The following is a 115,343-nucleotide window of genomic DNA, read 5'->3' on the forward strand; positions in this document are numbered from 1 at the left end:
TTGGTTAAAGCTCTTCCAAGAGCATCAACAATTGTTGGCCAAAAAGGCTCCTCACCTGCGGCAATTAAAGTTCGTGTATGAATTAATGAAGCAATTGCTGCATCAATCATTTCAATGGCTCTGGTTTCGGTTTCTGTTATAAAAGAAACAGGATCAGTAATAACAGCTCCGCTGCTTGAAGTAAATGGTCCATGTGCGCATTCCACTTGCCGGGCCCTTGCTCGAAGAATTTTTTTTGCGCTAATGCCTGCGTTCTGTTGTATTACATGCGTTAGTTCATGCGCCAGTAGTTTCTTACCTTCAACAGTTTGGGGTTGATAGCGGCCGTTTCCAAAAACGATATGGTTTTTGTGGGTATAAGCCAATGCATTTATAGTTGATGATGACTGATGAGCCAGTGAGTTGTTATGGATTTGAACACTACTGAAATCATAGCCGAACCATGGTTCCATAAAGTTCCGCACTGATTCATCTATTGGCTGTCCACTTGATGCTAATACCTGAGTTACCAATGGAGATACTACCGGAGTTCCACCTTGATTATTCTCTTTCAGGTTGATCTTTCCTTCTTCTGCGTATGCTGAATCTGTTCGTTGAATTGATGTTTCGACAATAGGTTTTAACTGCAAGGAAGCCCCCGGCTCCTGGTTAGTTTCGTCAGATTCACAAGAGCTGCACTTCATTTGAATAATTGAATATCCGGCTGTTTTGGGCTTTAATTGAAGTTGTTGTTGATCTTCCTCTTCACATGCTGCACATTTCCGTTGGATCGGAATATCAGCAATAGGATCTGATTGACCAGCTTCTTCCCCAGCTTCCATTAGCTGCAGTTTTTCTTCCTCTTCGCAAGCGGCACATTTTTTTTGTATAACAGGAAGTGTTTGATTTGAAGATGCTGCTTCAGGATTCGGCATCCGCGTTACTTTTTCAGCCGTTGCATCGGCTTCATGTTCATAAGCATCATCAACCGGACTTATCGAAAGTTTAGGCTGTACCATAACAGGAGCAAAAAATGACTTGTTTTTTTGCTTGTTAGAAACATTACTTGTTGATTTTTCTGCTACGCCTGTTAGATGAGTTTGCATAACATTTAGTTTTGGTTACAAATTCACCCTGCCATAACCCAATACCTTATCCATCCTTGTTTTTACATATGAGAATCCGGCCACATTGGCCGCTTTATTACCTTCGAGTGTATAAATAAATCCATCTTCAAAATGATGAACAATACCAATATGGCCTAAACCAGAAGGCATACTTACCCGCCACCAAGCCACAATATCACCGGGTTCAAGCTGATGTCCATTGCCGTCAAATGACCAGCCTTTTTGCTTAAACTGATTGAAAATATTACGGGCACCGGCAGTGTATTTAAATGGCATTGCTGCTTTATTTCCATTGGCCGCCTGTAAAAAACACCAGCTCAAAAATGCTGCACACCAGCTGTTTCCTTCGCCTAAACCCGCAGGTTGAAGATACTTCTTGCACCATGGACCCTTATTGTTACCTCCTTCTTCCCCTGCCCCCAATTTGAGTTCATTTATTGCAATTTCTAAAGCTTTCCTACCTATCGCTGTGCCTCCAAATGAAGCATCGGGCATGGTTTTATAATCAATGGCACCACCTTTAACAACGCTTCTTGGGTTTTGCAATGCCCAAAGAGTGATATCTCCTACCTTTCCGTCAACCTCTAGTGGTTCATTATGTTTATTCAAATGGCTTGCCTGGAAGTTTTTCACCGCTTTCTCGGTAGCGGCATCAAATACTCCAGTAATGGGTATATTATAATCGAGCTCACGGAGAATATTTTGTAACTCCGTTACAGCGGCACCTTGACTTCCTTTTTTTAGAATAGGCATATGAGAGCGTTTAATGTTTTAAAATTATTTAATCTTAACACCACTCGGTGTGGAGTATTCCTTTCATCCAGGGTAGTTTAATAGTTCCAAATCCCCATGGCAGGCTGTCAATCAGTACATCAATGGTTTGTTGTTCAATAATTAAAAGCCAATTTCCATTCGATTCAATCAGTTTTCCGTTCCGTTGTATAAAAGTCTCCCGCAGGGCACCAAAACTTGTATTTTTCAAAACCCTCCAGTGTTGTATCACTATTTTCAATAATTCATCGCATTCTTTTTTTTCTTCATCACTTAAAATAATACGAGTGTCTACCGTTTCTTCTATTGAAATTCCACATAAAACTTTGTTGAGCATCAAGTTGAACTCTTCAAAATGTTCATTTCCGGTAGCCAGGTATTCTAAAACCATTACGGCTTTATGTTGCTCGGTAATACTTATCCAGCCTTTGTCCTCAGTTAGCTTTAATTCTTTAAATAATTCCTGAATAAAGGGATTTAGTAAGACCAAACCGGCATTTTTGATGTAAATATCTTCTGACAGAACTTCCTTATCTTTTTCTTTATGGGGATTGGGTTTTATGTCGATCTGCTCCTTCGTGTTTTCAATTTTAGTGATAGAGGAATGGAACACTTTTTTTAAGATCGTACTGAAATTATCATTCGGGAAAAGTCGTTTTAATAAAATACCTGAAGATTTCAATCGTTCATGTTCATCTAGCACCTTCATGAAATTTACTTCCGATTGCCCAGTTATTGATCTCAATGGTTCAATTCCTTTATCCATCTTTATAAATTCAGTAATAACATCAATAATAAAAGATTCGGAAAATTGTCTGCCCAATCGATCAATCTGATAGGTTTGATTTGAAACCTTATTGCTTAATCGTTTAATAAAGTTTTGGTCAATTTTTAGCAAAGGCTCCAAAGCTGAAACATCCACATGGCGACTGCTCCATGGCAGGTATCCATTCTTTAAGTAGAAAAAGAAAACTTCCTCAGCATTCAATTGGTCATCATTATCTACGTCTATTTCTTTAATTGTGAGTTCGTTAAGCTTTTCTTTTAACTTTCGGATGGTTTGCTCCGTAAGCTCCCATTCCCAGTTTTTCTCATCTATTATTCCGCAGTCAATTTCCAGGACATCCACTTTTGCAAAACGATTGCTTCCTACCCATTCATCAAATAATACGGATATGGCGGGCTCCAGTTTTTCATAGAAAACTTCGGTAAGACGATTTTGCATACCAAGTGCATTTTCAATAGGACTGAATTGAATCTCAATGAATTGCTTTTGGATGATATGATCGCTCTTGGTCATTTATTTTTGCCTTTAGGTTTTATCGGCTTTCTTTTATTGTCTCTATTGTCTCCAACGATAATATTGAGCTTCACTTTCTCTTCCCTCACTGCAAAACAGCCTTCCTTGGTAATTCCGATTACTCTCACTACAGGATCCCCTCCTTGTATTTGGGTTTGGGGTTTGGCATTTGTTGAATACAATGGTAAACCACTTTGGAAGTACCAGAAATAAGAATTAAAATCTGGTTGAATGCTGAATTCAAATACAGGTTTATTAAACTCAACCTGATTTCCTACTAGTTCTTTTATTACTGGTTTATTGGCGCATTTATCGATCTTTTCACCTGTACATTTATTCAATTGAATACAACCAAAAGGAGGAACAAAGGATAGCAGTTTTCCTGTTTGATCTAAAATGGCAACACCGGTTTTATCGTATAAAATGGTTAAAATAAGTTGCTGGTCGTTTATAACCAAAAGAACTTCAAAGCTCAATTTAAAATCATGGCAATCAAATTTGTCGATGATCAATAAGCGGTTTTCTTCATCATACCTAAGCATTGGGTTAGCAAACGGAGCTGGAATCAATTTGTTTATCCGTTCAACAAGCTCTTTGAAAATAGCATCGAAATTATTGGGTGTAATTAAATTATTCCTAGGTATAAGCGTGCTAGCAAGTTCATTAGTTAAATCTATATTGGTTTGTTTTAGATTTTCGTCAACCAAGTTTAAACTAGCTTTTCTTGGCTCCATAGGTAGCCTATTGACCGGTTTGGATATCCATAAAATATAATGACACGCTGTTGAATTACCGTTACATGGCAAATCACAAGGTACCTTGCAGGTATGGCTTTTGATAACAGCATCGGCCGTTTTACCTTCAGCATCTTTTACACCTACTTTAGCATCAGGGCTTCCACTTTTCAAAACTATGATTTGCCCGGTTATAGGATTACCATTTACTGTAATTGTATATGGAGGTGTGCCTCCGTCCACTTCAACCGTTACAGTGTATTCGGTGCCTTTTTCATTACATAATGGGTCACTAACAGCAACTCGTAAAGGTGCCGGTTCTGCTGACTGTAAAACATAAGAAACCGGAGAACAGTCACTACAGCAGATATATGGAACATAAAAATCGGCGATTACCGTACCTGAAGGGAATGGAAATGCAGCTCTTTCGGGTGCTTTGCGTAATGCTGCCAGCAATGCTTCTCTCGATGCTGCAGGGATGTTTTTATCGGCATCCAAAAAGTCTTTTACTGTATTGGTGATAAACGTGAATTGTTCAGGGCATTTAAATTCTACGGCCGAATGAAGTTCATCCGTTGCTTTTTTTATCTCTTCATCCGAAACATCCCTGTCTATCAGGTCGGGATGTTTGGCTAGCATTAAGCGCCCAAGGTTTTTGTTCACAAACAATGCGCTTACATCAAATCGGCGGTTTCGGGTATCTTCAAAATAAACCAAAATAAACGTTCCACCCTTTGTAACACCTGCCTTATGCTCAACGCCTCCATGTGTTTTAAAGTAATTATTGAACTTTTGCGCAAGCTTATATTGGTTCATCCGTCGGCGGTATTCATCTTTCAGCGCTTCTAAAATTTCAACAATGCAGGTGCTTAAAAATACCTGAACCTTATCGGTAATAGTTTTTAGCTGCCGGTTAAGGTTTTTTACAGCTTTTTCATACCTGTTATAGGCTGTTTTAAATTCCGTCATGTTTAGCTCCGACAGCTCATTGGTAAGCAATATTTTAAACATGCTTTCAATGCTATCGATGAGTTCGAAAAAGCGGAAATAGAGGCTTGCCGCTTTGATCTTGGTTCCTAATGAAATAGGATTAGTGAAGATATTGTCTGCAATATTCGAAAGATAAATGTCGCCAATGCTGCCTTTCCGTACTCCGCAGATCTTTAACAATGAACTTCCTTTTTGGTAGATTTTGGTAAGGTGTGATTCACTTACCAGGCGCGATAAAATTGGATGATTGACATTTAACCCCACAAAATCAATCTTTCCAATCAATTCATTTACTTCATTATCATCCTCTTCATCATCAGCAGCAGCAAGAAAACCTGCATCTGCTTTTGCTTTTATCACTGCCAAATCGCGGGATTTGGGTTTAAAGTCGAAACGGTAAATATTGCAAAAGGCATCATGCAGTTTGCACATAAACTCGGCTATAACCAGACGGTAGTCCGATTCTAAATCCTGGATTACACATTTGGGTTCTTTGCCCTGCAGTATGGCCCCAATATAATCGGCGCTTAATGCAATTACTTCCATCGGCAGGTTAAACTCCTGCTTAATTGCTAAAACACCGGTTAGTGCCGGGTTTATTTGTTTTCCTAAATGCCCTTCAACTCTAAAGAAGTTATACCTCTCAATATCATATAGTAATGGTTCTCTTACTAATGTATTAGTTGAATCAGCGTATTCATTGCTTTTGTACCCTAAATTGAAATCAGCTTCACCTTCAACCGTTTTTTTGTAGTTCCAAAACTGAAGTAATGATGCTTGTGTTGAGGTAGGTTTCAGCTCATAATAATAGGGTACTGACCTTTGGCTTAAATAGGTTTTTCCAAACGAACTAGGTGTTATTTTAATGGTTCTCTTTTCAAATGCTGACGGCAGATCAGGTGCAAAATTGAGTATAAGTAATTTCAGCTTGGTAAAAAGAAAACGTATTTCTCCAAGGCGATAATTTTGAGAATCGAATAGTGGCGAGTAAATGAAAAACTCACGATAAGCAGATTGTTTTCCAGGTAAAGTACTCACAGTTGCTTCGCCAAGCATTAGATGAAGGGGAAACCGCATTTCATCGGTACAGCACTCACTGTTTACATAATAGGCCTTTTCCCTAAACTCGTAATAAGTTTTTACCAGGTCATCTAAAAAATCATAGAAATACTGAATAAATAGTGGATTATTGGTAATTATTTTCTGTCTTATTGATTTTAATGTGTTCCCTATACCTCCAAAAGGGTTTCCTGTAGGTTCTTTCAGCAGAAAACTATAATTGGTATAACTGCTATTTAAGGCCTCGTCAATTTTATCAATGGTTACATCATCGGTGATGGTGGCAAAAGCGGCCAAGACAGCTGAGGTAGTCAGTACATTTTTTACAGGAACATTATATCGCTTTAGCTCGAGGTGTGGCAACGGGTTTTTGGCAATGTTTCCATTGAAATTGGCATTTATTTTATCTAAAACTGATTTTTTAACAAGTAATACTTTTGGTTCGAAATCCATGCGACTACCCTTGTCGTTGCAATCGTTCGTATCGCAATTCTTCAGTTTTAATTGCTCAGCTTCTAAAAATAGAACAACGGCCAATTCACTCAGTGTTGCATTGGTCATTGATGACAGTGTTACGGCTGTAGCTTTAACATCTGAACTTAGCGCTTCTAATTGGGCTGCGGTAAGTAGCTGCTGCATTGGTTCAGTAAAATCGGGTTTATAGAATGGCACCGAGCCTGTTGCAGAACTGTCACATTGGGAGATCAGGTCAAAGTCTTCAGGAAATTCCGGAGCTGTATAAGGAATAACATGTGTGTATTCGCTGTCGCAAAGAGGGATCAAAAAACCTTGCGATGTTAAGCCACAACCCTTCGATATTTTTATAGATGATGAACTGACAACTAGCTCCAACCCACATACAATACCACACCCTATCAATTTTGCACGGGTTAACCTGTTTTGCTCATCGAGATATTTGCGCAAATCATTCAGATGCGTGTTGGTAAGCACCTGATCGGCGTCAAATACAGGAAAACTGGTTTGCATACCCATAATATTAAGATTTAAATGTTCCTAAAACTGTTTTATTAAGTACAACTGTATTGCTTCCCTCCTTGCTCTCATCACAATTGTGGAGTGTTGCCAGCGGATATTCACTGTGCAGACTATTCAAAATTTCGATCATGCGGTTATTGGCAATGATAAAATCAGCTTCGTTAGCCACTTTGTCAAATGAATAAACCGCAAGTGTTTCAATCCATTTTTTATATCGAAGCTCAAATTCACGCATTAAGTCGTTATTGAGCCAGCAGATCTTCAGCATTATATGAGCTGGAGCTTCTTCCCTTATTTTATTCTCGAAATATTTACGGAAAGCCATGTTATCAAAATGACCTGGCCAGTATGGTAGCACTACCGAAGCCCTGAACGTATAAGGATCGATTTCACAAAGGCAGTCGCAATCGTGCAAACAAACCTGCATCAGGTTAAAGGCATTGGTGCGTGGTCGGAGTAAAATATGCTCGATCAGGTGAAGCCCTTCCGGATCGTTACAGATGCCTTCAAACTCCAGTGCAATTTCATTGATCGCTGCATTGGCTTCATCTTCTGTATCGTATTCATTGGTTCCTGTGAGTACATCTTTAAATTTTATCTTGAACTTTCCATCATTTATCACTGAGTAATTGGCTGCATCTTTTCCCGTTTCTATCAGGTCTTTTACAGCGGCCTCTGCCTCCGTTTTGTCTTCATAGTCTTTAGAAATTAGGTTGATTCCATTCAGCGAGGTTACCCTAAAACTATGGAAGCATTTAAGCAGTTTATTGCCGTTTTCTGTTACCTCCCTTTCGGTACAGATCACTTCAATGTTCTTAATGCAGTACAAAAACCGGCGGGTAAAGTCTTTGATTCCTGTTAATGCACAAATGCGTTTTTCCAAGCCCGAAACATTATCCGTGTCCCAAAGCTTTGTAGTATCCAGTAGGTATTCTGTTATGTTGTCTACAACTTGGGTGGTTTGCGGGTAATAATTGAACGCCTTGCCCCGGTTACTGCTTATATCATCATATTGCTTAAGGGTTTGCATTTTGGCTGCTGAAACCTCATCAAAGCTTATTTTTTCTTCGGATTGATCTTCATAGTTGATGGTGTACATCAACAAGGCATAGTCATTAAAAGATTCAGCAAATCGAGCTAACAAATGATCCAGGAACCTACCCCTGCGTTCTTCGAAAACCGATTTTGGCTCATATAACTTTTGCCATTCATTTTGAACCGCGGTTGTTGAATCGGGACTTGAAATGGCATTGTTGAGTATTGCCGTGGCTAAATCAGGTGCATACAATGTTTCGGTATCTTTTATGTTGGACAGAAATTGAGCAAAGTATGTATGAGTTAGCTTGTTGGTTGAAAATAGTTCATGTGCATGGGTTAGTTGCGAAAAAAAATCGGCCAATAGTTGTTCATAGAATAATAGATACGATTTGAGTTGTCGTTGTTGGATCCTTCGTTGGTCGGTAACATCCGCAGGCAATCCCGCTTCTCCTATACCGTATACCAGCGGAAAATCATATTGAACCGGCCAAAAGCTTTCAGTGTCTCTTTTTGCACCCTTTGGAACAGGCAAATCATCTTGTAAACCATTAAGTTTATTCCTCGAGCGAATAGCATGCATTAATTGTACGGTATCTTTCACCTCGTCATACCTTGCTATAAATGGGAATCCATCCTTAAACAAAAGGATCTTCGACTTATCAGTGCGAAATGCAGGTTTATGCAGCGGTTTAATAGGCATGCACCATTTAAGGTTTTTGTATGCCGGATCAACCTCTCCATTTTCTTTGTATTTGGTCATCTGGAAATTACGGATCGCCACTATACCCTCTATGTTCATCAACAGGTTAATAATATCCGAGGCATGTAATTCAGTTTTTAAATTGGTTGATTCGAGTTGAACGGTATCAATAAAACCATGCTGAAGAATAGGTCCGTTAAATATTTCATCCACCGGGACCTTTTTCTCCAAAAGCTCTTTTAATGAATAAAATAATATTGGTGGATTCAGGTAGTTTTCTATTTCGAAGAATATTTCGGCCTGTACTTTCTCTATATCGGCATTCGGTTTAACGTCAACATCAAAACAAAAAGCTATTTGATCGGTATCGGCAGTGGTAAGTTCTAAAAAGTCTTCACATAGGTTACGGTGCTCATTAAGAGTTTTAATAGCACTTTTTACTAAGCTTTGGGAAAGTTTGATTTTTCCCAGATACTGTTTAAAAATTTCGGCGATCCAGGTTTTATTGCCAAAAATAGCTTGAGCATTAGTATCATTTACTTTTCCTGATGCAGGTTGTTTGGAGATCGAAACATTAAAAGATTTAGGGTTTGCTATTCCTGAAACAGTTAAATCGCAACGCCAGCCATTATTGCTTGCTGTTAGTATTGCTGTTTGAATTTTAGTTTCATCGCTGGCTACAGTAGCAAAATTAAAATCAGCATTTTTCCAAGCCTCCAATTCAATAGAAAAGAAAAATTCACTGTCAACATATATTCCTGCCAGTTCAGGGTTTCCAATTACAATGTCTCCATCATTTAAATCGCCAAAGCGATCATCTGATTCGAGTGAAATCAATACTCTATATAAACCCGAAAGAAACAATGGTTGGAGATTTGGAACTAAGGTCAAGAAGTCATTTTCACAATCGGCATAAATAGGAACCTCATTAACTGCGGTATTTTTGCCATCCACCACATTTACCTCATTGGCAATGAGCCAGGCGTTTTCCACCCCTTGCAAATCAACCAACAGCTTGCGGTAATCATTAATGGTAAGCGGATTGATCGTAAGAATTTGATTTGCTGTAAAAAATGTTTGTCCGCCAACCAAATTACCATCATCGCCCGTTAGTAAATCCTTCATGTCAAACCCTGCCCTGTAACCCAACTCAGTGATCGCATAACAAAGGGCCTCTAAAATGGTTATTCCCGGGTCATGAACATTAAAATCTGTCCATAAATCACTGGCTAGATTTTCAATATGCCGTAACCCTTCTTTCCGCAAAAACTCATAATCCATGGCTTGCGGAAGTTGCCTGTTTTTTGGTATGGTAGTTTTTTCTTCCATCAGCATGTGCAGGTGGCAGGTGAATTGATCAAATGTTTTTCTTTGGTAATCTCATTTGCATAAGAAACAAGCAATGACCTTGCTGTGGAAGGAGTCGCTTCTTCCACATCTCTTTTTTCGGTTATATGTGTGGCACCATTCCGTTTAATAATATGATGCATTTTAAAACAGGTTACAAAATCAACATAGGGTCGTTCTTCAATAAAATTTAATACTGCTGATTTAATGATCTTTCCTCCAAATGAAAGCTGGCCATTAGTATCAAATGCCCAGGGACTGAGGTGTTTTTCAATTTCCACATTCAGTAATTGGCCGTAAAAAGCTTCATCAAGATGTTCATGAAAAGTTACCGAAAACTCAAACTGCACCTCTTCAAACTGCGGGTTTTTAACATGCAGTTTTACAAACGGAGAGATAATCGTACGCAGGAAAGCATCAATATTTACCAATGTTCCAATTGGAGTATAAGGTTTTAAAGGATCGATGCCTGTTTTATTTCTAAAATCGGGAATAGTAATAATGGTAACATGTCCGGGGTAATTTTCGCAGAAGATCTCGCTTCCATCACCGGCAGGATAAAACCCTGCATGGTTAATACATCTTGCCTTGCTTATTTGCGGGAACTGTTCCAGAATGATGTGTTCATAGTCCCAAACCGTTATACCACGCTGTTTATGGCGTAGCCGTTCACTCACCCTCAAATAAAAGTGCTCATCAGTTTCGTTGGCCCTGCCATTAAATGACTCAAAAGGCTGACTAATACTTTTAACCTCGACAATCGTTGCTGCCGGCTTTGAAATGGTAGTTGCGGGAAGCGTTTGTGTAAATTCAATTCCTGTTGCTTCGTCTTGCACCAGCGTCACTCGCGCGGCTTGAGCTTGTACCGTTATCAGTTTGCAAACCGCATCAGGGTTTTGTTTTACCGCAGCCTTTATCCAGTAAAGCCCTTTCTGTAAAGCTGTATTCAAATTACTTATATCGGGTTGAAGCGTAACTGTTAAAATACCCGATTGAGTAAGGTTATGCGTTAGATCAACCAGGTCTTTAGTTTCAAACTCCAGCCAAGTATTTCCCTTTGCCAAATAGTACCAGGTTACTTCTTCTTCATTTTTTAGGGGATTTGAAGATCCATCCGAAACCTGCAATAAAATAGTTACCACCTGTTCAGGTTCAGTATTATTTAAACCGATATACAATTCGCCATCATTAGTGATCTCCTGAACAATTGTGATCTTTGCAGAAGGAACTTCACTATTAAAATAAACCTCGTAATAACCAAAAGGCGTTAAATGAAGGAATTTGTTATTGGCTGAAGTATTCACCGATGTAAGGGGAATAGAGGCTGCAGCTTTATAATTTATTGAAAAATCAGATAGTGATAGTTCCGATGGAGAAGCTATTTCTCCAGTAGTGATCTTATAGGTGGGTGTACTGCTGCTGGTTTTACTGATAGTTGTATTATTGATCTGATTTTTAACATTGGTTAAGTAGCTTGTCCGGGAATAAGTCTCAACTCCCAATTTCAGTCGGATAAATCCTTCTACAGTAGTTGGTTTTATGGCTTCATTAGGTCCAAAATCTTTAGCAGCAACCACAAAACTTCCATTAATTGAAAAAGCATTGGTTCCTATGGTACTGCCATTAATAGCCACCCATTTGGCTTGACTTAAATACTGGATCTCTTCGGTATAATCTATTTTATTGCCAAACACAAAAGCCAGTTCAGTAATATTCTTTTGAAAGATCTCCTTGCTTCCAATATAAAAAGACGAATTAGCATCAGGAAACTCCCCAAAAGGCTTAAAAGGTTTTGAGGCATCAATGGTTCCTGTATCGTTTGAAAGCTCAAGATTTTTAATGCCATTGGCTTCTACAGTAATGGATACCGAATGTACCCTGTCGGCACTAAGAGTGGTATATGAATATGAAAATGGGGATGATTGGTTCAGAAAGATCTTTAATAAAGGCAAGTCAGTCTCAATATTCTCTTTATGGATACTTTCGGAATATGGAACAATTGCCGGATCATTGGGGTTCAGCGTGATCGTAAAAGTTAGTTGATCACCAATGGTATTTCCAATAGATTGAACTTGTACATCAACCCATCCTTTAATACCTGTTAATCTTGCAGTGAAAAAATCAGTGTGAGGTAAAGTTGAAGCCTCGGCAAAGGTCGTGGTGCCTGTGGCAAAACTTACAGTTATAGTGATAATACGGATACCTTCGTTAAGGAAAAGGAGGTTGGAAGCAATGGCAAAGCCAGTTTGAGCATTTACCAACAAATCAGGGTTTCCGAAAGTAAACCAACTTTTATCTGCTGAGCTAAGTTTAGCACCTTGTCCATCTTCCGAAACCGCTATTGGTGCAGAAGCCAGTGTCTCTTTAGTTTTTTGCAGAAACTGTATCGATTGGATCTTTTCTACTGTTGCCTTGTTCAACACCACATCCTGATCCAATGAGTAATTCAAATCTTTTCCGCTTAGCTTATCCTTTCCACCCTTGAATAAAGTGCCTTGTTTTATTAACCGGTCAGGTATTGGCTTTTGAAGTTCAAACAGTAAATGCACCGAATCGGCGATGGCTTTTTTATTGGTAAGCTGAAGAACTTCTTTATAATAAAAATCGAGGTGACGTTGGGTGTATTTGTTAAGTTCATTTTGCGCAGTAGTAAACAGCTTTACAAAAGCAATTATAAGTGCATAATGCGGAGTATGGCTTGAATAATCCTCAAGTGTAATGGAAAAAAGGTTAGCCGCTTTTTCAGCAAGTGTTGAAATAGCCTTCAACAAGGCTTCAACCTGGGCAGTGAAAAAGTTATGGTTAATAATGTAAACGATCTTACTTTTGATGTCGGGCAAACTTACCGGAAGGCTTAATCCCAAAACAGGAGCCGGCAAAATCCAGTTTGCACCAAGATCCGTTAACTTAAACAAACTACTTAATTTAGTTTGTATAGGTGATTCACTATCAGTAGTTAATGAGTTTGGTATTAAACCTTCGATTTCAAAATCGTCATATAATTTTTTGAGATTGACAGCAGGTAAAAGAATCTTGGTTTTAATGGTCGCTTCTAATTGCTGCTTTAACTCAAAGGAATCAGGTAGTAAATGATACTGCTCCGAAACGAGGCGTAAAAGTGAAAAGGTAAGATCGAAAACATAGGTAAATTGTTGTTGTGCCTTTATATCGGTATCGCTTAATTCAATTCTTTTATAGAGAAGTTTTTTATAATCGGAACATTTTGCTGCGTCTAAACGCATGAGCACCGCCAGCGTTACGCTAATGTCCATTTTCATAAAAGGTTCCCAGTTGTCATCCGCAACGGTAAGGGATGAATCGTAGTAATTTAAATAAGTGGAATAGCGACGAAGGAAAAGCAGAAGATCAGCCTCCTGTCTTTCATCGGGCTTGACAAAAGAGGTTGCCAACGCATCCAGCATTCGGTTTAAAAGGCTGGTGCCTTCTCTCAATAATGGATTTTTATCGTTACAGGCCATTATTTCTATACTTTACTTTTTAACCTCTGTTCCTTCTTTTATATAATACGGATACACAAAATTCAATCTCGAATTAGTTGAGCGGATCGTGTATTCAACAATGATCAACACCTTTCCTTCCAACTCTTGAGAATCGTCGAGCTCAATGCGGTTTACATCAATGCGTGGTTCGAAATATAAGATGGCCGTAGCCACCAGGTCTTTTATATAGGTTTTAAAAGTGGTTGTTAATGGTTCGAATAATAGCTCATCGAGGTTACAACCATAGGTAGGTTGCATTACCCGTTCTCCAGGACGTGTTGAAAGCAATATCTCCAGGCTGCTATTAATATCCTCTTCATTGCTTATCATCACTACAGAGGCAGTTTTTTTATCGAACTTAGGTGGAAATCCCCAGCCGGTTCCAAGGAAAGATGTTTTAATGCTCATTATTTATCCTCCAATTAAAACTGTCGGGCAGCCGCCCACTATTGTTCCTCCGTGTGCAGTTGTGTCTCCCATTCGCACTGCAGGTTTTCCACCGATAAGCACTGTTGTAGAGCCCATCGCAATACTATCAGGAGGGCCAACACAAATGCAAATATTGCCAACCGTGGCAGCCGGCAAACCGGCAATAAGTACCGTGGGTTCCCCTGCGTCCATTATTGGCCCTCCAACATGGGGTACAGTGCCACTTACCAAGGGACAAACATGCATATCAGTTATTCGTGCTGCCATCGACATATGCTCATCAGTTTATTTTAACAATTGAACCCTTAATCTCGGTAGTTCCCCCGCCCTCCACTTTTACAGCTGAACCACCTTGTGCCTGAAGGTTACTATCTGCTTTTATTGAAATATTATTTGCCTGCACAGAAAGGTTTCCTCCTGCTTTAATGTTTATATCATTTGTCGATTCAAGGGTGATCTTCCCATCTTCAATTACTATTTTATCACCATTGTCATTTTTTACCGTAATAGTGCCTGTATCATCATTCATTTCAAACACTCTTCCGCCGGGTGTTTTAATGGTTACGCTTTTCTTGTCATCATCAAACAACAGCTTTATTTCCGACCTTGAAACATAACCCTTTTCATTATTGTCGCGGCTTGGTTCAAGGGGCGCAGGTAGGGCGCTACTGTGCAGCATGCCTAGTATCACGGGGTTAGACGGGTCGTCATTTATAAAACCTACAATTACCTCATCATCTATTTCTGGCCTGAAAAAAGTACCCCGGTTATTACCGGCATCTAGTGTGGCTACTCGCGCATGTATGCCGTCCTGATTTTCATCAACCATAGGTAGCCTCAATTGAACCCGATACTCTCCTTCGCTGTCTTCGATATTGGTAACCTTACCAATTTGCAATCCCTGGATGGATGACGATTGGCCAGTGGATGAAGCCGGATGCTGAGGATTAGTTTGTTCGGTAAAAAACTGCTCATCCCAACCCAAAGTGGCCTCTGTTATCCAGCAACCATCGCTATATTCTTGTTCCACAGCCGAAACAAAATGATAACCTTCAAAGCTTTTTCCAACGCCTCTTATCTCCACAAAGTCTCCCGGTACAAGGGTAATATCTGTTCTCGCAATGAATTTCACTTTGCCTTTAATTCCCGATAGGTCTTGTTTTATCTTCCGGGTTCGGGTAATTGCATCCTGTTCTTCCTGTGTGAAAAATGCCGACGACCTCATTTCAAATCCAGAGGAAACATGTTGACTATCATCATCCGCTTCCTCTACAATTGTTTCGTCAGTGCTCGATTCACTTACCCTTTGCTCTCTAAAGTCCCAGCTCAAGGTTCTCACTTCATTATTTCTGATGCGCGAATCCTTATCGGCAGTAAAATCAAGTATATTTTTACCATGCACCAACTTTAGCATTTGGCCAGAGTCATTGGCAGGAGGATTATTTATTTGGAGCGCCTTTATATTGATACCCAGACTTGTGATCACGCAAATCATTCCTACCACATCAATACGACCGATCATAAAGTCCCAATCTGAAATATTTGACTGCACAAGCTGTTCGTGACGAATTGTGGCTGAAGCAATGTTTTCAATCTTTAAACTGTGTTTGTTTATCAATTGCTCTGCAATTTCAGAAGCTGTTATTTGTTTTTTGAAATGCGCATTACCGCGGTTTACAGTCATTTTTATTGCTTCAGATTTGCATTCCACATTCAGCTCACAACAATGATTGTTTACCGCGTTGGTATTGGTCACTATAATTCCGGAGAATAAGAACTTGTCTTCAGGAGAATGCCCATTTCGGAAATACCCTAGTTCAATTTCAATTGTTTTCCCAGGGACAAACTGCCCGCTGCTATTTATTGGGAAATCTTGCCTGCTTGCTTCCCCGTCAATTATAGAAAGATTTGCGGTAGGTATTTTATTGATCTCATGCTTAATAGAAAGCGATTTTACATGGTATTCACGTGATATTTCTTCCCCTGCAACCTTAATAAGCAGGGAGACAACATCCATTTTCTCTTGGAGTAAAACCGTGTTAGTATCTTCAGGCATAGTTGTTAATCAATAGGTGGAAATAAAACATTCACTCCAGGTTTCACCTTTCTAAATCCATCCAGCCGGTTAAAGTCGGCCACATCCGTATAGAAGTTCTGATTATTATAAATTTTGAAGGTCATTAATGAGAGCCGGTCGCTGGCGGTAATGGTTCGTTCGTGTGTTATATCCGGACTTTGGGAGTTTTCCTTGGCTACTCTTAATTCTTCAGTTACCGTACCTTTAAAAGTGCATTTTGCAATAGCGCGAAGAGGTGTTCCGTCAGGTTTAAATAATTTGAATTCAATGTCTAACGCTATCAAAACACCCTTGAACAAAAGTGTTCCCCAAATAATTTTGAGATAGTTGGGCCGATGTTTTTCGCCATTATATTCGAATACCCGTTTTCTAAAATCGTCAATCTGATCAGCAATGCTTCCATTAAATAAAGCAAGACCAGGCACTGCAGGCACTGCTGTATCTTTAAACGCTCCCGTTCCATCAAACAAAAAATCAAAATTGAAATCCTGCGGTGGCATTTTATTAAACTTCAGGGCAACGCCGGAAGTGCCTGAAGCCTGTGTATCGCAAAAGTCAACCCTATACTTGTAGGTATAAGTTTCAGGATTGATTAGCGCATAAAACTTATCACCCACAGGTTCATTTAAATCAGGATCTTTATAAGCCTGAAAGTATAACTTCTCTATTTGTCCAAATATCGATGCCATTATCGTTCAGCTTTTTGCCGTAAAAATCGAATAACCCTATCAGTTACATCTTTTGTAATATCTTTCTTCAATTTGTTAATATCATCCTGGCTTAAAACCGCAGGTCGATTACTTTCGGACTCTTTGCCACTCACAACTGCCTTTATATGCAGTTCTTTAATTTCTATAGGCATAATTTTAATTTTAACTGATGATATGGAAATATTGATAACTCAGCGTTACCGACTCTACAACTATTGAATTTTCCTGGGCATTAAATCCCGAAATCGACCATTTTTTAGGTATGGCATTTACTACAAACCAAGTTTGCAATGGTGCGTGTTCTTCATTAAGCAGAGAGATCGTGAGATTGATGGGCTCGAAAACAAAATTTTCCAAAGCGTTTCTAAACCAAAGGATCAGCAAAGTATTAGTAAACATGCCTCGTTTAAGAGTAATGTCTGAATACCGAGCTCTTTTTGGTACTTGCCAGGTAAACCGGTTTTGGCCGCCTTCCACAAATGATTCCATCTCAATTTCAGCATCGAGCCCGCTAACTTCCTGAAAGCGTGAGTCCGCTCCCTGATCGATAAGCATAAACGATACTATAAAATGGAAACCTACCGGTGGATATGTGCTCATCAGGCCTCATTTTGAATGGTTAACCCTTCGTGCGCCAGCTCAATAGTCTCAATGGCAACTTCGTTACCGTCGGCCTTTAAATCAGTCGATTGTACTTTTACGGGCCATGCATTTTTAATCTTCCAAACCACCACCGGCTCATGACTTTCGTTGAGCAGCGAAACAATCACATTGCGTCGTTCAATAGTATTGAGTGCCACAGTGTTCCACCAATTGTAAAAGTCATTGTCGCCTTTAAACGTGCCTCGTTTCATGGTGATATTGCTGAACTTTTGCATGCCGGGCATTTTTATTTTATGGTATTCAGGGCTTGCGCCATCGCGGTATTCAATTACTTCGGTAGAAACCTCTAAACCGGTTACTTCGGTGAAACCAATTTTCGCACCGCCCCACTCTACCTGAAAGTGAAACTTTGGAACTGGGTATTGTGCCATAGCTATAGTGTTTTATGTTAGTTGTTAGGCTTTTTGCATTAAATGTGAAAAGCGAAGAATGATAAATTCGGCTGGACGAACGGCGGCCAGGCCTATCTCCACGATCAATCTCCCTTCTAAAATATCCTGAGAGGTCATTGTTTGACCCAATCCGCATTTTACAAAAAATGCATATTCAGGTTTTGGACCTGCCAATGCTCCTGCGCGCCACTGAAGTGTTAAATAGTTTTCGAGCATTGCCCTTACTTTTACCCAGGTATTGGCATCATTGGGTTCAAATACAAATGGAATGGTAGCTTTTTTGGCTGATTCTTCAATGGTGATGAACAAACGTCGAACAGGTACGTAACGCCATTCGTTACTGTTACCATCAATAGTTCTGGCTCCCCAAACCAATGTTCCTTTTCCGGTGAAGAACCTTATTGCATTGATGGATTTACCGGTATCGCTTATATTCAGATCATCATTGTCGGTATTATCAATGGTGTAAGAAAGCGATTCAACTCCCTGAATGTTAACATTGGCAGGTGCTTTCCATACTCCACGGGTGGCGTCAATGAATGCATAAATACCAGCAATTGCGCCGCTTGGAGGAAGCTCGGTTGCAGTTGAAGCTATTTTTTGATTGATTGAGCGATACAACGAAAATGTATCATAAAGTAATCGTTCAAAACCATTTTCTATAAAAGCGGCTGCCGTTTTAATAAATGATAGTGAGTCGAAGAGGTCTTTCATTATTTGAGAGATCTTTGGCTCAGCCGCGATCATATTTTCCTGAAACTTCTTTTCCTTATCTGGATCGGCAGCGGGAATAGGTTTATTTGGATAGATGGTATCGTCGAAAACCACATTTGCATCATCCATCACATTTATTCCTGCATCAACCCATCCTGTAGCGGTCCAATTAGCTTTTGGATTGTAAAGCTTGTCATCCACATCAGTTAATGCTTTATGAGCTTTATTGTAGCTATTAAGGGTCTTCATGCGGCTCCGTAGACTATCGGCCAATACTTTTCTAACCGTATCGAGTACAAAAATGGTAGGATCAGTTGATGGTGGAACTGGTGGAATTGTTGCATTAAGAACATTACCACTATTAGTGGCAAGGTCATCTAAAATGGTATCGGCTTTACTGTAAAGGTATACATACAGATCTTTAAAGGCGGCTTTTACATCTGCAGGTACTGGAACCGCAATACCCACTTTTTGCTTAAACACTTGCACTTTTGCATTGTAATCATCTAAAATAGTATCGCTTATTTTTGATTTTATGAAGTCATTATCGGCAATACTCTTTTCGAGGCTGGCTATTAAGTCCTTGGTTTTAATATCGGCAGTTGGAACTAAAGAACTGAGACTTATATTGGTGCCGAATTTAAACAAAGCACTCGCCAGGGCTCGATAGGTTACATTTTTCGATAAATTACTTCGCAGATAAGGTGTATAGGCTGCACCATAATTCATGGAAATCAAATCGATATTATTCCTGAATCCGGTAACCGAATTGGCCCATTCAGTATCTGTTTTTGATGGGGTTAGGTCACAAATAGTAAAGCGGTCCTGCAGGTCATAGCATTGTTTAAGTGCCATGTTTTGCAGAAAATACAGATCAGTGTCGGCCAGTTTTACCGCATCGGGAAAGAGGATTAAAGTGGGCTCATCTTCTTTTTTCAGCGGTCCACTAATGGCCGTTTCAAATTTTGCACGACTCAAAGGCGTTTTATAATCGCCTATAGAAATTATGTAAGACTTCCCTCCTCCATTTAAATAAAACATTCTGATACTGTCGTATAGCAAATAATCGGTAGTCATGTCCACATGAGTTACATTGTTGTTTACATCCAGATCAACATGTGTGATATTTAATTGCGGACCTTTTCCGAAATAACGTTCAAACTCTACCAACGATTTAATTTGCACCGCCTTGTTGGTTAAACTTTCCCCATCACGTGTGGCAATTTCAGTATGACCAATAAACGCTGGCACAGCCGTAGCAACTTGTGCCACTGAAGGCGGGAATAAAGGAATCTCGGTGGTGTAAACACCTGGAGTCCGAATGGCGGTTTCATTGATTTGTGACATAGGATTTATAGTTTATAAAAGCGTATTAATTCTTTAAATTTTACTTTTAAACTGAATTTTATATTCTGGGCTCTTCAATTGATGAGCAGCACCGGTAAATAATTCATAGTTGGCATTTACCGCCCCACTGCTAAACACGTCCACTATAGCAAGGCACGCTTGTTCGGGTGCCAATAAGGAGACGCTCCTCAAGTCGCTGTTATTTATATCTCCGGCAGTATTACTAATAAACATTCCGGAAGCGGCGTTAAAGCGATTACTGAAATAGTATAACTGCTTTGCACCTGTTACCGCGATATCGGTTTTTCTTAAAAAACTGGTGTTTCCTGTTATATAGAAACGTAACCTAGTTTCATCATCAAAGGGGAGGAACGGTATCTTGGGATCAGTTGCCGGTGGAGCAAATAAGTTGCAGCGCATAAAACAAATGAGTTGATTGTTTATAAAGCGACTACTCATTGTATAGTTATTAAAGTGAATACGGGTTTGTGAATCCGGTATTATCTGAAGCTCATCTGCAAGTTGCACGGTGCCATTTGCCGAATACCCAGAATGTGAAATGTTTAGAATAAACAGTTCCTTATAGATGGTTCGTACTGTTTCTACCAGTTTCATTTCATGAAATATTTAGTTTCTATTTCTTTTACCAGGTTACCACCATCCTCTGTCTCATGATCGATCGTAACCATTCGCACACGGTACACAACTGATGGATAATACTTGCTGCCCAACACCGACCATATTTCGTTTAGTTGCTGTAAATTGAGTGTAACCATCTCGGCAATCAGCTTTTCAATTTTTGAATCGAGTGTGGGTGTGTTAGCATGGTCAAAAACATATTTTTTCTGAAAGAATTCAATTACATGCTGCAGGTTTTCAAGCGATTTGCCATAGGCATTTGACGGTTTTAAAGAAGTGAATAGTAAGGTAAGATGCAGATGTAGCGCAGGATTTTTAAGAAAAATATCATTATCCCTTCGCTTGAAATAATCGGGATCACGTGAAATACGGTTTTCTTCGATATTGATCACCGATATAATAATATCAGCGTTGGCATCGGCAATATTGTTAACTAGCTCGCTGATATTACCTACATCAACCGTTACCGTAAAACCGTTCAAATAATTGTCAAGTTCCTGTTGAATACAATTTACAGCCGAAAAAATCATAAGAGCGCAATTAAGCCGTGAGCAATAAAATCTGCTTTAATTTTAAACTTAAGTGGGAGACTAACACAATTTGGAAAGCGGAGATGTTATTTCCCGTTTTTCATTTGGTCATTTTTAAATGGTAGTGAGTAAAAATTGGTTAATCGTCTGGTATGGTGTTGATCGCAAAAAAATTGACCTATCTTAAATTTAGGGAAATTCATTTATAAGACCAAAATGAATTTGTTATTATTATAACATTGACACGTTACGTGGTCTTTGGCTGAACTATTAAGACTTTAGTCAACCAAACATTTCTATTTTCATTAAATAGGCCTATCTTATGACGCTTTTGATTCTTATTGATCCATGAAAATTTCGAGAAAAACTTTTTTAAAACAATCAGGGATAACTGCGGCAGCTTTAAGTTTGATGCCTGAAATACTATTTGCAGGTACTAAACAAACTAAAATAGGGTTGCAGCTTTATAGCTTACGTGATTTTTTGCCCAAAGATGTAAATAGCGTATTGAGCAAGGTAAAAGCTTCGGGGTATGAAGAGGTAGAAACATATGGCTATAGTGCTAAGGGTGGTTTTTGGGGTTTAACCATGCAGCAAATGGCCGGTATTTTAACCGATAATGGTCTTGTTTCCCCTAGTGGTCATTATAATACAGATGAGCTTTTTGCGCGTGATAATTACGATGAGTTGAAATATGCTATTGATGCAGCAAAGACGTTGAATCAACAATATTTGGTTATACCTTATCTGCAGGAGGGTATTAGAAAAACGGCTGCTGATTTTAAAAGGATTGTTGAGCGAATTAATAAAGCGGCCGAATTATGTCAGGCGGCAGGCTTAAAATTGGCATACCATAATCATGATTTTGAATTTATAACCGTTGAAGGAACCCATTTGTACAAAGAATTATTGGAAGGCACCGGTAATAATGTGGTTTTTGAACTGGATTTGTATTGGGCGGTCAGGGCTGGTTTCAATCCAATAGAATTATTTCAGCAGCATCCAAAACGATTTGCTTTAGTGCATGTAAAAGACATGGATAAGCAATCGCCAAAGCTGAACACTGAAATTGGTAGTGGTTCTATCGATTTTAAACCCATTATTAAAGCCGCAAAGGCCAATGGGGTTGTCCATTTTTATGTTGAACAAGAAAACTTTAAAATAGATGCCTTTAAAAGCATAGGACAAAGTGCTACATATATGAGGCAAAATTTGCTGATATAAATAAAAACAAAACCCTGCAAAAGCAGGGTTTTGTTTTTATTAGAATATTTTAAATCGCTCGAAACAGCTTCTTTCCAGCATTTCGCGATCATCAGGATGAGCAATATCGATTAGCGCTTTTGCACGTTGGCGTAGGTTTTTGCCAAATAAATAAGCTATGCCGTACTCGGTAACTATATAATGCATATGCGCTCGCGTAGCCACAACTCCAGCCCCCGATTTTAATGCCGAAACAATTCTCGATTCGCCTTTATTAGTACGAGAGGGTAAAGCTATTATTGGTTTACCACCTTCGCTCAAAGCAGCTCCACGCATAAAATCCATTGCCCCACCTACACCCGAATATTGGTGACATCCTATTGAATCGGAACAAACCTGACCGGTAATGTCAATTTCAATGGCACTATTAATGGCTATCATTTTGGGGTTTCGCCTTATTACATGCGGGTTGTTCACATAATCAACATCCAGAAAAGCAAATCCCGGATTATCATTCACGTAATCATATAACCTATTCGAACCTAAAGCAAATGCTGAAACCGTTTTATTTTGATGTGTTTTTTTGTATTTATTATTGATGACGTCTTTTTCAAAGAGGTCAATAATACCGTCGGAACACATTTCAGTATGTACCCCAAGGTCTTTGTGGTTATGAAGGCATCTTAAAACCGCATCAGGAATAGCACCGATGCCCATTTGTAATACCGAACGGTCGTCAATTAATTCTGCCACATACTCTCCTATTCGTTGCGTACGCTCATCAGCCTTACTGCCAAAGAAAGCTTCGTACAAAGGATCTTCACAATATACCATTGAATGAAAGCGGCTGGAGTGGATCATGCCGTCGCCATGCGTACGCGGCACATTAGGGTTTACCTGGGCAATAACATAACGGGCCGAATCAACGGCACTACGGGCAATATCAACCGAAACGCCTAAAGTACAATAGCCATGATCATCAGGAGGAGAAACATGCACAATTGCCACATCAAGCGGCATTACTTTTTGTTTAAATAATTCGGGTATTTCACTCAAAAAAACCGGAACATAATCGGCATAACCTTCACTAACAGCATTGCGAACACTGGCAGAAACAAACAATGAATTCATGTGAAAGCTGTTTCTGTATTCGGGCTTGTCGATAAACAGATCGCCATAAACACTTATCGAAACTATTTCTACGTTCCTCAAACGAGGGGCTTCAGCGGCCAGGTGCTTTAATAAAAAGGTGGGCGTTTGAGCGCTTCCATGAATGAAAATTCTATGATTGGATTGTATGATTGACAGTGCTTCAGCTGGGCTGACATAATTCACGGTTTCTTTCATAACATATTACTGGTTAAGGTTTAAAGGGGAATAACTGCCGTTTCTAAAATGAAAATCTATGTTATTAATGGCGGCGAATGTACATTTATTTACGAATAAAAAATATGTCATAAAACATAGAAAATTTGAAGTGATTTACTATGAAAACATCCTGTTGATCAGGTTGGTGCAAGATCCTTGAAAAGTGCTTTCATAACAATGATTAATCCCTCCATACTCACTTTTAACATGTAAATATTGGAATAGCCAAATATTACCGCATAAATATTTTCAACGGTTAAATCTAAATAAAGAAGCATCATCATTCCGTTTCCTTTTTAATATATCCCTGATAATTTCGGCGGCTATAAGGCTAAAAGCAATGCCATTACCACCAAAACCCAAAGCAAAATATCCATTGGGAACCTTACTGTATTCACCTATATAAGGTAAACCATCTGTTGTTTCGCCAAAAGTTCCGCACCAGGAAAATTCAGGGTTTAAATCAATATGAGGAAAAAGGCTTTTAAAGCTTTGCTGCAGTGCTTTAGTCTTACTTTTTAGCAGTTTATCTCTTTTATTATAAGGAGTGTAAAAATCTACATCCTTTCCTCCTACAATAATACGATTGTCATTAGTTGCACGCATGTATAAATATGGATGCGCTGTTTCCCAGATCATACAGTTATCAAAGGCCCAAAACTTATTAGTTGAGAATTGCTCGCTTGCTACAGCATAAGTCGACTTTAGTTGTACAATCTTTGGGTTTATCAGATCTGCAGTTTCATATCCCGTGGCATAGATCACTTTTTTTGCCCTGATAACATAATTATTATCTGTGACGAGTTTTACACTGTTCTTAGCATGATGAAATTCTACAATTCGGGTTCTGTCGTATATCTTGATGTTATATTGTTTTAAGTATTGGAAAATTTTGTGGGTCATTAAATAGGAATCTATTTGCCCTCCGTTCTTTGACAACAAACCTGCGGGAGCTTTAAACCCGAAGTTGCTTAACACTTCTTTTTCGTCTAAAAAATCAACAGCAATATTCCATTGTTTTCTGATCTTGTATTCATTTATCAGTAAGTCCCGGTCTTTTTTATATGAAGCGAATTGCAGGCTCATTTTCTTTTCAAAGCCGCTAAAGTCAATTTTATACGCTATTTCATTTAGCTTGTCTATCGCATTTATACACAAAATGTAGCTTCTGGCTGCGTCTTTTTCCCCAATTAATTGGGCCAGTTTATAAAGGGGCGTATCAATTTCATATTGCAGTAATGAAGTGCTGGCACAGGTGCTTCCTAAACCCACCGTTCTTCCATCAATTACCGTTGATTTAATACCCGCTTCGGCTAAAATATAAGCACAAACAGCTCCCGTAATGCCTGCACCAATAATCAATACTTCTTCCTGTAAATTTTCTTCGAGTTTTGGATAATTGAAAGGTAATCCATTTTTGATCAGCCAATAAGGCATACCGGAGCTTAAATCCATAAATCAATACTTATTTCTAGAACATCAACAGCTCTAATTAAAAGGAGCTGATAGGTCATCGGTATTATCAAAATACATATAAACTGCTTTATTTTTCCCATAGCTTACTTGAATCTGCTCCATTTTTGAGAATTACATGCTATATATGCTTTGGTTCAACTTTTATTTTTTTTAAAAAAGAAATGAGCAAATTCTCCATTTGAGTGCTTTTATCCAACTCGTTTTTTGTTGAATATCTTTTTTGAAAAGTTCGGAGTCCGCCCATTTCATATTGCATGAGTAATGCTGGGTTCACATAGTGTTTTTTACAAATACTAACTGTGTTACCCAATTGGTTAGCGGCATAAGCAACAGCTTCGTTAGTAAGTTTTCTAATTTCTGAGGGTTCGGTTGTAGAGGGTTGCGTGATTAAATAATTAAATGCCGCCAATGTACCTGCCCAGGTCCTGAAATCCTTGGCCGAATAATCATTTCCGGTAATCTCTTTTAAATAGTCATTTACAGATTGCGAATCGAGTGAAGTAAGTTCGCCTTTGTGATTATAGTATTGAAAAATTTCCTTACCTGGCAGTTCTTTCACCATTTTTAACAACCTCACCAGTCGGGCATTTGTTAAAACACAGGTTTGAAGAACGCCTTTTTTACCTTTAAACCTGATAATCAGATTATTTTTATCAGCTTTAATATGGTGATTTTTTAAAGTAGTAAGGCCGAACGAACCGTATTTGCGTGAATAATTGGCGTTGCCAATGCGGATATAAGTTTGCAATAACACCTCAATGGCCAATGCCTGGACTTTATTTTTGTTCCATGTACGTTTTAAAAGATCGGCTTTGATCTTTTTTCTGATTTTGGGCAATAATTTTCCAAATTGCAACATCCGCCCATGATTAACTTTGTTGCGCTGAAGCCTCCAATCTGCGTGATATTTATACTGCTTTCTTCCTAAAGCGTCCGTTCCGGTTGCCTGTAAATGACCATTTGGCTTGGCACATATCCAAACGTTTGTCCATGCAGGAGGAATCGCTAGTTTTTTTATCCTCGCAACCGTTTCTTCGTCCGTTATTCTGTTTCCTTCCTTGTCGAGGTAAACGAACTTTTGGCCTTTCAATTTCCGGGAATATCCGGGTGAAGTATCGGATGAATGGATCAATGCCAGCCTCATTTAAATAGAGTTATTTTTTTGCGTAATTCCTTGTCTACCTATTTAATAGGACAATCAATTAAAGTCTTTGTTGCATTTAGGCTAAGGAAGTATCGGTTGTTGAAATAATGGTTGATTCGAATGATTATAATAACTCTTCATTTGAGTTGATCATGGATGGGATATAATTTCGATCGGCATATTTTGTAGTTCGAGGTTCTTGAAATATTTTACTTTTTTCAAATAAATAAAGAAAGGTTTCCATTATGTAGCGGTTGATTTCTTTTTAGTGGAACCTTTTTTCTTTGTGTTTGCTTCACTCTTTTTAGGAACCTTAGCTCCTTCTTTACGTGCTTCCGATAGGCCAATGGCAATAGCCTGTTTTCTATCGGTTACTTTTTTACCGGTTCCTGTCTTTAGCTTGCCTTCTTTCATCTCTTCCATTACTTCTTTCACTTTTTGCTGACTTTTTTCTGAATACTTTGCCATAACGTTTTTAATAATACTATTTCAATTATGCTGCCAGTTGAACAAGTCAATTGATTAAGATAGAGGTATTTAGGAACGAGATAAGTGGAGGGTTTTTCTACGAAACGTGGAATAGTGTAGATGTAAGGGATCATTTTAGTAACCAATACTGGCATATAAGCTCTGTTTGATCAAAGGCATGATATTTACGCTGCTACCTATGAGCTCATAAACAAAATAAATTAATTAAGTTATGGAAACAGCAAATAAAACCACCATCGTTTCGGCGTTAAACGATCTGGTAAAAACGAATAACGACAGGTATATGGGATATCAAAAAGCCTTAAGCATTACACATAATGAATCTTTAAAACCCATATTTCAAAAATTAGCGATGGATAGTTCAAAAAATATCAATGAGCTATCAGACCTTATTCTACAGATCAATGGTAAACCCATCGAAGACAGCAGTGTAGCAGGTAAGTTTTACCGTGCCTGGATGGATGTGAAAGCAATGTTTACCGGAAATGATGATCATACCTTATTGTCTGACTGTGAATATGGCGAGGACATGGCTTTGAAAGCATATGACTCGGTTGACGATTCAAATGACCTATCAATGAGTGATCCGGCAAGCATGTTATTGGATAATCAACGTTCACGAATAAAGGACGGTCATGAAACCATTAAAAGCTTAAGAGACAATTCCAAGGCGTTTTAATTTAATGAACAGGGACTTATTAATAATAAGTCCCTGTTAAATCATACTAGAATGGAAGAAAATAAGAAAAGACCTATACGGCCTGAACAGGAACAGTCTCAGCAACCTGGAATTGAAAGCGAGATGAAACCACAGCCAAAATTTGAAGGTAATGAAATAGAGCAAAAACTGACTGGTAAGGTAACCTATATTTCAGGTGGTGATAGCGGCATTGGAAGAGCTATAGCCGTTTTATTTGCAAAACATGGTTCTGATATCGCTATCTCTTACTTCAGTGAACATAACGATGCTAAAAAGACTAAAGAAGAAGTTGAAAAACAAGGTGTTAAATGTTTGTTAATAGATGGAGATTTAAAAGAAGAGTCGTTTTGCAAGCATTCAATTCAATTAACGGTCAAAACCTTTGGAAGACTAGATGTATTAATTAACAATGCGGCTGTACAATATCCACAAAAAGACCTGAAAAATATCAGCGCTGATCAGCTAACAGAAACATTCCAAACTAACATTTTCGCAATGTTCTATCTCACTATTGAAGCGTTGAACTATTTAAACGAAGGTTCCACCATTATTAATACAACATCCGTAACCGCATACCGAGGAAGTGCACATTTAATTGATTATGCTTCAACCAAGGGAGCTATTGTAGCATTTACCCGATCGCTTTCTGCAGCTTTGGCTGATAAAAAAATAAGAGTTAATGCAGTTGCCCCCGGCCCAATTTGGACACCTTTAATACCTGCAAGCTTTGATAAAAAAGAAGTAAGTGAATTTGGTTCGAATGTTCCGCTAAAAAGGGCTGGAGAACCGGAGGAAGTGGCACCATCCTATCTGTTTTTGGCCAGCAATGACTCCACTTATATGACGGGGCAAATATTACATCCAAATGGCGGCGAAATTGTGAATGGCTGATCGGGATTTTTTAGGTAATGGTATTTAGCCATCGTCATCCCTCTATACTATGGTACATTAATTGAGAAACATACATTGCTAAAAATCATTTGATTATATTACAGATAATAGAGAACAGTGCGAATAAATTGCTCTTCTTTCTGTTTTATTTGAATTGATCTTTATCTGTAAAGCTGAGGTGATTTAATCTCACTTTGTACAAATGACTTTAAGCCGAGTATATGTTTAAATTTTTAAATACATTTCAACGAATACGTAATGGCTTTATCCTATCAATTGTATTATTGATAATTACCTCCTTATTATCCTTCCTCATTTGCATTTCCTTTTTTCAAAATATAAGAATGATCAATCAAACCGCAGCGGCCATCAGCCAGTTTCAGGAAATAAAATTGGTATTGAAACAAACTGAATCGAACATCCGGGCTTTTGCACTTAGCACTGATTCGGTGTATTTGATTCCATCAATTGCGGAACAACAAGATCAGATCTCAACTAATTTATTATCCATTCAGAAAAGTGGTCAATTGGATGATTTAGCCCCTAAAAGTATTTCTGTACTAAAGAATAAGATTGATTCTCGCTTTGCTTTTTGGAAAAAGGTCATCACAGAGCCTGATTGTTTGAAAAACAAAGAATGTTACTCTGAAGATAATCGGCAAATGAATGAACTCGAACTTCTATTTAATTCGATCATTTATGACCATAAGAAACTACTTTTGGAGCAAAACAGGATTTATAACAACTATACTGAGTATTTAATTCCTGTCATTCTAATTACCTCATTGCTGGGCATAATCATTTCCTTTATTTCATACATGGGTTTAAAAAATGACCTTAAAGTTAAAGTGGAGAATCTGACCCAGTTAAATAACTTAAAAACCGAGCTTGAATTTAAAGTCAATTCATTAAACCGTTCCAATTACGAATTGGATCAGTTTGCTTACGTTGCTTCACATGACTTGCAGGAACCTTTGCGAAAAATAATTTCGTTTAGCGAGGTACTGATTCATGAAAAAGATTCGAAATTAAGTAGTACTGCCACCAGTTATTTAGGAGTTATTAGCAAAGCTTCGGTACGTATGAAACGGCTTATTGAAGACCTGCTGGAGTATTCCCGACTTTCGCAAACTTCTGCCCACGAATACGAGGAGATTGAGTTGGAAATAATGCTTGTTGGTATTTTAAAAGATCTTGAAATTCCTATAAAAGAGAAACAGGTTGATATAAGCTTATCTAAATTACCACCAATTTGGGGTATTAAATTTCAATTAAATCAGTTATTTCTTAACTTAATATCAAATTCTCTGAAATATTCTTCTCCAAACCGGTTACCGATCATCAAAATCAATCATCAAATTATTAATGGGAATTTAATTTTCGACTTTAGTGCACACGCCAGCGAACAATATTGCAAAATTGAAGTAATTGACAACGGTATTGGTTTCGAAGAAAAATATGCACAAGATATTTTTATGATTTTCAATCGTTTACATAGCAGGCATGAATATGAAGGTACAGGCATTGGCTTATCCATTTGTAAACGGGTGGTTGAAAATCACAAAGGTTTTATACAGGCATTTGGCCATGAAAACGAAGGAGCCATGTTTAGAGTTTATTTACCAATAAAACCAATAAATCACTATGCTTAATTACATTACAATTGTGATCATTGATGATGATGAAGATGATTTTTTGCTAACTAAGCATTATTTAGATAGTGTTCCGGCGCAAAAGTATTTGGTTAAACGGGCGGCGAATTATGATGAGGCGCTTATGTTTTTTGCGGAAGATGATATTGATGTTTTCCTGGTCGACTATAAACTGGGAAAATACCGCGGTATAGATATTTTAAATATAGCTAAGGTTTATGATGTGAATGCCCCATTTATTATCGTAACCGGCAAAGGCAATATAAACATTGATAAAGAGGCAATGCGGGCCGGTGCCTCCGACTACCTTATAAAAGACGAACTCTCGCCCAGTATTTTAGAGCGCTCTATCCGTTACAGCATCGAACGTTTTAATCAGCTTAAAGTAATTGAAAATAAAGAAAAGAAGTACAAAGAAATATTTGAGAAATCGGGAGATGTTATTCTTTTAACAGATCATTCGGGTAAAATATTGGATGCCAACCCAAGTGCAATAAAAAAATTTGAAAAAAGCCGTGAAGAACTGCTCAACCTCAGGATCCTGCACCTTATTGAAGATCGGGAGCAATTGCATTTTTGGGAACGGGTAATAACACGGCAAATTCAGGGTGAGGTATTTAATTTCTACTCCCCTCCTATGAGTAAGCGCTTATTAGGTCTCATCAGTTTTAATGAGCAAGGTGAACATAGTTATCAGTTTATCATTCACGATGTAACCAAGATCTCGGTAAAGGAAAAGGAAAAAAGAGAAGAAGAGAAATTTATTGCCACAGGCCGTATTGCCCGGGTTATTGCCCATGAAGTAAAAAACCCTCTCACCAATATCAATTTTGCGGTTAGTGAACTTAAAAGCACCAGCAAAACCACCGAAAAAGGCGTGTTAATAGATATAATTGAACGCAATTGTTACAGGATAAACAGTTTGATCAATGAATTACTAACCTCTACAAAGTTTTCTAAACTGTATTTGAACAAGCACAATATCAACCAATTGATCAGCGAAACCATTGATCTGGCCAAGGATACCGCAGAACAAAGTAACGTAGTTATTAAACAGTCATTATCAACTATTGAGGACTTTTTTATTGATGCAGATAAGATTAAGGTGGCTCTGCTAAACATTATCATTAATGCCATTGAAGCTGTTGAAAATGATAATGGCGAAGTTCATATTGCATCAACTTATGAAAATAATAAAGTGATAATTACAGTTAGCGACAATGGAAAAGGCATTAAAAAAGAAAACCTGCACAAGCTGTTTGAAGCCTTTTATACCGAAAATAAATTGGGCGGTACAGGATTGGGGTTAACCACCACCCAAAATATTTTATTAAGCCATGAAGGATCGATCGATGTGGAAAGTGAAGAAGGCGTTGGATCTACATTTACCATCACCTTGCAACCTATGCAACTTTTGGAACTGTACAGTTCTATGAATGAAGTAGATCAGTAGTGTTTGAACCCCATTTTGGGTAAGTTCATCCTTTTAAGATTAAACTACTGATCAGCCTGAATTGGCCCTCCTAAGGTACATAAGATCATAAAATGATTTATTAACGCTTGTTATTCCTCAACTGGCATAAGTATTTCATTATCAGTTCTAAAATAAAGATCATATGGATACTACTAAAACAGCGATGGCTTTTTTTGCCGGATTGGCAGTGGGAGCTACATTAGGAGCATTATTGTCACCTGAAAAGGGATCAGATTTACGTGCTGATATAAAAGACAAGCTTGGAAAAACCATCAAAGATACTGCTGACCAGGTTAAAAGATCAGTAAAAAAAGGTATTGATGAATTCTCATCGGGTTTTACAAGTACCGAAGAAGAGTTTCGCTCCTAAACCTCAATTTATACACTGATGAAAGCGATTTGGAAAGGTAGTATTGGTTTCGGGTTGGTAAACATTCCCGTGAAGCTATTTAGCGCCATCCAGACAAGCACACTTGATCTGGATATGCTCGACAGAAAAGACCACGCTCCTATTCGTTTTAAACGTGTAAATGAATTTTCGGGCAGAGAAGTAGATTGGGCCAATATTGTAAAAGGCTATAAGTTGAATGATGACTATGTTTTATTGGAAGAGACCGATTTTGAGGAAGCTTCACCAGAAAAAACAAAGATCATTGAGATAGAGAACTTTATTGAGCTTAAAAGTGTTGATCCGATCTATTTTGAAAATACCTATTATACCGAACCCGAAAAAGGTGGAATTAAAGCGTATTGGCTGCTCTATGAGGCGCTAAAGAAAACGAAAAAAGCCGGTTTGTCGCGGTTTGTTTTACGCAGTACCGAAAACTTGTGTTTGATAAGACCAATGGAAATGGAAAATGTACTGGCTATTCACAAAATCCGCTTTCCGGAAGAGATACGGTCTATTTCACCTCTAAACTTAGGCGACACCTCCTTAAGCAAAAAAGAAATGGATATGGCCTTGGAGTTGATCAAGCAATACACCTCTCCTTTTGATATCAAGGACTTTAAAGACACCTACACAGCAGCACTTTTAAAGATCATTAAGGCCAAAGCATCCGGAAAACGGCCTTCTATACGTAAGATCAAAGTATCAACAACCAAATCAGCCGATCTAACAGAACAATTGATCAAGAGCTTGTCGGCAAAGAAAAAGGTATCGTAAATGGCAAAGTTGCATGAGTATATTGAAAAGCGAGATTTTACCCGTACAAAAGAACCTAAAGGTGGAAGAAATACCGGATCTAAGCTGTCATTTGTAGTGCAGCGTCACCATGCATCTCATTTACATTACGATTTCAGGTTGGAGATGGAAGGTGTTTTAAAAAGCTGGGCCGTTCCTAAAGGTCCCTCATTAAACCCCGCAGATAAGCGGCTGGCCATTATGGTGGAAGACCACCCTTATGCCTACAAAGACTTTGAGGGTGAAATTGCGGCTGGAAATTATGGAGCCGGGAATGTGATAATTTGGGACGAAGGCTTTTATACTCCCTTAGGAAATCATGCTTCACCTGAAAAAGAACTGCTGAAAGAGCTAAAGGAAGGAAGTTTAAAAATAGTGCTGCACGGGAAAAGACTGAAAGGAGAATTTGCTCTTGTTAAATTGAAAAATGCCGAAGACAACTCATGGCTGCTGATTAAGCATAAAGATAAATTCGCCGTTGAGGATCCGTACAATAGCGAGGACTTTGTTTCAAAGGAAGTAAAACAAAAGAAAAATAGTACTTCAGATACTAAACCGATAAAAAAAAAGCCCGTTAAACTGCCAGAAATTAAGCCTTTTGTGCCTATGCTGGCAAAACTGGGTGATAAACTTCCCGAATCATCAGACTGGCTTTTTGAACCTAAGTTAGATGGCTACCGCATTGTAGCTGTTTCAAACGGTAATGGAACATGTAAACTGTTCAGCCGCAATTCCCTCGATTATTCCGAAAAATATAAGCAGATAGCAAGCATTCTGGCAAGTATTGACCGACCCTTTATTCTTGATGGCGAGGTTGTGAAAGAAGATGAAAAAGGAAATATCAGCTTTCATGCACTGCAACAATTTGGAAAAGACCCCAAAGGCAAGATCTATTATTATGTGTTTGATATCATTGCTTTAGATGAGCACGATCTCAGCGATTTGCCTTTGATCGATCGTAAAAAGATCCTGAAGGCTTTTACTTCCCACCTAAATGATCCTCAAGTTATTTTCACCCCTTATTTTGAAGATGATGGAGAAAAAATGCTTGACCTGGCTCGTAAGGAACATAAAGAGGGCATAATGGCTAAACGCTCGGATAGTACGTATCATACTCGAATAAGAACCGCCAACTGGCTTAAACTTAAAATTGATAAAGAGGATGAATTTATAATTGCCGGTTATACCGAACCTCGTTCGGGTAAGGAATATTTAGGTGCGTTTTTACTGGGTGAGTTTAAAAACGGGAAGTTAGTTTTTGCAGGAAAATGTGGTACCGGTTTGAATATAAAGGAAGAAAAGGAAATTTATAAAGAGCTAAAAAAATATGAACAAGAAGAATCGCCATTTTCGACCGTTGTAAAGAATGACACCCCTATTCATTGGTTAAAACCCGAACTGGTGTGTACGGTCAAATATACCGAGCGAACTCCCTCCCGAAAGCTTCGTCATCCTGTTTTTAAAGCCCTACGAAATGATAAAACCGCTGCAGATATGAAACCAGCTACAAGCACCATTCCTGATACCATTGAAAAAAAGATTGGCCGGTATAAACAAACACTTACCAACCAAAATAAGATCTATTTTCCGAGTGGAATAACAAAAGGTCAGGTAATTGGATACTATGAAGAGATTGCGGAATATATTCTTCCCTATTTGAAGCAAAGACCACTGAGTTTGCATCGCCATCCGAATGGAATAAACGGTCCCAGTTTCTTTCATAAAGACATAGAAAGTAAATCATACAGCTGGCTTAAAACGGTTCCTATCCATTCAGAGAGTAACGATAAGGAAATTGATTATTTGGTTTGTAATGATGTTCAAACCTTGCTATACATGGTTAATTTGGGTTGTATTGAGATCAATCCCTGGTTATCACGGTATCCTAAAATAGAGTTTCCTGATTTCCTTGTACTCGACCTTGATCCGGAAGATATTGGTTTTTCTCAAGTAATTGAAGTAGCTCAGGTTATCAATGGGTTCCTCAGTTCATTAAATATTCCTTCTTTTCCTAAAACCTCCGGTTCTACAGGTATCCATATTTATATTCATGTTGGAGCAAAATATCACTATGATAGTATAAAACTATTCGCCGAATGGCTGGCTAATCATATCCATGCAGAAATACCAGCTATCACGAGTATTGAAAGAAGCCCTAAAAAGCGCCAAAAAAAGATTTATATCGATTTTTTACAGAATAGAAAAGGACAAACGGTTGCTGCTCCATATAGCTTACGGCCAAAGCCCAACGCACCGGTATCGTGGCCATTGGCATGGAAGGAGGTAAATCAGCAATTAAATATGGATGATTATACCATTGCCAATGTTCCTGATCTGTTGAAAAATGGTTCTGATCCCTGGGCAACAATTTATGATTCAATAGTAAACATTGCAGCTTTATTGAAAAGCTTAGATAAAAAATAACCGAGCAATTTAGTTTGAAATAAAAACCCGGAAAAATTTCTTTTCCCGGGCCCACAATTCACATTTAAAGTTTGTAAGCAGTTTACAAACCTTGGAAGATCTTAAATTTCTCTGTTAGCCCCCTTAATAAAGGTCAATAAAAAGGATATTAACGCAATAACTAACAGAATATGAATAATATTTCCTGCATGCCAAACGGTCATGCCTAACAGCCACCCTACTACCATGATAACTGCTATAATATACAATAGTGATCTCATAATTGATATTTTTAGTAATTGATTAACTTTAAAGAAAGCCTATGATCATATTGTATCTATAGTCCCATAAGCTTTCCGTAACTAAGGAAAAAAAGGTTATTGACTCAATGTTCTCTTTGTCCAGCCATACTTGATCTACTGTATTAGTGCTTTGTGAATTGCTGATCATTAATTTGGGTATCGTCTTCATCCCAATTGTAAAATCATTTATAAACTCTCTTTATCATTTTGTTAATTACCTATATGTTCCAAAGGCCACACCACCGGAATATTATTTACATTCTACATTGGGTAAAAAACGCATCAGTATTGCTATTAAAGAGCTTTTGTATTAGCAATAGATACTATATATAAGTTACTATTAAGCTAATTTTACTATTAAGCATATTAAATAAGACTTTAAACAGTTTAAGAACCCTGATTGAGATAGTGAGATATAAAATCTTTGGGGATAAAATTTGCCAGTTGCGGATTTATATAGCCGTTATTACGTAATCATTTCTTACTTAACTAACAGGCCAGAAATCTTAAATCATTTTTAAAAGGTAAAATAATTAAAAAGCACCAGGTACTTAACCCGATGCTTTAAATAAATACTATTTAGTCGTAACTGTGTTTGTTACTTTAATCAAGTTCATCCCAAAACCATGTATCCTGTTTTTGTAAGGCATTATGTTCCTTATGATCTTCATTTTTCGCATCGTCTTGTAACCCTTTATCACCAACAGGTTCATTATAATCCGGTTTTTCACGGGTTGGATCATTTTCTTTAGGATGTTCCCTGTTTGGATGTGTAGGATCATTTTTCCAAGGTTCTTGTTCAGGCCTTATTTCAGGTTTATTTGGATTATCTGGAAGAGTTGGATGATCTGGGCTTGGGGTTATTGGATCGTTTGGATTGGGAATTTCAGGATTAACATTAACCTGGTTAATGTTTCCGCTTTCGAGTTGACTATTCATAATTCTCACTTTCCTTAGTATTAAAAGAAAAATGGTGCCAAGCGCCTTAAATGGCAATATTTATCAATTAGATGCTTATTGATCAAGTATTTAACTGCTCAATAAAGGGAAGGCAATACACATTCGGCGTCGGTTTGATTATAAATACAATAGCTTCACAACTGGCTGTAAAACAGTCTTTATAGGCTTTAAATGCAGGAACTATAGTACTCTTCGGTTTTAAACATCATTGGTGGCATAGTAGTTTCATTACATCAATCATGAATTTTGAAATTATGAGTGTACCTAATAGAATGACAACCTTGAGCGAAGTGCTCGAAAAATTAAGATTGGCCAAGCTAGACAATGAGTTTAGAATGACGGATGAAGGCTTTAAAGCAACGGCCAGCAATCAGGTTTTTAAACCTGATGAACTGACAATCACCAAAGTTTACCGCTTTGAAGGATTCAGTGATCCTGCCGACAATTCAGCACTTTATATTATCGAAGCTGCTAATGGTTTAAAGGGATATGCATTGGATTCATATGGAATGTATTCCGACTATTCGAGTGATGCCTTTGATAGTTTCATCAGAAAAATACCTGTTAATGAAAAAGCTAATGGAGAACATTAATTAGAAAAACCTAATACAATGAAAACTAAAAATTTGGTTTTGTTTGCTGCAGCAGCAGGCTTTACCTTGCTTTCATGCAATCAAAAAAGTGAAAAAAAAGAAACAACGGTAGATTCGGCCGGATACGTCACTAATACTACAGTAGATACCAGTACTACTGAGCATGCAGGAAGTGAAATACCCGATGCCGGCACCAGCGATATGAAAGATGATGATAAATTTCTCGCTGAATCTTATCAGGATGGAATTTTTGAAATAGAAGCAGCTAAACTGGCTCAGAAAAATGCTGCCTCAGCAGAAGTAAAATCATTAGCCAAAACAATTGAGACAGATCATACAAAGGCTAACCAACAGATTTCGGAATTGGCCATTAAAAATAGTATAACATTGACCAATACTTTAACTGATAAAAAGCAGTCGAAATACAATGATCTGGCTGCATTATCAGGAAAAGACTTTGACAAAAAGTATGTTAACGAAATGGTTGATTGCCACGATGATGCCATCGATGCTTTTGAAAAGAAATCGAAAAATGCAAACAGTCCCGAAATTCAGGATTTTGTTGTAAAAACACTTCCGGCATTAACCGCTCATAAAGCGAAAGCCGATGTTTTAAAAGCAAAATTTTAGTTAAAAGGCCGGCCTAGCCGGCTTTTTTTTTATTTATCTCATAATAATCTTCATGGAAAATGCTCTTGTTAAGCAATATTATTTGATATACACACTTTTAAAAGTGAATAAGGATAGATCGGAAGGGCTCAAAAGAAATGTGCAGTATACCAAGGATTTGGATTTAAAACTTTTCTTTAACCGATGTTACTTTCAAAGCTTGGAATTCACTACTGAGCTTAATACGTTTTACAATCAACTTGGATTGATAAACGTACCGGTTAAATACAGTTCTAAACAAATACATAATGGTTGGTATAAACTTAAAGGTATTTCCAACATTATGAACGAAATTGAACATTTGCAAAATTGTGAATTCGCTGAAAAAAATATACTTCATGTTTATGATATGGTTCTGGCTGATGGAGATATTGTGCTGTTAAGTAAGGAGTGTTTTAATGAAGTGGTTAAACAACGATCATTAATTGAGGAGGTTTATCAAAAGCTTATTAACAAAGACCTTGTCTTTCTAAATTATTAATGATTTGCCAAAAAAACTAGTAATAAGCTGTAAATTAGAACTGCTATATTATGAAAGATTTTTCCGGCATCTTCACAATCCTTGTAAGTTCGTCTACAGCCCTAATGTTTTTTAGAAATCAATTTTGAATTCATTTCATGAAAATACCCTGTTTTAAGAGCTGTAACTGACAAATAAAATCTGCTAATAGATTCGATAATAGCTGGCATAAAACTTTCATTTAAAATATTGAATCCAAATGAATTAAAATGAAAGTAACAAGATTAGGTTTTGTAGCTCTGGTAGCTTGCATGCTCGTTTCCCTGAATAATTACGTAAAAGCACAGGATCAGAAAGTACCTGTAGAAATTACAGCCGGCAGAGACACTATGCCGATAACCGATGATTCGTTAATGAATGATGCTTACAGTTATATTTTGATGGGAGAAAAATCAGCAAATGCGGCATTGAACTCTTCAACGATTAATATCAGTACCTATGCCCGTCAATCGGTAACGGATTATTTCCTTTTAAAGAGGGAGTTTAAAACCTTAGCTCAACAACGAAACATTTTACTTATTGATACACTTAATAACACCCTGAGTACGAGCTATAACGAATTGACTAAGTTAACCGGTTATGATTTCGATACTCAGTATGTACAAAGTGTAGGTACAAATCAAACGCAGTTCTACACTGCATTTAATAAACTCTTAAATTCAAATGATCCTGAAATTCGCAGTTGGGCGCAAAAAATGACGCCTGTAATTGATAAGTATAACACAAAGTCTAAAAAGTTTACCAGCAAATGGAATAAAACGGAGTAGATAATTAAACCATATGAAAGAAGAATGTGAATAGCATCCTTCTTTATTAATAAATACCTATTTGATTGTGAAAATTGTTTATATCGGCACCAAAAACACTTTTATAATTGAACAACTGCTTAATTCGAGGCATAACATAATCGGTATTGTTGAATCGAGACCGGAAAATAAAACCGTTTCATATTTCATAACCCGGATCTTTGACCTATTTCAGTTTCTTACCCGAAAGAAATTGATAGGATTATCGAGCCGTGCCATTGCCAGTGGTGTGCCTTATAAAATCTTTAAGAATTCTAGCCAAAAAAAGGTTGAAACATGGATACGGCAGTTAAATCCCGATATAATTGTAGTTCAGAGCATGTTTGGTTTACTAAAAAAGGAAGTGTTTTCTATACCTGTTTACGGGGCCATCAATTACCATCAGGCTCCATTGCCGAATTATCGTGGACCCAATCCCGATTTTTGGATCTATCACGATATGGAACTTCTTTCCGGAGGAACTGTGCATATAATTGACGCTACCGCTGATACAGGCAATATTATTGGCATAGAACGTTTTCAAATGACAATTGGCTTGCCTTTAGAAACCTACCTGTTAAAACACCAGGAAATAGGCCTGAAATTGATTTTAAAAGCATTAGAGGATATAGAAGCTCAAAAGGATATTAGTGTTCCTCAAGACAAGTCGGCTACAGCAAAGGCCAGAAGAATTACCAAAGCTGAGCTTCGCAGCCTAATTGATTGGGAAGCCTGGCCAGTGGAGCGGATCTTTCATTTATTAAGAGGTCCGGTAAATCCAACTGATATTATAGCTTTTGACAAATTCGACCGGCTGTTCAGAAAATGGAAAGCTACTTCCTTTAATAAAACCCCCTTAAATGAATTACCGGGAAAAGTGGTAAGAACTGATGAAAAGATCCTGCTTTGCTGCAAAGACGGAACAATTGCGCTTAAAGCGCAGTTTTCCTTAAAACCCTTGTTTATGAAATTAATTGTTTAACGAATTAACATCTTAAAAAAGAAATTGATCTGGCGATAACCTAAAGCAATTATTCAAGCCTTAAAATTGAATTTTTATATACAATAAACAATAAAAACAAAGGGAAGCCCTATTGAGCTCCCCCTTTGCATTTGCGTATTAAGTAAAACAACTAACTAATTATTCATCGACTGCCACTTCAACAACATAATTTTCACCAATTCCTGTTAATACCGAATCGGCATATTTTTCTTCGCTGAGGGTTTCATCTAAAATTGATGCCGCTCCCAGGTATTCAAGCGCCTTACATATTGTTTTTAAAGTGCCGTAGCTTGCAATCTCGTAGTGTTCAATCTTTTGCAAACAGGCAATAATGCAAACATCCCTTACCATGCTTCCAAAATTGGTATTATGTATCATATGCTGAGTCTCATTTATCAAACCCTGAATGGCCATACACTCGCTTAGTTTAGGCTGTTCACCAATTAAACTAAACACTTCTTCAATCCTTTTTATATGATTTTCAGTTTCTTTTTCATGGGTAATTATCGCGTTATATAACTTTTCAGATGTAGCTTCATTAACCAATAAGGATAAGTTTTTAAGTTGAAACTTTTCAGCCCAATAAACTTCTTTTAAATGATTTACCAGTAGAGTGTGCAAATCAGTATTAACGATGTTGGCGTTGTTTTTTGAATGGTTTTTATTCTTCATTGTTTACATTTTAAAGATTATATGCTTTTTTTAGTTCTGTACAATAAAAAAACTGAGATGGCCTGGGTTTAGCCAGTCTCAGTTTGCTCATCCATTAAAAATTTACACTAACGTAAAGATCTTGCCGTGCGACCTAAACAGGCATCTTTACTACTATTACTACTACAATTTTTGCTCTTCGTTAAAGTTGTTCCCATGGCCTATTCTCATTCTTCATCATAGTCTTTTTCATAATCATCGTATTCATCTTCTTCATGATCTGTAAAGCACAGATCCGTTTCGGTTTGGAATTGATTTGGAAAAGCTATTGGCAAATGGCTTATCTGTTCTTTATTACCATTGGGAGCCATGTTTCGTATTTTCTCTCTCGTCATAAATGCTTTCAATATCTTTTATCAGATAGATTCAAAGCACAGACCAGCATCCAGTAAAGAATGTTCGCAAGGTGGGTAAAATGGTGCTCACTATTAAGTATGGTGATATTCCCATAATCATCAACAAAACCATTATCTAGCATTAATTATGAAATAATGCTTTATGGAATAAAACATAACTAGCTAAAGATTTAAAATTTAAGACATCAGTTAAAAAAAATATTAGAAGATGGGAAATTTAACCTCATTTTATGGAGAAATTTCATCGTTATTATTAAAGTTAAAAATTAGCTTCGCGTTCCCAGAAACGGTGAGCGCTTACTGCTTTTATAAACTCTTCTAGAACCTCGTTTGCATCACCGTCTTTAATTAAAATTATTCCCATTTCTGTTTCAGCATAAACCTTTACAGCGGCCATCTCTTCATGGTCGAGAAGGTGTACAGGTAGGGCCAGCGGTTTACAATGCATATAAGCTTCTTTTACAAATTGAATAAGGTCATTGTTCAGTAACGCACTGTTGTTTTCTATATCAAAAACGAAAACAGCATCAAACAAAACAGATGAAGTGGTTAGAAAACTGAAATCCACCTTTATCTTATCATTACTTAAACTTTGCACGAAACCTAAATTAGGGGCAACAGTCTTAACAAGCGCATTTTCAGCGACTAAACGTGTTTTAATGGAGTTAAACACAGCTCCATCCATCCCATTGTTAATGATAAGGGCTATTTTCCGTGCTTTTATAGTGTTTTTAACGGTGAATTCCATGCTAAGTGCTTTCGATTTTTTAATGGTTGAAGAAGTAATTGATGGTTGATAATCTTCAATCGCAGCATCTGCCGGAACACTCTCATTAATTGGATACATTGGCTTATCGGGAACCGTCATACCTAATCCTTCCGCAACTTCAGTGGCTAGTTCTGCACTTATTAGTGAAAGCAAACCCAGCATACGGAGCCTGATTTCAGCCAATTCAACTTTACCCAGTTCAAATTTTAAAGCATTGATCAAATGTCTTTTTTCATGCACCGACTGGCTATTAAAAAACAAAGTGGCCTGGCTAAAATGATCGAAGAAGCTTTTGCTACGTTCTCTTATTTTAGTAGCATTTAAAGGCTCTGCATAAGAAGAAAATCCTCCGTCTTCTATTTTAGTTTGGAAAGGGCAACCGCTTCTTATGGAGTTAGGCTGATAACTGGTTTTACCTGCATTAATGGTTTGCCGCATATGCCCATCACGTTGATTGTTATGAACAGGTGCCAAAGGCCGATTGATAGGAATTTCATGAAAATTGGCACTACCCAACCTCGACAGTTGTGTATCAGTATAAGAAAATAAACGCCCTTGAAGTAAAGGATCGTTAGTGAAATCAATTCCCGGTACCAAATGGCCAGGATGAAAAGCAATTTGTTCGGTTTCGGCAAAAAAGTTCTCCGGATTTTTGTTCAGTGTTAATTTGCCGATAATTTTAACTGGTATAAGTTCTTCAGGGATTAATTTTGTGGGGTCTAATAGATCGAAATTAAAGTCAAACTCTTTATCCTCAGGAACCAGTTGCACACCCAATTCCCATTCCGGAAACAACCCTTCTTCAATAGCATCCCACAGGTCACGACGATGAAAATCGGGATCTTTCCCAGAGATCTTTTGAGCCTCATCCCAGGCAACAGAATGAACGCCAAGTAAAGGCTTCCAGTGAAATTTCACAAATGTAGAAACATCATTTTCATTGATGAACCTGAAGGTGTGAACACCAAAACCTTCCATTCTGCTGAAACTCCTTGGAATGGCCCTATCGCTCATTGCCCACATAATCATATGCATTGATTCAGGCATCAATGATATAAAATCCCAAAAGGTATCATGTGCAGTTGCTGCCTGCGGAATTTCATTATCAGGCTCAGCTTTGGCAGCATGGATGAGGTCTGGAAACTTGATAGCATCCTGGATAAAGAAAACAGGCATGTTATTTCCAACCAAATCATAGTTGCCTTCTTCGGTATAAAATTTAATCGCAAATCCCCTTACATCCCTTGCCAGATCTGATGACCCTCTGGAACCTGCAACAGTAGAAAAACGAACAAATACAGGTGTCTTTTTGCTTGTATCCGTGAGAAATTTTGCCTTCGTATAATGCTTTAATGATTCATACAATTCGAAATAGCCATGTGCCCCGGCGCCACGGGCATGCACAACCCGTTCTGGAATACGCTCATGGTCAAAATGCAAAATTTTCTCCCTGAAAATAAAATCCTCCATTAAGGTAGGGCCCCTCTCTCCCGCTTTCAAGGAGTTTTGGTTATCATTTATCAGCAAACCTTGATTGGTACTTAATTGCTGTTGTTCGGAGTTTTCAGTGTCAGGTTGTAAACTTTTAGTTTTATCCGTACCTGGTTTGTTTTTGTGAGCATCCATTTAGTTTATATTTTTCTGGTGATTAAAAAGTTCGTTCAGACCGGTCGGGATCAATATTTTTGATATCCTCCAGGTTTTGGTTTTTATCGGGAACATTAACCGGGTCCTTTTTTGATGGAAATTCGCTTTCTTCTCTTTCCGATTGTGGGTCGCTTTCCGAATTGGTGCTTGACGTAGGGTTACTATATTTTTCTATAGGATCTGTTTTTTTGTAGGCAGCTTTACCTTTTTTTAAGGTGATCGGTTTTTTTTCACTTTTCATAATTAATCTGATTGAATAGCAATACAGGTAAAAAAACAATGCCATTAAATTAATAATGACCTGTCAGTTAATTACTTGCATTGTAAATCTATTTGCGCAATCAGTTCCTCAAATTGATTAGTTACGCGGGAAACCATTAGACACAGAAAAAGGCCATATAGGCCTTTCGCTTGTTAATTATTTGATCGTATATATTTCCCAATCATCAGGCTTTTCCTTAACGGTAATGCCGGCATCATGTTTATACCGATGTAATTCAAAAGATGCTTTTCCTTCACCAATATCAAGGTCGTCTATCGTTATGTGTTCTAAAAATGGTGGTAAACAAGGGCGTTTAAAAACTATTTTCTTTTCTAAAGCATTGATTTCCATATTTAAACATGCTTCTAAGAGCATAAAAACCGCTCCTACCGACCATGCTTGGGGTGAGCAAGCCACAGGATACGAAGTTGGGCCTTCTCCTTTTCGCCGGGTAAATCCACAGAATAATTCAGGCAACCGTTGAAGATCTATGAATATGGATGCATCGAACATTGCACCTACTAATTTGATGGTTTGTTCCTGTAAGCCATATTTGGAAAATCCACTGGCGATCATAGCCACATCATGTGGCCAAATAGAGCCGTTATGATAAGACATAGGGTTGTATCTTTTCTCACCCTTTGCGAGTGTACGGATTCCCCAGCCAGAGAACATATCATCTTGTAACAGGTTTTCCGCCATTCTAACGGCTTTATCATGGTCGGCAATCCTTGAAAACAGAGCATGTCCTGCATTGGATGACTTCACCTTACAGCATTTTTTCTCTCCATCCAAAGCCAGTACATACCAGCCAGTTTCATTATCCCAAAACTCCTTGTTAAACAATGTTTTGAGATCATTCGCTTCTTGTTTTAGTTTAATTGATAACTTTTTTTTTCCTAAAGCCGTAGCCAGCTCTGAAGCCTTTATTTTAGCATCATATACATAACCTTGAACTTCGCACAAGGCAATAGGTGGTACAGCCAAATCGCCTGAGGCATGAGAAATAGAATCATGTGAATCTTTCCATCCCTGATTAAACAAGCCATTAACACTTTTATGATTGTACTCCACAAAACTGTCTTCATCGTAATCGCCATATTTTTCAATCCATTCAAGCGCCTTTTCAACATAAGGCCACATCTCTTTTATAAATTCAATATCGGCCGTTCTTTTATAATAGGCTCCACATAAAACAATAAACAAGGGAGTCGAATCAACTGAACCGTAATATTGTTTAAATGGTATTTCATCACATTCAACCAGTTCTCCACCCCTGGTTTCATGTAAAATTTTTCCAGGTTCTGCATCCTGATAGGCATTTTCAACAGTGGCTTGATTATGTGCCAGAAAAGCGATGGTATCTCTGGCAATGTCTGGAGCAGCCCAAAGGGTTTCGAGCGCTGTGATTATTCCGTCTCTACCAAAGGCCGTGTTATACCATGGAACACCTGCATAAGGATATAAGCCATATTTGGTTTGGGCCAGTAATGATTTTAAATCCATTTGGGAGCGGTTGATCCAATGAGTAAATTGTTCATTAGAGGTGGAAATATGGGCAAATACCCCCTTTCCCTTTTCTAAATCATCTTTTAGCAAACTTTGGGCTTTATCATAACTGATATGCTGAGCAATATTTTCATTACCAATTACAAATCCTATATCATACTGTATGCTAATGCTACGGTGTGGTTTAAGCACTACATGATAAATGGCATTGGTTTGATGTTCCCAGTCATCCGGTTTTTCACTTAAACTAATAATGGTAGTTCTGATAATTTCATCCAAACCCTTATAACTAATAAAGATCTCATTTTTATCAGTATGCTTAATTTCAAATATTTCACCTCTTTTCTCTCTTTTTAATCCCCTTATTTCAAAGATGTCTTTAAAATCAGCGTGAAATTTTAGGGAAACAGGGAATTCATATATTTCTGCACCGTAATTAGTAATTGTAATCGTTTCGTAGCATTGCCCATTGCGCAAAAACTTTGACCGGCCTATATAAATAGCGTCTTTCGGGATGGAGGTTTTATTCTCCTTTTCAGAAAATAATATAGCAGGATTAGTAAGATCCACAGAAAGCAACTCATTCTCTTCTTTTATTGCCGAGCTTAACAGCAATGGACGCATGTTGTTGATCTTAAACTCGAGATTACTAATGAATCGTGTTCCCTGGTGATATAAACCCTGAACCTCCTCGCCTAGTTGCTTGATATCTCCCCATCGGTCGAAAATTCCAAACGTATCGGTTTGGTTCAGGATTTTTGTTCTGTCATCTGCATAAGATGAATTTGCTGAAATATAAAATTTATTTTCAAGCTGAATAATTGATTCAGGACTCATCGTTAGGTTGGATTGTGGGTGAGCAACACTAATTGATTATCTGATGAAACAATTGTTAACCGATCATTTTAATGCTGGGTTTGTTATGGGTCACACCGTTATGATGATTGTTTCTTCCTGTTATTGGGTTCTCGATTAGTTTCGAATAAATTTCCAAATATCGCTTTGCCATTCGTTCAACTGTAAACCGTTGTTCAAAAACTCGCCGGCATTCGGTTCTGGAAATCATTGAAATATTATTAACGGCTTTTATTGCATCCTGAATATCATTTACAATATAACCGGTTAAGCCATTGTCAATTATTTCAGGAACAGAGCCCCTATTAAAAGCAATTACCGGGGTTCCGTTGGCCATTGCTTCAATCATTACCATTCCAAAAGGCTCCGGCCAATCTATTGGGAACAATAAAGCTGTAGCGTTTGCTAAAAAGCTTTTCTTTTCAATTTCGTCAATTTCACCAATAAATTCAACTAATGGATGATCTAAGAGCCTGGCTATGTGAGTTTTAAAATACTCTTCATCCACTTTGTCAATTTTAGCGGCGATCTTAATCTTTGCTCCTACTTTTATGGCAATTTCAATTGCTCGATCCACTCTTTTTTCAGGGGAGATCCGGCCTAAAAATGCCAGGTAAGTTCCTTCCTGTGAATTCAACTGATGTAAATTTGCCGGTATTCCGTGATAAACGGTACCCATCCAGTTTACATTCGGTAATGGTTTACGCTGGTTATTTGAAATTGAAACCAAAGGAACATCCGAATATCGATCATAAAGTATGGGCAGATCCGGCAAATCCAGTCTTCCATGCAATGTGGTTACATGATTATAACTATTGCTGGCAGAAAACGGGAAGTGCAGATAATCAATATGAAAATGAATAATATCAAATTCATTTGCTCTTTTGGCCACATCATGCATCATTGCATAATGTCGGGCAAGCGGATCAAAGCAGTTTTTTTCAGACCGTAACCCTTGCTTGCTAAAAGAAACCAACTCCGCACTGGTTTCTGAATCTCCAGTAGCAAAAAGGGTTACATTATGGCCTTGGTTTACTAACTCTTCGGTAAGGTAGGATACTATTCGTTCTGTTCCTCCATATTTTTTAGGTGGGGTCGCCTCATACAGCGGCGCAACTTGTGCTATTCTCATTATCTGTTTCCTTTCTCATTAGCAATTTTTCATCTTGATAAATAATATACTCAAAGGAAGGTCCACCTATCCTGATTAAAAGAATAGAAATGGGGAAAGTAAGCAACGTGTTTTCTAAATATTTCAATTTAAAACCTAAAAATTGAAAAAAATAATCGAAACAAAATCAGTTGCTCTATTTAGTTATATTTAATGCTGAATATTCTTAAATTTTTACCTGGCAAAAAAGAATTGGATGAGGAATATTGTTTCCGGGTTAGGTTAAAATGTGCAATATGTTGCTTGTTTCGCTCTTGTTTTCAAGATATTAGACCTTTGGCAAAATGAGCTACTTTAGCTAATACTTTAAATTTTGTAAATCCTAATGCGGTAGTTGCAGCCAATGGCAATACAATTCGTAAATATCTTTTTATCAGTTCCTTTTTTTTAAATTTTTCCTCTGGTGTTCTGGCCGGAGAAACCAAGCTTATAATATTAGTAATAGGTTTAAACTTTAAACGGAGCGATTGCATTTCCATCTTCATTAACAGGCTATTTTCTTGCTGTAAACGCTGGATCCGTTCTTTTTCAGCCAGTAGTTCACTTAACGATGTTATTTTGTTCAGGGTGTTCATGATCCTTATTTTTAAGCATGATCTTGATAAAAAAGTTAACTAATCGCCGCTCTAAAACTGCTTCTTTGATAAAAAAGAAAACAATTGTAATCAGCAAATAAAGGCCGGCAACAATTAAAAAGCCGCACCAGAGCTGTTGAAGTAAATTACCAAGGTAAAAAGCAAGGGCTACACTGCAAAAAAGAATTACCGTAATTAAGCCTCCCAGCAATATGCCTCTGGTTATGCTATTGGCCAACGTTTTAGAAACATTTTCAACAATTTGAAGCGTCAGGTATTTTAATTTCAGATCGATCTTCTCTTTAAATTGTTCAACTAATAGCTCTAGTCTAAAGTCTTCATCAGTTTTCATATTATTATAGTTAGATGATTAACTATTAACAAAATATAAGCCCTTATCAGAAAGGATAGCCAATAGCAATATTCAGGATCAGGTTATCTTTTCTCCATTGCTTATTACCAAAATCAATTTCGTCAAATACCCAGCGTTGGCCTGCAGGTAACCAGGGTTTTCGAACAGGAACACCTGCATCAAACCGTAAAATAAATACCGAAGCATCAATTCTGATCCCCAAACCTATATCAGCGGCCAGCTCATTAAATACATGTCCGAATTTAAATTTACCACCAGGGAACTGTGGATTATTATTGATCAGCCAAATATTACCGGCATCGAAGAAAACAGCCCCTCGTACCACACTAAAAAGTTTTGCCCTTAACTCGGTATTGATCTCAAACTTTACATCACCAGCCTGATCGGGAAAAGAATCATCGGTTACTGGCGCAGTAGTTCCCGGTCCAAGGCTCCGAGGCCTGAATCCCCTCAAACTGTTGCTACCACCCGAATAGAATTGTTTAACATAAGGCATGGATAAAGAGTTGCCGTATGCATAGCCTAGGCCCATAAAAATGCGGCTAGCCCAGGTTATATTCGGATTTAAATTCCAGTAATTTCTGCCATCTAAATAAAACCTGGCGTATTGGGCATAAGGGGTTCCGAATATGGTTCCCGGTTTATCTGCTGATTCTTTACCAGGACTAAGCAATCCAATTAAATTTCCTGAAACATCAACATTGGCATTTAAGTAAAAATTATTGGGCCTTTTGGTCTCGAGTTGGTTGGTATAAACATAATTGTAATTCGTTCCAATGATAAACTGGCGCTGGAAGCTCATTTTAAGCGTTGGATCTGTCAGAAGCAAACTATCGAATTTAGCTGTAGTATTTGAGGGCTGAACAAAGTTGATTGAAACCAGGTTAAATGTATGCTCCTTGCGAGCTGCCTCTTTCCAGTTATAGCCGAATATTAATCCTGCAGAGTTTAATGTATAATAATCGGTTCGGTTAAGAATTTGGTAATTAAGTGTAATACGGGTTTTAGGAGCAAACGCCCCTGCCCTATTAATACGGGGTATTGGGGTTACAAAACGCGGAAACAATAACCCAGCTTCTGTGGTAAACGAGTAAGAGTTTAATGCTGGAGCACTCCCATTTAATTGTGTTTCAAACCCACCGGCAATACTTAAACTAAACTGTTCGGCACCTTTAAAAAAGTTGCGGTTGCGGGCGGTTGTTTTAATTTCTGATCCAACAAAGTTATTTGATTTGGAAGTTCCGGTAGCTTCGAGACGTAGGGATTTTTTAGGGAAAGGTGTTAGGTAAAAATCAGCATTTAATAGCCGGGATATTGAGTCTTGGTCGGTGAGTTGGAGTTTTACAAACTTAAAGGTGCCCAGGTTAACCAACCGGTTTAGTGAAAGATTATGATTGTTACGAGTATATAGTTCATTTGGCTTTAAAAAGATCGACCGGTCAAACGTGATTCGCCTGAATGATTTTGTAGGATCAATAACCGTGAAATCTTCGAATTTAGCCACACTATCGGCTTTTGTTGAGCTATCCTGATCGGCTGAATAGTTGGGATAAATTGTAACATCATTTATCTTATATGTTAACAACCCTTTCTCCGGAGAATTACTTTTTACCTTTATATAGAGGTTTACAGTGTTGTTCCTTTGCGTGCTATCAACCTGCACAATTAAATAATCGGGATTGAAATAGAAATAGCCTTTTTCCTTTAATTCGGCATCAATTCTTATGCGCTCTTCTTTGATCAGGTCAAAAATAAAAGGATCGCCTTTTTTTAATAAGGTTAGCTTGGCAGTTTGACTGATGGCAGTGTTCAACGAATCTGTATCAGCGGGGAAATTGATCTCGTTCAGTTTATAACGGGCGCCTGGATTTACGGTAAATGTCAATCTTACTTTCCGATGCTTATCCACAGTATCAGCACTCACTTTTGCATTAAAGTACCCCTGATTTTCAAGAAAATTAGTTAGCACCTCTACATTTCTGTTGATATTAACGGAACTAAACAACACTGCTGGCTCTCCGAATTTTTTCTTCAGAAAATAGTTTAACCCTTTACGTTTAGGCTCCTTCGCAATATTATACGCATACAGTTTTATACGCATACCCAGCATTTTACTGTTAGGTTGTGGGCGCACCATTTTCTCGAGAACTGATGATTTTATCTTGCTTTTGGTATGCTTTGCATATTTCACATTTACATCCGTAAACAACTTTTCGTTGGGCGGTAAATATTTAGTATTGCTACAGCCCGCAAGCACTATGCACATGATTGCCCAACACCACCTTGGCGATATCAATTGTAAAAATCTATCTGTAAACTGTTTGTGCATAAACTGTTTGATCTATTGCTCTTTTTTTAAGCTATCTGTTTCTTTTTGTCCCTGTTGTTTGTTTTTTCTTTTGATTGTTTTCTCCTGCTTTTCCTTATTGCCTTGAAATAACTCCCGAAACTTATTGTAATCCATGGTTAAGATAAAACCGAGCCCTGTTTCTATCACCTGTCCTTCTATTACACTTTCATATTCATCCTTTCGGTAAGCGCGCAAGCGATACCTTCCGTCTCTTGAGAGTTTGTATTCTACCGATACATCGCCTGCAATGTTGGTTGATTTACGTCCTTCAACATCCTGACCTTCTAAGCCAAAGTTGCTTCCTACATAAACCGTTGTTCGCCCTCCAAAAAGTTCTTTTGAAAGACCCACATTTAAATCCGTTCTGTTTTCCATCTTCCCCGTTGAATAATCCTCTTCGCTCTGCAGGTCGAAGGTCAGGTCCACACCTTTTATCAGGTCACCTGCTAAATCGTTCAATTGCTGACTTAAAATTTTGCTGGCACTTTGGCGTGCGATACTCTCAACACCACCGCCCCCCGAAGATTCTAAACTGCTGAATGGGTCGGATGCCACAAAACGGTTCATCAGTAATAAACCAAGTACTTGCTTGTTCAGTTCCGATTCTTCAATATTTATCTGTTTTATCCGATTGTAAACCGTGCTACTAATAGCATAACGGCTCCGTTCTTCTTCAGGCATATCCAATTCAAAGGCAATCTCCGGATGCATCAGTTCCTCTTTGATCTTCAGCTTTATTTCAAAAGGCAACTTTTGTTTGTACTTATTTTTATCGGCAGCATTGGTACTATTGGCCACCTGATTTTCAAAAAGCTCCATTGCTGATGTTTCGAGGTTATAAACGGCAGTTATATCAATATTAGCTGAAGTGGGCTCTCCCGTCCAGGTAATGCTGCTTCCTTCTTCTATATCAAACTTCCTACGCATTATACCAGAAAGTGAAAGTTCATATGAACCTTCGCTGATGATATAGGTGCCGGTTAAGCTAAGTTTGCCGCTTAAATCCATAGTGGCGTTTAATTGTGCAGTGCCTTTTACCAGTAAGTTATCACCGCTTTGTTGATCAACAATCAGGTGCAGCGATGCATCTTTATCAATTTCGATGTTTGCGCTGAGTTCAAACCCTTTAAAAGTAGTTTTGGTGGTCTTCTTATTTACATCTTCATAGGTAAGTGTAATTCCTTTTCTAACCAGGTCCATATCAACAAATTCTATTACGCCCTCTCGATCTTCCATATCGGGTGTGGCCGATGGTAAAACAACGTTAAGAATTGATTTTTCACGGAGTTTTACATCCATTGCTACTTTGGGCAGATCAGCAGTTCCGGTAATTTTAATATCGCTATCAACGTATACAGGCCCGTAATAAAGTTCATCATTACTTTGCTTGGTATTTAAAACCCGAAAGTTGCGAGTGGCCACATTCAGATCGAAACGATAGTCTCTATAATTTTGGGTATAAACCGATCCGTCAATTACTGCCTCATTTTGGGCTGAATCCTGAACAGTAAACTCGTTAAAATGGATGCCTTCCGAATTGAATGCGATCTTTTCATCGGGCAGTGTGAAATAGGAATTGATTTGAGTGATGGTAAAAGCTGCCTGTTTAAAATTGATCGAACCATTTAAATTGGGTTTATCCACAGATCCATTTATTAGCAGATCGCCATTTATTGAACCTTTAGTATTTGCAAGCTGCCCAAAGGTAAAGCCTTCAATACTGTTCAGGTTTAAATTGCCTATAGCCAGTTTCAAATCAAATGAGCTTTGTGGCCCAGTAAAATAGTTTCCGTTAAGGTTAAGATCATTACCAGCTCCCGAAATAGTTACATCAGTGGCAAAGGCATTTGATTGTTTATTATTTACTTTGATGTTTACGTCCCCCACTTTGCCGGATCTGAAACTGAATTTTGAAACTGTGAGATCACTAACAAAAACAGGTGTTGATGACGTGTTCTCAATAACTACATTGCCATTTAATACACCAGTTGCAAGAGCGCTATCCTGATCAGCGAATTTGGTAAGGGTTTGCAAATCGAAGCTGTTGAAGTTGATCTCAATCGGTGAATTGGCATTCTGACCTGTACTATTTGCCTTAATAGATTGCCCTTGTCTGGAAATCTCAAGGTTATTTACCAATAAGCCTGCTTTCGAACTACTCAGATTATTGTTTTCAGCCACTTGCCAGGGTTCATAATTAAGTAATAAATGTTCTCCGAGACTAAATTCCATCAAATTTGGCAGGGATCTTAATATGCCCGACAAAAAGTACTTTTCCTTTTGCTTTCCGTCTTTAATACTTAAGCTTGCTGTAAATTCATTGTTTTGCGCAGCGCCGCTCAGCAGGGTTTTGCGGAGCGTAAGTTGTGGATGTGCAAGTTTCTCAAAAGATGTATTGTAGCTCAGTTTTCCCGAATCAGTATTGATATTAAACTTTAAACTATCTAATTCTATAGCCTGATAAACAGTTAAAGGAAAATTTCCTTTTAATTCTATTTGCCGCGTGGAGGTATTTAGTTTTCCCGAAATAGTGCCATCTTCAAATCGTTTCAAATCAGGTAAGAGTTCTTTTATAAACTTTGGCTGCATTATGTGGGCTTTAAGCTCTAAATATTGTGGAACCAGTTTTCTGGCATACGTAGTACTATCTTTCTTAAAGTAGTAATCAATCGTATTCTGAAGAGACTCTCCCAATTTCGATAATTGATATTTTCCTTTTATTGAAGCTTTAATTACCGGCGACTGTAAATAAATGCTATTGCTATCGGATGTACTTATTGCAGTTAGCATAATGGAGTCGATAGGAAAAGAAGCATGATCCTTAAGCACTAAGAAATTGATCAGGTCAACTCTTCCATTTAAGTGATCCAGGTCTGCCACAGGAAGATCAGCAATAATTTCACCTCTGAATTTTATTGCATCACTGCTTAGATTTAGCGCTTTTAGATCCATGCTATCAATCGTTCCGTTTAAGTTAACAGCCGGATATTTACCGTTAAGATCGGCGCCAGCGCCAAGATTAAATGCAATATTAGGATCAGCAATAGTTGTTCTTATATTAATAACTTTAGACCTGATTGAACCGTCAAGACTTAGATTTTTATAAGAATACCCATACATATCAATCTTTGATACAGTGCCTTTTAAATTAGCATTGGCCGTATTAAGTGATGTTCCGGAGCCATTTAATGAAGCTACCAAGCTAACCTTACCCAATGTTTTTTCTTGTTTTAAAAGGTAGCCAAGATCTAACTGCTTAATGTTTAATAGAGAATTATAAACCTCATAACCTTTTTTACCACTGTCTTTAATTTTTGCATTTAATTGAACATTTCCCGAAGTACTTGTAAGATTCAGTGAAGTGGTAAAATCAGTTAATGCACCCGAAAAATTCCCTTTCAAACTTAAAAGAGCAGGATAGTTAAACGTAGTTGGGAGCATTTTCGCAGGTACGAGGTTGAAGATATCGGTTCGGCTGGTTTTAAACTCCTTTAAATTGATGGCGAAACGGCCTTTATTCACTTCTGGCAATCCAATGAGATGTGCATCCAAAGAAAGCAAAGTTTGTGAACCGGTTTTTAATAACAGATTTCGAATCAACAGGTTGTCAACCCTGCCATTTACCTGGGCTTCCAAATTAACCGACAACTTATCCGGGTTTTTAACAGCCAAATTCGGCATGAAATATAAAACATCCTGAACCCCTAGTTTGAATTGATGGATATCGGCCTTTATGCCGAGCAAAGCAATATTTTTTGAAACAGTTTCAATTGAAGGGTAGCTAAGGGCTATATCTGTTTTAATAGAAGTATGAGGAGATACGAATTCGAGTTCCTTCACAGAGGCCTGCTTGTCATCATAATTAAAGTCGCCAGATAGTTTGTACAATTTAAAACCGCATTGCTCACTCATCGACAGATCAGTTAAATTAGCTTGCAGGCCCTTTTCTGAATAAAGCAGTTGTTTAGCAGTTATATTTAAGTTGCTGATCTGTATGTGGTTATAATCTATTCCTTTTTTTAGATGCTGAATAGCATTGTTGTCATATTGTAAAGCGGTCTGTTGAATATTAAAATCATCCACTTTAACTTCCCAAGGTTTAGTTGGCGGGCTGTTATTCTTTTCAGGTACTTTCTGTTGGGTTGCTGGTTTTTGGTTGGTAATGAAAACTCCCGAACTCTGATCAAGAGAAATAGAATTAATGTTTACTAGTTGGTGGTTAAGATCAATTTCATTTATATCTGCCTTAAAAGTGCCAATTTTCAGTCCTGCCGCTGTTTTTGAACCGGCATCTTTATAATAAAGGTCAATGCTAGATAGCGCAATGTTTTTAATGTCGAACATTGGTAAAGGTTCGGATTTAACATTTGTTTTTATTTCATCAGGTGGATACGTAATAAATCCTGGTGATTGAAAATAATGGCCGTACACTTTATCAATTTTAAGCTCTTTTAAACGATAGGTAGGCTTTTCGAAATCAAGCTCCTTAAAACCCGCTTTTAAATTACTGAGCCGCAGTTCTGCATCAATACCGCTACCCTCATCATCAAATGTTAAATAAATACGTTGCAGCTGAATGGTGCCTATTGAAAATTTATAGGGATCAGTTTTACTGGTGTCTGCTTCTTTAACCTTATCTTCTGAAAAGGATTTAACAATAAAATCATAATTGAAGGTGGTATCAGGTGCCTTTCGATAAACATGGGCGGTTACATCATTAAGGTGTGCTTCCTGAATATCAATCTTATGATTGAGGAGCTTTAAAATGCTAATGTTAACTATCAACTCTCCAGCATATAAAAGAGTATCTTTCTTTCGGTCTTCAATATAAAACCCCTTTATGGCAATGCTTTTAGGAAAGTTTAGATGAATGGAAGCGAGCCGTACCTCGGTTTTTGTTTTGTTCTTAAGATATGTAACAGCCTTATTTTTTACCAGGTTTTGAACGGCAGGGACGTACAGTACCAGCGAAACAATAAGCAATAAAACAGCGATTATGGAAAATATCCATAACACAATTTTTAACAACTGTTTTAATGTTTTTCTCAAGAATAAGCTTCTATAAAAAGGTATGTGACAAATAATGTGCTAATTGTAAATAGAAGTGCATATTATTTAGCGGCAGACATATTTTAATTGTGGAAAATTAGCAACAAAAATGTAACTCAGCTGAATTTTAGTATGGTAGCCAAATTGTAAATACAGCTCCCTGGTTATTTATTGATTCGGCCAGTATAAATCCTTTATGATTTTCAATGATCTTACTGACAATACTTAATCCTACTCCGGTTCCGGTGTATTCGGTTTGAGCATGGAGGCGCTGAAAAAGTTGAAATATTTGCTCACTATATTCACCTTCGAATCCTATTCCGTTATCAGTAAACTTAATCTCCACATATTGCCTACCCATTTCAATCCTATCGGCAAAATACATCTCATTTCCATTAACAATTCGGGTATTGATAATTATTACTGGTGAATCTATTGAAAATTTAAGTGAATTGCTGATAATATTGGTGAATAACTGTTGCATTTGAATAGGCACAGCCCGGATAACCGGTAATATATCTGATATTATCTCCGCATGTTTTTCTTCCATCATCAACTCAAAATCGAATTTAACCTTTTCCAGAATTTGGTTGAGATCAGTTTCCTGAAAAGCATCTGTTCCTTGCGAAAGACGAGAGTAATCAAGCACACTTTGAATAAGCTGTGACATACGTTTTGAGGAGGAGCTTATTTTTTCGAAATACCTTTTCCTTAATTCGGCATTGTCGAGATCTTTTTCCAATAACATAATAAAGGTTTGAATTTTACGGAGTGGCTCCTGCAAATCATGACTTGCTATATAGTTAAATGATTCTAATTCTTTATTTATTCGCTCCAACTCCTCGTTTTTATGCTCCAAAAGTATTTCTGAATGAACAATATCCGTTACGTTCCGTGACATTATAATAACCCCTTCAATTTTATTTTTAATGATCAATGGCATAAAATAACTGTCGATAAAATCGTGGGGAATATTTACCGAAGGACGTTTATCCAAATGCACAATCTCACCCCTTAAGGCTTTTAAAATGCTAAAGTGCTTTTCGGTATTCTTTACGGCCGGAGTAACTTCAAAAAGATTTTTATGTGCTATTTGATCTCTGGAGAGACCCAGACTAATTTCGAACTTTTTATTAACGGTTATATAATTCAGATGTTTATCCACAACAGATATTAATTCGACCGAAGAATCAATTATTTGTTGCAGGAATAACCTTGTAAAATCAAGTTCTTCGTTCTTTTCCTTAAGTTTTTCAGCCGAACGTACAAACGTTGAATTATCATGCGCTACCATAAGAACTGCATAAACTTCATCTTTCGGAGTAAGCAGTGGTATCAGGAAATTCTCATAAAATGTTCCGGTAATTTCTGATTGATAAACCTCGTTGTGTAATGTTTTACCATTTATTGCCTTTTGTAAATCTTTGTACATTTTAGTTTTTTCAAATCCAGGAGAGATTTCCAGTATTTTCTTCCCTACTACATCTTTTTCTTCCTTCTTTAAAAAACTAAGGGCGGGTTTGTTAATAGAAACCACTCTCATTTCTGTATCGTAAACAACAATAAAATCAAAAGTCGAATCAAAAACCTTTTTTATAAGGTCATTTTGCTGATGAAGCAATAAGTTTTGATTATTAAGTTCAAGTGTTCGGTCTTTTACCGTATTCTCTAATGTTACAGCAAATTCTTTTTGAGCATTAATATCTGTGGCTGTACCGTACCATTTAATAACATTCCCATCCTCATTTACCTGTGGATAGGCTCGACTTAAATGCCATTTATATGAATTATCAGTCATTTTCAAACGATGCTCTTGCTCATAAACTGCATGATTTGAAAATGCTTTATTCCATGTATCAACAGTTTTTTCTAAATCATCAGGGTGAATAATATCTTCCCAGTTCCAAACATTGTTAGTGTTTTTACCTCCAACCTTATAATCGTTGATACGGTTATTATAGTACGATACCTCACCATTCGCATCTGCGATCCAAACCAATTGAGGCATTGCATTGGCCATTGTGTTTAATTGCATTTCCCGTTCTTCCAACTGGGTTTTGCTTTCTTCCATTTTCTTTCGGGCAATTACCGAAGCTGTAGTTTCCACCACATGTACCATTAAATCAGTAACATTTCCTACTTCATCTTTTATCGGATGGATCACAAAATCATAGTATCCCTGTTTATCTTGCCCCTTATCTTTAAGTGTAGCTTTAAACTCATGGCCGGTATAGGTTTCTTTGGATGAATAAACCAGCTCGAATATTTCATAAATACCTTGGTCGGCTGCTTCGGGGAAAACCTCTTTAACACTATGGCCGATCAATTCCTCTTCAGTTCGTCCAAATAACTTTTGATAAAGCATATTCGCAAGAGTGTAAATAAGTTCAGGGCCATGAAATAGAGCAATGGCGGCCGGAGCCTGCATCAAAAATCTTTTTAGGTTTTCTTCTACCTGGCTTCTCTTATTTGCAATGGTTAATTGCGACTTAATACGGGCAATCAACTCTTTTGAAGCAAAAGGTTTAACTAAATAATCATCAGCGCCGGTTTCAAATCCCTCAATCCGCGACTCTTCTCCGGCCCTTGCGGTAAGCAATACAACTGGGATATGGGTAGTTCCTTTATTTTGCTTAATTAATTTTGTCAACTCAATGCCATTTACTTCCGGCATCATTATATCACTTAAAATTAATGAAGGCTGAACTTTTGTTGCCAGTTCAAATGCTTCCTTTCCATTACTAGCCATAACAACATTAAAGTCCTTTCTTAATAAGAATTGAAGATGCCTGCGCATATCGGCATTATCATCTACAACTAAAATGGTGGGCGCCTGATTACTGGTCTGGAAAGTTAATACTGGATCATTGTCAGACTGATTAATTATCGAGTTGATTTCATTTAAAAATTGGTCGGCGAATGTCTCATCAATGTTTTGATCAAATTCTGACAGGTGTTCTGTTGCTAAATGACCTTTAACTATTGGAATACTTACTGTGAAAATACTTCCATGCCCAAATTTACTTTTAACTGAAATGGTACCATCATGCAGTTTTATCAATTCTTTAATCAGTGACAAACCAATACCGGTTCCTTCATATGTTCTACCTTGTGTATGTTCAACCCGATGGAATCTTTCAAACATAAATGGCAGCTCTTTTTCCGGAATTCCCACTCCTGTATCTTTAACTTCGAGGACTAACTTCTTTTTTTTTGTATAAAGATTAATGGTTATAGTACCGTGTAATGTGAATTTAAAGGCGTTCGACAATAAGTTAAAGACCACCTTTTCCCACATTTGCTTATCAATAAGCACATTTTTGATCCCATCTTCGATTAAAATTTTAAACTGGAGACCGCCATTTTCAATAATTGACCTGAAATTGGAAGCCAGGTTTTCAGTAAATGCAGCAATATCTGTTTGCACAAAATTGGCTTTCTGTTGATTGCTTTCTATACGGCTAAAATCCAGTAAATTATTTACCAGTTTGTGCAAACGCATCGCATTGCGATGTGAGATTTCAAGCCGGTCTTGGTTTGCAGGAATTGTCTGGGGATCTTTCAGAGCCTCTTCAATACTTCCGAGAATCAGCGTCAGCGGTGTGCGAAATTCATGACTAATGTTTGAAAAAAACACCGTTTTGGCTTTATCGATCTCCTCCAGTCTTTCCGCCCGCTTTCGTTCTTCTTCAATGGCGTTGGCCGTATTAATGGCATTTGATACTTGTGATGAAAGTAATTCGAAAAAATCGGTGTATTTATCATCAAATTTGATCCTCGAGCTAATCCCACAAATTAATATTCCAGCCATATCATTTTGCTTTTTTCCTTGAATGGGTATTAAAACAGAAGAATTTGGAGCATCAGACCAAGGTCCTTGAGGAACTTCCCTGAATAAAGACTGGATATTTTCCTGCAAATGAGTTTTTCCGGTTTCAAGTACTGATGAAAAATTCCAACCATCATTTTGCCTTAGCTGTTGAATATTTACCTGTACAGGACTTATTAATTCATCTTCCTTTAAATTTGATACAGCTGCCAGAAGTAATTCTTTTTTATCATCCGATAAAAGATAGAAAATGGCAAAGGGAATATCTTTAGAATAAAACGTTAAAGTATCGGCTGCAATTACACAGGCCTCTTTTTGTGTGCGGGCCTCAAATGATTTTGCAGCCAGATCGCGAAGCAGGGCTATTCTTCGTTCGCCGATTATTTGAGCAGTAATTTCATTCACTGTTGCCAAAACACCGCCAATTCCGTTAGTGGCCTCAGGGTCAGGCACCGGGCTGTATGCAATGGTAAAATGAGTTTCTTCAAAAAAACCTTTACGGTTAACTTCTAATAAGATATCATCCATCCAGGTAGCAGGTCCTCCGCGAAAAGGAGTTTCAATCAAGGTGCCTATAACTTCCCATATTTCTGTCCAGCATTCTTTAGCCGGTTGTCCTAAAGCCTTTGGATGTTTTAAACCAGGGATGGGTATATAGGCATCATTATAAATTTGTATAAAATCCTTTCCCCACCATAATAATAGAGGAAATCGGTTGGCTAGCATCATGCTAACAATACTCTTATGGCTGTCTGACCATTTTTCCAATGGCCCCAACGGAGTTTTACTCCAATCGAAACTTCTTATTAACGCCCCCATTTCTCCGCCATTCAATAAAAAAATAGTAGCGTTCTTATTGCTCTGCTTTTTCATTTATTGGGAAGCAGTTGAATATTTAAAAAGATTTCACAAAGTTTATTTTGTAAATCGGCAATACTTACCTCTTTTTTTATGAAACCGCAAGCTCCCGAATTTATACACTCTTCCACTATCGGCGGTTCGGCTGATGTAGAGTACATATATATAGGTATATGCTTTAAGTGGGGAATTTTTTTTATCTCCTTCAAACATTGAATACCATTCATCCGCGGCATATTTATATCTATGAAGATAAAATTGGGTGAAAAATCAGCATCGTCATTGATTTTTTGAAGGGCATAAAATCCATCTAGTGCAAATACACATTCAGCTAAAGGCAGAATATCTTCAAGTGCAATAGAAAAAACTTCATGATCATCAACGTCATCGTCAATTAAGAAGATTAATAATTTCTCTTGCATGTAGGTGCAGTTTTGAAAGGTAATTAGATCGATTAATTCAACTCAACTTTTGAATTTACAGAAATTTAGCTACAAATGACATTGATTTTCAACAATAGACTATTAATCAGGGATTTCAGGAAGTGAGAAATTATTGAAAGGTGTATTTAAGAAGTGTGGCTTAATAGCAGAATACAGACAAATAAAAAACCCTTGTGAATTTTAATCTACAAGGGTTATAAAGATTAGTTGTACACCCATCAGGATTCGAACCTGAGACCGACGGTTTAGAAAACCGTTGCTCTATCCAGCTGAGCTATGGGTGCAGCTCCTTAAAGCGAGTGCAAATTAAATAAATAATCCTTATAAATAAAAACACAAAGCAGCATTGATGGGCTATTTAGCTAGTTCTCAGTTATAAAAAATGCAATTGCTTAGTTTTCGCCCTCAATTTATATTTTATTCCTTTTCTCCAAATTTTATCAAATCAATCTATTTTTTTATTAAAAAAGCTTAATAGCATGGATTTTTTCATAAATAATTATCCTTTATCAATTAATTATCTGGTTTATAAAAATTACCAAAAAATGAAAAAATGTGGATGGGTATTTAAGCTTATTTATATGAATTTGATAAAATTATACTTAGTTGCTATTAATAATTATACTGTTTGAAATAAAATGTATCAAAATTATCAATACGAGCTTTAGATTTTTGACTAAATACTCAAAATCATCCTTTCAACAAAAAAGAGAATCTTTAACCTGATAAATATCAATTTTTATATTTTTTTTAATGACAAAACAGGAATTATTTCAATTTTTATCAAAAAATTATAAAAAAAATCGAAAAATCTCTTGCAAAAATAAATCATTAAACTATTTTTGTCTTGAAACAACACAAAATCTAACTTAAATTATAAAAAGAATGTCTCTACTTCGTTTTAAAGCATTAGAAGCTGCCATGAGCAGACCAGTTGTTAGAGTTACTCCTCCATCAACAAAAATTTCTGATTTCTTCGGGTCAAATGTTTTTGATAAGAACAAAATGAAAGAATTTCTTTCAAAAGAGGCTTATCAAAGTGTAATGAGTTCTATCGAATTAGGTATACCTGTTGATAGAACCATGGCTGAGCAAATTGCTGCTGGTTTAAAATCATGGTCAATGGGTAGAGGTGTTACTCACTATACACACTGGTTCCAACCTTTAACTGGTACTACTGCTGAAAAACACGATTCATTCTTTGAGCCTACTGCGGATGGTAAGGCAATTGAGAAATTTAGCGGAGATGCTTTAGTTCAACAAGAACCTGATGCTTCTTCGTTCCCTAACGGTGGTATCCGTTCAACTTTCGAAGCTCGTGGTTATACTGCCTGGGATCCATCTTCTCCAGCTTTCATCATGGAAAGTGGTTCAGGTTTAACCTTATGTATTCCTACTGTATTTGTTTCTTATACCGGTGAAGCGCTTGATTTTAAAGCTCCTTTATTAAAAGCCTTAAACTCTTTAGATAAAGCAGCTACAGCAGTTTGTCAGTATTTCGACAAAGCGGTAACTAAAGTAAATTCATCTTTAGGTATTGAACAAGAGTATTTTGTTGTTGATGAAGATCTATTCTTCGCTCGTCCTGACTTAGTAGCAACAGGTCGTACATTGTTTGGTCATGAGTCGGCTCGTAACCAACAATTAGAAGACCACTATTTTGGTTCAATTCCTGAGCGTGTATATGCCTTCATGTTAGATTTTGAAACAGAAGCTTTAAAATTAGGTATTCCATTAAAAACTCGTCACAATGAGGTGGCTCCTGGCCAGTTCGAGTGTGCTCCTATTTACGAAGAGATCAACTTAGCTATTGACCACAACCAATTGTTGATGGATCTGATGGATAAAGTTGCTCGTCGTCATAAACTTAAAGTTTTATTACACGAAAAACCATTTGCTGGAATCAATGGTTCTGGTAAGCACAATAACTGGTCATTGATTACAAATACCGGTAAAAACTTATTAGCTCCGGGTAAAACGCCTAAAAACAACTTAATGTTCTTAACATTCTTTGTTAATACCGTTAAAGCTGTTCATAACCATGCTGATTTATTACGCTCATCAATTGCTTCAGTTAACAATGACCACCGTTTAGGTGCTAACGAAGCTCCTCCTGCAATTATCTCTATTTTCTTAGGTGAGCAATTAAACGAGGTATTAGATGAGATCGAATCATCACATGTTGTTAACCGTAAGAAAAAAGATCTTTCTGGCGCTTTAGGTTTGAATATTCCTAAAATCCCTCAGATCTTATTAGATAATACCGACCGTAACCGTACTTCTCCATTCGCCTTCACAGGAAACAAATTTGAATTCCGTGCTGTAGGTTCATCAGCTAACTCTGCTGCGCCAATGACTGTATTAAATGCAATTGTTGCTGAGCAGTTAACCATTTTCAAGCAAGATGTAGACAAATTGGTTAAGAAAGGTGAGAAAAAAGATGTGGCGATCATGAAAATTATTCGTCAATACATCAAAGAATCTAAAAGCATTCGTTTTGAAGGTAACGGTTATAGCGATGAGTGGGCACAGGAAGCTGCTTCTCGTGGCTTATCAAACATCAAAACTACTCCAAAAGCGTTAGATGTTTTAATAACTGAAAAAACCGCTGAGTTATTCGAGAAACAACACATCTTCACTGAGCGCGAATTACATGCTCGTCATGAGATCTTCTTAGAAAACTATACTAAGAAAATCCAAATTGAAGCACGTATCATGGGAGATCTTGTAACCAGCCAAATTATTCCTGCTGCGTTAAACTATCAAACCAGATTGATCGATAACGTTAAAGGTTTAAAAGAAATTGGCTTAAACGGTGCTTTATCAGCTAGCCAGTTAGAGATCATTACTGAAATTTCTGAGCGGGTTTCTACAATCAAAAAAGCTGTTTACGATATGATCGAAGCACGTAAAAAGGCTAACGTATTAACTGATGCACGTGAAATGGCTATCGCTTACGATGAAAAAGTAAAATCTTTCTTTGAAACGATCCGTTACCATGTTGATAAATTAGAGCTTATCGTTGATGATGCTCAATGGCCTTTGCCTAAGTTCCGCGAATTGTTATTTATTAAATAATAATTTGAATTATAAGTTTTAAATCCTTGTCAATTTAAATATTGGCAAGGGTTTTTTGTTTAAATTCAGCTAAAACGCTACATATTCAATTTAATTTATTGTTCAAATGACAACTATTAAACGCGTTACATCAGAAAATGACGATTTTAAGTCTCTGGTTGCCTTGCTTGACGAAGATTTAGCAATAAGAGATGGTGATGAGCATGCATTTTATCATCAGTTTAATAAAATAAACCTTATCAAACATGCAATTGTTGTTTATAGCGATCATACTCCAGTAGGTTGCGGTGCAATCAAGGCCTTTTCAGATGATCGAATGGAAGTTAAAAGAATGTTTGTAAAACCCGAATTTAGAAGAAAGGGAATTGCGTCGATTATTCTGAATGAATTAGAGCTGTGGGCTGAAGAATTAAATTATCCAGGTTTGGTATTAGAAACCGGAAAAAATCAACCTGAAGCGATAAGGCTTTACGAAAAAAATAATTTCGCTGTAATTCCAAATTATGGCCAATATATTGGCGTAACTAATAGTATATGTTTCGAAAAGATACTCTAAGTAGTAAGTCATAAAATGTCATTTTAAAGCTAAAATCTAAAAACTGAATTTCCCTAAAACCTTTTTTACTTATCTTTGTACTTATTCTAAATAAATATTAAGAGAATGAGTTTAACAGCCACTGTAAACGTATATACCGAGATAACACCTAATCCGGCTACTATGAAGTTTATTACCAATAAGCTTTTAATTAACGGAAGTAAGGATTTTGCTACTAAAGAAAGTGCTCAGGAGTCTCCTTTCGCTAAAGAATTATTCAAATTCTCTTTTGTGGACGGGGTGTTTTTTGCGAGCAATTTTGTAACAATTACTAAAGTTGCTGGATCTGACTGGGAAGATCTTATTCCTATCTTAAAGGAGTTTGTTAAAGGCGCTGTTGAATCAGAACTTAAGATTGTTAACGATCACAATGAGGAAGTAATTTTTGAAGGAACAGAAACAGAAAAGAAAATCCAACAAATTTTACATGATTATGTTCGTCCGGCAGTTGAACAAGACGGTGGTGCTATTCACTATAAGTCATTTGATGAAGCTGGTGTTGTTACTGTTGAGCTTAAGGGTTCTTGCAGCGGATGTCCTTCATCAACCATTACACTTAAAGCAGGTATCGAAAACTTATTGAAAAGAATGGTGCCTGAAGTTACAGAAGTTATTGCAGAAGCAGTGTAATTCCCCTAACCTTTCATAACGAAAATATCCTTGTTGAATTTATACAACAAGGATATTTTCATTTATTAGGGTCTATAATTTATAACGAAATTTAAAAATTAACCTTAACACCTACACTAAAGCCTAAACCTCCGATGTTAATATAAGATCGAAGATCTTCTGCATTTTTCGTTTTATCAAAATTAGGATTGCGAGTAGTAGTCCCTAACGTGTATTCGGTGTTTGAAGAAGTGTTTAAGCTGGTTTTATAATCGGTAAATTTTTCTCCCTGCTCTAAATTTTCATATGCAAGTGTCACCGGCTGCCCATTTACCCTACTTACCCCAGTACCACTATAGGCAGTAACTTCTTTGCCTTTGCTGCTCACCGCTATATTTCTGTACTCAACCTCTGCATAAGCTTTAACCTTCTTTGCAACAGGATAATTGATACCTAACGCACCTAAAAAACCTATAGTTGCTCGGGGTTCAATTTCTTCTTCACGATGCAAATTTAAATTGGCAATAGCACCACCCGTGGTAGCTCCATATCGGTCATAAATGTCTGTACTGATCTTTAAGCGTCCATGAATAGGCACTATCACTCCTACTTTAGAATAAGGTTCGAAACCATTATTCAATGGAAGTTTGAATACAAGGTTTGGAGAAATATCAAATGCATAAACTCTTCCAGTGGCATCAATACTTAATGCTGTTGTTCCCGCCTGAGCTGGGGTTACGTCATCTGTCAATGTTTTCATAGCCATTTGATGTGTATCGCTATGGAAGAAATGAAGTCCAACTTCAAGTGCAATATGTTTATTAAAACTGTATCCAGGAGTGGCATTGAATCGATATCCTTGTCCAAATGAGCCGGTAATAGTTTTATCAGTACTTAAAACCTCTTTAAGGGTATTTGTTCCATTTACTACGGTAAGAATCAATGATCCGGTGCTGATTCGTGGCTGAAGTGTACCCACATTTGGAAATTCAACCGGAGTTACGGTGATAAAATAGCTGGCACCACCTTTAATATACCAACCCCTACCTTCCTTTGGTTCAACATCTTTGCTTTGTGCAAATGCCACGGTACTTAACGCTCCAAGCATTAATGCCGAAAGTAAAATTTTCTTCATAATTTGATTTAATCGATTTAATTAATTTACTAATAATAAACGAGTTATTAGCTGTTTAAACTTCAAAAATCAGCCTTTAAGTATTCAAAACAAATCAACCACATCAAATGCATGCATAATATATTGAATTTCAAATTAAAAAAATTTATGAATGATTATTCAGTCATTATTTCAATTTATACATTTTTCTAATTAGTTACGGATCCTAAACAATTGATTTAAGGTGGCCTTAACCTTATTGAAAAAGTGCCAATACGGAGCTTTAAATCTTGGAAATTGAAAACCCAAATGCTTATTTGAAAGGGATTCTTAAGTCATTAATCAAAAATTCTATCTTTGCGCTATGCAAACAGATGCCCGATATAATTTAAGAGGTGTATCAGCTTCGAAAGAAGATGTACACGCTGCTATTCAAAATATTGATAAAGGAATTTTCCCTAAAGCCTTTTGCAAAATTATTCCAGACATTATTGGTGGAGATTCCGATTACTGTAATATCATGCACGCCGACGGGGCTGGAACCAAATCATCACTGGCTTATACCTATTGGAAGGAAACCGGTGATATAAGCGTTTGGAAAGGCATTGCACAAGATGCCATCATCATGAACATTGATGATTTGCTTTGTGTAGGTGCTGTGGATAATATCTTGCTTTCTTCAACAATTGGCCGTAATAAGAACCTGATTCCGGGTGAAGTGATCGCAGCCATTATTAATGGAACGGAAGAAATTTTAGCTGATTTAAGAGAGCATGGCATAAGTATCTTTTCAACTGGTGGTGAAACCGCTGATGTGGGCGATTTGGTTCGTACCATTATAGTTGATTCGACCGTTACATGCCGTATGAAACGTGAAGATGTGATCTCGAATGATCGAATTAAAGCGGGTGATGTTATTGTTGGCCTGGCTTCATATGGAATAGCCTCTTACGAATCGGAATATAATGGCGGTATGGGAAGTAATGGACTGACCTCAGCTCGTCATGACGTATTCAACAAAACCATTGCTCAAAATTATCCTGAAAGCTTCGATCCTCAGGTTCCCTCAGATCTGGTTTTCTCTGGAAATAAAAATTTGACCGATAAAGTTGATGTTCCCGGATTTGGCACTATTGACGCAGGTAAACTGGTGCTCTCTCCTACCCGTACTTATGCGCCGGTTATTAAAAAGATCTTAGAAAAATATCGTAAGCAAATTAACGGTATGGTTCATTGCAGTGGCGGAGCTCAAACCAAAGTATTACATTTCATAGATAATGTGCATGTTATAAAAGATAACCTATTCCCAGTTCCTCCTTTGTTCAAATTAATTCATGAACAATCGGGCACTGATTGGAAAGAAATGTATAAAGTATTTAACATGGGTCACCGTATGGAACTTTATGTTTCAGCAGAAATTGCTACCGATATTATAAACATTAGTAAAGAGTTTAATATTGATGCTCAGATTGTTGGTCGTGTAGAAGCCAGTGAAGCTAAAAAAGTGACTATCAAATCTGAGTTCGGGGAATTCATTTACGAATAAGAGTTAATAAAGAACTTTAACAGGTGTTTCGACAAATCGGAACACCTTTTTTATTTAATACTTTTCTTTAACGCGTTTTTAAAATGCTGTTCATTTGTTCCTTTTTTTCTGTCAATGAACGATATTTTGCCTCCCGTTTAAGTTCCAACAAACATTTTCGGCATAAACAATCTGTATAATTATCAGCAACTAGATCTTTTTCCTCTGCCGTAAATGTAAGTCCATAACACTGGCATTGGGTTATTGAACCTGCTTTGCATTCAAATGAAGAATTACATCTTGGACAAGTATTTATTTCGTGGGCTGCCATAAATCTTATTTCAAATATTACGTAGTTCTACCATTCATTCTGCTAATTCAACAATGAATATTAAATAAACCCAAAGTCTTTAATTTTCATCCCAGGGTCAATAGCCGTAGACCAAAAAATGCAAAGAATTAGGTTTTACTAAGATAGTTTCATTTGATTCAAAAAGGTAAATAGCATGATAAAAAATATAGTTTTACAGACCTATCTCATTTTCTATCAATTTTTTAAAATATAATGCAGGTTATTTACAATGAATAGACAGTAGAACCATTATTTTTCGTACTTTTGCAACCCGTAACCAGCAGCCATCAATTCAGATTATGACTAAATACGTTTTTGTTACGGGGGGTGTTACCTCGTCGTTAGGGAAAGGAATTATTTCAGCTTCATTAGCTAAATTATTACAGTCGAGAGGATACAGGGTAACCATCCAAAAACTGGATCCATACATTAATATCGACCCTGGAACCTTAAATCCATATGAACATGGAGAATGTTATGTAACCGAAGATGGCGCAGAAACCGATCTTGACTTGGGTCATTATGAGCGTTTCTTAAATGTTCCAACATCGCAGGCCAACAACGTAACCACCGGCCGCATTTATCAGAATGTAATTAATAAAGAACGCAGAGGCGATTATTTAGGTAAGACCGTTCAGGTGGTACCACATATTACAGATGAGATTAAAGCCAATATTCAGCGCTTAGGTGACACCGGCGAATATGATATTGTTATCACTGAACTTGGTGGAACCGTAGGCGATATTGAATCATTGCCTTATATCGAGGCTGTACGTCAGTTCCGTTGGGAACATGGTTCAACCAACACTCTGGTAATCCACCTAACCCTATTGCCTTATTTGGCTGCTGCAGGTGAGCTTAAAACCAAGCCTACTCAGCACTCAGTAAAAATGTTAATGGAGTACGGTGTGCACCCAGATATTTTGGTTTGCCGTACCGAACATAGAATGACGCAAGATCTACGCAAAAAGATCGCTTTGTTCTGTAACGTTAACGTAAATGCGGTAATTGAATCAGCTGATGCTTCAACTATTTATGACGTTCCGTTATTGATGTTAAAAGAGCAATTAGACCGTATCGTACTTACTAAACTTAAACTTCCAATTAAAGATGAACCTAATTTAGAGTCTTGGAAAGCTTTCTTAGGTAAGCTGAAAAACCCTACTTCAGAGGTGAAAATCGGTTTGGTTGGAAAATACGTTGAACTACCTGATGCTTACAAATCAATTTGTGAATCGTTTATTCATGCCGGAGCTCAAAACGAGTGTAAGGTAAACTTGCAATATATTCACTCGGAACATATCACTGCAGAAAACGTTCAGGAGAAATTAGGTTTACTTGATGGTGTTCTGGTAGCACCAGGTTTTGGTAATCGTGGTATTGAAGGTAAGATTGAAGCCATTAAATATGTTCGCGAAAACAATGTTCCATTCTTTGGTATCTGTTTAGGTATGCAGTGTGCGGTAATTGAATTTGCGCGAAACGTATTGAACATGAAAGATGCTCATTCATTGGAAATGAATCCTGATACCTCAAATGCAGTGATCAACTTAATGGAGGAGCAAAAGCAGATAACGGAAATGGGAGGAACCATGCGTTTGGGTTCTTACCCTTGTGAAATCAAAAAGGGTTCTAAAGCGTTTGCAGCTTACGGAAAATCAAGAATTTCTGAACGCCACCGTCATCGTTATGAATTCAACAACGCTTACTTGCAACAATTCAATGATGCAGGAATGTTAACCTCTGGCATTAATCCTGATTCTGGCTTGGTTGAGATTATCGAATTAAAAAATCACCCTTATTTTGTTGGTGGTCAGTTTCACCCTGAATTAAGAAGTACAGTAGCTAATCCGCATCCTTTATTTGTTAAGTTTGTAGAAGCTGCAAAAACATATCATTACGAGAATAACCCAAAAAAAGCTAAATAGTATTTAAGAACCCGATAAATGGATAGAAACACGCTTACCGGTATGATGTTGATAGCTGCCATCCTGTTAGGATGGGGCTATTTCATGAAGCCAAATGAGGCTGAAGTGAAACAATATCAGCATCAAACTGATTCAATCAAGAATGCAAAAGCAGGCATTAAACCTACTCCTGTAGCTGCCAATAAAAGCGTTGCAACGACCGCCGATTCGTCGGTTGTTAAAACGCAGCAATTTATTACGCTCGAAAACGAAAAGATTAAAGTTACCCTTTCAACAAAAGGTGGTCGCGTATATTCAACTGAAATTAAAGGTCAGAAAACATTTGACGGAAAACCGGTTGTGTTATTTAATGGCGATGATAACCGTTTCGGCTTTAAGCTTCCATTAACCAGTAAGAATGTAAATACTAACGATGAATTTTTCCAACCTGTTGGTTCTTCATTTACTGTAGCAGGCAAAGATTCAAACAGCGTTACCATGCGTTTGACCTTCTCGCCTACTCAATATGTTGATTATGTTTATTCACTTAAAGGCGAAAGTTATTTACTGAATTATGGTGTTACACTGGTTGGAATGAATCAGTTGATTTCACCAAGCGCTAAAGCTCTGAACCTGGAGTGGAAAAGCGATTTAAAACAACAGGAAAAAGATAAAAAGAACGAGCAAAGTTTCACCACAGTATATTACCGACAAGAAAACGGTGATATAGACTATCTTTCTGAATCTAAAGACAAAGAGGAAAAACCTGAAGAACCTTTAAAATGGGTTTCGTTTAAACAGCATTTTTTCTCTTCAGTATTAATTGCTCAGGATAAATTTCAAGGCAGTACATTAAATACAGTTACCGATTTAACCAAACCGGCTCTTAAAAATTTATCTGCCGATTTAGTGGTTCCCTATACTGCTAAACCAATTGATCAGCTAAACTTCAAATTCTATTTCGGCCCTAATCAGTTTAACCAACTTAAAAATGTGGGTTATGATTTAGAAAAACAAGTGAATTTAGGTTGGGGACCTTTAGGCTGGATTAACCGTTGGGCGGTTATTCCATTGTTTAACTTCCTTGCTAATAACTTTAACCTGAACTTTGGTATCATCATCCTGATTTTAACTGTGGTGTTAAAATTAGTTTTATTACCGATCACTTATACTTCCTACATGTCGCAGGCGAAAATGCGCGCTTTAAAACCAGAAATGGATGCGATAAAAGAAAAGGTGGGTGAAGAGGATCAAACCAAACTGCAACAGGAGTACATGAAGCTCTACAAACAAGCTGGCGTTAATCCATTGGCAGGTTGTATTCCATTATTGCTTCAAATGCCAATATTGTTGGCTTTCTTCCGCTTCTTCCCTGCTTCATTTGAGCTGCGTCAGCAACCATTCTTATGGATGAATGACCTTTCGACCTACGATTCAGTAATTAACTTTGGTGTTAATATTCCGTTTTTAGGTAGTCACTTAAGCTTAATGTGTGTGTTGATGACTATTTCAACCCTGATCTATACCTGGATGAACAACCGTATTTCTGGTGTTACAGGTCAAATGAAATACATTGGTTACATTATGCCAATTGTATTCCTGGGAGCACTGAACAGTTTCCCTGCAGGTTTGAACTTCTATTATTTCTGTGCTAACATAATAACCTTTGCTCAGCAATTTATTATTGGTAAGTTCATTAATCAGGATGCGATTCACGCTAAAATTCAGGAGAATAAAAAACGTCCAAATGCCAACAAAAAATCGAAATGGCAAATGCGTTTAGAAGAAATGACTAAACAGCAGCAAGCGGCTCAACAACGTAAAAAATAAGCTTGATTGCACTTAAATAGAAAACGTCCCGGCAACACCGGGACGTTTTTTTATAAATAAATCTCTTCTGAATTCTTACAAAAAAAAGGAGTTGAAACCTGGGAAGAATCAACTCCTTTAATTTAACCTAAACCAAAAGAAAAAGAATAATGGAAGGAATATAAAATATAACTTATACTCTTTTTCCTAGAGCTAAGGTAGATTAATCATTTGAATTAGCAAAATATTTTTTAATTCAGATGGACAACCTTTAGTATTTCATTAAAATAACTCATTCACTTAAATTTTAATATAATAGTCTTAAAAATATTCAAAACTTGATATTATGACCTACTAAGCAACAACTTATTAGTTGCTGGGAGTTAAATTACCTAATCCTTTCTTTTAGCTTTTATCGGAATCCATATTTCTTCTTCCGATTCAGGGTCATCATTTTTATATTTTTTGCCAAGAACTTCAAAATGAGGTCGGTTATCGAGTACATAATCCGACTCTGGCAACCATACCCCAAAAATATATTGAAAGGTTTTTGCTCCGGTGCTTGCTGCTCCTTTATGTAAAAACACTGCATAAAGACCCTCTTCCAATAAAAATGTTTCCATTCCATCAGGTATCCTATTAAAATCAGTAACCTCAACCGCTGCCCACTTTTCAAAAACTGCACCTGGATCAAAATCTTCAAAACTGTAAGAAGCCTCGTAAACTTGCATTGAAATCAGATCAGTATTAATCGCGTTGGATATTTCTTTGTACTGATGCATGAAACTCCGCCATAATTCCCCAGTTCTGTTATCAATTAATGACATAGCAAGGTGTTTACCAATTAATTTTTTAGTCGGTATGGATTGAATTCTTAGTAACATATACGGGGAATAAACTATTGATCTTCTTTAAGAGCCCCTAAAGTAGTTAAAATGCCAATTGTTTTACTGATGTGCTTACTGGCACCTGAAGTTTATCAAAGTGTATAAACAAAAAATACCTGCCAAGTTTAACTAGCTAAGACTTTATTTATTACATTGGAAAACTATCAACCTGCAATGTCGCTACCTATTCAACTTGAGATTTTTTAAGTCGAGTAAAATAAATCAAGACATTTAGTAAAGAATCGTTTGATTAAATAATAAACATGAAGCACCTACTAACCTCTATTATTGTTTTCAGTTCCATCTATTCGTTTGGACAAAATTGTACAACTGAATCCTTACTTCAAAAACCAGGAACCTGGAAAGAAACCAGCGGAGGGATGCAAGGTGTGGCCGCAGCAGATCTGGCAAAAGAGAAAAAAACAGTGGCCTTCATCAACAGCATGATCAAATCAAAGTATTCCCCCATCGCAGTGAATGCAACTGCTAACGGTGGCTACAATCGATCGGAATCGAATATGCCGGTTAATAGTTATACTTACAGTATCATCCCATTAGAGTCTTACTGTGATGGCAACATGATTAAAACAGCAGGGGAAACAGAAAGCTACTTTTCTATTGGCATTAATTCCTTTTTTGATGAAATTTATGATACAGCCCAAGGAGACAGGGAACTCCAGGAAGGATTCAATGTGCTAAGCCAAATGCCGAGGCTTAAAGATGGATATTATTATTTCGATGAAAAAAAGATTCCCCTTGTTCTTGGGGGAACGGGCAAAAGCAATGCCTGGCTAATTACTTATGATGGCAAACTTCCCTGGGCATATGTAACCAAGAAAGAATTCCTGGAAAAAAGGAAAAAGAATTTATCTGTACAGATGGATATGGATGCATCAGGTATAAAAGACGTACTTAAGAATATTGAGATTGAGAAAGGATTTAAAGAAACTGAATATAAAAATGATGCAGACAAGCTTCAACGATATATGAAGATGGATTACCTGCCTTCAAAAGAAAGGTATGGAAAACAGCTGGCTGAAATTGACAAAAGATACAAGCCGGTCTTTGATAAAGTTGATGATTTGCTAAAGATGCCTGCAACGGAGCTGAATCAATATGCCATTGTAAAAATGGATCCAAAGGATGGTTTATCATACCTGTTTACTACTGAGGATGACCCTTTCGCAAAGATACTGATCAAACCCAACCCGGCATATTTCAATAAAAAACTACCACGATCTGCCCCACAATTCTTTACGGTATACATCAGAGGAAATCATAACGATCCGGTGGTAGCAAAATTTATGGCTGACATTATAAAGGCTATCGATTTTAATGTCCTAAAGAACATCCTAGGTAAAGAACCTAATCAACCTGTTGCACAAGCTAAAGCCACTCCGCCAGCAAAACCAATAGCAATAAAGCCTGTAATCGAAATCAAAGCATATGACATCTATAAAAATGAACCTTCGAAAGGCTTTAAACAAACTGATGTTTCGCAACTAAAAAATGTGGCACAATTACCTGCAGCTGTTAATAGCAAAATAAAAGCGAAAGCACTTTCTATCAGGCTTACAGCCTCAACTATTGTCGGCTATTTGAATGAGCTACAGAACGACGTTGAAAAAAATCTTGATCAGCAACAAACAAAAAACACACAGATTATTTATGCAAAAGTAAAATCAGCACCAGTTGATCTTGCTGACCTTGGCATCTGGCTTTATTATAAAGGAGCGACAAAAGAAGCGCTTTGGTGTTTATCAAAGGCAGCAAGTATGGCACCAACCAATGACTATATCATCAGTAATTTAACAGGAATTATGAACCTGGCGCATGCTGAAGCAAGGGCATTGCCGCTCCACCGTTATCTCAAAACCAAATATCCAGTTAATACAACCATTCTCAACAACCTGGGTCAGGCGCTTTATGCCCTAGGTGAAATAAGCAACAGCAAAACTGTGCTCGACTCATGTATAAAAATCTACGCCTATCATCCACAGGCCAATTACACGAGGGCTATTATTGCAGAAAAAGAAGGAAAGAATGGTGAGGCAACGGCCTTTATTCAAAAAAGTATAAAAGGTTCTTACAGTGATAAAACAAATGAGTTTGCACAACGCAAAGGCATTAAACTCGATTACAGCAACCTGCTTAACCGATACCGGCCAACAACAAACGAATACATTAACCCGGCAAGGTTTCGCCCGCCTGCACAATGTAAAAATGTGTTTGAAGCAGAAAAGCTTGAAGCAGAATGGGATGAATGGAAGAATACAATGCAGGAGATCATCGCTAAGATCAACGGAGGGCTATCAACCGCCTCTTCAGACTTTCAGCAACAATCACAAAAACAAATACAACATAAAACAAGTGCTTCCGGTTTCTCTTTTGGCCCCTTACATGGAAAAGCAGAAAAGCTTTACAAAGTTTACCTCGATAAAATTGCCGCGGTACAGGAAGAAGCTCAATTCTACCTTGACCACACCTACAAAATGGATAAAACATCAATCGAAACAAATCACGAAAGTAAAATAGCAGAGATTGAAAAAAAATATGCCAGTATGAGTGGTGAAGGAAAGGGATCTTATTCAGAAGCGAGATGCAATGAGCTGAATGCAGAAAACAATAATTATCTGGAGTTAATGGCAGGTATAAACAACGCGTTTAACAATCGGTTTTCAGAACCTTTACGTTCTCTAAACATTGAAGCGATGTATTGGAGTCAGATGATGCCTGGCCCCGAAGGATCCAGGGAAATGCTTTATTACGATCGTGCAATATTTGCTGTAAATCCACTTCAGATCAATTCCACCTTCATTCAGCCTTGTGAGCAAAACCAAAACGGGTCAGCAGGGAAATTAGAAGCGGAGATGCCTGATCCTTATTGCCCTATCAGTTTTAAATTTAAAGTGCAGTTTGTGAAAATTAATGGTGATTGTGGCAAATTTGAAGTTGAACTGGAATTTGAAGGCCTTGTTCTGAACCTTGAGCGAGATTTTGTGCAAAAAAAATCGACCATTGCGTTTGGTGCAGGTATCTCGTTAGATCTTCAAAATAAAGTTGATGATATTTCACAGAATGTAATTGTACCCGGGAAAGTGGTTGAGCTAGTTGAATTTGGTGGTGGCGGTGTTGGAGTAAAAGCCCAGGGCTTTATAGAGATAGATTCCGATGGCGTTTCAGATTTTGGTTTGCGTGGCGAAGCTTCTGTTGAAGGTGTGTTTACAGATAAAGGGGATCTTAAAATCAGTGGAAAAATGGGTGTTAACTCAGGAGTTGATATCACTCCCTCTCCTGCCGTTCAAGGTATTGGCAACACATTAAATGATGCCTTTCTGAGATAATATAAAAGCAATAGCTACCACTTTTGATTAAGAAATCATTGTTTTAAGGGATGGCTCTTGCCAACATGTCCTGATTATTAAAAACGACAATAAGTTAAAAAATGAAGCATATAATTTCTTTCTGTTTTTTCTGTGCTTTCGCTGTAACAGCCTTCGCACAAAAAGAAACCTTCGACCTTATAACTTACACAGCACCTCAGAACTGGACAAAGGATACCCGGGAGACCGTGGTGAGTTATGTTAACATTAATACGAAAAAGAAATCGTGGTGCAGGATCAGTATTTATAAAAGTACCACCAGCAAGGGAAACATTGAAAGTGATTTCGAAAGTGAATGGAATACTCTTGTTGCAAAAGAATACAAGGTAACCGAAGCTCCACAAACAAGCGAAGCTGTGGAAGCAGAAGGCAGGAAAGTAAAATCAGGCGCAGGGAAATTCATTTTTGATAATGCAAATGCCACCGCCCTGATTACCACGATAAGCGGTTTTGAACGTTGTGTGAGTGTTGTTGCTGTCACCAATGATCAGGAATATTTGTCGTTTGTTCAAAGTTTTATGGAAACGCTTGAGATGAAAGCGCCAGCTATAAAGGTGCAACCTGTCACCACCCAACAATCCACAATAAATGATCCCTCATCTGTTATTGGCATCTGGGGCAAAACTGCAACCAAAAACAGCAGCGGCGATATGGATAATGGCCTCCATGGCTATTTTAAATGTCAATACATGTTTAATAAAAATGGCACGTATAGTTATATCAGCAGAGTATTTTCTTATCAACCCGAAATTATTTTGGCAAAAGAAAGTGGCACCTATCATGTAAATGGCAATGTTATAACGCTAATACCTCAAAGCAGTATTATTCAAAAATGGAGTAAGGGTTATACTACTGAAACAGGTGGCCGGAAGGTATATTTGGATAAACTCGGCACTTTACTTTCGAGCCAGAACAGACCGTTGGAAAAAATCAGCTATCGGTTCAACAAGGAATATTTCTCCGGCATTCAGGAATGGAACCTGGCACTGCACGCCGACAAGGAAACACTTCGTGACGGGCCTTTCAATGGTGGCAATTATTATCCCAATACATGGCTGTATAAAGCCATTGTTTCAGATGAATTTCTTGTAAAGACTGAATAATGTTTAGCAGCGAAGAACATTTGTTAGAATATAAAACCCCTTACAAAACATAATTTGCAAGGGGTTTTGTATATGCTGAATTATATAATCGACTTATTTCAGCACCCGCACCCGCTTGCGGGCTTTTTCCTGGCCGTTTACAAGTACCTTTAAATAATAAGTGCCTTTTTCATAACGCCCCAAATCGTAAGTAAAGAAACCTTCTTTGAGCTGTTGATAGCGGTGCTCCTCCAGCGGTACATCGTTATCTTTTACCAGTTGCACCAATACGTCTTCTTCCTTATTAGAAAAATAATCAAGCGTGGTTTTATCTTTTGTTTTTGAAGGGTAAACTCCCACCAGCAATTGATTGTTCTTCACTGAATCCGGTTGATCCTCGACACTGAAATTATAAGTCCAACCCGATCCGCAATCTGATTCAAAAAGCTTTAACAATTCTCCTTTTGTATTCATCAAACGGGTTCTTCCGCTCCCGTCCTGGGGTTTATACCAAAATTCCAGTCCATCACCGGCAGTATCGATCAACGCCAAGGTATAAGCGCCTTTGGCCAGCTTTAAGGTATCGCGATAAATGGTGTTCGCCTTCAAGGTTCCTAGTTTTCTTTCCTTCATCACCTTTCCTTCGCTGTTGTATAAAATGTAGGCATTTTGTTCAGGTTGGTTATTGGTCATGAAATAAAAGATCAAACTATCCGAAAGTTTGGGAGCAGGCTTAAAAGCAACTGTTAACTTATTATCCTTTTGAAAAGCGTCTTTCTGTCCGTTAGGTTTTACAACTTCAGACCAAAACCTGTTTCCTTCGGGCTTAGACTCAATTCGGCCGGGCAAACTGATGGTAGCCGTAGCACCGCTAGCCAAATTGCCTTTCCACAGGTATTGTTTTTTTTCAAAACCCAGAGTTCCATAGTTAACCGTTAAACTATTGATTTCAGTAGCACCAAAGTTTTTAACCAAAATTTGAGGATTAGCTGCCGCCGGATTTTGTCGCCCGTAAATGGATTTGGAAGAAGGTACTATGATATCTTCTAATGCCACATCATTTACCGCGCTTACTTTTTTATATTGTATCAAATAAGCACTGATCACTTCATCTGCTGTCGGCTTTGCAATTTCATAGCGCTCCATGTCGACTTTTACAGTATGCGATGTGCCCGGTTCTACTTTTATGTCAAGTAAATCAGGTTGCAGTAAAGTGCCTGGACACCAATTTGCCCTATCAAACACCCAGGTGCCAGCTTGGGGATACAAAGGATTGTCTCCGCACTTTTTCCAGATAGATCGCTCATCGATCAATCTTCCGTCACACCAAACCAGGCGTTTCTTGCTGCAAAACTCACCGCAATTATCCGTATCGTTCATACCGTGTCCGGTTTGCAAAATGCGCAAACGGGCCAATTTTGCATCAGGACTTGCAGTAAAAGGAAAAGGTTTAAGCGCTTCGTCAATCGGGCTATTTTTATCTCCATATACAAAATGTCCATCATAAACTTTTTGAATGGAGATCGGCTCCATAGCCGGCTTGCCTTTTATTATCTCAAAATCGACGGTGACCGCCCAACCGCGCTCTTTATTTGATTCATAACCGGAATGGCCGTAGGCTATTTCAACGCTATCGCGCAGCAACAAACTAAAATCAGTTACATCAACTTCCCAGTCGAACTTCCAGTTTTTAGAAAAAGACCAGCCATAAGGCGTAAGCATACGTCCGATTTCATAGTTCAGGGTTTCTCCCTTTTGACCACCCTTACGCAGGATGCTGATACGATCCATATAATCCCATTCGGCACAGCGCATACTATCTGGACAAGCAAATTGGACCTTCATGGTAATTTTCCGGATGGGTACATTCGGAGCAAGGAACGCACCCCAATTCTTATAAGTGTTAACCCCTTTTGCAGGATCGGTTACTACAGTGGTTTTGTTGTGAGTTATAACATGAAGAGTATCTGATGGTGAGGCCTTCAGGTTGGAAATGATTAAAATGAAAGTTAAAATGAGTAAAAATATCCTGTTCATTAATTTCTAAATCGATTTATAAATAAAGCGACAAAGATAATTTTGACAGCCTACCAAAAAAATCTCTCAGGTAACAATACTGAGCAATTCCTCATTTATTCAAAGTTTTATTGAAACACTTGATATGAAAGTGTCGGATACATTAAGGAATGCAACCTGGCATTGCAGGCAAATAAGGAAACCCTTCATGACGGGTCTTTCAATGGTGGCAATTATTATCCTAGCTCATGGCAATATAAAGCCATTGTTTCGGATGAATTTCATGTAACGATTAATGATTGGCAACTGATTTTCTACTTTTTCTTTTTTAAGCTTTTCAATAAACTCTCCTCTACCCTAAATTGAACAATACGCTCGATCAGCTCAAGGGGCATAGGTTTATCTAATGGAAACTGAATAGTTCCCTTACCGCCTTTATAGCCCGAAAGCTCTTCTTTAAATGCCTCAATGGCTCTTGGTGCCGGATACAATCCGATATGGTTTGCATAGGCCGCAAAATGGACGAGGTTGCCATTCAAATAAAAAGTTGGTATGGCGTAACTGATCTTTTCTTCGGCTTCAGGAACCACCTTTTTAATTGTGGCCCTTATTTGCTCCAAAACCTGCTGAGTTTCCTTTGGGAAACCTGCAATGTATTCATCTATTGTATTGACTTTGGAAGTTTGCATATCAACTCAAATTTAAGATGTATTTAAAAAGTTATTTTTGAGATCGATTCCATTAATCCAACTCTAATAATTGCTTTCGCTTTTCAAAATCTTCCTCAAGTTTAATCAAATACGAGATTATTATTATAGGTACAATGTTAATATAGAGGTAAAATTCATCGGTATGGTGCGGAGTGTATTTAACAGAAAAAGAAGATATGGAAAATATGATATCAGGGCCAAAGGATTCAGTCCATTCAAAACCAAAAGAAATGCGAGCCCCTGAGAAATAAGAAAATGCTATTGAAAAAATGCAAAATTGGAGTATTTGGACAGCCTGATTCCAGAATGAAAGTGTAAGCCCTTTTAATTCTGTTTTTCGAAGCAGGTTTCCACAATAAATTGAAAATGAAAATAGAGAGAACCCTAAAGCATAAAATAAAATATGTAATCCTCCCAATGCATGTTCATCAATAAATAGCCCTAGTGTTCCAAATATGCCAATGATCCCACCAACAATTTGGTAGTAGCCGATGAACCTCATTCTATCCTCAATATCAAAAGAAAGTAGTCTCATATTCTGTCAATAAATTAGTAAAAACAAAAACCGTATGGAGCCAGAGTTAATCCACCTTAATTCTATAGTTATAAAACTCCCTATCTGCATCCTGTTTCTCAAAACCAATTTGCTCATATAAGCTTTGTGCAGTATAGTTGTCAATTGCAGTAGACAGGTCTACGTATTTTGCGCCATCTTCACGAGCAAATTGCAAGACCGTTTGAATAAGCTGCTCTCCAACACCTTGCTTACGATAGTTAGCATCAACATATAAATCATTCAACAGCCAATTTTTAACCGCTCTTACTGATGAGTAAATAGGAAACAGTTGTGTAAATCCTAAGGGTTCTTCTTTTTCATTTAAGGCTACAAAAATGATCGACTCGTTATTATCTAATCTAGCTTGAATAAATTGCTGAGCCAATAAAATATCTGAATCCTGCTTGTAAAAGATGCGATAATTGTTGAATAAATCAGTTACCAGGCTGCTTTCGGCAGCTGTAATTCGTTTAACTTGCATAGGTAGAAAATGTGAAAATTAAGATAGTGTAATGGTTATAAAGAATTAAACTGTTTTTGCTTTTCTGATGATCTTGCTTAATAAGCCGGGAGCAAATCGTTTTAATAGTACTGCAAAGCGTTCACGTAAAGCCGCAACAATTACCTCTTCTTGTCCACTGCTAATAGCATTCAATATCTTTTGGGCAGCTTCTCCTGGTTTGAGTCCGTTTGCAGTAGCTTCATCCATTGTACCCTGAGAAGTTCCGTGAGCGGTAAGTGCATTAATGCTAATATTTGTTTGCACATAGCCTGGACAAACCAAGAGAACCTTAATGTTATCCTTATAGCATTCGGCCCTAAGTGTATCAAAATAACCATGTAAACCATGTTTTGAGGCTGCATATGCCGAACGTAAGGGTGCTCCCAGTTTACCCATAATGCTTGAAACAGTAACAATTTGACCAGATCTCTGCTGTAACATCCGTGGCAAAACGGCACGCGTCATGGCAATGGTTCCTAAAAGGTTTACATCAACCATTTGCTTTTCCACTTCAAAATCGGTTTCAATGAGTAATGAGCGCTGGCTGATACCGGCATTATTGATAAGGATATCTACAGGCCCATCAATATTTTTCACCGTTTCAAAAACCTGTTGATGATTGCCTAAGTCTATCGGAACTAATTCAACGGCTGAAGCTCCTGTACAATTTGCTTTTACTCGTTGCAATTCTTTTAGATTTCTGCCCGAAAGAATAAGTTTAGCTCCTTCAGCGGCCATTGCATAAGACAAAGCTTCACCAATTCCGGATGAAGCTCCAGTAATCCAAACTCTTTTATTTAAAAAACGCATTAACCATACCCTATTTAAGTGCAATGTAATTGGCAACCCATTGATAAGCTATAAAGCCAAATAGATAGATACTGGAGAATGTATTGAGAACATCACCAGAATAAAATGTTTCAATTGTGGCTAAGATCCCTGCCACTACTAATCCGAGGGTATAAAATAAAAGCAGTTTATTCTTTCCTCTGAACATACTCGAAAAGGGTATCATCATCGTTAAACCAAAGATTCCAGCAACAATGAACGCTGGATTAGAAAAGAAAAACGAGGAGGTAAAAGCTATAAGTGAAACCAAAATAGAAACCCCTACCAGATTAGAGCTTTTGATCTCATTTTTATCCAGAGCATATCTACCATAAACATTCAGCCTTAAAAACAAGTTCGAAATTGGTGAAATTATCCAGGTAGAAAATGCGAATAATGAAATCAAAACAACGATTGGCATCAGTATTAATGCTGCTCCTTCATTGGTCTCGGCTAGTTTCCCCAAAAGTTTAGTCAACAGAAAAAAACCGATAATGAAGCCCCATTGCGATGCTTTCTTTTTATTGCCTAACCAAAACTGGTATTGCAGAAACCATTTATAAACCAAATATTTTGATTTGATGGCCTCCACCATTCCTGCTTTTGCATAGTTTGAATTGGGGTCGAGTTTCAAAGATTCCCTGAAATGCTCCAACGCCTTTTCAGTATTTCCCTGTTCCAATAAACCCCAGCCGTAATTAGCATGGGTGAACGCATTTTCAGGATCGTTCTCCAGAGCAAAATCAATAGTTTGAGCAGCTTCTTCACCCCTATTCAATTTCACTAATGCCATACTGCGCAGGTTAAGGCAAAGGTGATTTTCAGGATCCAGGCTCAGGCCCTCATTTGCTTTTTCAAGGCTCTTTTCAAATTCCTTTTTAACCATTAAAATATTGGCCCAAATACCAAAATAGTTGGCATCATAAGGAAAAAGATGAATTGCCTCCTGTATGGTCTCCTCTGCCTCTTTAACTTTATCGTCGTCTAAAAGAATCTTACTGTAGGTATAAAAATAGATGCTATTATCAGGTTCCAGGGCAATAGCCTCCTTAATATTCTCTAATGCCTTACGCTTCTCTCCTAAATTCAGGTTACAGATCGCCATATAATAATGCAGCTCTGAATTGTCGGGCGCACTAGCCAATAATCCATGAATTTCTTTAATGGCCTCGGCATATCGTTTATGCATTATTAGCAATCCGGCTTTTTCTAGTTCCGTTGAAATCATAAGGAGATTTTATTTTTTGATATTCAGATACGTTAACACATCATCATACAAGCCCGATTCATTAGAATACAAAGCATAGTTGCGTGCCGAGTTAAACCATTCCTTGGTACTTGGTCGGTGCTTTTTAGCAGCATTTATCAAATCTTTGTTCGACAATGGCGCGGGAACCCCTGATTTAAATGCCTCTTTCAATTTTTCTTCAATGGCAATATCCACCAGAGCCTTTAAATCAGCACCTGAAAAGTCGGTAGTGGCTTTTGCCACTGAGCTCAGGTCTAGTTTTTCGGTAGGTTTACCTTTCAGAATGATCTGAAGAATTTGTGCTCTTGCTGCTGCATCAGGAGGATCAACAAAGATGATCCTATCGAAACGTCCCGGACGACGGAAAGCGCCATCCAGCTGCCATGGAGCATTAGTAGCACCAATTATTAATACCCCCTCATTATTTGAATCAATGCCATCCATTTCAGCCAAAAACTGGTTGATCAACTGACGGCCACTTGAATTGCGCATATCATAGCGGCTGGCACCCAAGGCATCTACTTCGTCAAAAAATAACACGCAAGGTTTGTTACGGCGGGCCATTTCAAATATTTCATGAAGGTTTTTCTCGCTGTTACCAATGTACATATCCAGAATATCGTTGATACCCACACTGATAAATTTGGCATCAACCTGCCCTGCTGTTGCCCGTGCAATATGTGTTTTACCACAGCCCGGAGGGCCGTATAACAAAATCCCACCTCCTATTTTCTTTCCATAAGCTGCATATAGCTCGGCGTGTTTTAATGGCTGAATGATCTTCAGGTCGATCTCCTCTTTCACACGGTCCATTCCTCCAACATCCTCGAAGCTTACGTTTGGTGTTTCTAAAAACCGGAGTGATTCTTCATCGATCAGATCATTCATATCAAAATCACCATTGGTTGGCAGGCTCATTACTTTCAGCTTTGCATCCAGTTCATCATCGAAGAAATAAGGATCGAGGCTCAGTATTTTCTTATGAATATCAATCGCTTCGGAAATCCGGTTTTCCCTTACCAACACCCGTGCATACAACACTAAGATCTCCTTTACAGACGAATTAGGTGCAATTTCTTCAAGTATTATTGAAGCTGTGGAAAAATCATTTTTATGAAAATAGCATTGAGCCAATCCAAATTTGGCTTTTGCATTGGTACGATCAAGCGCTAATATTTCCTTAAATTCCGTTAATGCCTCTTCCATATTGTTTGCCAGAAGAAGCGCTTCAGCCAACATTAATTTTAAAGGCACATTATTAGGAGAGAATTTCAGTGCTTCTCTCAAGTTTTGAATATTATCGTTTTGCATTATTTGGCAATGAATTAATATTATTTTTCTTCTAAATTTTCTGCTATTTCTTCATCATCAGAATAAGCATAAACAAAAGTAAGATATGGAATCCAGATTGAAACCCTTAGACCCTCAATCAAAAACTACACAGTTGTCTGATTTGGGAAAATAAATAAAAGTCCTAACCTATTACCATCCGGTTACCAATAAATTTTTAGCAGCTTTTTCACCGCATTTTTGATATTTGGAATAAGCCAAAGCCGCTCTTGTTCGGATCTGCTCATTCGATTCATTATTTAAATAGCCAACAATCGCATCGTGAATGGTATAAGCTTCAGGGCACATTAATCCTGTTGTCCAGACAAGTGGGTTAACTTTTGCGCTTTTTAAATGGGTCGAAAAATAAGACTTACTTATACAAGCCAATATGATTATATCCCGGGTTTTAGCATCTGTGTTTCGAAAAGTTTCTGAGAGTTGAAAATCCATAAGTCCATCATGACCGATATATGCTACCAAGCTGGCATTGCCTGAAATTCCGATGGTTTTATTGTCAATATTGATGGTATTCTTTAACTGTCCGCAGCTACTTCGAAGGAAATCTTTGGTACATTCCTTTATATTTTTTCCGTTATAGGCATCGGCAATCAGATAGTAATTTTTTGTGGTGTGTTTAAAAATTAATCTTTCCAGTTTGATGCTATCTAACTTTTGGGTTTTAATCAGTTTCCATTCTTTACTATTCTTAAAATAGGTCCGAATTCCATAGCTGCAGCCCCAATATAAATTACTGTTAGGATCTTGCCCATTCCCAATTTTAGACGGTACCGGAACAATTCCTTGATATTTATTATCGCAAAGGGCAACGTAAATATGAATTGTTTTAATGCTGGAGTCTGGTTTAACGGCAGGCTTATTTTGTAAACCCTGCGCATTACAATTTATAAGTATTAAATAGGATAAGAACGCCAGAACTAAAGACTTCATGGTGATATGTTTTAATTAAGCAACGATGGTTGATAATTGACTTCTTCCTAAACTATATGACCTCCAATGCTTCTTCAATTTTTCCATAAACCAGATTTAATTCATCCGGAGAAATACAATACGGAGGTAGTAAGTAAAGTACGTTACCCATTGGCCTAAGGATAATGCCTTGTTGCAGGAAGAAATAATATAAACGGTCACGAATTGTATTAAAATACGAAGTTTCTTCGCCCGCATTCCAGTCCATAGCTAGTATGGTTCCGGTTTGGCGCACATTACTCAACTTTTGATGATTTTTAATCTTCGCCTTGAATTGTGTATGCTTAGTGCAGATCATTTGAATTTGGGATTGCGTTTGGGAACTAAGCAGCAGATCCATACTGGCCAATGAAGCCGCACATGCCACAGGGTTGGCGGTGAATGAATGACCATGGAATAAGGTCTTTAACTTATCGTCTGACAAAAACCGGTCGTAGATCTTTTGAGTGCAAGAGGTTATTCCCAAGGGCATTGTTCCACCCGTCAACCCTTTGGAAAAACACATCATATCAGGTTGTTCCGTTAAATATTCGCTGGCAAAAAGTTTTCCGGTGCGACCAAACCCAGTCATTACCTCATCAGCTATGATCAATATTTCTTGTTCCTTGCAAAAACGGATCAGTTCATTTAAAGGTTCAGCTTCGTACATGATCATCCCTCCTGCTCCCTGCACTAAAGGTTCGAAAATGAAAGAAGAGATTTGAGATTTTAGACTTGAGATTTTAGATTTAAGACCATTCAAATTCTCATGGGTAGGAAGATCGATATATTCTACATCAAATAATAAACCTTCAAACGCCTGTGTAAAAGCACTGCGTGCACTTACCGACATAGCGCCAAACGTGTCGCCGTGATAGGAGTTATGAAAAGCCAGTACCTTTTTCTTTTGGGTACCGCTATTGTACCAATACTGAAAAGCCATTTTTAAAGCCACTTCAACAGCGGTGGAACCGTTATCTGAGTAAAATATTTTGCTTTGATTATTAGGTATAATTTCAAGTAAACGCTCTGCCAGTTCAACTGCTGTTGGATGAGTAAAACCTGCAAAGATCACATGCTCAAGGGTGTTCAACTGTTCTGATACTTTTTGAGCAATATATGGGTGAGCATGTCCATGAATATTTACCCACCACGAAGCCACAACATCCATATATCGTTTCCCATTCTCATCGATCAGGTACAAACCTTCGCCCCGAACAATAGGAATGGGCGGTTGAGCGGTTTTCATTTGGGTATATGGGTGCCAGATAACGTTTAGGTCGCGTTCGGTTAATGTCATAATCAGGTATCAGGGTTTATTACAAAGGCTCAAATATCATAAAGAATACCGTTAATTCCGATCAGTAAAGATTAAAAGTTTGGGTGTTATATCAGCCTAACTCCTAAATTTCAAAATCAATTAAGGTCTTTTTAGTAAATTAGATTAATGCTAAAAGATGAGCTCTATCGTTAATTGTGCTGCATATGCGGATGGCAAGCGGGTGGCTAACATTGAGCTAAACGAAATTGGCCAAACCCTCACACAAACCGATCAATTTGTGTGGATTGGTCTTCATGAGCCTAGTGAGGAGTTACTGAGTCAGGTGCAGCGCGAGTTCGGTTTACATGAGCTTGCTGTTGAAGATGCACATCGTGCCCACCAACGCCCAAAGTTGGAGCCTTATGGTGATACTTTTTTCATCGTTCTTCGCACTGCTCAAATCAACAATCAGCAAAGGCGAATTGATTTTGGTGAAACCCACTTTTTCCTGGGAAATAATTTTATTGTCACGGTACGCCACGGTTCCTCCCTGTCTTATACCGAAGTGCGTAATCGTTGTGAAAGCACCCCTCAATTATTGCGTAAAGGCCCCGGCTTTGCACTTTATGCCGTAATGGACGCCATTGTAGATCAGTATTTTCCGGTTATAGATGCACTTGTTGAGGAATTAGAGGAACTGGAAGAAAAAATCTTTAACGAAACCTATAAGCGCGAAACTACCGCCCAGATTTACAATCTGAAACGGCAGCTGCTTGCAGTGAAACACGCGGTTTCCCCTTTGACTGATATTTGTAACCGATTGATGCGGTTCGATTCAGAAATAATTCAGGAAGATACACGGCCCTATTTCCGCGATGTATATGATCATTCGGTACGAATAAACGAGATGATTGACAATACCCGCGAATTATTGACCACGGCTTTGGAAGCCAATTTTTCCCTCATTTCCATTTCTCAAAATGAAATATCTAAAAAGTTCGCAGGCTGGGCTGCGATTATAGGAGTTCCCACCATGATTGCCGGCATTTACGGAATGAACTTCAGTTTTATGCCCGAATTGAACTGGCATTATGGATATCCCTTTGCTTTGGCTTTAACCCTGGGCTCCTGCCTGACGCTTTACCTAATTTTTAAACGCTCGGGTTGGTTATGATGCAGGTCTTTGAGTTTGAAGATCAAAAATGGTTTCCGAATTTTATTCGGGAAAGTATGACTGATTATCTGAGGTACGTTCTAAATACTACAAATTTCTATAGGCCTACTACTTTATTATTATATGACTGTTTGAATCAATCCAATGCGAATATTTGTGTGGATCTATGTTCGGGAGGAGGTGGCCCAATTGAATCCGTTATTAAGAACTTAAAGGATGAACATGATCTCGATGTGCGTTTTATACTTACCGATAAGTTTCCCAACCAGGAAGCTTTTAATTTTATAAAGAAACGTTTACCAAACAATATTGAGTTTATTGAATCATCTATTGACGCAATGGAGGTCCCGGCAGAACTTGTAGGTGTGCGAACCATGTATTCGGCAATACACCATTTTGAAAGGGAAACCATAAAATCAGTTATTCAAGATGCAATAAAAGCTAAAGTCCCCATAGCAATATTTGATGGCAGTGATAAAAGCTTATTAACTATTGTTATTATCATCATCTTCCATCCAATTGCTTTTTTCTTATTCACCCCATTTTTTAAACCCTTTAAGTTCTCCAGGATACTTTTTACATACATCATTCCTGTTATTCCGTTCTGTACAATTTGGGATGGTGTAGTTTCAATATTGCGATTATATCAGCCCGGGGATTTACTAAAAATCGTACAAGAAGTTGACAGTAATTATAAATGGAAAGCAGGAAAAGTCAGGAATAATCTGTACATGAACATTACCTATTTGACGGGAATTCCAGAGAAATGAACTTCAGTTGTATGCCCGAATTGAATGGCATTAGGGATATCCCCTTAGCTGCTGTTAGTTTCCAGATGCACTAAAATAGAAATTCTGGTAATATTCAGGCATTAAAAAATGGTATTAAAACTTGTGAGTGCTTCCATCTAGCTAAAATAATAACGGTTCTTTTAAGCATCCAATATGAAAGATGACCTAAAAGAACCGAACAATGAATTCTGATTTAATTCGATTTTTATTCTATCGGAATGCGGGAGGCATTTGCTGCCAGCCACTTATCAAAGTTTTGCAATTGTGGATTGAGTTCGGCTGAAAAAGCTTCATTGCGAATGCCATTGAAGTCGTCGTTAAAGTCTCTTTTAAACTGAAACATATTTCCCAAATCATCGGCACCGGGAAAACCAAAACTGCGATAGGTTTCCGGGCTTACATTATTGTAATGAACCTTAACACCCAAGGCAGCTGAAAGTTTTGAGGCCATTTCTTCTCCGCTAAGTTTTTCGCCAACAATACCAATGGTTTTGCCTATTACTTCATTGCCTTTTTTGAAAATACCATAAGCGCATTTGCCAATATCTTCAGCAGCAATGCCTGCTAACGTTTTATCGTCCATCGGTAGGGTAATATAATACTTCCCATCCGGGCCTTTTTGTGGCCCCATGCCGAAATAGATGAAATTGTCCCAATAAAAAGAAGTTCTTAAAAAGGTAACAGGTAAGCCGGCTTCTGTAAATAATTTATCAGAGGCTCCCTTGCCGTCGAAATGGGGTACTTTATAATTGCCATGTAAGGTGGGCATGCGGTTGTCATCTAAAGGTACCCAGTTTCGGGTGTCTTCCAGGGTCGACCAAACAACATGTTGAAGGTTGCTTTCCTTCGCAGCCTGAATAAAGTTGGCTACTTCTTCTTGTTCTTTCTCTGCTGAAAAATGCTCCCAGAAAAAGGTGACAAAGTAGGCTCCGTAAGCTCCATGGAGTGCCTTTTTAATGCTTTCCACATCATCAATATCGGCAGATACAACTTCCGCCCCAAGGTTTTCCAAAGCCTTTGCCTTTTCTGAACTCGCATCCCTGGTCACGGCTCTTACTTTAAATGCTGAATTGCTGTCGGCTAAAATAGCTCTTACAAGCCCGCCGCCCTGTGCTCCGGTGGCACCAAACACGGTTATGATTTTTTTTTCTTCCATTATTTATTCTTGATTGTAAAGTTTTAGATGTAGTACTTCATCCGGCCACATGCATCATTCTTCAACAGTAATAAACAGGTAGCCAGTGTATTAAACTTAAACAATCTTGCTATTTATTCCAATATGGAAGAGGACAATATTTTACTTAATTACCTGATGAGTTTATTATTTTCTGCTATTCCCTAGACTCCAACCTTTAATGAATTTTCAGGCAAAATAAAGCCCCTGATAATTGTAGAATCAATTTCAGAGGCTTTATTTGAACATTGCTTTACGAGAGCAATTACCTTTGTTATTTCAATTTCCTTAAACAGATAAGGGATGAATGGTTCTTAACTACAAAAGAATTGAGTATTACTTCAGTTTATTCAGTTCAGCTAATGTTGCTTCCCCTACACTTTTTGCCGAGGCAGGGTTTTGTCCGGTTATCACTCGCTGGTCAGTTACCACATGAATTTGCCAAAGTCCTGATTTTTCGAAGATTGCTCCACGTTCAATTAATTTACTTTCCAACATAAATGGAACAACTTTTTCCAGTCCCACGGCTGTTTCCTCTTCGTTGGTAAATGAATTGATCTTTTTCCCTTCCACCAAATACTTACCATTGCTTAATTTAATGTTTACTAAACCTGCTGGCCCATGACAAACGGCACTTACTATTCCGTTGTTCTCATAAATTTTTTGGGCAATAGCGGCTAGTTCCTTGTTATCGGCAAAGTCCCACATGGTTCCATGACCACCAGCATAAAATATGGCCGAATACTCTTCAGGCTTTACCTCACTGGGTTTCATGGTATTTTCAATTTTAGCACGATATTTTGCATCGTTCCAAAACTCTTTATTGGTAGCATCTTCCAAATTAAAACCATCAACCGGAGCTTTACCGCCTTTGGGACTCACAAAATCAATTTCGTAACCTGCCCTATGCAAAACTTCCCATGGATGCGCAACTTCTGCTAAATAAAAACCTGTGGGTTCTCCGGTATCTCCTTTTTTGTCGTGGCTGGTTACCACGAATAATACTTTCTTCATTTTGGTTGCGTTTTTAGATTGTGCTGTTGCTTGATTAATACCCAGAAGTATGGTGCAACCTGCAATAACCATAAATGCTGTAATGATACTTTTAATTGATTGTTTCATTTTTAATTGTCAAAAGATTACAATTCAAAATTCCCTACAAATATTAAGATGCCACAGGACCTACCTCACAGATTTTATGTGATGTAAATCACACTAAGAAGAAAGTCGGCTTAACGTTTCTCTGGAAACCCCTAAATAAGAAGCGATCAAGGTTTTCGGAACCCGCTGAAAAAGTGAGGGGTACTGAAGTAATAACTGTTCATAGCGTTCTTTGGCACTACTATTCAGCAGTGACAAAATTCTTCGTTGCAAAGCAACATAGCCTAAATTTGATTTACGCCTGAAAAAGTGTTCTATTTTATGCAATTCTGAACAAATTTTATCCCTGTTTTGAAGTGATAAGCACAGTAGCTCCGAATCCTCAATACAGTTGATATGAAGTGTTGCTGTTGTTTGACTAAAATAGGCTTGGTAATCTGTTATCCACCAATCTTCCATAGCAAATTGCATAATGTATTCTTTTCCTTCCTTATCAATATGCGATGCTTTCAAAAGCCCTTTTACTACAAAATAATCATTTGTAACAGTATCTTCTTCCTGAATCAGGTATTGATGCTTTTTAAGTTTTTTGGTGGTAAAATGAGATAGTATATAATCAAACTCCTGATCTGTTAATGGGGTGATCTTCTCAAAATGTTTTCTTAATTCAATACTCATATCAGATGGATTGTTAAATATCTTTCGGTTTTATGTATAACTTAACAGTGTAATGGTATGCAGCTAGCTCTAAAATAAATATTCCTCCCATTTCTTCAACGTTTTAAACGAGTTGGACTTAGTTGAAAACAGTACTACTATAACGTAAAAGCAATTTTATAAGATGAATAAGACTTCAATAAAACATGAAACACAAAGCCTCTGAGATTCTCCCAGAGGCTTTGTAAATACTGCTGATGGTTTTCTTTAGAAGATGCCGTTAATTAACCATTAGCCAACTTTTGCTAATACAAAAGTATTCCCGCCAGCTTGCTGCTGTATTCCGGTCACCGTATTATTTGAATCTTTTAAAAAGGAAAAAGCAAATCCCGGTACTTCCATAATGAAAAATTCGGTATTGGAAGTAAAGTTTAATTTCATTTTCATTCCGTTTTGAACGGCTATTAACTGGTCACCTTCTCTTTCAACCGAAACAATTACATTGTCGACCTTATAATTTCCTACGTAGATATCCAAAATAGCCTTATCAACTGTAGCAAGCTTTTTATGCACAGGGTTATAAAAGCCTTTCCAATCATACACTGTTGCCACACCGTTTATAATCTCATTTAAAATATCCATACTAAGGCTATTGGTCATTACCACAACGCCATTACCATTTTCCATACTGCCATAGTACTGTGCTACGAAACCTTCATCACCTCCACTATGCTGGAAATAAGTTTGTTTACCCATTTTATTGATAAATACACCCAAGGCGCAAAAATCACTCACATAAGGTGTTAACCGTAATTTGGTCATTTCCTGAGAGAGAACCTTAGTTGACTTTCCCTTCAAAGACAATTGCGTTTCGATAATGTATTTAGCTAAGTCGCTAGGGTTAGTCCAAAGGCCCGCTGCCGCTTGCTCAGGGTAAAGATGATAATCTCCTTTCACTGGCTTTCCGTCGTTGTAATAAGCGGTTGCCAACTGGCTTTGTTTTTCTTTAACCGTAGGTTGTGTAAATGAACTATTGAGCATTCCCAGAGGGTTCAATACATTTTCCCACATATATTGGTCATAGGCTTTACCACTAACATCTTGAACAATAACTTGTGAAATGGTTGTACCTCCTCCAGAATATTGAAATTTCGCTCCCGGCTCAAAGGCAGAACGAACTGCTGGACTATTGGCCGGAGGAGTTCCATTAAGCACTTGAGGAAGAGTTGGTAAAGGAGTTCCAACTTCATAACCCTGAAAGCCGTGAACGGTTAAACCCGCCGAATGACTCAGCAAATTAGCAGTATTTATCTTTTTCCCTTTGGAAAGACTATCGTAAGGAAACTTCCAGGACTTTAAATAATCATTTATATCATTCAACAGGTTCAATTTTCCATCCTGCACCAGTTTAAGCACTCCTATCCCATTTAATGATTTACTAATAGAACCTGCCTGAAACAGTGTTGTGGTGGTTACCGGACGTTGCTCAGCTTGGTTGGCCCAGCCATAGCCCCTCGCCCATTCCACTTTATAGTCTTTAATTACCGCTATGCTAATACCATTTACATTGTAATGAGCCATGCGTTCCTGCAGGGTATGATGGTTATTTTCTCCTTCAATTTGCACCCATAAACCTAGGTTATTTTCCACCTCATTGATCTTTTCCTCAACTTGGGGGCTGTATTTTATATCCTGCGCATAAGCCGTTGATTGCAATAACTGAAATAATAAAAGGAGCAGCGAGCCTAAATAGATGTTTTGTTTTTTTCTCATAAATGTAATTTGTAGTAATGTTTGCGTGGGCTTTGACGCCTCAATCCAGAAAAATGTTTCAGACGATCTGTGGATTTTTTTAATAAAATTGATTTGCAGGTGATGTGAATATTTTACTGCATGGATCTGATCATTTTAGCCGGAATCCAACCAAATAAAAGGTGCGCTGTAAAATTCAGAGCACCAAATTATTAAAAAGTTATAAAATCATGAATAGAAATTAGTTGTCGGGCTATTATTCTTGTTTAAACTTAAACTCATGCCTAAAGCTGTATTTAAAACTAATTTGAATTTTGGTTGCCGATGTTTCCCATCCATCCTGATAATTTTTACGATTGATCCACTGAAGTTCCACACCAGCAGTTACATTAGGTATCGGATAATATAATAGATTGGTGCTGGCGTAGCTTCCTTTATGAAAAGCATCAGGAGCTTGTCCATCAGAATTATCAACAATAATTCCTGAATATCCAATGACACTACTGAACTTATTATTCCATTGATGGTTTATATAGGCTGAATAGCTATAAAGTGGTAAAGGAACACCTTTAAGAGGAGAAACTGGATTGGAAAAGTTGTTTTTTATGCCAATATCAGTAGGTGCATCATTCATGTTATTTTCAATACCTTCCCCAATTACTGTTTGACCAACAAATAAGGACTTTTTTCCCAATTTAAGGTTAGTACTTAAGTTAAAACCCCATCCAATAGCATGCCCAGTAAAATCGTATGGTTCTTCTCCCTGATCTTCCCAGGCAATTTTTCTGATAATGCCCGCTAATTCGGCATAACCCCAGTTACGTGTTACCCGAAATTCGGCAGACAGGTCCGGTAAATTAAATTTTGGTTTTATATCATCCAGTTCAATCCGGTCGCGGTAAATTCCCTGATCGGCACTTGCGCCAGGGCTTTCCAAGGCAAAAGCTAACCGGTTTCGTCCGCTAAGTGGGATAAAACGTAACTGAACGTTTTTACAGAGCGATAAACCAACCGGGCCCCAATACTCTACAATATTAGGGTAACCATCAATATCAGAGAACAAACTCCAGTTATGACCTACCCCAATTTTACCGAGTTCTACATAAGCAAAAATCATGTGAAAGGCTGTTCGTCCGGCATTATTGCCCGTACCAAACAAATCAAAGGCAAACCGGGCATTTAAGGTTCCCAATGGAGTTTGAATAATACTTCTAACTCCAAAAAAGCTTTGCCTTACTCCAAAAAAAACGTTTCCATCTGTTCCATATTGATTTTTATGAGCTGGCAATTGCGTGGGGCGCATCACATCAAAATAATCAGGATTTATCTGGTTAAAATTGTAACCCATATCACTCATTACCGTCCCAGCAATTTCTAACACATTTGGGAGCTCCTGCTGTTGAGCAAACAAGCGCATACAAATAAAACTGAAGCCCAAGGTTAAGTAGTATTTTTTCATAAGAAAAGATTGAGGTCTTTAGTTTAAAGAATTTGCAAAGTAGTTAGGATAACCGCGCGCTCTTTAGGATTTTTATCAGAGCTTTTGATGAGATGCAAACAGTTTTGAGCGTAAGTTGCTGTTAGTAATCTATTAAATATAAGATTTTCAAACTTTAACTAAAAACTTTAGGCCTTTAAAGATTTAAGAACAGCTATCATTAAGGTAACATGTGCGAGAAGGAAGCTAATGTTGAGTAGCCATAGTTGCGGGCTTTAACCATTCTACTTTACCTGAAGCAAGATCATAGACAGCGCCTACAACCTTTAACTCTCCCTTTTTTACAGCTTCACTTAATACGGGCCGGCTTTGATTTAGCGATGAAACCGTAAAAATAATATTGGATAATAAAGCCTTTTGGGTGAAATCTTTCTCGTTTAATTTTTCAGTGGCAATGGCAAGTTCAATTTTGTCGGTTAACACGCGAATATGATTATTGATCTCATTTTCAGGTTTTTGCAAATCAGCCACCGCAGCACCGATCGCACCACAGTTTTTATGTCCCATAACTACCACCAATGGGGTGTGTAAATGTTCAACTGCATATTCAATACTGCCAACCACGGCATCATCTGCAATATTTCCGGCAATTCGTATCACAAAGAGATCACCCAAACCTTTATCGAATATTAATTCCGGAGATACTCTTGAGTCGGAGCAGGTAAGAATAACGGCTTTGGGATGTTGCTCCTTAGATAAGCCAATGCGCAGGGACGAATCAACACCATGCACATTAAACTCTCCATGTACAAACTCTTTATTGCCTGTTTTAAGCCATGTCAAAACAGAATCGGGACTTGATACATGTTGACAAAATACCTCAGAAGAAATAAGAAAGAGCAGGAGAAATGGAGCTAAATATTTCATTGCAGTTGTGGGTTAGCAAAATGAACTATTTTACTATTGCATTCCAGCAATAGATTCTTATAAATATAACCAATAAAACAGATCAGCGTTAGTACACGGGCTCTCTTTTACACAGTTTCTTATATACTCCCAAAATTCACCATCAGCTGCACTGGTTACTTTTCTGTAGAAGCCCAAAGATTCAGGTTTGCGCCTCATCCTGCCAAATGTAAAAACCATTGTTGATGAATTTTTTATTTCTATTAGTCAAGTCCAAGTTGTTTTCTAAAATCAAGATTTAAACCGTATTGTTCTTCAACGGGAACTGCCAAAAGTTTTAAATGAGAGTAATAAGAATACAGCAATTGTCAAAAGTCTTGTCATTATTCAGGGTCTTTCTAAAATAGTCGCCAACGGTTAAGTGTTTATATTGTACTGATTTATAGAACTTCAGATTCCATCAGCACTAAAGTAAGTAAAAAGTAGAGGGTTAAACATAATGTTAGCCCTTGTGTATTTTATCCAACACCATTTATTGCCAGTTCACTAAATCCTAATTCCGTTGGGTCAAATAGCGCCCCCCAAAATGATTTTCCTCCGTCGCAAAAAATAAGTGGTTCACTCTTCCAGTTTTTATAGAAAGTCGTTAAATCTTCCTCCTTGTCAAAACTAAAGGCATTAAGATAAATATACCTATTGTTCTTTATTTCAACACCAACGTATTGAAAAGCAAAATCCTTTAAGTTAGAAACCCTACTACCAGTAGAGCAGCAAGTCTTTGAATTTATTGTCAATACCTTTTTTAAGTTTCGTTGTAGCAAATCTATATCCTTCTCCGAGAGTGTCCAAAAATTAGAAATATCCTTTGGGACGGCCCTTGAACATTGTTCCATCAATTTCGGTCCTTTACTAGCGTCAAGGATTGTGCTATGTTTAGGTTTAAATTCATCTCTTTGAGCCATCGGTATTATTGGCTGAAAGAATAAAGTCACGATGAGAAGAATTCTTAGCATTTAGTCAAGTTTATATGAGGCCTAACAAGTCGCTTTACGCAACCAATTGCATGTATTTTTGTTTAGTTGTGTATCTATTTCCTTTAACTGAATAAATATGTTTTTCACGATGTAATTGTATTCAGGTATCAAAGTTCTAAAATAGCGATTCCGACAGTTTCTCCAAATTTTAAGCTCTTTGCCAATTTTCGTTTTTTCTAAAAACAACAAAGGCCCGTAAATTAAAATTCACGAGCCTTTGCGTTAAGTTATATTCTTTAGCTATTTGCTTTAATTAAGCTCAGCCATGGCTTTGTTATTGTATTGCATTATTTCTTCCAGCACACCATCCCATAGTTTAATACGTGAATTCAGGGCATTTACTATCGCCTTTTCGGCCGCTTTCCATTTATCCTCATCGTCCTCACAAAGGTCCGTGGTCATTTGTATGGCCAGTTCGCCATGATGGCCACCGTCTACTTCAATATGTCGTTCGATATAATACCTGAAAATGCTGATCTCGCCCGGATGCTGCTGATCGAGCTCCCTTAATATGGAAACAAACATATCAGGTATCAGGTCTTCCCGACCGAAAGTGAAAACAGCTGCCTGTGTATGTAACTTACCTTCGGCAATGGTGTTGAATGTATAGTTCACAAACTGCTGCACTGATTCAGGTAATTCCGCTGTGCGCAAGGCATTGGTTACCGAATAGATCCCGGTTACGCATTTTAAGAAAAACTTTAACTGAGATTTGTTCGCGCCGGCTTGTTTCATCGCATCGAGGTACAACTCGAAATGACTGATACGATTACCCTGCTCATCTACATCACTTTCTTCACCGGTAACGATCTCATTGATCAGGTAGCGTGTAGCTGCCGAACCTACCGGACGCCAAGGCGCTTCGGTACAGGTAAGGTTTTGCTGCAGGCTCTTTAACAACGACATAAAATCCCATACGGCAAACACATGGTGCTGCATAAAAATACGCAGATGCTCAATAGTTTTTATATGCTCATATAAAGTATGCGTAATGAGCTTTTGACGCAAAGGCTCAATATTAGCACGTATTTGTTCAACATTAGACATAATGGGGAGTGTAAATTTAAATTGCGCTTACCGGGCTATGATCTATCTCTTTCAGGTATTCGAGGTATAAATTCAGGGCTTGATGTTTTTTATCATCAAACACATAATCAATTTTATGTAAAAGATAATCATCCAAATCGAAATCGACACGCTTTTCCATGGTTTTTAACAACTCCTTGCGATGAGCTATTCCATAAGCCAAGGCCCTGTTCAACTCCGCTTTCAGTTGTTCGTTAATCGGTTTATTTGCCGCCCAAACAGCAAAAGCAAAAGGTAAGCCTGTAAAGTTCATCCATTCCTCTGCCAAGTCGTAAGCATAATTAAAATCCTGTTTGCGGCCAAAAGTACGGTCGCCGATCAACACCTGTGCATCCGCTTCACCTTCATGCAAAATTATAGGATCTATTTTCCAGTATTTTTTCATTAAAATGCGGGCCAGATTGTTTGAAGTGCGTGATTGTGGATCTAACCGAATGGTAGTAATTTCTTCAACAGGAACATCACTGAATATAAATACAGAATTAACCGCCCCGGTTGCCCCAATGCAAAAATCGCCAATGATCTCATAATAGGGTAAGCGTAAAAGCGCCGCCACAGGAATCAAACCAACATCTACTTTATCATCAATCAGCTTTTGTGCACAATCGGCAGGGATATCTAGCGAAAGTTCGATCTTATCTAAAACATTTGAATGTTCAATACCGTACAAAAACGGTTTAGTATTGGTATATGATACTGCCGAAACTCTTAATTTCTCCATCTCTCTATTTCTCCAAGTGAGTCAGCGAATTAAATGTAATTAATTCAAACTGCTGCCCGTCGTAACCCAATGTATATAATGATGTATTTTGATGGATAAACTTATCCATATGCCTAAATTCGATATTCAACAAACCACATAACAAAATGCGCATAGCACGACCGTGCATGCAGATCAACACATTTTTCTCCTCCTCTTTGCTTAATACAAATTCCATGGCCTGCATTTGACGTTCGCTAACTTCCAAAGGACTTTCGCCACCAGTAAAACGCACATCATAATAACCATCGGTCCAGGCGCTGGTAACAGCTGTAAAACTGTCGATAACATCCATTTTATAAGGTTTTCCTTCGTTTTCTCCCCAATCCAGCTCATCGAAGCCAGCGTATTGTTCCCACACCAGGCCTTTTGAAATAAAAGGTTCCATGGTTTGATGGGTACGCTTTAATGTAGAGGTATAAACTTTATCAAAGGGAATATGTTTGTAAGAATGATAAAATGAATCCGCTTGCTCACGTCCCAGTTGGTTTAAATCCGTATTCACTCCACGACCCTGCACTACGCCGTTACGGTTGTAATCGGTTTCGCCATGTCGCACAACGTACAGTATCTTCTTGTAATCCCGGTTTTGAACGTCAACTTCACCTTCCTGAAACGCCGGGTGATTCATAAAAATTTCCTTCATTCTTTATAGTTTAGTGGTCCATGGTCAACAGTCCATAGAATAGCTTTCAGCATCATTATCTGTTTTGAACCTGTACTTTGTACTTCTAACTTTAATTAATGCCTTCGTTAATAACCGGCAAGGCGATAAAGCCAGCTTCTTTCTCTTCGGCACTGAAATCGTAATTATTATAATCGGTGAGCACATTATACAACGTATCGCGTTCAACCGGATGACGATTTACATGTTTGATCAAGTCAACCAATTCGCGGGTGCTCATTGCCGGATGTTGTTCTTCCGAACCGGCCATTGAGTAAATCTTGGTCGTATCGTCAATAGTCCCGTCAATATCATCAACACCAAAAGCCAGGGAAAGCTGTGTGGTATCGCGGCCGATCATGGCCCAGTATGATTTAATGTGATCGAAATTATCTAAATAAATACGGCTTACGGCGTAGTTCTTCAGGTCTTCAATTACAGAAACCTCTGCTACGTTCGACATTTGATTGTCTTTATTTCTGAATTTCAGTGGAATAAATGTTTGGAAACCACCGGTACGGTCCTGAAGTTTACGCAGTTCCTCCAAATGGTGGATACGGTGCCAATAACTTTCGATATGGCCGTACAGGATAGTTGCATTGGAGCGCATACCCAATTTATGCCATTCCTCATGAATTTGCAGCCACTGCTCACCGGTACATTTATCGGCAGCGATCTTTTCCCGAATTTCAGGATGGAAGATCTCCGCTCCTCCTCCCGGCATTGATTCAAGGCCGGCTTCCTTCATCAGGCGCATGCCATCAGCATAGCTGAGCTTGGCTTTTTTAAAGATATAATGATATTCAACAGGTGTAAGCGCTTTAACATGCAGCTCCGGACGGTGTGCTTTTATTGCTCTGAACAATTCGGTATAAAACTTAAAATCATACTGTGGTAAAACTCCACCAACAATATGGGCTTCAGTAACCGGCTGTCCATCGTATTTCTTAACGATGTTCATCATATCCTCCATCGTTAACTCCCAGCCTTCGGCACGTTGCTTAATTAAGCGTGAATACGAACAGAATTTACAGTCGTACACGCATAAATTAGTAGGTTCAATATGAAAATTGCGATTGAAATACGTGAAATCACCATGTCTCTTTTCCCTGATGTAATTGGCTAAGGTTCCGAGATAACCTAGATCGCCCTTTTCAAAAAGCAACACACCTTCATCGAAAGTAATGCGTTCACTGTTTTTTACTTTTTGAGCAATATTTTTTAATTCGGGAGCAAGATGTGGATCTGCTAATAGTATGTCGATTTGTGTTTCAGATCTCATGTACTAAGTTTTGACAAAAATAGAAAACCTTTGATAGCTTCTAAGGCTAAAAAGAAATTTAAACGGTTTAGTTCGTTGATAATAGTCGCAAATAGTAATCATCACTGACTACCGCTTTAAACTTCAAAAGGTTGGAAAAGTTTTCAAAGGTGCGAATTATTCGCCAATAAAGTAAGTTTCTTCAAGCAATCTACCCGTAGTTTTTCAATAAAAACATTGAGATTCAATACTCTATGCGTCAAATGTTGGTCGCGTTCATTCTCATTAATATGCTTAGTAACAAATTTACAAAGCAGTTCATAGTCATGTAATTTTCCTAATTCCTCCTGCAAATGGTCAATATGCTCTAATGTAATAGTAGGAGGCAAAGGTTTATGAAATAGCTTGCTCAACAGTAAAACATGCTTTAATCGAGCCCTGATATGATGCAACTGATCTTTATCCGGACCGCGCAAGAGTTCTTCTTCAATATTAAGTTTATCGTTACTAAATGCTTTTAAAGCATCAGCAAGCCGGTTCTTTTTGGTATCAGGTTCGATATAATTTGCAAGGATATTCAAACTCTCATTTGCTTCTTCTGTTTGATAGTTGTCTATTTTATTGATGAATTTATCCTTAAGTTGATGTCTTTCAGCTGCAAGTAGTTCATGTAAATCCTCAATCCATTTATTTTCATCTGAGAAATAATGGCGAAGATGCTTCTCCAGCTGATGATTATCGCGCAAACTACCCGCATGTTTGAACAACTTTTTGAAAGGTTCGAAGATTTTTAGTTTTGGATCAGGAGAATTGAGGTGATGATCATATAAAATGCATAAAGCCTTAATAGTTTTAAGCTTTAAACGCAGCGTGTGCAGGTTTTCATTTGAACAATCATCTGACAACAAGGCCAAAACCTCATTTAAATCAGAAGAAAGTGTATCGATACTATGATTTTCTGTTTCCACATGCTGATTCTTTATTAAATTTAGGCTTTTTAAAACACGTTCTACAATTATCAACATACTAATTTCTTAATATGAAGCTAGAAACCTTAGCCGTACATGCAGGCAACCATCCCGACAGTGCTACCGGTGCTGTAACCTCTCCTATTCATTTATCAACCACTTTTTTAAGAGATGACGATTTGGGTTATTCGAAAGGATTTATGTACACACGTCATAACAATCCAAACCGGCAGCAACTGGAAACCTGCCTGGCAGCATTAGAAGGTGGTGAAGCAGCATTGGCATTTGGTTCAGGTTCCGCAGCAGCATTTGCAGTTTTTCAGGCTTTACAACCAGGTGATCATATTATTGCTCCTGATGATATGTATCATGGTTTACGCACCCAGCTTCGTCAAATATTTGTAGAATTGAAGATGTGGGTAACCTTCGTCGACTTTAATGAAATTGAGGATCATATACGTCCGAATACCCGTTTAATTTGGATGGAAACCCCTTCAAATCCATTAATGAAAATTACCAATATCGAACGCGTTGTTCAGTTAGCAAAGCAGCATAATATCATTACCGCTGTCGATAATACCTTTGCCACCCCCTGCATTCAACGTCCATTAGATATGGGAGTTGACCTGGTGATGCATTCAATTACTAAATATATCAACGGCCACAGTGATGTTTTAGGAGGTGTTGTTATTACCAAAAAGAACGATGATTTCTTTGGAAGGATAAAAATGGTGCAGATTTTAGCCGGTGGAGTTCCTTCTCCTTTCGACTGCTACTTAACCCTGCGTGGAATTAAAACATTGCCTTATCGAATGAAAGGGCATTGTGAAAATGCAATGGCGTTGGCTAAATTCCTGGAGCAACATCCTAAAGTGGAAAAAGTGTATTATCCGGGCTTAGCATCTCACCCTGATCATGAAATTGCAGTTAAACAAATGAGTAATGGTTTTGGGGGTATGCTTTCTTTTGAAGTAAAAGGAGGTGCCGAAGAAGCAGTAAATGTAGCCATCTCCACCCAATTTTTTACTCAGGCTACAAGTTTGGGTGGCGTTGAAAGTTTAATTGAACACCGCGCTTCGCAGGAAGGTCCCGATACCAAAACGCCGCAAAATTTATTACGTGTATCTGTGGGTTTAGAACATATTGACGACTTGATCGCTGACATTGATCAAGCGCTCTGGAAATAGTTCATCGTCGATAGTTGATAGACCATAGTTATAGGCTATTGTCTATCAGCTACTTTGTTGTTTTACCACCCATTTTGGTTAACACACTATCTACGGGTTCCCAAAGTTCTATTTGTCCGCACATATTTTAAAAATCATTATAGAACTTGATTATTTTCCAACTAATATCCCATATTCTTTAGGAATAACAACCACATTAAAGCGATTGGTCAAGCCGTAAAATAAAGTAAGGGTTAAAATCGATCCAATTAGCAAAATGAGAACCGATTGCGTTTTAGGTGTTAGCAAGAGTAACGAATGCTTCATCTTTTTATGATGAATGGAAGCAACATGTCCGAAAAATGCGAGAATTGCCAATCCGTAGTACGGCGCAAAAAAAAGACTGTAAGGAAATGTGTTTAACCCGGCTACTCCGAAATAAAAATTGGTATCCAGATTCAAAATATACCTTCCTGTAAAAACAGCACCAAGATGAATAACAAAAAACAAGGCCAGATATAAACCACTGTAAATATGCAGTTTCTCAAAAAAGGTAGAAACCTCTTTACGATTGACAACAAACAGCTTTAGGCCCGATATAACCTGTATAACAACGGCTGTAAGAAGAACTGTTTCAGAAATAGTATTACGTAAACATGCCGTAACAACTTCATTGCTGCTATGTGATTTTCGGCACCCCAAATACTGCAAAAATGGTTACAGAGATGCATTGCTACGAAAATAGCAATCACCACTCCCGAAACATAATGTAGTTGTCTGATTTTCATTGGTAGATTTGGTTTCGATTCCGTAAAAGCTAGTTGTTAACCAGTTTTTTTAATGCCATAATATAGCCCAAGTGTAAGCCCTCGTGATATATAATAAAATCAAGTGCTTCTTCGATATTGTTTAATTCGACACCATACCGGGTTGTCCATGAAGTATAATTATCAAAAACATGGTTTTCATAGTCAGTTTCAAACTGATCGAGCACAGAAATCAATAAGCCTTTAATTGTTTCCACTTCTTCACCGTTTACCAACCCTTCTGGTTTGGTTCCCGGTCGGTGGTTGTTGAATAAATGCTCATCAATAGTTACAGGATTACCCGAACGAACATAGCAAACTCCTTGTTTACTGGCGAGCAAATGGCCAAGGTGCCAAACGATGTTGTTGTTAAATCCTTCAGGAATTTTATTCAATTGTTCAACAGTAAGTTCGTTGATTACACTTAAAGTAAAAGCTCGCGTTTTTCTTAATGTTTCAATTTGTCTGTTCATGTTTGTGTTTTTAGTTTTTCAAATCTTCCCAGCCTACTTTGGTTGTAAGTGCTGAGGTATTTAATTGTGTCAATTCATTTAAAATGCAATTAGCAAATAGGCAAGCTCCATCTTTATTTAGGTGAATGCCGTCAATAGTTAAAAACAGATTTCTTTTGCTGCTTAGTTTGCCGGTATTAATTGCCAATTGATCAAATAGGGTAATTGCCCAAAAGCTATCAAGACAGTAAGCCGATTGCGGTTTATCTTTCAGAAAGAGCTCGAATTCATGACCTAGATCTGCCAATAACAGGTTTTCATCCGAAGCAACTTTTCTAATTGCCTGGTTGAATTCGTTTCGATGGAAATTGGATGGAGAGCTTAAATCTTCGCCAATACAGCCCACTGTGAGCAATATCAGTTTGCCATTAAAAAGTGTTTTAATATCCTGCACGGTTTTTTTTAGCAAAATATAGCTTTCGTCGAAATGAGCAAATGGCTGATATCCCTTTTTCAACTGCTGGCTGTAAGCAAAATTGAAGAGTTTACCTTTGGCTTTAAAAGTTGGCAACAATAGATCGTTATAACCTCCTTGTAAAATTATGTAATCATAATTATTATTCAGCTTTAAATGGGACAATAGCCGCGTGAATATAACATTACAGGTTTCGCCATCATTACCCAAATTGGTTATGTTAAATTCAGGATGGTGATTCCCAATAATATAAACGAAACTTTCGCCCAGTTTTCCTTTAGTGATACTGTCACCAATGAATAACAAATTCATATTATTAAAACGATTATATAAATAAACCTTCCATCTCTTTGATTACCAATTCAATATCTTGTTTAGAAGTTCTCCAGTTTACAAAGGCAGCACGGATTCCATTTTTTCCTTGGTAAACCGTAGGTGTCATAAACACTTTGCCGGTCTCGTTCAATAATTGGAGGAATTTTGAAACGCTCCCTTGCTGCTCCTCACCTTTTAATGTAAAACAAACATTGTTCAACCTAACAGGAGCTAATAGTTCGAAATTGGAACTATTCTGAATGTATGTTCCGAATTGTTTCGCCAATTCCACCGAATTTTCAACAATATCACTGTATCCATTTTTACCATAAGCATTTAGGGTAAACCAGGCGGGCAAAGCCTTCAATCGCCGGGAATTCTCCGGCAGAAAATTTAAATAGTTAAAATTCGTCAATGGATCGCCCAAATAAGGTGCGTTGGAATTTTGGTAGGTCTCGGATTGCAAAACTCTATGTGTTTCCTTAATCAAAAAGAAAGCACTTTCATAAGGAACATTTAACCATTTATGGCAATCAATGGTAATACTATCGGCAACCTCCCAGCCGCTTAACAGCGATCTGTATTTAGGAGAACAGGCCGCAAAACCACCAAATGCCGCATCAATATGTAACCAGAAATTATATTTAGCTTTAAGCTGGGCAATTGCTTTGAAATCGTCAAAATCAACTGTGTTCACCGTGCCGGCATTGGCAATAAGTATAAATGGCTGACCATTTAAGGCTTTTATTCTTGTTTCCAGATCTTCGATATCGATTGCTTCCCGATTTCCCTTTAGCACATTTACCTTATCGAAATTATTGCTGCCAATACCCAGCATCGATAACGATTTAACGACAGAAGAGTGCGGGACAGCGGAAAGGATTTTGATAGCACCACTTAACCCTTCTTTAGCATAATCTTTACCTAGTTGGCGGCCAATCCATTGTCGGCCCACTCCAAGGCATGTAAAGTTCGACATAGTCGCTCCTGTTACAAATCCACCTAAAAAGTCCGTAGGCAAACCAAATAAATCCAGCAATAATTGTATGGTTTCATTTTCAATTGAAGCCGAAATATCACCCTGTCCTTTTAGTGCCTGCGTGTTCTGATCATAAAAAGTAGCCAGCATATCGCCCATAATCGAAGCCGGTGTTGATCCGCCTGTAACAAAGCCCCAATACCTTGGGCCAGAAGAAGCCACCATTAAAGGTTCAAATTTTTCATTGAACAGGTTAAGCGTTTCCAAGCCGCCTAAACCTGTTTCGGTTAATTTGTCTGTAGGTTTAACCACTAAATTGCAAGAAGTATAGCGGTCATTGAGTTCATTCAGGTAGTCGATCCCTTGTATTTTAATGCTTTCCAATAAAAGCTCTAGGTTTTTAAGATCATCTTGTAATAGTTTATTCATCGTATTTGTGGGGTGTTTTGCGGTTGCTAATTAATTTTCAGCCTAAATTAAATCTTTGTTTTCAGTGTGGATAGATGTTCAAGACAAGTAATTGTCCGAGTTATTAAATAAAAGAGGTTTATAAAAACAACAATATAAATGAAGCTTTTCAGATCAATCAAAAAGAGGATCACTTAGGATATTGGTAGTTTTTGTATCATAGATCAATTGACCTTCAGTAACACCATCTAATTGGGCAATTAATTGGCCTTGTTGATCCCAAACAGATGACCTTCCGGCACATTCATAGCCACCAGATTGGCCAACATAATTAGCCATAAACACGGTCATTTTATACTTTTTGGCAATTGCCGAAAGTTTTTCAATATCAGCATCAACACCGGTTACTGAGTTCAAAACGCTGGCAATGTAAATAGTTGCTTTCTGTTCTGCTGCATATTCGTGGTGTTCAGGGTTCGAAAGCTCGAAGCAAATTGCCGGAGCAACAATATGTTCATTATCAAAATGAAATACTAATGGGTTGTTTCCTGAAGTAAATATTTCCCTTTCTGGCGGAAACAAATACTGTTTAGAGTATGTGATCTTATTTTGATTGGGCTGAATGATAATCATGCTTATAAACAGCTGGTTGTTATTTCTTGTGGGTAAACCCACCCAAATACTGATAGAATGTTTATCACTAAGTTGCTGAAGCACATCAAGCCGCGAATCACTTGCTGTGGTAGCCAGTTCCTGAGCTAGTTCGGGTTCATAACCTGTTAATGATAGTTCCGGAAAAACAATAAGGTCCACATTTTTATTAACCGCCGCTTCTATAAATTTCACATGTGATCTAAGATTTTGATCAATAGTTCCTTTTAAAGGTTTAGTTTGAACAATACTTATTCTCATAAATTAATTAATGTATAAAATATGATTTTAGTTGACAGGGTTTTATCAATTTAGGTTGAAGTAATAGTTAAATAGTCAATTGAATGTACGCTAATTGACCGTTTTTTACAGGCATTGTAAATATAGGGCTATTTTGTTGATACAGCCGCAACGTAAAATAGAAAATTTGATAGTACAAATTCAGTTAATAAACTGTTCGACTAAAAAAACAAAAAGCCGTTTTGTTGATCAAAACGGCTTTGCTATGAATGGGTTACACCTTAGTTTTTCACAATTTTAACATCACCATAAGTGCTTATATTCCTTATGTCTTTTAACGTAACATAAAGCGTAATTCGTTTCTTTACAGTATCTGTTGTATACACATTAAGCTCAGTATTATCTAAAAAAGATTGTACACTACCGGTTAATTGCTCAGGAGCCTCAACTACCACCTTTTGCTCTGTACCTTCGATTAAAACAACTTTGAAATTGCCACTTATTTTAATGGTTTCAAATGCAGGAGTGCTTAATTCTTTTTTTACCAATTCTGTACCTGGTTTACCTTTTTTAGGACTACTATCATCCGTTGAAATGGTAAACGACATAGTGCTCATTGTTAATAATACAACTGCTACAGCTGCACCAATTTGTTGAATCATTTTTTTCATAATTATCAGTTAAGTTTTAAGAGTTTTTTAGGTTGACTCGTTTCAGTGATTCAAAGTTGCAGTGTAAACAGCATTTTTTCGTAACAATAGCAGTAACATACTGAGTGCAGTGGTGTAAAATAGCGGATACTGAGAAATAGGAATTTTACAGATCGTTAAGATTTTTTAACAATTAAGAAAGATGTCTTTAATGGAAAAATCTTATAAAAAATAGAAGGAGAATGTGAGAAAAAACAAAAGCCGCTTTAGAGGGATCTAAAACGGCTTTATATTCATAATACAGAAATTAGTTTTTCACTATTTTAACATCACCAAAGGTGGAAATGTTCCTAATGTCATTAAGTGTTATATGAAGTGTAATTCTTTTTTTCACATCACTTACAGTATACACATTAAATTCCCCGTTGTGTAAAAATGATTTAACTGAAGTGGTTAATTTTTCAGGTGCTTCAACAACGATCTTTTGTTCTGCCCCTTCCGTTAGTATTACTTTAAAATTGCCGCTAACTTTAATTGTTTCGAAAGTAGGAGCGGTCACTTCTTTCTTTATTATTTCTTCCCCGTTTTTAGTTTTGTTTTCGTCATTAATAAATGACATAGTGCTCATAGATAATAACACAACTGCTACAGTTGTAAAAATTTGGCTGATCATCTTTTTCATAATCATCTAAAATTTAGTTTATATTGATTGGTCTATTAAGAGGCGCATTTTGATGGCGCAAATGTGCAGTGAATAATTACTGTTTAAGCAACACAATTGTAACATATAGAATACACTAAAGTAACTTTTATGTTACCATGTAACATAAAAGTTATTTATCAGTATTTTAATTTGCATTTAACGAAAATATTTAGTATGTACAGTATAAAACCGAAATAAAACAAAATAATATTAGGCAAGATTCAGAATTTCATTTTCTGACAGAAAAAGAGTTCCATCATCGATTAAAAGGCGTATATAGTAGGTAAATTGTTCACTCGGGTACTGAGTAAATTTCTGTTGCAAGTCATCAATGGTCATCGTCCTTTCTGCTAAAATAACAACAATTTGATTCCTAAAATGATTAAAATCAGTTTCTAAAATTGTAACATTCTTTTTACTTTCTATACAGATATCACAAGTACCACATGGCGAGGTATTGATTTCATCAAAATATTTTCGTATGAACATACTACGGCATACATCCGTTTCAGCGGCATACTTAAACATCACAGCCAGCTTATTCTCCTGGTTACTTTTACGTTCTTCGATATAAGCCTTATTGATGAACATGTTTTTGGCATCAGCCCTTGGTGTTAGAAAAGTTACACGTGGACAGTCTGATTGTGGCAAATAATTAATTATTCCCAGTTCGTCGAGCTTTTTTAATAACTGGATATAGGTGACATAATCAATGTGTGTCCGTGAGGCCAGCAGCTTTTCATCAATTGAAACATAACTATCGAATAAACTACCATATGAACGCAAAATGATTTTTATTGGAATATCAAATTTGGCATTGGCAATTTGAAAACGGTACAGCTCATCATTGTTTACCACAAATTTTATCCGTGAAGAAATAAACACCCCTTCGTTAAAACTTAAATAACCATCTTTCTCCAAAAACTTGAAGCAGTTGAGCACTTTAACCGCTTTTAAATTATAACGCGAACAAAACTCATTGATATTAAGATCATAACTTAAAAACTCCCCTGCCCCAATTGCCAATTGAAAATAGTTGCCCAGGGCCTGATAAACCGCCCGAATGTCCACTACCTCAGGGAATGAAAGCTGCTGTTTCTGCTCCATTTCTACCCTATCTGCATCGCAATAAAGTAAAACCGCAAAGGCTTTTTTTTCATCCCTGCCAGCCCTGCCTGCTTCCTGGTAATAGGATTCAATACTGTCGGAAGGTTCATAATGAACCACAAAACGAACATCGGGCTTATCGATTCCCATTCCAAAAGCATTGGTGCAAACCATCACCCGGAGTTTATTATTGATCCAGGCGGTTTGCTTCTTAAACCGATCAGCTGTTGGTAAGCCGGCATGATAAAAATCGGCACTTATTTTATTCAACCATAGAAAGCGAGCCAACTCTTGCGTTTCACGGCGGTTACGAACATAAACAATTCCACTTCCTGCTATTTTGTTAATGATCTCCAGCAGTTTCTCATGTTTATTCTCAGCGTTTCTAACAGCATATACCAGATTTTTACGCTCAAAACTTTTGGTAAAAACCCGTGCATTTTTAAACTGAAGTTTTGCCTGAATATCTTCTTTAACCTCTTTTGTAGCAGTAGCTGTTAGGGCCAGAAAAGAAATACCGGGCAATAATTCACGTAAATCGGCAATTTTTAAATAAGAAGGTCGAAAATCGTAGCCCCATTGTGAAATGCAATGAGCCTCGTCAACGGCTATGAAGCTAACTTTCATCCTTCGTAAACGAACCTTCACGATTTCAGTTGAAAGCCTCTCGGGCGACATATACAGAAATTTAACATCACCATAAATGCAGTTATCCAACGCAATATCAATTTCACGGTAACTCATTCCCAAAAAAATGGCCACCGCTTTTATGCCTCTGCTTTTCAGGTTTTCTACCTGGTCTTTCATTAAGGCAATTAATGGCGATATAACTATGCAAACTCCGTTGAGGTGCAAAGCAGGAACCTGAAAACAAATGGACTTCCCCCCGCCTGTTGGCAGTAATGCCAGCGTATCATTTCCCTGCAACACCGATTCAATGATGTCTTGCTGCAAAGGCCTGAATGTATCATAACCCCAGTATTGCTTTAATATTTGCTGAATGTCTGCCATTAACTTTAAACCATGAAAATAAGACAAAGCTCAACACACTGCAACCCGGTTTTACTAATCCGCTTATTTTCAAAGCATTAATTCATTACGGTTGTTTATCTTTAATAAGATGAAAACAATTTTTCAACAGGCATTAAGTCAGGCTTTAAACACTGAAGTTACTGTAACTGACTTTCGGGCACTTGAGGGTGGTTCTATTAGCAAAGCTGCAAAAATTGAAAGCAATGAAGGGCCGTTTTTCATCAAATGGAATGATGCTTCATACCATAAACTATTTGAAACAGAAGAACTTGGACTCCTAAAACTGAGGAAAGTTTTACCTGATTTTGTTCCCCAATTTATAGGCTCTGGAATCGTTGATTATACCGCATTTATTATTTTAGAATGGATTGAACCAGCCAAGCTGAAACCTGATTACTGGGAAGATTTTGGCAAAAAAATGGCCTTACTACATCAAAACAGCGATAATTCGTATGGTTTAGATTATACTAACTTTATTGGGAGTTTACCGCAATACAATGCTATAGGCAATTCGTGGATTGATTTTTTCATTACAAACCGGCTACAGGTATTGATAGAAAATGCTTTCAATAAAAACCTTTTAGGTAACTCTCATTTAAAAAAGTTTTTTGGTTTTTACAGCAAGTTATATTCTCTAATTCCTGAAGAAAAGCCTGCGTTATTACATGGCGATTTGTGGACCGGCAATGTTTTATGTGGAAATGACGGGTTGGTGAGAGTTTGTGATCCAGCCATATATTATGGTCACAGGGAAATGGATCTTGCCATGACCACTCTATTTGGTGTATTTAACGAACGGTTTTACGATACGTATAATCAATATTTTCCGCTTGAACCTGGATATAAGGAGCGTTTCAACATACATAATTTATACCCTTTATTAGTTCACCTGAATTTATTCGGCTTAAGTTATTTAAGTCCGATAGAGCAGATCTTAAAGGCATACGCATAAGCTTCTTTAAAATTCAGGCGAACTCTTCAATGATCTAAATTTATGAATAGGGCAAAAACTATAATTGTATCTAATCGTTTGCCAGTAAAAATTGTATTTAATGGCGAACAAATGATTTACCAGTCAAGTGAAGGTGGTTTAGCAACAGGATTAGGCAGCATTTATAAAGATGGTGATAATATTTGGATTGGCTGGCCAGGAGCTATAATCAATGAAGAAACTAAACAGGAAAAAATTGCTGATGATCTGACAGATAGAAACTTATCCCCTATTTTTTTAACCGAAGAAGAATACAATAAATATTACGAAGGATTTTCAAACGAAACGCTTTGGCCGCTTTTTCACTATTTCCCCTCCTACGCCAATTATTCAGATGAAAATTGGAATATGTATAAAGCTGTAAATCAAAAATTTGCTGACGCTGTTTTGGAAGTTTTAAAGAATGACGACCAGATTTGGGTGCATGATTATCAATTAATGTTAGTGCCGCAAATGATCAGGGCTAAAGCTCGGAATGCTAAAATTGGATTTTTCCTACATATCCCCTTTCCTTCTTATGAAGTATTCCGGTTACTTCCATGGCGGGATGAACTATTGAAAGGTCTTGTTGGCGCCGACCTACTTGGTTTTCACACCTATGATGATTCTAAATATTTTATCAATTCCTGTCAGCGTATCCTTGGCCTAACTACAAATTCAAACCAATTATTTATACACGATAAGCCAATAATTGCTGATGCCTTCCCGATAAGCATTGATTTTGATAAATTCAATAGCCTGGCTAATGATCCTCTGCAGAAACCACATGAAGAAAATATCGTTAAGCGAAAAGGGAAAGCGAAGCTTATGATTTCAGTGGACCGACTCGATTATAGTAAAGGACTCATCAACCGGCTTAAAGCTTTTGATAAATTACTGGAGCAAAACCCTCAATATATAGAAAAGGTGGTATTTGTTCAATTGGTGGTTCCATCAAGAGATACTGTAAAACAATACGCTGATTTAAAAGAAGAAGTTGACAAGATGGTGAGCAACATCAATTCTAAATATTCAACCCTCGAATGGGTGCCTATCCATTATTTCTACAGGTCGTTTTCAATAGACTTGCTGGCTGCACTTTATAAAACTGCAGATATAGCCCTTGTAACCCCCATGCGCGACGGAATGAATTTAGTAAGTAAAGAATACGTTGCTTGTAAAACAGATGAAACAGGTGTATTGATTTTAAGTGAAATGGCAGGAGCCTCGAAAGAGTTAAACGATGCCTTAGTGATCAACCCCAATGATTCAAATAAATTCGTTAAAGCATTGGTTCATGCTCTGGAAATGCCTGTTGACGAGCAAAGACAGCGAATGCGATCAATGCGTGAGATTGTATCGCGGTTTAATATTCATCATTGGGTTAAAGTTTTCATGAACCGCCTTGAAGATGTTAAGGTTTTGCAACGCAAATTATCAGTTCGTGAGATCACGCCAATGATTGAAACGATGATTAAAGAACGCTACCAACGTGATCAGAAACGATTGCTTTTATTAGATTATGACGGAACCTTGGTTGAATTCAATAACAATCCCTTATTAGCCTACCCTGATTTCGAGTTAATTCAGTTGATCCAAAAGCTGATTGATGATCATAAAAACACGGTTGTGCTTATTAGCGGACGTAAACAAGAAACCCTGGATGAGTGGTTCGGACACATGAACCTTAGTATTGTTGCTGAACATGGTGCCTGGATCAAACGCAGAGGTAAAATTTGGCAGCATCATGAAATTGATGTAAGCTGGAAGGAGGACATTTATAATACTATGCAATCAATAAATGAGCGCACTCCCCGATCGTTCATTGAAGATAAAAGCTATTCGGTTGCCTGGCATTATCGCAATGTTGAAATTGGCCTGGGAGAATTACGTGCTAAGGAACTGGTTGAAAACCTGAAAACCATAGCGGCCGATAATGGGCTACAAATAATGCATGGTAATAAGGTTATTGAAGTAAAAAGTAACGAAGTAAATAAAGGCAAAGCGGCTAAAAAATGGATCGATCATCATAATTACGATTTTATTATGGCTATTGGCGATGACTTTACTGATGAAGATACTTTTAGAGCATTACCCAAAGGTTCAGTTAGTATAAAAGTAGGAGGCACTAGTTCCGAAGCTGCTTTTTATCTGCACACTCCAACCGATGTAAGATTACTGCTTAAAAAATTAATAAAAACCAAAGAGAAGATAACGATAGAATAGCTTATATATTGTACGTACTTGTAATTGTAGCCATCTCCTCCTTTTTTAAGCAAAGGCCGGAAGAAAACAAATAAATTCTATTGAAAATCAGTTACATATAAATAAAACCGTTTTAATAAGATTCTGCTCTCCCCCTCTAAAACTCCCCATATTAACCAAATCCTGAGGCAGCCTCTCCCCGTTTTCTTTATTCATAATTGTTTTTCACTAAAAAATAGTGGAATAATCCATTGTTTTAACACTTGATTAAAATCAAATTGTGCTTTCAAAGCAATACAGAAAATAAAATTTTCTAAAGGCCCCAAAAGGCCACCAATTAATGAATAAAGCAACATTTTTATTACATGTTATGCTTTCCATTTTAAGACCTAAACTAAAAATTAAATGAAAGGAGCGCCATAGTAAAAAATCAACACTAAAAAATAATGGAAACGGGCGATGTTGCAGCATCACCCGTGTGAGGTAAGTTTAATAAATTCCTTTGCTTTCAACCGGCAAAACAGGGACTTATTGTGTTTAACTAAACCCAATCAAATCTAATGAAAAATTGTTACGAAAAAGTTATTACAAAAAAATACAACCCTAAAGCTTGTTTCAGAAAAAAGAGCTTTTTAGCTCTACTGTTAATGGCGTCTTCCATTAATCTAATGGCGCAATCAGAGCCACAGCAAGCCAAAGAAGAAAAAACGGCAGCTACGGCAACCCGAAAGAAAATCCAGATCAACGGAACAATTACCGATGAAAATAACAACCCATTGATAAGAGTTACTGTTGGAGAATTAGGTACCAAAAACGGGACTGTTACCAATGAAAAAGGTCATTTTCATTTAATAGTACAAGATAACGCTGTTGTGTTGATTACCTATTTGGGAATGGAATCACAAAAACTGCGAATGGATGGTAAAACTACTTTCAATATTGTAATGAAAGAAAGTAGCACTTCTATTAAGGAAGTGGTGGTAACTGGTATTCCTTTTAACCGTAAAGCTGAAAGTTTTACAGGTTCCTACACAAAAATTACTGCTCAGGAATTACAAAGCGCAGGAACTCAAAACATTTTTCAAAGCTTGAAAAATTTAGAGCCATCCTTGAACTTTATTGACAATAATGCCACCGGTTCTGATCCTAATAAAATGCCTGAATTGCAGATCAGAGGAGCATCTTCATTCCCTGATGTGAACAATGAGTATGCGACCAAACCCAATCAGCCGCTGTTCATTGTTGACGGCTTTGAGATGGCCATTGAAAAAGTAGCAGACTTGCCTCTACCCCGAATAGAATCTGTTACCATTTTAAAAGATGCATCAGCTAAAGCTTTATATGGTGCAAGAGCGGCTAATGGAGTTATTGTTATTGAAACGGTAAAACCAAAAGGAGGAGCATTAAGAATTAGTTATAATGGAACTCTGGGTATTGAAGCCCCTGATTTTAGCAGTTATAACTTAACGAATTCATCCGAAAAATTAGCCCTGGAAAGACAATTAGGCGCATACAATCAAAAACAACCAATTGAGGGCTTACGATTTGATAGTTTGTATTATGCTAACTTAAAAGCGGTACAAAATGGAGTAAATACCGATTGGTTGGCTCAGCCTACTCAAACCGGTATAACCAACAGACATACAATTAACATTGAAGGTGGTGATGAGCATTGGACTACCGGGTTTTCATTATTTAGCAATGGCACCCAAGGAGCAATGAAAGGTAGTGAAAGAAATAATTTAGGAGGAACGCTTAGTATAGGTTATCGCCAAAGCAAGATCTTGTTCCGAAACCAGTTATCATTAACCAAATCTAATTCAACAAACTCCCCGTATGGCGATTTTTCGTTCTATGCCCAATTAAATCCATATTGGAGACCTTATAATGATGATGGTAGCGTTCGCAAGGTTTTAGGCCTTAGTCCGTTATACGGACAGACTGTTTACAACCCAATGTTCAATGCTACCCTGAATGGTCGTTCAACTTCAGCATATACAGATCTTACAAATAATACTCAGCTTGAATATGCTTTCACCGATC

93 protein-coding genes and 1 tRNA gene (1 of these 94 running past the window's edge) are annotated in these 115,343 nt (G+C 37.6%); 27 read left to right on the forward strand and 67 right to left on the reverse strand.

Annotated features, from left to right (window positions below; genetic code table 11):
* From C3K47_RS05835 to C3K47_RS05905, 16 genes are all read right to left on the reverse strand, one after another.
* On the reverse strand, positions 1-1,085 hold a 1,085-nt coding region (locus C3K47_RS05835), incomplete at its 3' end, for an eCIS core domain-containing protein (protein ID WP_133159336.1).
* A 15-nt stretch (positions 1,086-1,100) separates the two neighbouring features.
* Positions 1,101-1,859, reverse strand: coding sequence for a peptidoglycan-binding protein (locus tag C3K47_RS05840; protein ID WP_103788192.1), 759 nt, complete (start codon positions 1,857-1,859; stop codon positions 1,101-1,103).
* A 34-nt stretch (positions 1,860-1,893) separates the two neighbouring features.
* The gene (locus C3K47_RS05845) at positions 1,894-3,177 is read right to left on the reverse strand and encodes a contractile injection system tape measure protein (RefSeq protein WP_103788193.1); all 1,284 of its coding nucleotides are present in this window, start codon (positions 3,175-3,177) and stop codon (positions 1,894-1,896) included.
* The gene (locus C3K47_RS05850) at positions 3,174-6,947 is read right to left on the reverse strand and encodes a SprB repeat-containing protein (RefSeq protein WP_133159337.1); all 3,774 of its coding nucleotides are present in this window, start codon (positions 6,945-6,947) and stop codon (positions 3,174-3,176) included. The genes C3K47_RS05845 and C3K47_RS05850 overlap by 4 nt, the downstream gene beginning before the upstream one ends.
* 10 nt (positions 6,948-6,957) lie before the next feature.
* Positions 6,958-10,023 carry a hypothetical protein gene (locus C3K47_RS05855; RefSeq protein ID WP_103788195.1) on the reverse strand — a complete coding sequence of 1,022 codons (3,066 nt, stop codon included), beginning with the start codon at positions 10,021-10,023 and terminating at the stop codon, positions 6,958-6,960.
* Positions 10,023-13,520, reverse strand: coding sequence for a hypothetical protein (locus tag C3K47_RS05860; protein WP_103788196.1), 3,498 nt, complete (start codon positions 13,518-13,520; stop codon positions 10,023-10,025). Before C3K47_RS05860 ends, C3K47_RS05855 begins: the two co-directional genes overlap by 1 nt.
* Positions 13,521-13,532: 12 nt before the next feature.
* Entirely contained in the window at positions 13,533-13,949 is a 417-nt protein-coding gene (locus C3K47_RS05865) for a GPW/gp25 family protein (RefSeq protein ID WP_103788197.1), read from the reverse strand.
* A gap of 3 nt (positions 13,950-13,952) precedes the next feature.
* Positions 13,953-14,237 (reverse strand): PAAR domain-containing protein, encoded by a 285-nt coding sequence (locus tag C3K47_RS05870; protein WP_243392499.1) that lies wholly within the window; start codon positions 14,235-14,237, stop codon positions 13,953-13,955.
* Positions 14,238-14,250: 13 nt separating this feature from the next.
* Positions 14,251-16,026 (reverse strand): type VI secretion system tip protein VgrG, encoded by a 1,776-nt coding sequence (gene vgrG, locus C3K47_RS05875; RefSeq protein ID WP_103788199.1) that lies wholly within the window; start codon positions 16,024-16,026, stop codon positions 14,251-14,253.
* 5 nt (positions 16,027-16,031) lie between these two features.
* Positions 16,032-16,736, reverse strand: coding sequence for a CIS tube protein (locus C3K47_RS05880; RefSeq protein WP_103788200.1), 705 nt, complete (start codon positions 16,734-16,736; stop codon positions 16,032-16,034).
* On the reverse strand, positions 16,736-16,909 hold the full coding sequence (locus C3K47_RS19460; RefSeq protein WP_165784644.1) for a DUF5908 family protein: 174 nt from the start codon (positions 16,907-16,909) through the stop codon (positions 16,736-16,738). Before C3K47_RS19460 ends, C3K47_RS05880 begins: the two co-directional genes overlap by 1 nt.
* A 10-nt stretch (positions 16,910-16,919) precedes the next feature.
* Positions 16,920-17,357, reverse strand: coding sequence for a phage tail protein (locus tag C3K47_RS05885; protein WP_103788201.1), 438 nt, complete (start codon positions 17,355-17,357; stop codon positions 16,920-16,922).
* Positions 17,357-17,791 carry a phage tail protein gene (locus tag C3K47_RS05890; RefSeq protein ID WP_103788202.1) on the reverse strand — a complete coding sequence of 145 codons (435 nt, stop codon included), beginning with the start codon at positions 17,789-17,791 and terminating at the stop codon, positions 17,357-17,359. Before C3K47_RS05890 ends, C3K47_RS05885 begins: the two co-directional genes overlap by 1 nt.
* Before the next feature lie 24 nt (positions 17,792-17,815).
* Positions 17,816-19,873, reverse strand: a complete 2,058-nt coding sequence (locus C3K47_RS19730; RefSeq protein WP_243392500.1) for a phage tail sheath family protein — start codon at positions 19,871-19,873, stop codon at positions 17,816-17,818.
* Between the two features lie 33 nt (positions 19,874-19,906).
* A complete protein-coding gene (locus C3K47_RS05900; protein WP_103788203.1) occupies positions 19,907-20,488 on the reverse strand; it encodes a hypothetical protein in 582 nt (193 codons plus the stop codon).
* Positions 20,485-21,042, reverse strand: coding sequence for a DUF4255 domain-containing protein (locus tag C3K47_RS05905; RefSeq protein ID WP_103788204.1), 558 nt, complete (start codon positions 21,040-21,042; stop codon positions 20,485-20,487). The genes C3K47_RS05900 and C3K47_RS05905 overlap by 4 nt, the downstream gene beginning before the upstream one ends.
* Positions 21,043-21,390: 348 nt before the next feature.
* Between C3K47_RS05905 and C3K47_RS05910 the strand changes: the two genes are divergently transcribed.
* Positions 21,391-22,266 (forward strand): sugar phosphate isomerase/epimerase family protein, encoded by an 876-nt coding sequence (locus tag C3K47_RS05910; protein WP_103788205.1) that lies wholly within the window; start codon positions 21,391-21,393, stop codon positions 22,264-22,266.
* A 39-nt stretch (positions 22,267-22,305) separates the two neighbouring features.
* Here C3K47_RS05910 and C3K47_RS05915 read toward each other — a convergent pair whose 3' ends face one another.
* The 4 genes from C3K47_RS05915 to C3K47_RS05930 form a co-directional block, all read right to left on the reverse strand.
* Positions 22,306-23,592: an acetyl-CoA hydrolase/transferase family protein gene (locus tag C3K47_RS05915; protein ID WP_103788206.1), complete on the reverse strand. Its 1,287-nt coding sequence runs from the start codon at positions 23,590-23,592 to the stop codon at positions 22,306-22,308.
* A gap of 270 nt (positions 23,593-23,862) precedes the next feature.
* Positions 23,863-25,068 (reverse strand): NAD(P)/FAD-dependent oxidoreductase, encoded by a 1,206-nt coding sequence (locus C3K47_RS05920; protein WP_103788207.1) that lies wholly within the window; start codon positions 25,066-25,068, stop codon positions 23,863-23,865.
* Between the two features lie 139 nt (positions 25,069-25,207).
* Positions 25,208-26,233: a DNA topoisomerase IB gene (locus tag C3K47_RS05925; protein WP_103788208.1), complete on the reverse strand. Its 1,026-nt coding sequence runs from the start codon at positions 26,231-26,233 to the stop codon at positions 25,208-25,210.
* A gap of 243 nt (positions 26,234-26,476) precedes the next feature.
* The gene (locus C3K47_RS05930) at positions 26,477-26,701 is read right to left on the reverse strand and encodes a DUF6496 domain-containing protein (RefSeq protein WP_103788209.1); all 225 of its coding nucleotides are present in this window, start codon (positions 26,699-26,701) and stop codon (positions 26,477-26,479) included.
* A gap of 232 nt (positions 26,702-26,933) precedes the next feature.
* On the opposite strand from C3K47_RS05930, the gene C3K47_RS05935 reads away from it, so the two are divergent.
* From C3K47_RS05935 to ligD, 7 genes are all read left to right on the forward strand, one after another.
* The gene (locus C3K47_RS05935; protein WP_103788210.1) at positions 26,934-27,401 is read left to right on the forward strand and encodes a PA2169 family four-helix-bundle protein; all 468 of its coding nucleotides are present in this window, start codon (positions 26,934-26,936) and stop codon (positions 27,399-27,401) included.
* A 51-nt stretch (positions 27,402-27,452) separates the two neighbouring features.
* Positions 27,453-28,313, forward strand: coding sequence for an SDR family oxidoreductase (locus C3K47_RS05940; RefSeq protein ID WP_103788211.1), 861 nt, complete (start codon positions 27,453-27,455; stop codon positions 28,311-28,313).
* A 344-nt stretch (positions 28,314-28,657) separates the two neighbouring features.
* Complete coding sequence (locus tag C3K47_RS05945) at positions 28,658-29,965, forward strand: sensor histidine kinase (RefSeq protein WP_165784645.1); 1,308 nt, start codon at positions 28,658-28,660, stop codon at positions 29,963-29,965.
* Positions 29,958-31,418 (forward strand): hybrid sensor histidine kinase/response regulator, encoded by a 1,461-nt coding sequence (locus C3K47_RS05950; RefSeq protein ID WP_103788213.1) that lies wholly within the window; start codon positions 29,958-29,960, stop codon positions 31,416-31,418. Before C3K47_RS05945 ends, C3K47_RS05950 begins: the two co-directional genes overlap by 8 nt.
* 163 nt (positions 31,419-31,581) lie before the next feature.
* A complete protein-coding gene (locus tag C3K47_RS05955; RefSeq protein WP_103788214.1) occupies positions 31,582-31,809 on the forward strand; it encodes a YtxH domain-containing protein in 228 nt (75 codons plus the stop codon).
* Between the two features lie 18 nt (positions 31,810-31,827).
* Positions 31,828-32,604, forward strand: a complete 777-nt coding sequence (gene ku, locus C3K47_RS05960; RefSeq protein WP_103788215.1) for a non-homologous end joining protein Ku — start codon at positions 31,828-31,830, stop codon at positions 32,602-32,604.
* Positions 32,605-35,046: a DNA ligase D gene (ligD, locus tag C3K47_RS05965; RefSeq protein WP_103788216.1), complete on the forward strand. Its 2,442-nt coding sequence runs from the start codon at positions 32,605-32,607 to the stop codon at positions 35,044-35,046. It abuts the gene before it with no gap.
* 101 nt (positions 35,047-35,147) lie between these two features.
* Here the strand turns inward: ligD and C3K47_RS05970 are convergent, their stop codons facing one another.
* Positions 35,148-35,306: a lmo0937 family membrane protein gene (locus tag C3K47_RS05970; RefSeq protein WP_103788217.1), complete on the reverse strand. Its 159-nt coding sequence runs from the start codon at positions 35,304-35,306 to the stop codon at positions 35,148-35,150.
* 624 nt (positions 35,307-35,930) lie between these two features.
* On the reverse strand, positions 35,931-36,266 hold the full coding sequence (locus tag C3K47_RS05975; RefSeq protein WP_103788218.1) for a hypothetical protein: 336 nt from the start codon (positions 36,264-36,266) through the stop codon (positions 35,931-35,933).
* Between the two features lie 260 nt (positions 36,267-36,526).
* On the opposite strand from C3K47_RS05975, the gene C3K47_RS05980 reads away from it, so the two are divergent.
* The 5 genes from C3K47_RS05980 (at position 36,527) to C3K47_RS06000 (ending at position 39,836) form a co-directional block, all read left to right on the forward strand.
* Positions 36,527-36,880, forward strand: a complete 354-nt coding sequence (locus tag C3K47_RS05980) for a hypothetical protein (protein WP_243392501.1) — start codon at positions 36,527-36,529, stop codon at positions 36,878-36,880.
* An 18-nt stretch (positions 36,881-36,898) separates the two neighbouring features.
* On the forward strand, positions 36,899-37,510 hold the full coding sequence (locus C3K47_RS05985) for a DUF4142 domain-containing protein (protein WP_103788220.1): 612 nt from the start codon (positions 36,899-36,901) through the stop codon (positions 37,508-37,510).
* A 52-nt stretch (positions 37,511-37,562) separates the two neighbouring features.
* A complete protein-coding gene (locus tag C3K47_RS05990; RefSeq protein ID WP_103788221.1) occupies positions 37,563-38,030 on the forward strand; it encodes a ferritin family protein in 468 nt (155 codons plus the stop codon).
* Positions 38,031-38,278: 248 nt separating this feature from the next.
* Positions 38,279-38,836, forward strand: a complete 558-nt coding sequence (locus C3K47_RS05995; protein ID WP_103788222.1) for a DUF4142 domain-containing protein — start codon at positions 38,279-38,281, stop codon at positions 38,834-38,836.
* A 67-nt stretch (positions 38,837-38,903) separates the two neighbouring features.
* Positions 38,904-39,836 (forward strand): methionyl-tRNA formyltransferase, encoded by a 933-nt coding sequence (locus C3K47_RS06000; RefSeq protein ID WP_165784646.1) that lies wholly within the window; start codon positions 38,904-38,906, stop codon positions 39,834-39,836.
* A gap of 159 nt (positions 39,837-39,995) precedes the next feature.
* On the opposite strand, the gene C3K47_RS06005 is transcribed toward C3K47_RS06000, so the two are convergent.
* The 13 genes from C3K47_RS06005 to C3K47_RS06060 all read right to left on the reverse strand — a co-directional run bounded on the left by C3K47_RS06005 (position 39,996) and on the right by C3K47_RS06060 (position 60,898).
* The gene (locus C3K47_RS06005) at positions 39,996-40,529 is read right to left on the reverse strand and encodes a YciE/YciF ferroxidase family protein (protein ID WP_103788224.1); all 534 of its coding nucleotides are present in this window, start codon (positions 40,527-40,529) and stop codon (positions 39,996-39,998) included.
* A gap of 206 nt (positions 40,530-40,735) precedes the next feature.
* Positions 40,736-40,903 carry a hypothetical protein gene (locus C3K47_RS19465; RefSeq protein WP_165784647.1) on the reverse strand — a complete coding sequence of 56 codons (168 nt, stop codon included), beginning with the start codon at positions 40,901-40,903 and terminating at the stop codon, positions 40,736-40,738.
* A 280-nt stretch (positions 40,904-41,183) separates the two neighbouring features.
* Positions 41,184-43,319, reverse strand: a complete 2,136-nt coding sequence (locus C3K47_RS06010) for a catalase (protein WP_103788225.1) — start codon at positions 43,317-43,319, stop codon at positions 41,184-41,186.
* Positions 43,320-43,341: 22 nt separating this feature from the next.
* On the reverse strand, positions 43,342-43,581 hold the full coding sequence (locus C3K47_RS06015) for a hypothetical protein (RefSeq protein WP_103788226.1): 240 nt from the start codon (positions 43,579-43,581) through the stop codon (positions 43,342-43,344).
* Between the two features lie 177 nt (positions 43,582-43,758).
* A complete protein-coding gene (locus C3K47_RS06020; RefSeq protein WP_103788227.1) occupies positions 43,759-45,948 on the reverse strand; it encodes an amylo-alpha-1,6-glucosidase in 2,190 nt (729 codons plus the stop codon).
* Between the two features lie 55 nt (positions 45,949-46,003).
* Positions 46,004-47,098, reverse strand: coding sequence for a glycosyltransferase family 4 protein (locus C3K47_RS06025; RefSeq protein WP_103788228.1), 1,095 nt, complete (start codon positions 47,096-47,098; stop codon positions 46,004-46,006).
* Positions 47,099-47,397: 299 nt separating this feature from the next.
* Positions 47,398-47,712, reverse strand: a complete 315-nt coding sequence (locus C3K47_RS06030) for a hypothetical protein (protein ID WP_103788229.1) — start codon at positions 47,710-47,712, stop codon at positions 47,398-47,400.
* Complete coding sequence (locus C3K47_RS06035; RefSeq protein WP_103788230.1) at positions 47,678-48,064, reverse strand: hypothetical protein; 387 nt, start codon at positions 48,062-48,064, stop codon at positions 47,678-47,680. Before C3K47_RS06035 ends, C3K47_RS06030 begins: the two co-directional genes overlap by 35 nt.
* A 46-nt stretch (positions 48,065-48,110) precedes the next feature.
* Complete coding sequence (gene tamL, locus C3K47_RS06040) at positions 48,111-50,351, reverse strand: translocation and assembly module lipoprotein TamL (protein WP_165784648.1); 2,241 nt, start codon at positions 50,349-50,351, stop codon at positions 48,111-48,113.
* Between the two features lie 75 nt (positions 50,352-50,426).
* Positions 50,427-55,484, reverse strand: coding sequence for a translocation/assembly module TamB domain-containing protein (locus C3K47_RS06045; RefSeq protein WP_103788232.1), 5,058 nt, complete (start codon positions 55,482-55,484; stop codon positions 50,427-50,429).
* Positions 55,485-55,611: 127 nt separating this feature from the next.
* Positions 55,612-60,186 (reverse strand): ATP-binding protein, encoded by a 4,575-nt coding sequence (locus C3K47_RS06050; RefSeq protein ID WP_103788233.1) that lies wholly within the window; start codon positions 60,184-60,186, stop codon positions 55,612-55,614.
* Positions 60,183-60,593 carry a response regulator gene (locus C3K47_RS06055; protein WP_103788234.1) on the reverse strand — a complete coding sequence of 137 codons (411 nt, stop codon included), beginning with the start codon at positions 60,591-60,593 and terminating at the stop codon, positions 60,183-60,185. Before C3K47_RS06055 ends, C3K47_RS06050 begins: the two co-directional genes overlap by 4 nt.
* Positions 60,594-60,824: 231 nt before the next feature.
* Positions 60,825-60,898: transfer RNA gene (locus tag C3K47_RS06060), tRNA-Arg, on the reverse strand.
* A gap of 601 nt (positions 60,899-61,499) precedes the next feature.
* On the opposite strand from C3K47_RS06060, the gene C3K47_RS06065 reads away from it, so the two are divergent.
* The 3 genes from C3K47_RS06065 to C3K47_RS06075 all read left to right on the forward strand — a co-directional run bounded on the left by C3K47_RS06065 (position 61,500) and on the right by C3K47_RS06075 (position 64,917).
* Positions 61,500-63,692 carry a glutamine synthetase III family protein gene (locus C3K47_RS06065; RefSeq protein ID WP_103788235.1) on the forward strand — a complete coding sequence of 731 codons (2,193 nt, stop codon included), beginning with the start codon at positions 61,500-61,502 and terminating at the stop codon, positions 63,690-63,692.
* 106 nt (positions 63,693-63,798) lie between these two features.
* Positions 63,799-64,248 (forward strand): GNAT family N-acetyltransferase, encoded by a 450-nt coding sequence (locus C3K47_RS06070; RefSeq protein ID WP_103788236.1) that lies wholly within the window; start codon positions 63,799-63,801, stop codon positions 64,246-64,248.
* 105 nt (positions 64,249-64,353) lie between these two features.
* Positions 64,354-64,917: a NifU family protein gene (locus tag C3K47_RS06075; protein ID WP_103788237.1), complete on the forward strand. Its 564-nt coding sequence runs from the start codon at positions 64,354-64,356 to the stop codon at positions 64,915-64,917.
* A 91-nt stretch (positions 64,918-65,008) separates the two neighbouring features.
* Here the strand turns inward: C3K47_RS06075 and C3K47_RS06080 are convergent, their stop codons facing one another.
* The gene (locus tag C3K47_RS06080; protein ID WP_103788238.1) at positions 65,009-66,031 is read right to left on the reverse strand and encodes an outer membrane beta-barrel protein; all 1,023 of its coding nucleotides are present in this window, start codon (positions 66,029-66,031) and stop codon (positions 65,009-65,011) included.
* A 343-nt stretch (positions 66,032-66,374) separates the two neighbouring features.
* Between C3K47_RS06080 and C3K47_RS06085 the strand changes: the two genes are divergently transcribed.
* Entirely contained in the window at positions 66,375-67,556 is a 1,182-nt protein-coding gene (locus C3K47_RS06085; protein WP_103788239.1) for an AIR synthase related protein, read from the forward strand.
* 67 nt (positions 67,557-67,623) lie between these two features.
* Here C3K47_RS06085 and C3K47_RS06090 read toward each other — a convergent pair whose 3' ends face one another.
* Entirely contained in the window at positions 67,624-67,866 is a 243-nt protein-coding gene (locus C3K47_RS06090) for a cysteine-rich CWC family protein (protein ID WP_103788240.1), read from the reverse strand.
* 320 nt (positions 67,867-68,186) lie between these two features.
* Here C3K47_RS06090 and C3K47_RS06095 point away from each other — a divergent pair, with 320 nt between their 5' ends.
* Both C3K47_RS06095 and yidC read left to right on the forward strand, forming a co-directional pair.
* Positions 68,187-69,815 (forward strand): CTP synthase, encoded by a 1,629-nt coding sequence (locus tag C3K47_RS06095; protein WP_103788241.1) that lies wholly within the window; start codon positions 68,187-68,189, stop codon positions 69,813-69,815.
* An 18-nt stretch (positions 69,816-69,833) separates the two neighbouring features.
* Positions 69,834-71,624, forward strand: a complete 1,791-nt coding sequence (gene yidC, locus C3K47_RS06100; protein ID WP_103788242.1) for a membrane protein insertase YidC — start codon at positions 69,834-69,836, stop codon at positions 71,622-71,624.
* Positions 71,625-71,995: 371 nt separating this feature from the next.
* On the opposite strand, the gene C3K47_RS06105 is transcribed toward yidC, so the two are convergent.
* On the reverse strand, positions 71,996-72,487 hold the full coding sequence (locus C3K47_RS06105) for a GyrI-like domain-containing protein (protein WP_103788243.1): 492 nt from the start codon (positions 72,485-72,487) through the stop codon (positions 71,996-71,998).
* 266 nt (positions 72,488-72,753) lie between these two features.
* Between C3K47_RS06105 and C3K47_RS06110 the strand changes: the two genes are divergently transcribed.
* A complete protein-coding gene (locus C3K47_RS06110; protein WP_103788244.1) occupies positions 72,754-75,834 on the forward strand; it encodes a tetratricopeptide repeat protein in 3,081 nt (1,026 codons plus the stop codon).
* A 101-nt stretch (positions 75,835-75,935) separates the two neighbouring features.
* The gene (locus tag C3K47_RS06115) at positions 75,936-76,976 is read left to right on the forward strand and encodes a hypothetical protein (RefSeq protein WP_103788245.1); all 1,041 of its coding nucleotides are present in this window, start codon (positions 75,936-75,938) and stop codon (positions 76,974-76,976) included.
* Between the two features lie 93 nt (positions 76,977-77,069).
* On the opposite strand, the gene C3K47_RS06120 is transcribed toward C3K47_RS06115, so the two are convergent.
* The 9 genes from C3K47_RS06120 to bioA all read right to left on the reverse strand — a co-directional run bounded on the left by C3K47_RS06120 (position 77,070) and on the right by bioA (position 86,414).
* A complete protein-coding gene (locus tag C3K47_RS06120) occupies positions 77,070-78,992 on the reverse strand; it encodes a peptide-N-glycosidase F-related protein (protein ID WP_103788246.1) in 1,923 nt (640 codons plus the stop codon).
* A gap of 293 nt (positions 78,993-79,285) precedes the next feature.
* Positions 79,286-79,660 carry an iron chaperone gene (locus C3K47_RS06125; RefSeq protein WP_103788247.1) on the reverse strand — a complete coding sequence of 125 codons (375 nt, stop codon included), beginning with the start codon at positions 79,658-79,660 and terminating at the stop codon, positions 79,286-79,288.
* A 52-nt stretch (positions 79,661-79,712) separates the two neighbouring features.
* Positions 79,713-80,216, reverse strand: coding sequence for a hypothetical protein (locus tag C3K47_RS06130; protein ID WP_133159338.1), 504 nt, complete (start codon positions 80,214-80,216; stop codon positions 79,713-79,715).
* Positions 80,217-80,262: 46 nt separating this feature from the next.
* Positions 80,263-80,718, reverse strand: coding sequence for a GNAT family N-acetyltransferase (locus C3K47_RS06135; protein ID WP_103788249.1), 456 nt, complete (start codon positions 80,716-80,718; stop codon positions 80,263-80,265).
* A gap of 45 nt (positions 80,719-80,763) precedes the next feature.
* Positions 80,764-81,549, reverse strand: coding sequence for an SDR family oxidoreductase (locus C3K47_RS06140; RefSeq protein ID WP_103788250.1), 786 nt, complete (start codon positions 81,547-81,549; stop codon positions 80,764-80,766).
* 10 nt (positions 81,550-81,559) lie between these two features.
* Positions 81,560-82,795, reverse strand: a complete 1,236-nt coding sequence (locus tag C3K47_RS06145; RefSeq protein ID WP_103788251.1) for a tetratricopeptide repeat protein — start codon at positions 82,793-82,795, stop codon at positions 81,560-81,562.
* 9 nt (positions 82,796-82,804) lie between these two features.
* Positions 82,805-84,127: an AAA family ATPase gene (locus C3K47_RS06150; RefSeq protein ID WP_103788252.1), complete on the reverse strand. Its 1,323-nt coding sequence runs from the start codon at positions 84,125-84,127 to the stop codon at positions 82,805-82,807.
* Positions 84,128-84,298: 171 nt separating this feature from the next.
* A complete protein-coding gene (locus C3K47_RS06155) occupies positions 84,299-85,096 on the reverse strand; it encodes a hypothetical protein (RefSeq protein WP_207765243.1) in 798 nt (265 codons plus the stop codon).
* Between the two features lie 52 nt (positions 85,097-85,148).
* Entirely contained in the window at positions 85,149-86,414 is a 1,266-nt protein-coding gene (gene bioA / locus C3K47_RS06160; RefSeq protein ID WP_103788253.1) for an adenosylmethionine--8-amino-7-oxononanoate transaminase, read from the reverse strand.
* A gap of 157 nt (positions 86,415-86,571) precedes the next feature.
* Between bioA and corA the strand changes: the two genes are divergently transcribed.
* On the forward strand, positions 86,572-87,549 hold the full coding sequence (gene corA, locus C3K47_RS06165) for a magnesium/cobalt transporter CorA (protein ID WP_103788254.1): 978 nt from the start codon (positions 86,572-86,574) through the stop codon (positions 87,547-87,549).
* A complete protein-coding gene (locus tag C3K47_RS06170) occupies positions 87,546-88,319 on the forward strand; it encodes a hypothetical protein (protein ID WP_103788255.1) in 774 nt (257 codons plus the stop codon). Before corA ends, C3K47_RS06170 begins: the two co-directional genes overlap by 4 nt.
* Before the next feature lie 226 nt (positions 88,320-88,545).
* On the opposite strand, the gene C3K47_RS06175 is transcribed toward C3K47_RS06170, so the two are convergent.
* The 12 genes from C3K47_RS06175 to C3K47_RS06230 all read right to left on the reverse strand — a co-directional run bounded on the left by C3K47_RS06175 (position 88,546) and on the right by C3K47_RS06230 (position 101,198).
* Positions 88,546-89,496, reverse strand: a complete 951-nt coding sequence (locus tag C3K47_RS06175; RefSeq protein ID WP_103788256.1) for an NmrA/HSCARG family protein — start codon at positions 89,494-89,496, stop codon at positions 88,546-88,548.
* A 354-nt stretch (positions 89,497-89,850) separates the two neighbouring features.
* Positions 89,851-90,636, reverse strand: a complete 786-nt coding sequence (locus tag C3K47_RS06180) for a type 1 glutamine amidotransferase domain-containing protein (protein WP_207765244.1) — start codon at positions 90,634-90,636, stop codon at positions 89,851-89,853.
* A gap of 93 nt (positions 90,637-90,729) precedes the next feature.
* Complete coding sequence (locus C3K47_RS06185; protein ID WP_103788257.1) at positions 90,730-91,293, reverse strand: Crp/Fnr family transcriptional regulator; 564 nt, start codon at positions 91,291-91,293, stop codon at positions 90,730-90,732.
* 270 nt (positions 91,294-91,563) lie between these two features.
* Positions 91,564-93,045 (reverse strand): serine hydrolase domain-containing protein, encoded by a 1,482-nt coding sequence (locus tag C3K47_RS06190; RefSeq protein ID WP_103788258.1) that lies wholly within the window; start codon positions 93,043-93,045, stop codon positions 91,564-91,566.
* Between the two features lie 235 nt (positions 93,046-93,280).
* Entirely contained in the window at positions 93,281-94,483 is a 1,203-nt protein-coding gene (locus tag C3K47_RS06195; protein ID WP_207765245.1) for a DcaP family trimeric outer membrane transporter, read from the reverse strand.
* Positions 94,484-94,708: 225 nt separating this feature from the next.
* Positions 94,709-95,389, reverse strand: coding sequence for a carbonic anhydrase (locus C3K47_RS06200; protein WP_103788259.1), 681 nt, complete (start codon positions 95,387-95,389; stop codon positions 94,709-94,711).
* A 497-nt stretch (positions 95,390-95,886) separates the two neighbouring features.
* A complete protein-coding gene (locus tag C3K47_RS06205) occupies positions 95,887-96,381 on the reverse strand; it encodes a hypothetical protein (RefSeq protein WP_133159339.1) in 495 nt (164 codons plus the stop codon).
* Positions 96,382-96,651: 270 nt separating this feature from the next.
* Complete coding sequence (locus C3K47_RS06210) at positions 96,652-97,449, reverse strand: DUF3050 domain-containing protein (protein WP_165784649.1); 798 nt, start codon at positions 97,447-97,449, stop codon at positions 96,652-96,654.
* A gap of 16 nt (positions 97,450-97,465) precedes the next feature.
* The gene (locus C3K47_RS06215; RefSeq protein WP_103788262.1) at positions 97,466-98,209 is read right to left on the reverse strand and encodes a menaquinone biosynthetic enzyme MqnA/MqnD family protein; all 744 of its coding nucleotides are present in this window, start codon (positions 98,207-98,209) and stop codon (positions 97,466-97,468) included.
* A 4-nt stretch (positions 98,210-98,213) separates the two neighbouring features.
* Entirely contained in the window at positions 98,214-98,894 is a 681-nt protein-coding gene (locus C3K47_RS06220; protein ID WP_243392503.1) for a histidine phosphatase family protein, read from the reverse strand.
* A gap of 91 nt (positions 98,895-98,985) precedes the next feature.
* Entirely contained in the window at positions 98,986-100,194 is a 1,209-nt protein-coding gene (gene mqnE, locus C3K47_RS06225; RefSeq protein ID WP_103788263.1) for an aminofutalosine synthase MqnE, read from the reverse strand.
* Between the two features lie 143 nt (positions 100,195-100,337).
* Complete coding sequence (locus C3K47_RS06230; protein ID WP_103788264.1) at positions 100,338-101,198, reverse strand: CHAD domain-containing protein; 861 nt, start codon at positions 101,196-101,198, stop codon at positions 100,338-100,340.
* Between the two features lie 14 nt (positions 101,199-101,212).
* On the opposite strand from C3K47_RS06230, the gene C3K47_RS06235 reads away from it, so the two are divergent.
* Positions 101,213-102,328, forward strand: coding sequence for a trans-sulfuration enzyme family protein (locus C3K47_RS06235; RefSeq protein ID WP_103788265.1), 1,116 nt, complete (start codon positions 101,213-101,215; stop codon positions 102,326-102,328).
* A gap of 150 nt (positions 102,329-102,478) precedes the next feature.
* On the opposite strand, the gene C3K47_RS06240 is transcribed toward C3K47_RS06235, so the two are convergent.
* From C3K47_RS06240 to C3K47_RS06275, 8 genes are all read right to left on the reverse strand, one after another.
* The gene (locus C3K47_RS06240; RefSeq protein WP_207765246.1) at positions 102,479-103,009 is read right to left on the reverse strand and encodes a hypothetical protein; all 531 of its coding nucleotides are present in this window, start codon (positions 103,007-103,009) and stop codon (positions 102,479-102,481) included.
* A 115-nt stretch (positions 103,010-103,124) separates the two neighbouring features.
* Positions 103,125-103,586: a DinB family protein gene (locus tag C3K47_RS06245; protein WP_103788266.1), complete on the reverse strand. Its 462-nt coding sequence runs from the start codon at positions 103,584-103,586 to the stop codon at positions 103,125-103,127.
* A 10-nt stretch (positions 103,587-103,596) separates the two neighbouring features.
* Positions 103,597-104,352 (reverse strand): SGNH/GDSL hydrolase family protein, encoded by a 756-nt coding sequence (locus C3K47_RS06250; RefSeq protein ID WP_103788267.1) that lies wholly within the window; start codon positions 104,350-104,352, stop codon positions 103,597-103,599.
* Between the two features lie 13 nt (positions 104,353-104,365).
* Positions 104,366-105,763, reverse strand: a complete 1,398-nt coding sequence (locus tag C3K47_RS06255; protein WP_103788268.1) for a pyridoxal phosphate-dependent decarboxylase family protein — start codon at positions 105,761-105,763, stop codon at positions 104,366-104,368.
* A 153-nt stretch (positions 105,764-105,916) separates the two neighbouring features.
* Positions 105,917-106,654: a carbon-nitrogen hydrolase family protein gene (locus C3K47_RS06260; protein WP_103788269.1), complete on the reverse strand. Its 738-nt coding sequence runs from the start codon at positions 106,652-106,654 to the stop codon at positions 105,917-105,919.
* A gap of 260 nt (positions 106,655-106,914) precedes the next feature.
* A complete protein-coding gene (locus C3K47_RS06265; RefSeq protein WP_103788270.1) occupies positions 106,915-107,304 on the reverse strand; it encodes a GIN domain-containing protein in 390 nt (129 codons plus the stop codon).
* Between the two features lie 286 nt (positions 107,305-107,590).
* Positions 107,591-107,965, reverse strand: coding sequence for a GIN domain-containing protein (locus C3K47_RS06270; protein WP_133159340.1), 375 nt, complete (start codon positions 107,963-107,965; stop codon positions 107,591-107,593).
* A gap of 231 nt (positions 107,966-108,196) precedes the next feature.
* Complete coding sequence (locus C3K47_RS06275; protein ID WP_103788272.1) at positions 108,197-110,104, reverse strand: RecQ family ATP-dependent DNA helicase; 1,908 nt, start codon at positions 110,102-110,104, stop codon at positions 108,197-108,199.
* Between the two features lie 109 nt (positions 110,105-110,213).
* Here C3K47_RS06275 and C3K47_RS06280 point away from each other — a divergent pair, with 109 nt between their 5' ends.
* From C3K47_RS06280 to C3K47_RS06290, 3 genes are all read left to right on the forward strand, one after another.
* Positions 110,214-111,077: a fructosamine kinase family protein gene (locus C3K47_RS06280; protein WP_103788273.1), complete on the forward strand. Its 864-nt coding sequence runs from the start codon at positions 110,214-110,216 to the stop codon at positions 111,075-111,077.
* Between the two features lie 42 nt (positions 111,078-111,119).
* Positions 111,120-113,321 (forward strand): bifunctional alpha,alpha-trehalose-phosphate synthase (UDP-forming)/trehalose-phosphatase, encoded by a 2,202-nt coding sequence (locus C3K47_RS06285; RefSeq protein ID WP_103788274.1) that lies wholly within the window; start codon positions 111,120-111,122, stop codon positions 113,319-113,321.
* A 539-nt stretch (positions 113,322-113,860) separates the two neighbouring features.
* Positions 113,861-115,343, forward strand: partial view of a SusC/RagA family TonB-linked outer membrane protein gene (locus tag C3K47_RS06290; protein WP_103788275.1) — the beginning only. It continues 1,655 nt past the right edge of the window; the window shows 1,483 of its 3,138 coding nt (coding positions 1-1,483); it begins with the start codon at positions 113,861-113,863; its stop codon lies off the right edge, out of view.

It is taken from the genome of Solitalea longa, assembly GCF_002920915.1.
GTDB classification, from domain to species: Bacteria; Bacteroidota; Bacteroidia; order Sphingobacteriales; family Sphingobacteriaceae; genus Solitalea; species Solitalea longa.

Excerpts from the sequence above, each read along its gene's own strand:
- C3K47_RS06105 (WP_103788243.1), bottom strand. The coding sequence starts at position 72,487 with ATGTTACTAAGAATTCAATCCATACCGACTAAAAAATTAATTGGTAAA.
- C3K47_RS06215 (WP_103788262.1), bottom strand. The coding sequence starts at position 98,209 with ATGGAGAAATTAAGAGTTTCGGCAGTATCATATACCAATACTAAACCG.
- C3K47_RS06175 (WP_103788256.1), bottom strand. The coding sequence starts at position 89,496 with ATGGAAGAAAAAAAAATCATAACCGTGTTTGGTGCCACCGGAGCACAG.
- C3K47_RS06170 (WP_103788255.1), top strand. The coding sequence starts at position 87,546 with ATGATGCAGGTCTTTGAGTTTGAAGATCAAAAATGGTTTCCGAATTTT.
- C3K47_RS06185 (WP_103788257.1), bottom strand. The coding sequence starts at position 91,293 with ATGAGTATTGAATTAAGAAAACATTTTGAGAAGATCACCCCATTAACA.
- C3K47_RS06145 (WP_103788251.1), bottom strand. The coding sequence starts at position 82,795 with ATGATTTCAACGGAACTAGAAAAAGCCGGATTGCTAATAATGCATAAA.
- C3K47_RS06270 (WP_133159340.1), bottom strand. The coding sequence starts at position 107,965 with ATGAAAAAGATGATCAGCCAAATTTTTACAACTGTAGCAGTTGTGTTA.
- C3K47_RS06020 (WP_103788227.1), bottom strand. The coding sequence starts at position 45,948 with ATGAGTCCTGAATCAATTATTCAGCTTGAAAATAAATTTTATATTTCA.
- C3K47_RS05870 (WP_243392499.1), bottom strand. The coding sequence starts at position 14,237 with ATGGCAGCACGAATAACTGATATGCATGTTTGTCCCTTGGTAAGTGGC.
- C3K47_RS05845 (WP_103788193.1), bottom strand. The coding sequence starts at position 3,177 with ATGACCAAGAGCGATCATATCATCCAAAAGCAATTCATTGAGATTCAA.
- C3K47_RS05975 (WP_103788218.1), bottom strand. The coding sequence starts at position 36,266 with ATGAATAGTCAACTCGAAAGCGGAAACATTAACCAGGTTAATGTTAAT.
- C3K47_RS05940 (WP_103788211.1), top strand. The coding sequence starts at position 27,453 with ATGGAAGAAAATAAGAAAAGACCTATACGGCCTGAACAGGAACAGTCT.
- C3K47_RS06245 (WP_103788266.1), bottom strand. The coding sequence starts at position 103,586 with ATGAACAGACAAATTGAAACATTAAGAAAAACGCGAGCTTTTACTTTA.
- C3K47_RS06140 (WP_103788250.1), bottom strand. The coding sequence starts at position 81,549 with ATGCGTTTTTTAAATAAAAGAGTTTGGATTACTGGAGCTTCATCCGGA.
- C3K47_RS05905 (WP_103788204.1), bottom strand. The coding sequence starts at position 21,042 with ATGATTTTTTCGGCTGTAAATTGTATTCAACAGGAACTTGACAATTAT.
- C3K47_RS06090 (WP_103788240.1), bottom strand. The coding sequence starts at position 67,866 with ATGGCAGCCCACGAAATAAATACTTGTCCAAGATGTAATTCTTCATTT.
- C3K47_RS05860 (WP_103788196.1), bottom strand. The coding sequence starts at position 13,520 with ATGGCCTGTAACGATAAAAATCCATTATTGAGAGAAGGCACCAGCCTT.
- C3K47_RS05980 (WP_243392501.1), top strand. The coding sequence starts at position 36,527 with ATGAATTTTGAAATTATGAGTGTACCTAATAGAATGACAACCTTGAGC.
- C3K47_RS06010 (WP_103788225.1), bottom strand. The coding sequence starts at position 43,319 with ATGGATGCTCACAAAAACAAACCAGGTACGGATAAAACTAAAAGTTTA.
- C3K47_RS06015 (WP_103788226.1), bottom strand. The coding sequence starts at position 43,581 with ATGAAAAGTGAAAAAAAACCGATCACCTTAAAAAAAGGTAAAGCTGCC.
- C3K47_RS06195 (WP_207765245.1), bottom strand. The coding sequence starts at position 94,483 with ATGAAAAAATACTACTTAACCTTGGGCTTCAGTTTTATTTGTATGCGC.
- C3K47_RS05910 (WP_103788205.1), top strand. The coding sequence starts at position 21,391 with ATGAAAATTTCGAGAAAAACTTTTTTAAAACAATCAGGGATAACTGCG.
- C3K47_RS05930 (WP_103788209.1), bottom strand. The coding sequence starts at position 26,701 with ATGGCAAAGTATTCAGAAAAAAGTCAGCAAAAAGTGAAAGAAGTAATG.
- C3K47_RS06200 (WP_103788259.1), bottom strand. The coding sequence starts at position 95,389 with ATGAAATATTTAGCTCCATTTCTCCTGCTCTTTCTTATTTCTTCTGAG.
- C3K47_RS05840 (WP_103788192.1), bottom strand. The coding sequence starts at position 1,859 with ATGCCTATTCTAAAAAAAGGAAGTCAAGGTGCCGCTGTAACGGAGTTA.
- C3K47_RS05855 (WP_103788195.1), bottom strand. The coding sequence starts at position 10,023 with ATGGAAGAAAAAACTACCATACCAAAAAACAGGCAACTTCCGCAAGCC.
- vgrG (WP_103788199.1), bottom strand. The coding sequence starts at position 16,026 with ATGCCTGAAGATACTAACACGGTTTTACTCCAAGAGAAAATGGATGTT.
- C3K47_RS06255 (WP_103788268.1), bottom strand. The coding sequence starts at position 105,763 with ATGAATAAACTATTACAAGATGATCTTAAAAACCTAGAGCTTTTATTG.
- C3K47_RS06180 (WP_207765244.1), bottom strand. The coding sequence starts at position 90,636 with ATGAAACAATCAATTAAAAGTATCATTACAGCATTTATGGTTATTGCA.
- C3K47_RS05920 (WP_103788207.1), bottom strand. The coding sequence starts at position 25,068 with ATGGATTTAAGCTCCGGTATGCCTTATTGGCTGATCAAAAATGGATTA.
- C3K47_RS19460 (WP_165784644.1), bottom strand. The coding sequence starts at position 16,909 with ATGCCTATAGAAATTAAAGAACTGCATATAAAGGCAGTTGTGAGTGGC.
- C3K47_RS05885 (WP_103788201.1), bottom strand. The coding sequence starts at position 17,357 with ATGAGCACATATCCACCGGTAGGTTTCCATTTTATAGTATCGTTTATG.
- C3K47_RS06030 (WP_103788229.1), bottom strand. The coding sequence starts at position 47,712 with ATGAACACCCTGAACAAAATAACATCGTTAAGTGAACTACTGGCTGAA.
- C3K47_RS06265 (WP_103788270.1), bottom strand. The coding sequence starts at position 107,304 with ATGAAAAAAATGATTCAACAAATTGGTGCAGCTGTAGCAGTTGTATTA.
- C3K47_RS06115 (WP_103788245.1), top strand. The coding sequence starts at position 75,936 with ATGAAGCATATAATTTCTTTCTGTTTTTTCTGTGCTTTCGCTGTAACA.
- C3K47_RS06080 (WP_103788238.1), bottom strand. The coding sequence starts at position 66,031 with ATGAAGAAAATTTTACTTTCGGCATTAATGCTTGGAGCGTTAAGTACC.
- ku (WP_103788215.1), top strand. The coding sequence starts at position 31,828 with ATGAAAGCGATTTGGAAAGGTAGTATTGGTTTCGGGTTGGTAAACATT.
- C3K47_RS05990 (WP_103788221.1), top strand. The coding sequence starts at position 37,563 with ATGGAAAATGCTCTTGTTAAGCAATATTATTTGATATACACACTTTTA.
- C3K47_RS05865 (WP_103788197.1), bottom strand. The coding sequence starts at position 13,949 with ATGAGCATTAAAACATCTTTCCTTGGAACCGGCTGGGGATTTCCACCT.
- C3K47_RS06050 (WP_103788233.1), bottom strand. The coding sequence starts at position 60,186 with ATGAAAAAGCAGAGCAATAAGAACGCTACTATTTTTTTATTGAATGGC.
- C3K47_RS05915 (WP_103788206.1), bottom strand. The coding sequence starts at position 23,592 with ATGAAAGAAACCGTGAATTATGTCAGCCCAGCTGAAGCACTGTCAATC.
- C3K47_RS06155 (WP_207765243.1), bottom strand. The coding sequence starts at position 85,096 with ATGAAGTCTTTAGTTCTGGCGTTCTTATCCTATTTAATACTTATAAAT.
- C3K47_RS05950 (WP_103788213.1), top strand. The coding sequence starts at position 29,958 with ATGCTTAATTACATTACAATTGTGATCATTGATGATGATGAAGATGAT.
- C3K47_RS06230 (WP_103788264.1), bottom strand. The coding sequence starts at position 101,198 with ATGTTGATAATTGTAGAACGTGTTTTAAAAAGCCTAAATTTAATAAAG.
- C3K47_RS05935 (WP_103788210.1), top strand. The coding sequence starts at position 26,934 with ATGGAAACAGCAAATAAAACCACCATCGTTTCGGCGTTAAACGATCTG.
- C3K47_RS05985 (WP_103788220.1), top strand. The coding sequence starts at position 36,899 with ATGAAAACTAAAAATTTGGTTTTGTTTGCTGCAGCAGCAGGCTTTACC.
- yidC (WP_103788242.1), top strand. The coding sequence starts at position 69,834 with ATGGATAGAAACACGCTTACCGGTATGATGTTGATAGCTGCCATCCTG.
- C3K47_RS06035 (WP_103788230.1), bottom strand. The coding sequence starts at position 48,064 with ATGAAAACTGATGAAGACTTTAGACTAGAGCTATTAGTTGAACAATTT.
- C3K47_RS06120 (WP_103788246.1), bottom strand. The coding sequence starts at position 78,992 with ATGAACAGGATATTTTTACTCATTTTAACTTTCATTTTAATCATTTCC.
- C3K47_RS06260 (WP_103788269.1), bottom strand. The coding sequence starts at position 106,654 with ATGAGAATAAGTATTGTTCAAACTAAACCTTTAAAAGGAACTATTGAT.
- C3K47_RS05880 (WP_103788200.1), bottom strand. The coding sequence starts at position 16,736 with ATGGCATCGATATTTGGACAAATAGAGAAGTTATACTTTCAGGCTTAT.
- C3K47_RS06135 (WP_103788249.1), bottom strand. The coding sequence starts at position 80,718 with ATGCAAGTTAAACGAATTACAGCTGCCGAAAGCAGCCTGGTAACTGAT.
- C3K47_RS05900 (WP_103788203.1), bottom strand. The coding sequence starts at position 20,488 with ATGAAACTGGTAGAAACAGTACGAACCATCTATAAGGAACTGTTTATT.
- C3K47_RS06110 (WP_103788244.1), top strand. The coding sequence starts at position 72,754 with ATGAAGCACCTACTAACCTCTATTATTGTTTTCAGTTCCATCTATTCG.
- C3K47_RS06130 (WP_133159338.1), bottom strand. The coding sequence starts at position 80,216 with ATGAGACTACTTTCTTTTGATATTGAGGATAGAATGAGGTTCATCGGC.
- tamL (WP_165784648.1), bottom strand. The coding sequence starts at position 50,351 with ATGTGCATAGTGCTTGCGGGCTGTAGCAATACTAAATATTTACCGCCC.
- C3K47_RS05970 (WP_103788217.1), bottom strand. The coding sequence starts at position 35,306 with ATGAGATCACTATTGTATATTATAGCAGTTATCATGGTAGTAGGGTGG.
- C3K47_RS06150 (WP_103788252.1), bottom strand. The coding sequence starts at position 84,127 with ATGCAAAACGATAATATTCAAAACTTGAGAGAAGCACTGAAATTCTCT.
- C3K47_RS06280 (WP_103788273.1), top strand. The coding sequence starts at position 110,214 with ATGAAAACAATTTTTCAACAGGCATTAAGTCAGGCTTTAAACACTGAA.
- C3K47_RS06190 (WP_103788258.1), bottom strand. The coding sequence starts at position 93,045 with ATGAGAAAAAAACAAAACATCTATTTAGGCTCGCTGCTCCTTTTATTA.
- bioA (WP_103788253.1), bottom strand. The coding sequence starts at position 86,414 with ATGACATTAACCGAACGCGACCTAAACGTTATCTGGCACCCATATACC.
- ligD (WP_103788216.1), top strand. The coding sequence starts at position 32,605 with ATGGCAAAGTTGCATGAGTATATTGAAAAGCGAGATTTTACCCGTACA.
- C3K47_RS05925 (WP_103788208.1), bottom strand. The coding sequence starts at position 26,233 with ATGAGGCTGGCATTGATCCATTCATCCGATACTTCACCCGGATATTCC.
- C3K47_RS05850 (WP_133159337.1), bottom strand. The coding sequence starts at position 6,947 with ATGCAAACCAGTTTTCCTGTATTTGACGCCGATCAGGTGCTTACCAAC.
- C3K47_RS05955 (WP_103788214.1), top strand. The coding sequence starts at position 31,582 with ATGGATACTACTAAAACAGCGATGGCTTTTTTTGCCGGATTGGCAGTG.
- C3K47_RS06250 (WP_103788267.1), bottom strand. The coding sequence starts at position 104,352 with ATGAATTTGTTATTCATTGGTGACAGTATCACTAAAGGAAAACTGGGC.
- C3K47_RS06055 (WP_103788234.1), bottom strand. The coding sequence starts at position 60,593 with ATGCAAGAGAAATTATTAATCTTCTTAATTGACGATGACGTTGATGAT.
- C3K47_RS06070 (WP_103788236.1), top strand. The coding sequence starts at position 63,799 with ATGACAACTATTAAACGCGTTACATCAGAAAATGACGATTTTAAGTCT.
- C3K47_RS05890 (WP_103788202.1), bottom strand. The coding sequence starts at position 17,791 with ATGGCACAATACCCAGTTCCAAAGTTTCACTTTCAGGTAGAGTGGGGC.
- C3K47_RS06235 (WP_103788265.1), top strand. The coding sequence starts at position 101,213 with ATGAAGCTAGAAACCTTAGCCGTACATGCAGGCAACCATCCCGACAGT.
- C3K47_RS06005 (WP_103788224.1), bottom strand. The coding sequence starts at position 40,529 with ATGAAGAATAAAAACCATTCAAAAAACAACGCCAACATCGTTAATACT.
- C3K47_RS06205 (WP_133159339.1), bottom strand. The coding sequence starts at position 96,381 with ATGCTAAGAATTCTTCTCATCGTGACTTTATTCTTTCAGCCAATAATA.
- C3K47_RS06220 (WP_243392503.1), bottom strand. The coding sequence starts at position 98,894 with ATGAAGGAAATTTTTATGAATCACCCGGCGTTTCAGGAAGGTGAAGTT.
- C3K47_RS06025 (WP_103788228.1), bottom strand. The coding sequence starts at position 47,098 with ATGAGAATAGCACAAGTTGCGCCGCTGTATGAGGCGACCCCACCTAAA.
- C3K47_RS06085 (WP_103788239.1), top strand. The coding sequence starts at position 66,375 with ATGCAAACAGATGCCCGATATAATTTAAGAGGTGTATCAGCTTCGAAA.
- corA (WP_103788254.1), top strand. The coding sequence starts at position 86,572 with ATGAGCTCTATCGTTAATTGTGCTGCATATGCGGATGGCAAGCGGGTG.
- C3K47_RS06125 (WP_103788247.1), bottom strand. The coding sequence starts at position 79,660 with ATGCAAACTTCCAAAGTCAATACAATAGATGAATACATTGCAGGTTTC.
- C3K47_RS05995 (WP_103788222.1), top strand. The coding sequence starts at position 38,279 with ATGAAAGTAACAAGATTAGGTTTTGTAGCTCTGGTAGCTTGCATGCTC.
- C3K47_RS06065 (WP_103788235.1), top strand. The coding sequence starts at position 61,500 with ATGTCTCTACTTCGTTTTAAAGCATTAGAAGCTGCCATGAGCAGACCA.
- C3K47_RS06275 (WP_103788272.1), bottom strand. The coding sequence starts at position 110,104 with ATGGCAGACATTCAGCAAATATTAAAGCAATACTGGGGTTATGATACA.
- C3K47_RS06075 (WP_103788237.1), top strand. The coding sequence starts at position 64,354 with ATGAGTTTAACAGCCACTGTAAACGTATATACCGAGATAACACCTAAT.
- C3K47_RS19730 (WP_243392500.1), bottom strand. The coding sequence starts at position 19,873 with ATGTCACAAATCAATGAAACCGCCATTCGGACTCCAGGTGTTTACACC.
- C3K47_RS06095 (WP_103788241.1), top strand. The coding sequence starts at position 68,187 with ATGACTAAATACGTTTTTGTTACGGGGGGTGTTACCTCGTCGTTAGGG.
- C3K47_RS05945 (WP_165784645.1), top strand. The coding sequence starts at position 28,658 with ATGATCAATCAAACCGCAGCGGCCATCAGCCAGTTTCAGGAAATAAAA.
- C3K47_RS06285 (WP_103788274.1), top strand. The coding sequence starts at position 111,120 with ATGAATAGGGCAAAAACTATAATTGTATCTAATCGTTTGCCAGTAAAA.
- C3K47_RS19465 (WP_165784647.1), bottom strand. The coding sequence starts at position 40,903 with ATGACGAGAGAGAAAATACGAAACATGGCTCCCAATGGTAATAAAGAA.
- C3K47_RS06210 (WP_165784649.1), bottom strand. The coding sequence starts at position 97,449 with ATGTCTAATGTTGAACAAATACGTGCTAATATTGAGCCTTTGCGTCAA.
- mqnE (WP_103788263.1), bottom strand. The coding sequence starts at position 100,194 with ATGAGATCTGAAACACAAATCGACATACTATTAGCAGATCCACATCTT.